The organism is Microbacterium wangyouchuni, assembly GCF_054072595.1.
Window position 1 is genome coordinate 56066 of record NZ_JBSVRM010000009.1, and the last position, 85453, is coordinate 141518.

The 85453-nt window shown below is 63.7% G+C and carries 76 protein-coding genes and 2 pseudogenes (1 of these 78 only partly in view); 60 read left to right on the forward strand and 18 right to left on the reverse strand.

Annotated elements, in window-relative coordinates:
* Positions 1-151 carry the final stretch of a PPK2 family polyphosphate kinase gene (locus ACW5CM_RS14895; protein ID WP_457125474.1) on the forward strand. Its footprint begins 704 nt before the window's first position, so the window shows 151 of its 855 coding nt (coding positions 705-855); its start codon lies off the left edge, out of view; it ends in the stop codon at positions 149-151.
* A gap of 138 nt (positions 152-289) precedes the next feature.
* On the opposite strand, the gene ACW5CM_RS14900 is transcribed toward ACW5CM_RS14895, so the two are convergent.
* Positions 290-1564 carry an isochorismate synthase gene (locus ACW5CM_RS14900; protein WP_457125517.1) on the reverse strand — a complete coding sequence of 425 codons (1275 nt, stop codon included), beginning with the start codon at positions 1562-1564 and terminating at the stop codon, positions 290-292.
* A gap of 164 nt (positions 1565-1728) precedes the next feature.
* Between ACW5CM_RS14900 and ubiE the strand changes: the two genes are divergently transcribed.
* Genes ubiE through ACW5CM_RS14915 form a run of 3 tightly spaced genes read left to right on the forward strand, consistent with a single transcriptional unit; the run spans position 1729 to position 4965 of the window.
* Positions 1729-2487, forward strand: coding sequence for a bifunctional demethylmenaquinone methyltransferase/2-methoxy-6-polyprenyl-1,4-benzoquinol methylase UbiE (ubiE, locus tag ACW5CM_RS14905; RefSeq protein ID WP_438255715.1), 759 nt, complete (start codon positions 1729-1731; stop codon positions 2485-2487).
* Positions 2488-2492: 5 nt separating this feature from the next.
* The gene (locus ACW5CM_RS14910; protein ID WP_439256314.1) at positions 2493-3554 is read left to right on the forward strand and encodes a polyprenyl synthetase family protein; all 1062 of its coding nucleotides are present in this window, start codon (positions 2493-2495) and stop codon (positions 3552-3554) included.
* A 37-nt stretch (positions 3555-3591) separates the two neighbouring features.
* Positions 3592-4965 (forward strand): FAD-dependent oxidoreductase, encoded by a 1374-nt coding sequence (locus ACW5CM_RS14915; RefSeq protein WP_438255713.1) that lies wholly within the window; start codon positions 3592-3594, stop codon positions 4963-4965.
* Positions 4966-5144: 179 nt separating this feature from the next.
* Here ACW5CM_RS14915 and ACW5CM_RS14920 read toward each other — a convergent pair whose 3' ends face one another.
* Positions 5145-5564 carry a hypothetical protein gene (locus ACW5CM_RS14920; RefSeq protein ID WP_457125475.1) on the reverse strand — a complete coding sequence of 140 codons (420 nt, stop codon included), beginning with the start codon at positions 5562-5564 and terminating at the stop codon, positions 5145-5147.
* 114 nt (positions 5565-5678) lie between these two features.
* Here ACW5CM_RS14920 and ACW5CM_RS14925 point away from each other — a divergent pair, with 114 nt between their 5' ends.
* Both ACW5CM_RS14925 and ACW5CM_RS14930 read left to right on the forward strand, forming a co-directional pair.
* Complete coding sequence (locus ACW5CM_RS14925) at positions 5679-6731, forward strand: alpha/beta hydrolase (protein WP_457125476.1); 1053 nt, start codon at positions 5679-5681, stop codon at positions 6729-6731.
* Entirely contained in the window at positions 6704-6952 is a 249-nt protein-coding gene (locus ACW5CM_RS14930; RefSeq protein ID WP_457125477.1) for a hypothetical protein, read from the forward strand. The genes ACW5CM_RS14925 and ACW5CM_RS14930 overlap by 28 nt, the downstream gene beginning before the upstream one ends.
* Before the next feature lie 94 nt (positions 6953-7046).
* On the opposite strand, the gene ACW5CM_RS14935 is transcribed toward ACW5CM_RS14930, so the two are convergent.
* On the reverse strand, positions 7047-7679 hold the full coding sequence (locus tag ACW5CM_RS14935) for a TetR/AcrR family transcriptional regulator (protein ID WP_457125478.1): 633 nt from the start codon (positions 7677-7679) through the stop codon (positions 7047-7049).
* Between the two features lie 72 nt (positions 7680-7751).
* Here ACW5CM_RS14935 and ACW5CM_RS14940 point away from each other — a divergent pair, with 72 nt between their 5' ends.
* From ACW5CM_RS14940 to ACW5CM_RS14950, 3 genes are read left to right on the forward strand one after another with little or no spacing between them, the layout of a single operon-like run.
* Positions 7752-10193: a glycoside hydrolase family 3 C-terminal domain-containing protein gene (locus tag ACW5CM_RS14940; protein ID WP_457125479.1), complete on the forward strand. Its 2442-nt coding sequence runs from the start codon at positions 7752-7754 to the stop codon at positions 10191-10193.
* Positions 10194-10213: 20 nt separating this feature from the next.
* Positions 10214-12958 carry a glycoside hydrolase family 3 protein gene (locus ACW5CM_RS14945; RefSeq protein WP_457125480.1) on the forward strand — a complete coding sequence of 915 codons (2745 nt, stop codon included), beginning with the start codon at positions 10214-10216 and terminating at the stop codon, positions 12956-12958.
* Between the two features lie 25 nt (positions 12959-12983).
* Positions 12984-13736 (forward strand): phosphatase PAP2 family protein, encoded by a 753-nt coding sequence (locus tag ACW5CM_RS14950; RefSeq protein ID WP_457125481.1) that lies wholly within the window; start codon positions 12984-12986, stop codon positions 13734-13736.
* 198 nt (positions 13737-13934) lie between these two features.
* Here the strand turns inward: ACW5CM_RS14950 and ACW5CM_RS14955 are convergent, their stop codons facing one another.
* From ACW5CM_RS14955 to ACW5CM_RS14965, 3 genes are all read right to left on the reverse strand, one after another.
* Positions 13935-14423, reverse strand: coding sequence for a YajQ family cyclic di-GMP-binding protein (locus ACW5CM_RS14955; RefSeq protein WP_438255705.1), 489 nt, complete (start codon positions 14421-14423; stop codon positions 13935-13937).
* A gap of 179 nt (positions 14424-14602) precedes the next feature.
* Positions 14603-14890 carry an immunity protein CdiI family protein gene (locus ACW5CM_RS14960; RefSeq protein ID WP_438255704.1) on the reverse strand — a complete coding sequence of 96 codons (288 nt, stop codon included), beginning with the start codon at positions 14888-14890 and terminating at the stop codon, positions 14603-14605.
* A gap of 55 nt (positions 14891-14945) precedes the next feature.
* A complete protein-coding gene (locus tag ACW5CM_RS14965; protein ID WP_457125482.1) occupies positions 14946-15437 on the reverse strand; it encodes a hypothetical protein in 492 nt (163 codons plus the stop codon).
* 291 nt (positions 15438-15728) lie between these two features.
* Between ACW5CM_RS14965 and ACW5CM_RS14970 the strand changes: the two genes are divergently transcribed.
* The 8 genes from ACW5CM_RS14970 to ACW5CM_RS15005 all read left to right on the forward strand — a co-directional run bounded on the left by ACW5CM_RS14970 (position 15729) and on the right by ACW5CM_RS15005 (position 22919).
* The gene (locus ACW5CM_RS14970; protein WP_457125483.1) at positions 15729-16973 is read left to right on the forward strand and encodes a sugar ABC transporter substrate-binding protein; all 1245 of its coding nucleotides are present in this window, start codon (positions 15729-15731) and stop codon (positions 16971-16973) included.
* A gap of 65 nt (positions 16974-17038) precedes the next feature.
* The gene (locus tag ACW5CM_RS14975; RefSeq protein WP_457125484.1) at positions 17039-18652 is read left to right on the forward strand and encodes an ABC transporter permease subunit; all 1614 of its coding nucleotides are present in this window, start codon (positions 17039-17041) and stop codon (positions 18650-18652) included.
* Positions 18652-19560: a sugar ABC transporter permease gene (locus ACW5CM_RS14980; protein ID WP_457125485.1), complete on the forward strand. Its 909-nt coding sequence runs from the start codon at positions 18652-18654 to the stop codon at positions 19558-19560. The genes ACW5CM_RS14975 and ACW5CM_RS14980 overlap by 1 nt, the downstream gene beginning before the upstream one ends.
* 155 nt (positions 19561-19715) lie before the next feature.
* Positions 19716-20048 (forward strand): PadR family transcriptional regulator, encoded by a 333-nt coding sequence (locus tag ACW5CM_RS14985; RefSeq protein ID WP_457125486.1) that lies wholly within the window; start codon positions 19716-19718, stop codon positions 20046-20048.
* On the forward strand, positions 20045-20692 hold the full coding sequence (locus ACW5CM_RS14990; protein WP_457125487.1) for an HAAS signaling domain-containing protein: 648 nt from the start codon (positions 20045-20047) through the stop codon (positions 20690-20692). The genes ACW5CM_RS14985 and ACW5CM_RS14990 overlap by 4 nt, the downstream gene beginning before the upstream one ends.
* A gap of 151 nt (positions 20693-20843) precedes the next feature.
* The gene (locus tag ACW5CM_RS14995) at positions 20844-21014 is read left to right on the forward strand and encodes a hypothetical protein (protein WP_438255698.1); all 171 of its coding nucleotides are present in this window, start codon (positions 20844-20846) and stop codon (positions 21012-21014) included.
* A 97-nt stretch (positions 21015-21111) separates the two neighbouring features.
* Positions 21112-22413, forward strand: coding sequence for an ABC transporter (locus ACW5CM_RS15000; RefSeq protein ID WP_457125488.1), 1302 nt, complete (start codon positions 21112-21114; stop codon positions 22411-22413).
* A 74-nt stretch (positions 22414-22487) separates the two neighbouring features.
* Positions 22488-22919, forward strand: a complete 432-nt coding sequence (locus ACW5CM_RS15005) for a DUF6121 family protein (protein ID WP_457125489.1) — start codon at positions 22488-22490, stop codon at positions 22917-22919.
* Positions 22920-23002: 83 nt separating this feature from the next.
* Here ACW5CM_RS15005 and ACW5CM_RS15010 read toward each other — a convergent pair whose 3' ends face one another.
* A complete protein-coding gene (locus ACW5CM_RS15010; protein WP_457125490.1) occupies positions 23003-24682 on the reverse strand; it encodes an HNH endonuclease signature motif containing protein in 1680 nt (559 codons plus the stop codon).
* Positions 24683-24844: 162 nt separating this feature from the next.
* Here ACW5CM_RS15010 and ACW5CM_RS15015 point away from each other — a divergent pair, with 162 nt between their 5' ends.
* From ACW5CM_RS15015 to tuf, 9 genes are all read left to right on the forward strand, one after another.
* A complete protein-coding gene (locus ACW5CM_RS15015) occupies positions 24845-25492 on the forward strand; it encodes a spermidine/putrescine ABC transporter substrate-binding protein (RefSeq protein WP_457125491.1) in 648 nt (215 codons plus the stop codon).
* A gap of 425 nt (positions 25493-25917) precedes the next feature.
* The gene (locus ACW5CM_RS15020; protein ID WP_457125492.1) at positions 25918-26394 is read left to right on the forward strand and encodes a DUF2975 domain-containing protein; all 477 of its coding nucleotides are present in this window, start codon (positions 25918-25920) and stop codon (positions 26392-26394) included.
* Positions 26394-26615 (forward strand): helix-turn-helix domain-containing protein, encoded by a 222-nt coding sequence (locus ACW5CM_RS15025; RefSeq protein WP_438255693.1) that lies wholly within the window; start codon positions 26394-26396, stop codon positions 26613-26615. The genes ACW5CM_RS15020 and ACW5CM_RS15025 overlap by 1 nt, the downstream gene beginning before the upstream one ends.
* A complete protein-coding gene (locus tag ACW5CM_RS15030; protein WP_457125493.1) occupies positions 26615-30931 on the forward strand; it encodes an SCO7613 C-terminal domain-containing membrane protein in 4317 nt (1438 codons plus the stop codon). Before ACW5CM_RS15025 ends, ACW5CM_RS15030 begins: the two co-directional genes overlap by 1 nt.
* Before the next feature lie 213 nt (positions 30932-31144).
* A complete protein-coding gene (locus tag ACW5CM_RS15035) occupies positions 31145-31738 on the forward strand; it encodes a hypothetical protein (RefSeq protein ID WP_438255691.1) in 594 nt (197 codons plus the stop codon).
* Positions 31739-32284: 546 nt separating this feature from the next.
* Positions 32285-32653, forward strand: coding sequence for a 30S ribosomal protein S12 (gene rpsL / locus ACW5CM_RS15040; protein WP_033106047.1), 369 nt, complete (start codon positions 32285-32287; stop codon positions 32651-32653).
* 5 nt (positions 32654-32658) lie between these two features.
* Entirely contained in the window at positions 32659-33129 is a 471-nt protein-coding gene (gene rpsG / locus ACW5CM_RS15045) for a 30S ribosomal protein S7 (protein WP_438255690.1), read from the forward strand.
* Between the two features lie 97 nt (positions 33130-33226).
* Positions 33227-35341, forward strand: coding sequence for an elongation factor G (gene fusA, locus ACW5CM_RS15050; RefSeq protein ID WP_457125494.1), 2115 nt, complete (start codon positions 33227-33229; stop codon positions 35339-35341).
* A 174-nt stretch (positions 35342-35515) separates the two neighbouring features.
* A complete protein-coding gene (gene tuf, locus ACW5CM_RS15055; protein ID WP_438255688.1) occupies positions 35516-36709 on the forward strand; it encodes an elongation factor Tu in 1194 nt (397 codons plus the stop codon).
* Positions 36710-36890: 181 nt separating this feature from the next.
* Here the strand turns inward: tuf and ACW5CM_RS15060 are convergent, their stop codons facing one another.
* Positions 36891-37688: a thermonuclease family protein gene (locus ACW5CM_RS15060; RefSeq protein ID WP_457125495.1), complete on the reverse strand. Its 798-nt coding sequence runs from the start codon at positions 37686-37688 to the stop codon at positions 36891-36893.
* A gap of 166 nt (positions 37689-37854) precedes the next feature.
* On the opposite strand from ACW5CM_RS15060, the gene ACW5CM_RS15065 reads away from it, so the two are divergent.
* From ACW5CM_RS15065 to ACW5CM_RS15080, 4 genes are all read left to right on the forward strand, one after another.
* Positions 37855-38490 (forward strand): VanZ family protein, encoded by a 636-nt coding sequence (locus tag ACW5CM_RS15065; RefSeq protein WP_457125496.1) that lies wholly within the window; start codon positions 37855-37857, stop codon positions 38488-38490.
* Between the two features lie 126 nt (positions 38491-38616).
* On the forward strand, positions 38617-39660 hold the full coding sequence (locus tag ACW5CM_RS15070; protein WP_457125497.1) for a hypothetical protein: 1044 nt from the start codon (positions 38617-38619) through the stop codon (positions 39658-39660).
* Between the two features lie 177 nt (positions 39661-39837).
* On the forward strand, positions 39838-41148 hold the full coding sequence (locus ACW5CM_RS15075; protein ID WP_457125498.1) for a UDP-glucose dehydrogenase family protein: 1311 nt from the start codon (positions 39838-39840) through the stop codon (positions 41146-41148).
* A 101-nt stretch (positions 41149-41249) separates the two neighbouring features.
* Positions 41250-42302: a hypothetical protein gene (locus tag ACW5CM_RS15080; protein ID WP_457125499.1), complete on the forward strand. Its 1053-nt coding sequence runs from the start codon at positions 41250-41252 to the stop codon at positions 42300-42302.
* Between the two features lie 595 nt (positions 42303-42897).
* Here ACW5CM_RS15080 and ACW5CM_RS15085 read toward each other — a convergent pair.
* The 10 genes and pseudogenes from ACW5CM_RS15085 to ACW5CM_RS15130 form a co-directional block, all read right to left on the reverse strand.
* Positions 42898-44208, reverse strand: a pseudogene (locus ACW5CM_RS15085) (ISL3 family transposase).
* A 151-nt stretch (positions 44209-44359) separates the two neighbouring features.
* A complete protein-coding gene (locus ACW5CM_RS15090; RefSeq protein ID WP_457125500.1) occupies positions 44360-44551 on the reverse strand; it encodes a hypothetical protein in 192 nt (63 codons plus the stop codon).
* Between the two features lie 104 nt (positions 44552-44655).
* The gene (locus ACW5CM_RS15095; RefSeq protein ID WP_457125501.1) at positions 44656-45723 is read right to left on the reverse strand and encodes an IS110 family RNA-guided transposase; all 1068 of its coding nucleotides are present in this window, start codon (positions 45721-45723) and stop codon (positions 44656-44658) included.
* Positions 45724-46209: 486 nt separating this feature from the next.
* On the reverse strand, positions 46210-48402 hold the full coding sequence (locus ACW5CM_RS15100) for an acyltransferase family protein (RefSeq protein ID WP_457125502.1): 2193 nt from the start codon (positions 48400-48402) through the stop codon (positions 46210-46212).
* Positions 48403-48486: 84 nt separating this feature from the next.
* A pseudogene (locus ACW5CM_RS15105) lies at positions 48487-48656 on the reverse strand (transposase); the annotation flags it as partial.
* Positions 48657-48888: 232 nt separating this feature from the next.
* Complete coding sequence (locus ACW5CM_RS15110; RefSeq protein ID WP_457125503.1) at positions 48889-50310, reverse strand: MATE family efflux transporter; 1422 nt, start codon at positions 50308-50310, stop codon at positions 48889-48891.
* A gap of 3 nt (positions 50311-50313) precedes the next feature.
* Positions 50314-51618, reverse strand: a complete 1305-nt coding sequence (locus ACW5CM_RS15115) for an O-antigen ligase family protein (protein ID WP_457125504.1) — start codon at positions 51616-51618, stop codon at positions 50314-50316.
* Positions 51596-52519 carry a WaaS/CpsH family glycosyltransferase gene (locus ACW5CM_RS15120; RefSeq protein WP_457125505.1) on the reverse strand — a complete coding sequence of 308 codons (924 nt, stop codon included), beginning with the start codon at positions 52517-52519 and terminating at the stop codon, positions 51596-51598. Before ACW5CM_RS15120 ends, ACW5CM_RS15115 begins: the two co-directional genes overlap by 23 nt.
* A 50-nt stretch (positions 52520-52569) precedes the next feature.
* The gene (locus tag ACW5CM_RS15125; RefSeq protein WP_457125506.1) at positions 52570-53859 is read right to left on the reverse strand and encodes an adenylyltransferase/cytidyltransferase family protein; all 1290 of its coding nucleotides are present in this window, start codon (positions 53857-53859) and stop codon (positions 52570-52572) included.
* Between the two features lie 275 nt (positions 53860-54134).
* The gene (locus ACW5CM_RS15130; RefSeq protein WP_457125507.1) at positions 54135-54944 is read right to left on the reverse strand and encodes a glycosyltransferase; all 810 of its coding nucleotides are present in this window, start codon (positions 54942-54944) and stop codon (positions 54135-54137) included.
* 186 nt (positions 54945-55130) lie between these two features.
* Here ACW5CM_RS15130 and ACW5CM_RS15135 point away from each other — a divergent pair, with 186 nt between their 5' ends.
* From ACW5CM_RS15135 to map, 30 genes are all read left to right on the forward strand, one after another.
* A complete protein-coding gene (locus tag ACW5CM_RS15135) occupies positions 55131-57266 on the forward strand; it encodes a glycosyl hydrolase (RefSeq protein WP_457125508.1) in 2136 nt (711 codons plus the stop codon).
* 61 nt (positions 57267-57327) lie between these two features.
* On the forward strand, positions 57328-59082 hold the full coding sequence (locus tag ACW5CM_RS15140; RefSeq protein ID WP_457125509.1) for a DUF4012 domain-containing protein: 1755 nt from the start codon (positions 57328-57330) through the stop codon (positions 59080-59082).
* A 257-nt stretch (positions 59083-59339) separates the two neighbouring features.
* Entirely contained in the window at positions 59340-60704 is a 1365-nt protein-coding gene (locus ACW5CM_RS15145) for a sugar transferase (RefSeq protein ID WP_457125510.1), read from the forward strand.
* A 77-nt stretch (positions 60705-60781) separates the two neighbouring features.
* Entirely contained in the window at positions 60782-61651 is an 870-nt protein-coding gene (gene rfbA / locus ACW5CM_RS15150) for a glucose-1-phosphate thymidylyltransferase RfbA (protein ID WP_457125511.1), read from the forward strand.
* Positions 61651-62649: a dTDP-glucose 4,6-dehydratase gene (rfbB, locus tag ACW5CM_RS15155; RefSeq protein ID WP_457125512.1), complete on the forward strand. Its 999-nt coding sequence runs from the start codon at positions 61651-61653 to the stop codon at positions 62647-62649. The genes rfbA and rfbB overlap by 1 nt, the downstream gene beginning before the upstream one ends.
* Positions 62650-62753: 104 nt before the next feature.
* Positions 62754-62966, forward strand: coding sequence for a hypothetical protein (locus ACW5CM_RS15160; protein WP_438255819.1), 213 nt, complete (start codon positions 62754-62756; stop codon positions 62964-62966).
* A 193-nt stretch (positions 62967-63159) separates the two neighbouring features.
* Positions 63160-72039, forward strand: a complete 8880-nt coding sequence (locus ACW5CM_RS15165; protein ID WP_457125513.1) for a DUF5979 domain-containing protein — start codon at positions 63160-63162, stop codon at positions 72037-72039.
* Positions 72040-72857: 818 nt separating this feature from the next.
* Positions 72858-73166 carry a 30S ribosomal protein S10 gene (gene rpsJ, locus ACW5CM_RS15170; protein ID WP_017201594.1) on the forward strand — a complete coding sequence of 103 codons (309 nt, stop codon included), beginning with the start codon at positions 72858-72860 and terminating at the stop codon, positions 73164-73166.
* 8 nt (positions 73167-73174) lie between these two features.
* Positions 73175-73834 carry a 50S ribosomal protein L3 gene (rplC, locus tag ACW5CM_RS15175; RefSeq protein ID WP_438255817.1) on the forward strand — a complete coding sequence of 220 codons (660 nt, stop codon included), beginning with the start codon at positions 73175-73177 and terminating at the stop codon, positions 73832-73834.
* Positions 73835-73836: 2 nt separating this feature from the next.
* Positions 73837-74499 carry a 50S ribosomal protein L4 gene (gene rplD, locus ACW5CM_RS15180; RefSeq protein ID WP_457125514.1) on the forward strand — a complete coding sequence of 221 codons (663 nt, stop codon included), beginning with the start codon at positions 73837-73839 and terminating at the stop codon, positions 74497-74499.
* Positions 74496-74819 carry a 50S ribosomal protein L23 gene (gene rplW, locus ACW5CM_RS15185; protein WP_438255815.1) on the forward strand — a complete coding sequence of 108 codons (324 nt, stop codon included), beginning with the start codon at positions 74496-74498 and terminating at the stop codon, positions 74817-74819. Before rplD ends, rplW begins: the two co-directional genes overlap by 4 nt.
* A 20-nt stretch (positions 74820-74839) precedes the next feature.
* On the forward strand, positions 74840-75679 hold the full coding sequence (gene rplB / locus ACW5CM_RS15190; RefSeq protein ID WP_438255814.1) for a 50S ribosomal protein L2: 840 nt from the start codon (positions 74840-74842) through the stop codon (positions 75677-75679).
* Between the two features lie 12 nt (positions 75680-75691).
* Complete coding sequence (rpsS, locus tag ACW5CM_RS15195; RefSeq protein WP_248148510.1) at positions 75692-75973, forward strand: 30S ribosomal protein S19; 282 nt, start codon at positions 75692-75694, stop codon at positions 75971-75973.
* A gap of 25 nt (positions 75974-75998) precedes the next feature.
* A complete protein-coding gene (gene rplV / locus ACW5CM_RS15200; RefSeq protein ID WP_438255813.1) occupies positions 75999-76397 on the forward strand; it encodes a 50S ribosomal protein L22 in 399 nt (132 codons plus the stop codon).
* Positions 76397-77155 carry a 30S ribosomal protein S3 gene (gene rpsC / locus ACW5CM_RS15205; RefSeq protein WP_438255812.1) on the forward strand — a complete coding sequence of 253 codons (759 nt, stop codon included), beginning with the start codon at positions 76397-76399 and terminating at the stop codon, positions 77153-77155. Before rplV ends, rpsC begins: the two co-directional genes overlap by 1 nt.
* On the forward strand, positions 77155-77574 hold the full coding sequence (gene rplP, locus ACW5CM_RS15210; RefSeq protein WP_438255811.1) for a 50S ribosomal protein L16: 420 nt from the start codon (positions 77155-77157) through the stop codon (positions 77572-77574). Before rpsC ends, rplP begins: the two co-directional genes overlap by 1 nt.
* On the forward strand, positions 77574-77891 hold the full coding sequence (rpmC, locus tag ACW5CM_RS15215) for a 50S ribosomal protein L29 (protein ID WP_147037971.1): 318 nt from the start codon (positions 77574-77576) through the stop codon (positions 77889-77891). Before rplP ends, rpmC begins: the two co-directional genes overlap by 1 nt.
* Positions 77891-78199, forward strand: a complete 309-nt coding sequence (gene rpsQ / locus ACW5CM_RS15220; RefSeq protein ID WP_438255810.1) for a 30S ribosomal protein S17 — start codon at positions 77891-77893, stop codon at positions 78197-78199. The genes rpmC and rpsQ overlap by 1 nt, the downstream gene beginning before the upstream one ends.
* A 27-nt stretch (positions 78200-78226) precedes the next feature.
* Positions 78227-78595: a 50S ribosomal protein L14 gene (gene rplN / locus ACW5CM_RS15225; RefSeq protein WP_438255809.1), complete on the forward strand. Its 369-nt coding sequence runs from the start codon at positions 78227-78229 to the stop codon at positions 78593-78595.
* A 2-nt stretch (positions 78596-78597) separates the two neighbouring features.
* Entirely contained in the window at positions 78598-78957 is a 360-nt protein-coding gene (gene rplX, locus ACW5CM_RS15230) for a 50S ribosomal protein L24 (RefSeq protein WP_438255808.1), read from the forward strand.
* Positions 78957-79547 (forward strand): 50S ribosomal protein L5, encoded by a 591-nt coding sequence (gene rplE, locus ACW5CM_RS15235; RefSeq protein ID WP_438255807.1) that lies wholly within the window; start codon positions 78957-78959, stop codon positions 79545-79547. Before rplX ends, rplE begins: the two co-directional genes overlap by 1 nt.
* A 123-nt stretch (positions 79548-79670) precedes the next feature.
* Positions 79671-80069: a 30S ribosomal protein S8 gene (gene rpsH / locus ACW5CM_RS15240; protein ID WP_438255806.1), complete on the forward strand. Its 399-nt coding sequence runs from the start codon at positions 79671-79673 to the stop codon at positions 80067-80069.
* Between the two features lie 6 nt (positions 80070-80075).
* Positions 80076-80612: a 50S ribosomal protein L6 gene (gene rplF / locus ACW5CM_RS15245; protein WP_438255805.1), complete on the forward strand. Its 537-nt coding sequence runs from the start codon at positions 80076-80078 to the stop codon at positions 80610-80612.
* Between the two features lie 2 nt (positions 80613-80614).
* Positions 80615-80974: a 50S ribosomal protein L18 gene (rplR, locus tag ACW5CM_RS15250; RefSeq protein ID WP_438255804.1), complete on the forward strand. Its 360-nt coding sequence runs from the start codon at positions 80615-80617 to the stop codon at positions 80972-80974.
* Entirely contained in the window at positions 80971-81696 is a 726-nt protein-coding gene (rpsE, locus tag ACW5CM_RS15255; RefSeq protein ID WP_438255803.1) for a 30S ribosomal protein S5, read from the forward strand. The genes rplR and rpsE overlap by 4 nt, the downstream gene beginning before the upstream one ends.
* Positions 81696-81881: a 50S ribosomal protein L30 gene (gene rpmD / locus ACW5CM_RS15260; RefSeq protein WP_438255802.1), complete on the forward strand. Its 186-nt coding sequence runs from the start codon at positions 81696-81698 to the stop codon at positions 81879-81881. Before rpsE ends, rpmD begins: the two co-directional genes overlap by 1 nt.
* Positions 81881-82462, forward strand: a complete 582-nt coding sequence (gene rplO / locus ACW5CM_RS15265; protein ID WP_439256349.1) for a 50S ribosomal protein L15 — start codon at positions 81881-81883, stop codon at positions 82460-82462. The genes rpmD and rplO overlap by 1 nt, the downstream gene beginning before the upstream one ends.
* Positions 82463-82564: 102 nt before the next feature.
* A complete protein-coding gene (gene secY / locus ACW5CM_RS15270) occupies positions 82565-83887 on the forward strand; it encodes a preprotein translocase subunit SecY (RefSeq protein WP_438255800.1) in 1323 nt (440 codons plus the stop codon).
* The gene (locus ACW5CM_RS15275; protein ID WP_457125515.1) at positions 83884-84480 is read left to right on the forward strand and encodes an adenylate kinase; all 597 of its coding nucleotides are present in this window, start codon (positions 83884-83886) and stop codon (positions 84478-84480) included. The genes secY and ACW5CM_RS15275 overlap by 4 nt, the downstream gene beginning before the upstream one ends.
* A gap of 1 nt (position 84481) precedes the next feature.
* Positions 84482-85327, forward strand: coding sequence for a type I methionyl aminopeptidase (gene map / locus ACW5CM_RS15280; RefSeq protein WP_457125516.1), 846 nt, complete (start codon positions 84482-84484; stop codon positions 85325-85327).
* The last annotated feature ends 126 nt before the right edge of the window (positions 85328-85453 follow it).

The window sequence follows — 85453 nt, forward strand, 5'->3', positions numbered from 1 at the left end:
ACCCTGGTACGTCGTGCCCGCGAATCACAAATGGTACGCGCGGCTGGCCGTGCAGGAGCTGTTGCTCACGGCGATGGAAGACATCGATCCGCAGTGGCCTGCGGCCGATTTCGACGTCGAGGCCGAGAAGAAGCGGCTCGCTGCGAGCTGAGGTGCCGGCCGGCCGTCGCGCATAACTCCTGAAGAACACGGCCGGTGTGGCCGGAATCGCTCGGTTTCCGGTGGATCAGCAGAAGTTTTCAGGAGTTGCGCGCGCGGGGCAGCGGGGCGGCGGCTGGATTTGGGCGGTCTAGGCCAGAGCATCCACCAGCGGGCGGAACTTCACCCGTGTCTCGAGCAACTCGGTCTCGGGATCGCTGGCCGCCACGATACCCGCGCCGGCGTACGCGGTGACGGCGATGGCGTCGGAAGACGTCGCGCTTGCGCGCACGGGATCTGTCTCGAACTGGGCGCAGCGCAGTGCGATCGCCCACTCGCCGTTGCCGTTGCTGTCGATCCAGCCGACGGGGCCGGCGTAGCGGCCGCGGTCGAAGGGTTCGATCTCGCGGATGGCAGCGACAGCGGCATCGGTCGGGGTGCCGGCGACGGCGGCAGTCGGGTGCAGCGCCCCGACGAGGTCCAGCGCCGAGCTGCCGTCGGAGAGTTCACCCTCGACGTCGGTCGCGAGATGGAACAGGTTCGGCAGCTTCAGCAGGAACGGCTGCTCGCTCGAGGCCATCGCCCGCACGTGCGGACGCAGGGACGTCAGCAGGCTCTGCACCGCGTACTGGTGCTCGTCGAGGTCTTTGGTGCTGGAGGCCAGGTGTGCGGAGGCTTCGACGTCCTCATCAGCGTCGGCTCCTCGGCCGATGGTGCCCGCCAGCACGCGCGCGGTGATGGTGCCGTCATCCACGGTGACGAGGGTCTCGGGGCTTGCGCCGATCAGTCCGTCGACGGCGAAGGTCCAGGTGTCGGGGTATCCGGTCGAAAGCGCTCGCACGAGCCGGCGCAGGTCGGATCCTGCCGGGATGGTGCCGGCCAGGTCACGAGCGAGAACGACCTTGCTGACCTCGCCGGCGCCGATGCGGCCGAGAGCGGCGTGCACCGAAGCCTGGTATCCCTCCGGCGTCTGCGCGCCGGGGCCGAGTGTGCCCGCCCAGTGCGGACCGTACGGCAACGATTCGAGGGTGGCATCCGGCTGGTCCTGGGGGAGGTCTTGCCCTGCCAGCGCGATGCGGGTGATCCAGCCGCGTCCCTGGTGCTTGCCGAGAATGATCGACGGCACGATCAGCACGCTGTCGGCGACCGAGCCCTCATCGAACGTCAGCGCACCGAACCCGACCAGGCCGGTGCCGGGCAGGTTCACGGAGTCGTCGATGTCGGCGGCATCCGATAGCGCTCGCCATTCCTCCGCGATGAGCGCGCTGCGCATGGACCCGGACCCTGCCGGAACGCGGATGAACGCAGGCATGCCGTCGCCGACCGCGACGATGCCGTCGCCGCGGCGCAACCACGCGAGGGGAGTGGTGGGGTGCCCATAAGCCAGCAGATCCTCGACCGGGTCGATCTCGCGGGTCTCTACGATCAGTCGCACCTTCCCAGGATAGCGAGTGGCCGCGCGTGGCTCGGTTTTCGCGGTTTTTCGAGCCACGCGCGCCCACTCGCAACGGGCGGGGACTGGCGGCAACGGGCGGGAACCAGCGGGGGAGGGAAGGGACAAGGGGTGGACCCCGCGCTTAGACTTGAAGGGTGACCTCCAATCGCGCCGACCTCGGCAAGAACCCCCAGCGCGTCAGCGGAATGTTCGACCAGGTGGCGGCCGGATACGACCGCACGAACACCGTCATGACGTTCGGCAATGACGCCTTCTGGCGTGCGGCGACGACACGTGCGGTCGCCCCCCAGCGCGGCGAGCGGATTCTCGATTTGGCCGCGGGCACAGCTTCCTCCTCCGCATCGCTGGCCGGCAGCGGAGCCGACATCGTCGCGGCCGATTTCTCGCCCGGGATGCTGGCCGAAGGCAAGCGCCGCCACGGCCACCTCGCGAACCTCTCCTTCGTCGAAGCGGATGCCACGAACCTGCCGTTCGCCGACAACGAGTTTGATGCGGTCACGATGTCGTACGGCCTGCGCAATGTGCAGCAGCCGAAAAAGGCGCTGGCCGAGCTGTTCCGGGTGACCAAACCCGGCGGACGCCTCGTCATCAACGAGTTCTCCACCCCGCCCGGCAAGCTGTTCCGCGGCCTGTACCGCTTCTACAACGCCCAGATCCTGCCGCGCGTGGCGCGCGTCGCCGGAACCAACAGCGACGCCTACGACTACCTCAACGAGTCGATCCGCGACTGGCCAGACCAGAAGCAGCTGTCGGCGTGGATCCGCGAGGCCGGATGGACGAACGTCGCCTACCGAAACCTGTCGATGGGCATCGTCGCACTGCACCGTGCTGAGAAACCGCGTGTTGGAAAGCCGCGCGCGGAAAAACCGATGGCACAGCCAGCGGTAGGGTAGAACCCGTGACTTCGAGCCCTGCCGCCCCGGGTTCGCGACTCGCGAACCGGCTCGGCTTCAGCGACCGTGTTTTCATCGGCCGCGCCGCCCGCCGCGTCGCCGACGAGATCGAAAAGGGTCTCGACCTGGTCGAGAACGGCCTGGCTGTAGACCTCCGCGTCGCCGATTCGATTGCGGATGCCGCGAGCCGCTACCTGTACGAGGCCGGGGGCAAACGCATCCGCCCCGTGCTGACGCTGCTGACCGCGCAGCTCGGTGATGGAAACATCCCGGCGGTCATCGATATCGCCAAGGCGCTGGAGATGACTCACCTCGGTTCGCTCTACCACGACGATGTCATGGACGGCGCCGACCGCCGCCGCGGGGTGCCCGCAGCACACGCCGTGTGGGGCAACAATGTCGCGATTCTCACCGGCGACATCCTCTTCTCCCGTGCCAGCCAGCTCATGTCGCGCTACGGCGACCGCGCGATCCGCCTGCAGGCCGACACCTTCGAGCGTCTCGTCCTGGGGCAGCTGCACGAGACGGTTGGGGCCCAGCCCGGCGATGACCCGATCGAGTTCTATATTCAGGTGCTCGCCGACAAGACCGGCTCACTGATCGCCGCCGCGACGCAGGGCGGGGCGATCTTCTCGAATGCTCCGGCCGAGTACGAAGAGCCGCTGCGCGTTTACGGCGAAAAGGTCGGTGTCGCCTTCCAGTTACTGGATGACGTGATCGACCTGTCGGCGAAGCCGGAGGAGACCGGCAAGGTTCCCGGCACTGATCTGCGCGCCGGCGTGCCGACGATGCCGTATCTGCTGTTGAAGAACGAGTCGGATGCCGCGGCTGCTGAGCTCGCCGCACGCATCGACGACGGGGTAGCGGCGATCGCCGAAGGCGGGGATCCTGCGATCCTCGATGAGCCGTTGGCCGAGCTGCGCGACCACGCCGTGACTGGGCAGACGATGGAGCTCGCGCGCCAGTGGACGCGCGACGCCATTGATGCTCTGAAGCCGTTGCCCAAGGGGCCGGTGCTTGAGGCGCTCACCCGCTTCGCAGAATCTCTCGCTGACCGCAGCAGCTGATCGAACTCTCATCGCTGCAGCATCCGAAAGGACACTCATGACCAAGCTGAATTTGGCCATCGTCGGGGCCGGCCCCGCGGGCATTTACGCTGCTGACATCCTGCTGAAAACCGAGCGCCCGTTCGAGGTGTCGATCGATCTTTTCGAGCAGCTTCCGGCACCCTATGGTCTGGTTCGGTACGGCGTCGCCCCCGATCACCCGCGCATCAAGGGCGTGATCAATGCGCTGCGTGATGTGCTCGACCGCGGTGACATTCGCATCTTCGGCAATGTGCGCTTCGGCGAGGACATCACCCTCGACGACCTCAAGAAGCACTACAACGCGGTGATCTTCGCCACCGGAGCGGTGCGCGACACGAAGCTCGATATTCCCGGCGCCGATGCTGAGGGCTCGTTCGGCGCGGCTGATTTCGTCAGCTGGTTCGATGGGCACCCGGACGTACCGCGGGAGTGGCCGCTGGATTCGGAGTCGGTCGCGGTGCTCGGAAACGGCAACGTCGCACTCGACGTGGCACGGATGCTGGCCAAGCACGCCGAAGACCTGCTGCCGACCGAGATTCCAGACAACGTTCATGCCGGACTTGCGGCTTCGCCGGTCACCGATGTGCACATCTTCGGTCGCCGCGGACCGGCGCAGGTGAAGTTCACCCCGCTCGAGCTGCGTGAACTCGGCGATCTGCGTGATGTCGACATGGTCGTGTACGACGAAGACTTCGATTACGACGAGGCCTCGCTGAACGCGATCGCCAGCAACAAGCAGGTCAAGGTGATCGACCGCGTGCTGCAGTCGTGGCGTCAGCTGCCCTCGGCGAACAACGCGGGCGGCACAGCATCCCGTCGCCTTCATTTGCACTTCTGGGCCAAGCCCGTCGAGATCAAGAAGGATGCCGACGGCAAGGTCGCCGCGATCGTGTACGAGCGCACGCGTCCGGACGGCTCGGGCGGGATCGTGAGCACCGGTGAGCTGCGCGAGGTGGCGATCGGTCAGCTGTACCGCGCGGTCGGATACTTCGGTTCGCCGCTGAAGGACGTTCCCTTCGACAAGCGTCATGGTGTGATCCCGAACCACGAGGGGCAGGTGCTCGCGAAGGATTCGAACGAGCGCGTGCCCGGCGTGTACGCGACCGGCTGGATCAAGCGCGGACCGGTCGGCCTGATCGGCCACACGAAGTCTGATGCCATGGAGACCGTGCAGCATCTGGTCAACGATCAGGGTTCGTGGTGGCATCCGGAGAACAGCGCCGAAGAGGCGATTCCTGCACTGCTCGCGGAACGCGGCGTGAAGTGGACCGATCTTGACGGCTGGCACCGGCTCGACCAGCACGAGCTCGCACTGGGTGAGCCGCACGAGCGTGTGCGCATCAAGGTCGTCCCGCGCGACGAGATGGTGCGGATTTCACGCGGGGAGTGAGTTTCGCCCTGCATCTCCACCCGGCGGCCTCCGCCCGACGGCGTCCACCTGACGGCCTCCACCTGGCGGCCTTCCGGCACACTTGCAGTGCCATCGAACGGATGCAGGGCGACACGCCGTAGTTTCGCCCTGCATCCGTGCATCCGCACTGCAACTGTGCCGGGGCAACAGGCGCTGACTCAGTGAGTGGGCTTGGTCACTTCCACCGTGAAGGTGACGGAGTCGCCACTGGAGGAGTTGTCGAGGGTGACGTCGGTTTCGCCGACGCTCAGTCCCTCGATGCCGGGGTTCGTTGTGAAGTCGCCGTTGTCGTCGCCTGGGGTGAACTTCGCGATCGCCGGGTCCGAGAGCTTGGCGCTCCAATCTGCGAAGGTCTCGTCGTCACCCGTCAGGTCGATGACGTTGCCTTCCGCAACCTGCACCGTGGTTCCATCGATCTCGTTGATGTCGGCCATGACGGGGGCGATCACATGCGTGCCGGTTTCGCCGCCATCGACGGCGCCGTCGTCTGAGCTGGCGCATCCGGCGAGCGTGAACGCGGCGCCAATGACGGCGATTCCGATGACTGTACGAATCGCGAAACTGCGAACCTGCGACATGGACGAACCCCTCCGGTTGTGATGCGCCCAGCATAGGGCTCTTCTCGCCGGATGCACCGGGCAGTCAACGCCGCCGCAGTTCAGTGATGCCTCACCCTGAGTAGGGTGGTCAGTATGGCGCAGTGGGTTCCGGACATCCTCGGTGACGAGTTCGAGCAGTGCACCCTCCCGCTGGGCGAAGACGATCAGGGCGAGGTCGTTGCGACGCTGGTGCGGGCGCTACCTGAGGCGGCGCAGCCCGTTTCTGGGTGGGAGCGGTTCGTCCGCCGGTTGCGCGGACGGCCGACTACGGATGCTCCGCCGCTGCTCGATGGGGTCGATGTGCTGTACGTGCACGGCTGGTCGGACTACTTCTTCCAGAAGCGGTTGGCGCGGTTCTGGTCATCGCGCGGCGCGCGCTTCTACGCGCTGGATCTGCGCAAGTATGGGCGCAGCATCCGTGACGGTCACACACCCGGGTACGTTGCTGATCTGCGGACCTACGACGAGGACATCGCCGCGGCGCTGGATGTGATGGCCGAGGATGCCGACACCTCGCGTGGCCCGCGCCGTTTGGTGCTGATGGGGCATTCGACGGGCGGACTCGTGCTGAGCCTGTGGGCGAACCGTCATCCGGATGTGGCGGATGCTGTCATATTGAACTCCCCGTGGCTGGAGTTCCAACTAGCGCCGCTGCGTGCCGCGATCGCTCCGGTGGTGGAGTTGCAGGCGCGGCTGCGGCCCTTGGATGCTGCGCCGCAGATCGACCTCGGCTTCTACGCGCGAGCGCAGGCCGAGGTGGCCGATGCGGACGACCTGATGGAACCGAATCCGGCCTGGCGGCCGACTCCGGCGATGGTGGTGCATGCCGGGTGGTTGCATGCGATTCTCGACGGACATCGCATGGTGGGTGACGGGCTCGCGATTCCGGTTCCGGTGTGCGTGCTGCTGTCCGCGCGTTCGGTGCTGCCCACGCGCTGGTCGGATGAGCTGACCTCGGCCGACACTGTTCTGGTGGTCGATGACATCGCGCGGCGGTCGCTAAAGCTCGGGGCATCCGTCACTGTCGAACGGGTGGACGGCGCCCTGCACGACATATTCCTGTCGCGCAAGCAGGCGCGCGATGACGCCTACGCGCGGTTGGAGCGCTGGGTGACTGGGTGGGTTCGCTCGCGTCCTGCGCCGTAGCGGCCGGAGCAGCACAGGTCAACGGGGTGTTCAACGCGGCGGATGACGGTCAGGATGCCGGTATGTGGACATTACTGATCGTGCTTCTGGTCGTTTGGGCGGGACTGTCGATTCTCGGTTTCGTCGTGAAGGGTCTGCTGTGGCTGGCCATCATCGGCCTGATCCTGTTCTTGGTGACCCTCGCCGTCGGCTTCTTCCGTCAGCGCTCGAGCAGAGGTTGACGTCCACTGTTGCCCCCAGCAACGCGTCCCAGCCCCGCATCTCCGTGAACCACGGGGAGGCGGGGCTTTCGCGTGCGGGGGTCTGACTAGGTGGTCAGTATGCGGGCGGCTGATCCAGCCCGAATGCCTCACGCAGGCTTCGCCGGACTAAACCGGGAACGTCCAGTTCGCCGGGGTGGAGGGCGTCGTACAACTGGAGTCCGTCCCAGGTCGCGATCACGAGCGCCGCTCGTTGCTCAGGGGTGAGGCCATCATCAGGCAGATCATGTTTCGCACGCTGTCGTCGGATCATCAGCGTGAGTATCGTGCGGATCCGGTTGTGCCGCCGTTGGAGTGTGGCTCGTGCCGGGTGCCCCTCTGATCCGGCCTCTGCTGTCAGCATCGACAGCAGCTGCGTCAGGCCGGGTGTGCTCTGGTTACTCGCCGCAGTGTGCGTGAATGCGTCGACGAGCGCCTCGGCGCTGAATCTGCGGGGAGTCGCTGCGCGAAGTTGCTGCTGATCATGCCATTCGATGACAGCGAGCAGGAGGGCGGTTTTGTTTCCGAAGTGGTGCAGAAGGGTGGAGTGATCTACGCCGGCTTCGCGTGCGATGCCTCGAAGAGATGCGCCGTAGAAGCCCCGCTGCGCGAACGCTGCCGCTGCGCTTGCCACGATCGCCTTCTTCGTGGCACGTCCGGTGGCGTAGCCGCTGGTGGAGGCATTTTTCTTCTGTGAGTCGGCGGGCACGTCGTCCATCGTATTCGAATCGAGATCTCCAAACATCCACCACGTGGTGGAGATTCGGGTACGCTTCTGGGCATGCCTACTCCAGAGAAGTTTGTCGATCTGCGCGCTGCCATGACGCTCGCTGAGAAGGCCTCCTTGATGTCGGGCGAGAATTTCTGGAACACGAAGCCGATCACGCGACTCGGTGTTGCGTCGATCATGCTCACCGACGGACCTCACGGGCTCCGCAAGCAGGGCGGTGCGGCCGATCACCTGGGGCTGAACGCCAGCCTCCCGGCGACGTGCTTTCCGCCAGCAGCCACCCTCGTGAATAGTTGGGACCCGGCGCTGCTTGAACAAGTCGGAGTCGCGCTCGGAACCGAAGCCGCTGCCGCGCAGGTCAGCGTGCTTCTCGGCCCGGGCATGAATATCAAGCGCAACCCTTTGGCAGGGCGAAACTTCGAGTACTTCTCGGAGGACCCTGTCGTCTCCGGCAAGATGGCTGCCGCACTGATTCGCGGCATCCAATCTCGCGGCGTTGCCGCCAGCCTCAAGCATTTCGCGGTGAACAGCCAGGAGACGCACCGAATGAGCATCGACGAGATCGTCGACGAGCGTGCGTTGCACGAGATCTACCTGGAAGGGTTTCGGATCGCGGTGACTGAGGGCGAGCCGTGGACGGTGATGAGCTCGTACAACAAAGTTAACGGCACGTACGCGAATGAGAATGTTCAGTTGCTGCATTGCGTTCTGCGCGGTGACTGGGGCTTCGACGGACTTGTGGTCACGGACTGGGGCGGCAACAACGACCGCGTTGCAGGGCTGATCGCCGGCAACGCCTTGGAGATGCCCTCGTCCAGCGGCGTGACCGATCAGCAGATCATCGATGCCATCGAGGCCGGAACCCTCGACGAGAGTGTCCTGGACGCGCGTGTCGACGAGGTCCTCGCCCTGATCGCACGCACCGACGCCAGCGCGCAGCAGACGACGGTCGATCTCGACGCGCATCACGAGTTGGCCGTCGAGGCGGCGCAGCATTCGATCGTCCTGCTGCGCAATGAAAATCATGCGCTGCCGTTGGGCCCGGCCAACGGGAAGGTTGCCGTCATCGGCGACTTCGCTGAAACGCCGCGCTACCAGGGTGCAGGCAGCTCTCTCGTGAACCCGACCCGAGTGGATTCGGCACTGGACGCACTGCGAAGCAGTGACATCGACATCGTCGGCTACGAACGGGGCTTTACTCGGCGGGACACGTCGTCACGGCGGCTTCGGCGTCGTGCGCTGCGCTTGGCTGGCCGTGCTGACACGGTGCTGCTATTTCTGGGGCTCGATGAGTCGGCTGAAGCCGAGGCTGTGGACCGCACCCACATGCGACTGGCAACGAACCAGCTACAACTGACGCGCGAACTGGTCGCACTGAATGTTCCGGTCATCGTTGTACTGGCCGGTGGCGCTCCAGTCGAGCTACCATTCGCCGACGACGTGGATGCGATCGTGCACAGCTATCTCGCCGGTCAGGGCGGTGGGCGAGCGGTCACCGATGTACTCACCGGGCGCGTAAACCCGCGCGGGAAGCTCGCGGAGTCGTACCCGGTGCGCTATCGCGATGTCCCTTCCTCAGCGACATTCGGCCGCACCGAGGCGACGAGCGAGCATCGCGAGAGCATCTACATCGGGTACAGGTACTACGACAAGGTTGGCCTGCCGGTGCGCTATCCCTTCGGGCACGGACTCAGCTACACGCAGTTCGCGTACTCCGATCTCGTGGCAGATCGCTCATCGGCCACGGTGACTGTGACGAACACCGGTGATCGGACAGGGGCTGAGATCGTGCAGTTGTACGTCGAGGCTCCGGATGCCGCGGAAGGTCAGTTCCGGGCACCGCGTGAACTGGGCGGCTTTGCGCTGGTGTCACTGCAGCCGGGCGAGAGCGCCACTGCGACGATCGACTACGCCGAGCACACCTTCGACGTGTTCGACGCGGCAGCATCCGAATGGCGCACCGTCGGTGGGCAGTACACGATCATCGCGGCGGCATCATCACGCGATCTTCGACTGCGCAGCCTGCTGGAAGTGGACGGCGGGCCGGCGCCGGGTGCGCCCGCCGAGCTGGACCACTACCGGACCGGTCAGGTGAGCCGGGCGAGCGACGCGGAGTACTCCGCGCTGCTCGGCCGCGCGCTGCCCGCTGCGGCGTGGCCGAGGGATCGACCGCTGACGCGAGACGACATCATCGCGCAGACGAAGGGACGCGGCGGCTTCGCCAGTCTTCTCCACACGGTGATCGATCGCAGCAGCGATCTGTTCCTGCTGCTGGGGCGACCGCACGCGGCCAACAACACTCGATTCGCCCTAGATCTGCCGTTTCGCTCGATCGAGCGCATGTCCGGCGGACTCGTCGATAAGGCAATGCTCGACGCGCTCCTGGTGATGGTGAACGGGCGTTTCTGGCGAGGATCGCGGCAGATGCTGTCTGCCTGGCGAGCGCACCGACGCGGGCGTCGTGCGCGCCGCGACATCGATACACAGAACTGACGTGCTGAAAGGGAAGCAACGTGGCAACTCGTAAAGAAATCAAGCAGGATGCTCTCGCACGGGCGGCGGCGGAGAAAGCAGCGCGCCAAGCGCGTCGCGCCGAGCTCAAGGCGATGTCGCCGGCCGACCGCAAGGCGGCAAAGGCCGAGGATCGCGCCCTGGCGAAGGCAGCGAAGAAGCAGGCGAAGGCCGGTCGCAGGGCGCGCCGCGCAGAGATGACGCGCGCCGAACGCCGTGAGGACAAGCGTCGCGAGCGCGTCTACCGCAAGGTCGCGCATCGTCCGCGCCGGCTCATCGGCTGGGGCATCGCCGCAGTTGCCGTGATCGTCATCGCCGTTCTGGTCGCACCGACCGTCAACGACATCCAGCGTTTGCTGTCGGTGAAGGTGGACTCCTCCACGGCTGAGGGAGTCGCCGCGCGAGAGTATGGCACGGAGCTTGCCGGACAGATCTCGGACGAGGGCATCGTCCTGCTCGAGAACGACGGCGCGCTCCCGCTTGACGATGAGAAACTCAACGTGTTCAGCTTTGCGTCGTTCAATCTGCGCTATGGCGGAGGCGGCTCTGGCGGTGCCGATCAGTCGGCTGCCGTGTCGCTCTACGACGCGCTGCAGAACGAGGGCATCGAGTACAACACCGAGCTGTATGCGACGATGCGCGAGGCGGGCGCTGAGACGGCCGAAGGATCGCAGAACTTCATTCAGCAGATGATTGGTCTGTTTACGGGCAGCGCCAAGAAGTCTGAGCCGGAACCGGACTATCTCACCGACAGTGTGCTCGCTCAGGCGAAGGAGTACTCCGACACGGCTGTCATGGTGATTGGAAACGACGGAACCGAGGGTGCTGATTTCACCGCCGATGAACTGCGGATCACGGATGGCCAGAACCAGCTGCTCGAGGTCGTCACGAGCAACTTCGACAACGTGATCGTGGTGATCAACTCTGGAAACCAGATGGAGCTCGGCTTCCTCGAGGAGTATCCGCAGATCACGGCGGCGCTGTGGATCGGAACGCCGGGACCGCAGGGCGCTGTCTCGCTCGCGGAGATCCTGAGCGGCCAGGTGAACCCCTCCGGCCATCTCGCCGACACCTACGCCTACGACGTGGAGAGCGCCCCCGCCACGGAGAACTTCGGCAACTTCCAGTACGAGAACGTCTCCCGTGGTCTGTACGACTACGAGGAGGGGATCTATGTCGGATACCGGTACTACGAGACCCGTTACGACGGTGATGAGGCCGGATACGAGGACGTCGTGCAATATCCCTTCGGCTACGGCCTGAGCTATACGGACTTCACTTGGCAGGCGGATGCCCCCATCTTCGACGGGGAGACGATCAGTGCAGATGTGACGGTGACGAACGCGGGGGAGATCGCCGGCAAGGACGTCGTGCAGGTCTACTACTCCGCGCCGTACATCCCCGGTGGCATCGAGAAGTCGTCGATCGCGCTCGCCGGATCCGCCAAGACCTCGCTGCTCGAGCCTGGCCAGTCAGAGACCGTGAGCGTCACGTTCGCCGTGCGGGACATGGCATCGTGGGATGCTGCCGAGCGCGAGGCCTATGTTCTGGATGCCGGAACCTACGAGATCATCGTCGGTGCGGACGTGCACACGCCCGCTGCCGTCTTCCCCCTGGAGATGAGCGAGGAAGTCATCTATGACACGGATGCTGTCACCGGCGTCGCGCTCGAGAACAGGTTCGGCTTCGCCGACGGCGACCTGACCTATTTGTCGCGTAGCGACTGGGAGGGGACGTACCCGGACTCTTCGGACATCAACACCACGGCATCCGATGAGTTGCTCGCCTTCATGAACCCCACGTTCGAGGCCACTGAAGGTGAGGAGCCGCTCTACGGTGTCGACAACGGACTCCGTCTCGAAGACATGGTCGGGCTCGACTTCGACGACCCGCAGTGGGAGGCGTTCCTCGACCAATTCACGCGGGAGGAGCTCACCGCGCTCTTCTCCAAGGGTGCGTACCAGACCGAGCCGGTCGAGCGCCTTGGTGTGCCTTCGGCCATCCTGCTGGACGGTCCCGCCGGGCTGAACTCCTTGTTCAGCGAGGTCACCGCAGCTTCCTTCCCGACACAGGTGGTGATCGCATCCACGTGGAATGAGGAATTAGCCTACGAGATGGGCGCGGCCGTCGGCGCTGAGGCCAACGCCTATGGCGTGCAGGGCTGGTATGCCCCCGGTATGAACATCCACCGCACACCGTTCGGTGGCCGGAACTTCGAGTACTTCTCGGAGGATCCGGAGTTGTCGGGCTCGATGAGCGCTGCGATGGTGTCGGGCGCGCAGAGCAAGAACGTGCTGACCTTCATGAAGCACTTCGCGCTGAACGAGCAGGAGACCAATGCGCGCAGCGGGGTGAACGTCTTCGTTGACGAGCAGGCTATGCGTGAGATCTATCTCCGACCGTTCGAAATCACGGTCAAGGAGGCCGATGCGCACGGTGCGATGTCATCCTTCATCAACATCGGCGGGCGCTGGGCAGGCGGCAACGAGGCGCTGTTGGAGGACGTGCTGCGCGGTGAGTGGGGCTTCGACGGCGTTGTGTCATCGGATGCCGTTCTCGGCGGGTTCATGGATCCCGCCCTCGGGCTGCGCTACGGCAACGATCTAATGCTGGCGATGCTCGGTAACACGACTGTCGGTCAGGTGAATGCAGCGTATGACGTCGACCCGGTGGGCGTCGGCAACGGGTTGCGCGATCGCGGACACGCCACGCTGTACGCCCTGGCTCGGACCGATCTGTTCAACTGACCCTTAACCAGACAAAGGTACCAAGATGACGAAGACGTCTGAACTCCCGCACGAACTCACTCAGGCACGCCGCCCGGCGGCGTTGCTGGGGTGGGCGCTCGGACTTACTGCCGTGCTCGTGGTGATGGGTCTGCTCATCGCAATCGACGCGGAGCATCCGTTCACGCAGACCGTCGATGACGGTTGGCGCGCGCTCGTGGGTGCATCGCCGGACAGTGCGGTGTACCAGCAGCCTCTTGCGATGTTCTTCCAGCAGCTCGGCGCGGAGGCGGGTGGGTTGTTCATGTTGATCCTGCTCCCCGCAACGCTCGCCCTCGTCGGTCGGTGGCGATCCGCGCTGTTCTTTTTCGCCGCGTGTCTAACTGGACTCGGCCTGTATTCACAGGTGATGAAAAACCTGGTCGATCGGCCACGCCCCTCTGCGGACCAGATCAGCGGGTTATTTGGCCCGCTGTTCGAGGTGGACCATGGATCATTCCCTTCCGGACACTCGGTCGCCGCGGGAGTGCTCGTCGTCGGCGTGCTCGCGCTCATCCCGCACAGCTACCGAACCCTGCGGATCGGCTGGGCGATCCTCGGTGGGCTGATTCTCGTTGGAATGATCTGGCAGCGCACACTCATCAACGCGCACTGGCTGTCCGATGCTGTGACTGGCGTGATGGCGGGCGCAGGGGCCGCGCTGCTGATCTGGTGGGCGTTCTGGCCGTGGGTCCAGAAGGACTATGGGCGTCCTGTGTGGTTTCTGCACCTGAAGCGTCGGGCAGCGCTGACCGACTGACCCGAGGTCATTTCAGGGACAGGTGAGGTTAGCTAGAGCCGCCCGAGGTTTTGCGCCGCGCGCACGTAAGCTTCGAGGTCCGCGCGGTAGCCCTCGGCGACCGCCTGAACGCGAGAGCCGAAGACGAGAATCTCGGCGCACGCATTTTTGACTGACGCTCAGCTGCGCCTACCGCGTTTCCGCGATCGCACCCGTTTCCTAGCGGTAGTTGATGAACTGTAGGTCGACGTCGAGGTCGCTTCCCTTGAGGAGCGCGATGACACCCTGCAGGTCGTCGCGGCTCTTGGACTGCACGCGCAGTTCGTCGCCCTGGATCTGGCTCTTGACGCCCTTGGGTCCCTCGTCGCGGATCATCTTCGAGATCTTCTTCGCGTTCTCGGAGGAGATGCCGTCCTTGAGCGTGGAGACGATGCGGTACTCCTTGCCGCTGGCGAACGGGTCACCCGTCTCGAGGCTCTTCAGCGAGATGCCGCGCTTGATGAGCTTGGACTGGAACACGTCGAGGACGGCCTTCGCACGGTCTTCGGTGTTCGCCTTGATCAGGATCGATTCGCCGCTCCACTCGACCGATGCTCCGGTGCCCTTGAAGTCGTAGCGCTGCTCGATCTCTTTGCGCGCCTGGTTGAGGGCGTTCTCCGCCTCCTGGTGGTCGACCTTGCTGACAATGTCGAACGATGAGTCTGCCATGGCGCCAGTCTAGCCAGCGCCCGCCGTATACACATTTTCTGAGATTTTTGTCGCCCCGTCAGGGCCGGGAGCGTTGTCCGGTACGAGCGTGAAAGCGCCCGCGATCCCGCGCGCTGAAAGCGCGACCACCGGTCAATGATGAGACCGCGGCTCTGAGCTGCCCAGTGATCGCGCGAGATTCAGCCGAATTCGACCTTGACGTCGGCGAAGGAGGCGACTTCGTCTTGCAGTCGATCTGCCAGCCAGCGACCGTCGCGTAGCCATTTCTGCGCGTTCGCTTCGCTGTTCCACCCTTCGAGCGGATCGCAGTGGGTCTCCCAGAGTGCTTGCCAGCCTTCGAGGTCTTGTGCGAGTTCTGGCGATAGGCCGTACGTCTCAGGGGTCGTGGTGTAACCGGCATCCCACGTCGGCGTCGAATTCTCCCAGAGCGGGTAGCGACGACCATAGTCCGGAAACAGGCGAATCACCCTCCTGTCAGGCGGAACCTGCGGTAACCGATTCATATCCATCTGGTCCCATGCTCTACGGCTGCTCAGTGGTGCTTGTGAACACGTTGTCTGATATCTGCGTCATTCCGTCCGGGCTGGGCGCGCCGTCCGGTACGACGGTGAACGCCCCGGCGACTCCATCCGCACCGAACGACGAACCACTCCCGCCGCAGCTGAGTATCCAGGCATCTTCGTCCACGTACGCGAGGAGGCAAGCATTGGCCTTGTCACCGCCTCGCGTGAGCCAAAGTGACGTTCCGTCATGCTTTCCAACGAATCTCGCTGTTGTCGGATCGGCCGTATCCCAGGCATAGGCGGGTAGCGCTTCTGGAACCTCATCCGCTGGTTGTGCGTCGCGGTCAAGCACGGCGTAGGCGGAGTCAGACGGCGCACAACCGGTCAGGGTAAGCGCCGCGCAGGTAGCGATGACGGCCATTCCGACGCGGAGACCTGAGCGTCGAGGGGCACGGCCTGTGGCAAGCGGTCCGGATGGCTGATGCTTCTCTGCGCTACTCAAAACATCCATGCGGTTCATCTTGGCGCATCGATGCGAAACGCGACAGCGCCCGGCGTTGTCACTGGTGCTTCTCGGGGCCAGGAAAGGCGGCGCTTTCGTGCGTCATCTTCTCGATGTCTCCGTGGGGCCTATCGAATCAGGGGCGTTCTTGGAAGCGCTTCCAGACCAGTGGATGCAGCGTTGCCGCAGATTACATATTGATATCAGCATCCCGAACCATTGCGCATGTGGAAGATTTCATTGCATACTGTAAGCGCTTGCAGTTTTGCAGGCGCCAACAGCATCAGAGAGGCTCCACCAATGAAGGTGAACAAGAGAGGCATCGTCGCCTTCGGCGCGATTGCCGCGATTTCCACACTTGTCCTTGCAGGCTGCAGCACCGGAAGTGAAGCGCCCGAGGGTGACAACGCCGACGGCGGATCCAGCGACGCGACGTCGACGCTGACCGTTTGGGTGGACGCCGAGCGCGTTGACGCGCTGAAGGGCGCAGCCGATTCCTACGAGGACAAGACCGGCGTCAAGGTCGACATCGTCGGCAAGGACGTCAACACGATCAAGGATGACTACATCCAGCAGGTGCCGACAGGCAAGGGTCCCGACATCACCATGGGCGCCCACGACTGGCTGGGCGAGCTGTCCACCAACGGCGTCGTCGCACCTCTCGAACTCGGTGACAGTGCCGACGACTACCTTCCCGTCGCGCTGCAGGCGGCGACCTACGACGGCACCGTCTACATGCTCCCCTACGCGGTGGAGAACATCGCTGTGCTGCGCAACACAGATCTGATTCCGGATGCTGCGGCCAACTTCGACGACATGATCGCAAAGGGCAAGGCTGCCGGCCTCGACCAGCCGTTCGTCGTTGAGCAGGGTGCCGAGGGCAACCCGTACCACCTGTACCCGTTCCAGACCGCGTTCGGCGCACCTGTCTTCGGTACCGACGCTGACGGCGCGTATGACGCAGCCGACCTGCAGCTGGGCAGCGAAGGCGGCACGGCGTTCGCGCAGTGGCTCGGCGCGCAGGGTGCCGCAGGCACGCTGAACACCGACGTCGACGGCGAGATCGCCAAGCAGCAGTTCCTCGACGGCAAGGCTGCCTTCTGGCTGACCGGCCCGTGGAACGTCGGCGCAGCCGTCGACGCAGGGATCAACGTCGCCATCGACTCCGTTCCGAGCCCGACCGATCAGGTCGCTTCGCCGTTCGCCGGTGTGAAGGGCTTCTTCGTGAGCTCGCAGTCCGACAACAAGGTTGCCGCTAACGACTTCCTCGTGAACTACCTCGGCACCGAAGAGGTTCAGCTCGCGCTGTTCGAGACCGGTAACATCCTCCCCGCTCTCACCGCAGCGGCTGACACCGCAGCATCCGACCCGATCATCGCCGGCTTCCAGGCCGTCGGTGCTGACGCTGTCGCGATGCCTGCCATCCCGGCGATGGGCTCTGTTTTCCAGTATTGGGGAATCGCTGAGGCGGCCATCATCAACGGCGCAGACCCGGCCGCGACGTGGCAGACGCTTGTCGACGACGTCTCGGCTGCGATCAAGTAACACTGTTCCTTCTGTCGGGGCGGATGCCACAGCATCCGCCCCGACAGAGTGATGATGGGTGAGAAATGACGGACACTACGACAACTGAGCAGACGCCTCCGCCGACCAAGCGGCAGCGTCAGGCGGCGAAGATCGCCGAGGCTGCATCCGAAAAAATCGGATGGATGCTGTTGAAGATCGCGCTGCTCGCGATCGTCGACGCGGTCGCGCTCTACGCGGCCTTCGTGCTGTTCACACACCAGGAGTGGCTGATTCTCGGCCTCGTGGTCGCGGTTACAGTGCTCGTCAACTACATCTATTTCTCGCGCAAGCGCATCGCTGCGAAGTATCTGACTCCGGGGATCATCTTCCTCGTGATCTTCCAGGTCTTCACGCTGCTCTACACGGGCTACATCGGCTTCACGAACTACGGCACCGGCCACAACGGTGACAAGCAGCAGGCTGTCTCTTCGCTGATGGCATCCGCCCAGGAGCGCGTCGAGGATTCTCCGACGTTCCCGGTGACGGTTGTCGAACAGTTCGGCTCTCTCGGTCTGCTGGTGACGAATCCGGATGACGGCGACGTCAGCGTCGGCACGAACGAACAACCGCTTCAAGAAGTTTCCGGCGCGACAATGGATGGCGACAGGGCAGTTGCGGTCGACGGCTGGACATCACTGAACTTCGCGCAGGTTCTCGCCCGCTCTGGTGAGGTCGAGAAGCTCTCCGTCGCGTACAGCGACGACCCGAATGACGGCTCCATCCGCACGCCGGACGGCCAGAGCGGTTACCTCTACGTCTCGGCGCTCGAGTACGACGAGGCTGCCGGCACGATGACGGACACCGATTCCGGAACGGTGTACAGCGACATCGGAACCGGAGCGTTCACCTCGCCCGAGGGAACCGAACTGCTGCCGGGCTGGCAGATCACGGTCGGCTTCGACAACTTCGTGCGCGCGGTTACCGACAGCACGATCCGCGGGCCGCTCGTCTCAGTGACCCTGTGGACCTTCGCCTTCGCGCTGATCTCGGTGGCGACGACCTTTGCGCTCGGGCTGCTGCTGGCCATTGTCTTCAACAACACACGGATGCGGTTCCGCAACGGCTACCGCATCATGCTGATCCTCCCGTATGCGTTCCCGGCGTTCCTGTCGGCGCTGGTGTGGGCGGGCATGATGAATGAGAGCTTCGGCTTCTTGAACCAGGTGGTGTTCGGCGGGGCATCCATTCCCTGGTTGACCGATCCGGTGCTGGCGAAAGTGTCGGTGCTGATCGTGAACCTGTGGCTCGGCTTCCCGTACATGTTCCTGGTCTGCATGGGCGCCCTTCAGGGCATCCCGGAAGAGGTCAATGAGGCCGGCGTCATGGACGGTGCGAACCCCTGGCAGATCTTCCGGCAGATCAAGCTGCCGCTGCTGTTGGTGACGGTCGCGCCACTGTTGATCTCATCGTTCGCGTTCAACTTCAACAACTTCAACCTGATCTACATGCTCACCAACGGTGGGCCACGGTTCGACGGAGTGTCGATTCCGGTCGGTCACACCGACATCCTGATCTCGATGGTCTACAAGGTGGCCTTCACCGGACAGACCCGTGATTACGGGCTGGCATCGGCGTTCACGGTCATCATCTTCATCGTGGTGGCGGCGATCTCGATCATCAGCTTCCGAAAGACCAAGGCTCTTGAGGAGTTGAACTGATGACTACCGCACCTGCTCCTGCTTCTCCGGTCTCCGTGGCCCGGCGCCGGCGCCCGTTCGGCAAGTGGTTCGCCGACACCGGGTGGCGACACCTGGTCGCGATCGTCGTGACGATCTTCGCGCTGTTCCCGCTGTTGTATGTGCTGTCGGCGTCGTTGAATCCCCGCGGAACGCTGACCGGCTCGAACCAGCTGTTCTCGGCGATCGGCATCGACAGCTACGTGCGCATCCTCAGCGATCCGCAGAACCCGTACGGGAAGTGGTTCCTGAACACCCTGGTGATCGCTGTTGTCACCGGATTCGTGACGGTGTTCATTGGTGCCTGCGCGGCGTATGCCTTCTCTCGGATGCGGTTCGCTGGTCGGCGCGTTGGACTGGTCACGATCGTTGTCGTGCAGATGTTTCCGCAGTTGCTTGCCGTGGTCGCGATCTTCCTGTTGATGTCGACGCTGGGGGACTGGTTCCCGGCGATCGGGCTGAACACGCACACAGGGCTGATCCTCGTGTACCTCGGTGGAGCGCTCGGGGTGAACACCTATCTGATGTACGGCTTCTTCAACACGATCCCGAAGGAGCTTGATGAGGCGGCGCGCATCGACGGCGCCGGTCACACCCGCATCTTCTTCACGATCATTCTGCGTCTGGTCGCACCGATTCTCGCCGTGGTGGGGCTACTGTCGTTCATCGGAACGGTGAATGAGTACGTCGTAGCGAGCGTGATTCTGATCGATCCGGATCAGCAGACCCTCGTGGTCGGGCTCACCAAGCTCGTGTCGAACCCGCGCTATGCGGACTGGTCAGCGTTCTCGGCTGGAGCCGTGATGGCTGCGATCCCGGTGATGATCCTGTTCCTTTTCCTGCAGAAGTACATCGTCGGTGGCTTGACCGCCGGCGCGACCAAGGGCTGACCCCCTTTCCTCTCCCTTACCCGCTTGCGAGTGGGCGCTGGTGGCTCATGTTTCGCGCGAAACCGAGCCACGCGCGCCCACTCGCACGGGGACTGGGGCGACCGCTCGTGGGGTGCGGGCTGCGGTAGCTTGTGTCGCATGGTAGCTTGTGATGCATGACAGTGGACGTCGGAGCGCAGATGCGCAAGGGAGTGGTCGAGTACTGCGTGCTCGGCCTCCTCTCGCGTGAGCCGATGTACGGCTGGCAGCTGTCCGAAGCGCTGACTGGCGCCGGACTCATCGCCAGCATCGGCACGCTGTACCCCCTGCTTGGTCGCCTGCGCGACAACGGCTGGGTCAGCACTTTCGATCTGCCAAGCGAGTCCGGTCCGGTGCGCAAGTACTACCAGTTGACGGATGCCGGTACAGCACAGCTCGCGCAGTTCCGTGCGCAGTGGATGCCGTTCGCCCGCGTTGTCACCGCATTCATCGGAGAGGGATCCTCATGACCATCATCGACGCCGATCACCTGCGCGCGGAGTATCTGTCGCGCCTGGACGTCGCGATGCGAGACCTGCCGCACGGTGTCGCCGCCGAAATCCGTAATGGAATCCTCGAAGAACTGCAGGGATTGGATGCCGCGGCCACCGCGGCTCGAATCGCGCAGCTGGGTGAGCCAGAGACAGTTGCTCGAGGGGCCCTGGACGAAGTGCCAGCGCAGCGACAGATCGCGGTGGCAGGCCACGGCGCAACTCCAGCGGCGCGGAATGCTCCGGCCACGAGTACCCGCGGGTTCGCGATCGCTGCAGCCCTGACGCTGAGCTTCGGTGGCATCGTGCTGCCCGTGGCCGGTTGGTTCGTCGGCGTGATGCTGGTGTGTTTCAGTGCTCTGTGGCGCACCTGGGAAAAGGCCGTAGCGATCGCGGTGCCGTTCGTAGCGATCGTCGTCATTGCAGGGTTGCTCGCCTTCAGCGCGGTACCTGCAGCTACTGAGAGCCCCTCGACGGGGAGCGGCGACTTCTCCGCACCTGTGAGCAACCCGCTGCTTCCCGCGTCGTACGACCTCGTCTGGAGTGGCATCGCCGTGGTCGGGATCCTCCTCATCCCGGCATCCGGCATGTGGCTCCTCTGGCGCCTCCGCGCCCGCCGCTAATCCTGCTTGCGAGTGGGCGCTGGTGGCTCATGTTTCGCGCGAAACCGAGCCACGCGCGCCCACTCGCAAGCAGTGAGGGGGCAGGGGGCGAGGGGCGGGGCGGGGCGCGTGTCTGCTGCGGGCGGGGGAGATTGCGTCGTAGCGTAGAGGCATGGCAGGGGTAGCCGGACGCAGTCGGGTGGTCAGTTGGATCGCCGCGATCTTCTGCGTGGCCGTCATCGTGGGGCTGCTGTGGTTCGCGTCGCCCCTGTGGCTGGAGCTGTTCAACTTCGTCGGCGATCTCCTGCGCGGGACCGCGACGGCTGCTGCCGAAGCATCCTGAGTTTTCGCGGGTCGAGCGACACGTCGGCACGCCTCCGCAGCCGCATGGCCGCGCGGCGATACCCTCACATTGCACATATCCGACGAGAGGCGCCCCCATGAGTGACCACGAGGTTCCCCGGTCCGAGCAGCCGGAAGACGCGAACGACGCCGTCGACAGCGCTAACGCTGGTGGCGCTGAGGTCGACGCGGCCGCGGTCGATGCGCCGGGTGCGACAGGTGATGTGCGTGACGACGCTTTCGTCGAATCTTCCGCGCTGACAGATTCTTCCGACGATTTCGCCGCCGCTGACACGGTCACCGCCGCTGACACGGCTGCCGACACAGACACCGCAGGCGCCGACACCGCCACCGCCACCGCAGACACCGCCACCGCGGACGCGAGCGAGTCGGCGAGCACGAGCAGCGTTTCGGATGCTGTTGACCCTGACCTTGCTGCCTTCGAAGAAGCCGAGCGCGCTCATCCCGGTACGTTCGTCGCGCCGGAGCCTGCCCCGGCGCCGCCGGCGCCGCCAGCGCCTGTCGCCGCGGACCCTGTCGAAGCACCGGCTTCGACTCCTACGCACGCGGACTCCTTCGATGCTCCCGAGATGAGCGACGAGCGCATCGACGCGGCTGCTGCGGTGGCCAATGCGGATGCGACGCTGGCTGAAGTCAACGCGGCATCCGAGGGTTCGATCGCCGACACCGCTTACCAGCCGTCCGACGTCGACGCCGATGACACGGCCACGCGAGTCGTTCCGTCGGAGCCGGTTGCGTACTCGGAGCCCGTTGCGTACTCCGAGCCGACGGTTGCGTCAGAGCCCGTGGTCGCACCGCCGGCATACGCGCAGCAGCAGCCGATCTTCGTGCAGGCTCCCGAGCCGCCGCGCGAGCGCAACAACCGCGGAACCGCCGCAGGCATCGGCCTGCTGGCCACTCTTTCGTTCGCGATCCTGTACCTGGGCACCGCGCTCGGGCTGGGCGCGCTGGCGGGCGATGTGACCGGTGAGAACTTCGTCGATGCACTGATCGCGCCGCTGACGACGTGGGGCTTGTGGGTTCCGGTTGTCGTGTTCTTCATCGGCTTCTGGCTGCTGGGTGCGATCGTCAACCGCGGACGCTGGGGACGCTGGGTCGTCTTCGGCATCATCGTGGGGCTGTTCGCGTATGTCGGACACATTCTCGGCCAGCTGTTCGAGGCTCCGTTCTGGATGCTCACGGCCTCTGAAGGCAACGAGCTGGTCGGTTCGCAGCTGCTGGCTCCGCTCGCGATTGCGGCTTTTGTGTTCGGTCGCGAGCTCACGATCTGGTTCGGTGCGTGGGTTGCCCGCAGCGGTGCACGCAAGACCGAGCTCAACGCCGAGGCTCAGCGTGAGTACGAGCGCACGCTTGAGGCCGGCCCGACTCTGCCGAGGTAGCAATCGCTGACAACTTCTCGCCTGACCCCCGCGGCCCCGTGCCTGCGGGGGTTTCGGCCATCCTGGCGACGGTGATGACGACGATCGGATTCTTCGCGCTGGCCGTTTTCGGGCTGGGTGCGTTGAGCGTGGCGACGGATGCTGACATCATCGCGACTCCGGGACTAGGCCAGGCTCCGGGCGTCGTCGGTATGGCTCTCGCTGTGGCGCAGTTCGCGGTGCTGTTGTGGATGGCCGTGCGGATCAAGAACCCGCGTTATCGCTCGGTATGGACCATCGCAATCATGACGGCATTTGTTCATCTGTTGGGTGTCGGTCTGGTCGCGGCAGTGGTTTCGGGCGAGTTCGTGACGGGGCTGTCGGTGATCGGTGAACTGATTACCGGGGGAGCGAGCCTGGTCATTTTTGTCGTAGCCGTGCTGGCTGCGTGGGCCGGGGTGGCTCTGCGCCGCACCAGGGCCAAGCGGCCGCAGTGGCCGTGGGAGCGCGACGAGCCCGGCGAGTAGGAAGTCGCATTGCGCTGCCTGCGGGCATTGCGCTGCCTGCCGGCATTGCGCCTGCCAGCGGGCAGAGTGGTGCCCGGGGTCCGTCAGGCGAACATGACGCGGAGCTGCGGCTCGTCGCCGTAGGTGCGACCGAGCGGGCTGGTCCAGAGGATGACGCCGTTCTCGAGCTGTTTCGCACTCCAGCGATCTCGCTTGTCGACGTCCGGATGCTTCAGCGGATGATGACTGGTACAGAAATGCGCGAGGTTGCAGAGCTCAGTCGCCCCGCCCTGGGCGTGGTCATGGTTGTGATCGATCTGGCACCGGTGTACGGGCGCACGGCAGCCGGGAAAGCGGCAGTGCTGGTCGCGAGCGCGGAGATAGCGCTTCATATTCGCGGTCGGGGTGTAGTTGTCGGTTGCGACGGCCATCCCGGCAGGATCGAGGAAGATTCGGTCCCAACTGGACGCGTAGCCGGCGAGAAGTCGGGCAGTGTCGGGGGACAGGGGGCCGTGGCCATCGAATTCAGCCATACGGTTGTCGGCACCGGTGAGAGTGGTCGCGGCAAGGGTGATCTGGACGGATGCGCGGATGGATCCCAACGCTGTGCCGAGATTCCCCTCGGGGCTGGTGGGAACGCCGGTGAGAACCAGGTCGGCGAGGATGTCGGCGCGCAGTTCGTCCATCGACCGGGTGTCGGTTTCGACTGGTCCGTACCCGTCATGCATGGGGGTGCCCTCATCGGCCGTTGACCCGAGACCAGCGGCGCGATCGGAGCCGGCAGGGAGGCCAGAGTCTGCAATGAGACCAGCCGCCGCAATCAGGCCAGCATCTTCGACGACGTCGGAGTCGTCGATCAGATCTGCGTTGCGGAGGGCTGCTTCGTCGCGAGCGGCTTGTTCGTCGGCGGAGACGGGGCTGTCGGGCTCGAGGGTGTCCGCTCCGGGCTGGCTGGCGGGGTTCGTCTCCCACGGGGCTGGAGTGCCCATCGCGTAGGCGAAGTCCTCATCGAGCGCGGCCGGCGGCTCCGGATCGGATGGTGTCTGTGCAGCAAGGGCCGCTTCGCGTTCGGCTTGAATGGCCTTCAACGCCGCGTTGCGTGGACGGCGCTTGCCCTTGGGGCGGGCTTCGATGAGTCCACGGGACATTTCGGAAAGCCGGTCATACATCGCGTAGGCGAGCATCTCGGGCTGCAACGTGGACAGCATCGCCGTCCCATCGCCGCAGGGACGTACGCCCACATTGCGTTCCCGGCGTGCCCGGCGGTGGCGTTCTTCGACCGTCTCGGGAGAGATGACCGCGGCCACGTCCCGAGCATGCGCACGGGTGCGAGCAGCGGTGTCGCCTTCTGCGAAGGGAAGCACTTTCTCCTCATACTCGGCGCGCAAGCGCGCAGCATCCGGATGCCCGCTGAGCAGCGGTGCTTCGGTGACGATCACATCTGCGTGCCGGCGGCTGATCTTTCCGTCCGCGAGCGCTCGCAAGGTCGCCGGGTACAGCCGCACCAAACCCCAAGCATCCGTGATCTGCTTCGATGCCGTCGTGGGTGAGATATGACCGGCCGCGGCGTACTCATTGAACAGAGAGCGAAACGCTATCTCATCGGAACCTGGATCCAACGATCGCTCCGTGGCCATGAGGTCTAACCGCTCTGCCAGCAGCTCGGCACGCTGTGCTTCCAGCGCCGCGATCTGCTCACCGACCGTCACCCAGTTATCCAGCAACGACTCTCGCCGCGCGAGGGAGTCCTCGCGGGTCTGGGTGTCGGCGCTGATCGGGGTCATGCATCTAGAATAGAACGAAGATACCATTGTGTCAATGGTTTTGAGTCGTTAAGTCAGGTTGATATGGGAATATATAACCTACTCTACTGATCCGTATCGCTTGTTCCGCGTGTGATCCGCTGAAATCTCGGCTGTTTGGGCAGATCGCCGTACGCTGGGACCGTGGAGCGGTCAATAGAGACGCAAGTCGACCGGGCGGTGGATGCCTGGTTGCGCTGGGTGCCGCGCTGGGAGCCGGCCACCTACCGCGGACGTGTCGCGCCGTGCCGTCTCTGCCTCGGCTCGCCCGTGCTGTCTGCGGCGGGGATCGGGGCGAATGCTCCGCACGGCGTGCAGCACGGCCTGTCCACGCGCATCAAACGGATCGTCGACCATGCCGTTGCCACGTACACCGCTGGAAATCTGCCGATGCTTCAGTCGGAGCTGGATCAGCAGGCGGCGCGGAATCGGGCGCGCAGCTACCGTCCGGCCGAGGACTTGTCGCCGGAGTTCGAGGGCATGCCGCTTGATCCGGAACCGACGCCCGGGGCGCCGTTCCTGTTCACCATCGCGGGTCTTGCGGACGTCGACAGCCAAGAGTTGCCGCCGCTTCCGCCGCTGAGTGAGGAAGCGAAGGCCGCGCTGCGGCAGGAGGTCGGCCTCGCCGATGAGTACGCGAATCTGGTCGGTCGCGAGATCTGCGGCATCCTGCTTCGCCATCGCCTGCACGTTCAGGCCGCCATCTCGCAGTACGTCGAGCCGCAGATCGAGGCGATGCTCGCCGAGCTGACGGACTCGCTGGACTCTCCGTTCGGGCCGGATACCCCGTAGCGCGGACCCGGCGCTCGCGCGGGCAGGTCGCCGCGCGTCAACGCTTCGCCACGAGTAAGCACCTCGGCGTGAGTCGGCACTTCGGTCGTGAGTCAACACCTCGCCGCGAGTAGGCACCTCGCCGCGAGTCGGCACTTCGGCCGCGACTCGGATGCTGCGTCGCGAGTCCGCACGCCGCAGTGTGTGATTGGTGCTGCAAGCAGCGACTCGCGGGTACGGCCCCGCGCCGTGCCGTGCCGTGCCGTGCCGTGCCGTGCCGTGCCGCGCCGCCCCGTGCCGCGCCGTGCCGTGCCGTGCCGCGCGAGGCGACCGGATGCTGCCGCACCTGACACTTCCCTGGGAACGTGCGTGCGGGCTTGGGGTCTCCAGCATCCACAGGCTATCGTTTTTCGATAGATACCAGCCGCTTATCGATAGGTAGATTGATGCAACCCCGTGTGACCGCCGCGCTCAAAACTCTTATCGCCGTCATGCTCGGGCTCCTCCTGACGAGCCAGGTGCTGGTGATCCCCGAGGTCGCCCGCATCACGGCGATCCGCAACCCTGACGTCGACCACCTTGAGATTCCGGGAATCATCGGCGCCGTCATCTTCCTCGCCCTCGTCGAAGTCACGCTGATCTGCGTATGGAAGCTGCTCTCGCTCGTGCGTGCCGAGCGGATCTTCAGCCCTGACGCCTTCCGATACGTCGACATCATCCTCTGGGCATTGGCTGCGGCTGGCGCGCTCATCGCCGTCTCGTACGTCGTGATCATTGCCAGTCGCGCCGTCTCGTTGTCGCTCACCCTGCTCGCGATCCTCGGCATCGTCGTCAGTGCTGCGCTCGCGCTGCTGGTCCTGGTCTTGCGTGGGCTCCTACGCATGGCGCTCGAGCTCGAGCAGGACATGTCTGAGGTCGTCTGATGCCCATCGTCATAGACCTGGACGTGCAACTCGCGCGCAAGAAGATGAGCGTGCAGGAATTCGCGGATGCCATCGGCATTACCCCCGCGAACGTCGCCGTGCTCAAGAACGGACGCGCCAAAGCCGTCCGCTTCACAACGCTCGAGGCCATCTGCCGCGTGCTCGAATGCCAGCCCGGCGACATTCTCCGCTGGATCCCCGACGAGGAAGAGGGATTGTGATGACTGCCGTTTCTGAAGTTGTCAGCTGGGGCGAAGCCGTCGCGCGCCATCTCCTCGACGGCGCCGTTTGCCCGGTGTGCGCCTCGCGGCGCTTGGAGAGTGGATGCTGCGCCCACTGCGGCGCGGACCTCCGCGGCTCCGCCGCATCTGAGGTGTGGGCCGCGTCGGTGTCGGCCGCCGCCGCGATCCGCGGACGCAATCAACTGATCGAGCGCATCCCGCGCGTGGCTGCATCGGGGGATGCCGCCGGCGGTGCTGTGACGAGGGATGCTGTCGCCGGCGGACCCCATCCGACGCTTCGACAAGCTCAGCGATCGGACTTTGACGCTGCGGCTGCGGCTGCGGCCGCGACTGCGCCTGTCGCTCAGCGATCGGACTTTGACGCTGCGGCCACGGGCCCCGCTGGCAACGCTCAGCGAGTGGACTCTGTCTCTGCCCCCGCTGCCCAGCGAGTGGACTCTGTCTCTGCCCCCGCAGCTCAGCGATCGGATGTTGACGCTGCGCCCAACGCCCAGCCGGCCGGCTCGGCCACCGCCCCCGCCGCCCAGCGAGCGGATGCTGCCGCTCCACGCCAGAGCGCGACGGTGCAGTCGGTCCTGGCGATCGCGGGCGCCGGGCTCTTCGCGATCGCTGCGCTGATCTTCACCTTCCTCAACCCCGAGCTGTCCGACCGCGCGACCCGCAGTGTCGTGGTGGGCCTTGTGACGTTGATCTTCCTGGGCGGGGCGTGGCTGCTCGCCCGCCGCGGGCTGCAGTTCTCCGCCGAAGCTGTCGGCGCGCTCGGGCTCGTCTTCGTGGCGCTCGATGTGTATTCGTTTGCGCAGCTCGGGGGCTCGACAGCATCCACATGGTTGATCTCTGCGGGTGTGACGGCCGGCGCGAGCGGCGTGATGTTCGCCGCTGGAAAGCTGTCGCACGTGCGCGTCTGGCGGTGGGCCGCGCTGATCGGAGCGGCGCTCGTGCCGGCGCAGCTCGGATACGCGGCAGGTTTCGCGAGCGGCGCAGGTTCCGGATTCTTCGCTGCCGTGGGACACCTCGGCACAGCCTTCCTCGCCGCCGTCCTCATCGAGTTCTGGCCGCGCATCGCACCGCGCATGCTCACCGCCGTGCAGATCATCGTGACGCTCACCGCCGTGCCGCTCGCGGTGGTGGGTGCCTGGTCCGCCTTCGGAGGGATCGGGATGCTGCTGAGCATCAGCCTCGTGCTCGCCCTGGTTGCCGCGCACGCGGTGTTCGCGTCGCGACACCTGCTGCGGCACTGGTGGAGTCTGGTTGCCGGAGGTGCCGCGACGACGGCCCTGACGGTCGCGGTCACATCCCCGGTCGCTGACCTCGCGGCGGTCTGGCTGCCGGCTGCCGTCCCGGCAACTGCCGCATTCGGACTCGCCCTGCTCGCGGCAACCCCGCTGCCGCGTTCGGTTGTGCGCTTCGCGCTCTCGCTCGGAAGCCTCATCGTCATCGGCGCGATCGCACTGATGCCGCTGGTCTACGCCGCAACCACAGCCGTCGATGCTCTCGCCGACGTGGTTCGCGGGTCCGCACCTGTGGTCAGGAACGACACCTGGGGGATGGCCGCGCTGATCGGCATGGTCGGCATCGCCGCGGGTCTCGCCCTGTTCGGCGGGCTCACCCGTGATCGGGTGAGCATGCTCGAGGCCGTGGATTCGGATGCCGCCGCCGCTGTCGCTGCCGCCGCGCCGACCACCGCGCGCACCGCCACTACCGCCGTTGCCGCGCCGACCGCCGCCACATCCGCAACCGCGGCCACCGCAACCGCCGCCACCTCAACCGCAACCCCAACCCGGCACCCGCTCCTGCACTTCACCGCGTCCACCGATGTGCTCGCGATTGCCTCGGCCGCACTCGCCGTCCTGACGCTGGCGTGCAGCAACCTGTTGCCGCTCCCGGCGCGCCTGGTGGTCGTCCTCGGTGCAGCCGCGGCGGCCGCCGCAACCCTCATCGCCGCCCGGCCCAGGCGCACAGCCTCCGCCAACACGGTCATGCGGCCCAAGCCCGCCGCATCCGCCAACACGGCCGCCCGGCCCAAGCCGGAAGCATCCGCCAACACCGCAGCCCGGCCCAAGCCGGAAGCATCCGCCAACACCGCAGCCCGGCCCAAGCCCGCAGCATCCGCCAACACGGCAGCCCGGCCCAGGCCCGAGACATCCGCCAACACGGTCACCGCCAACACGGTCACGCTCATCGCGGCAATCCACGCGGGCCTCGCCGTTGCAACTCTCATCTCGTGGCTCGATCCCGTGACGGCTCCCGTCGCCGGTATCGGCATCCTCGCGGTCCTCGTGCTGGCGAGTCGGACTCTGCCCTCCGGCATCCGATTCCTGCACGTTGGCGTCGGCTTCGCCTATGCGCTCATCTGCCTCGCTCAGACACTCGCGCAGAGTCTGCCGCAGGCACTCGGATTCCCACCGCTCGGAAGCATCGCCGTGCTGTGCCTCGTGGCATCCGCTGCTCTGGTGAGCGCGATCGTGGTGACGTTCATCCCGCGCGTCGGCTCGCGCAGCTGGCACGCGGTGCTGGTGGTGACTGCCGTGCCGTTTGCCGCCGGAATTGTGCAGGTGGTCTTCGAGCGCAGCGGCTGGACCGCCCTGTCGACCGCCCTCATGTTCGCCCTCGCGCTGTCGTTGCTGCTGACCCGGCGGCCGGGCCTCGGCATCGTGCTGCGCACCGTCGCGACAGGGATGCTCGTACCCACGGTCGCCGTCGTCGTAGTCTGCCTCGGGGCACAGGTGCTCGCGGTCAGCGCGTCGCCGGTGACGCTGCCGATCATCGCCGCGATCGTCGCGCTCGTGTTGCCGAGCACCACGCTCATCCGCGACGCGCTGCGGACGAACGGTTTGCCGGCGGATGCTGCGGCATCCGTACGCATCGCGATCGAAGCATCCGCCCTGCTGACCGGCGTGATCGCCACCGGCCTCGCACTCGCCCGCGAAGCCGCGGGGTTGGGGACGACTTTCCTCGTGCTGGTGATCCTCGGTGTCGGCTCGGCGGCCAGTGCCGCATTCACCCGCCGCCGCTATGGATGGTGGGTGGCCGGAGCCGCATTCACCGGAGCGCTGTGGTGCGTGTGGACCATGAACGGCGTCGACCTGCTCGAGGCATATCTGCTGCCGCCCGCGCTCGCCGCAGCGGTGACCGCTGCGATCCTGGCCGCGCGCGGTGTGGAAGTCCGCGGCCTCTACGCCACGGGCCTCGCCATTGCGCTGCTGCCCAGCCTCGCGCTGCTCGTGCTCATCGAGCCGGATGCCCGCACCGCAGCACAGGTGCCGTGGCGCGCAATCGCACTGCTGACGGCCGGGGGAGTGCTCCTCGGCCTCGGCTGGGGGCTCGCTCGGCTCGGGCGCCGGTTGCGCATCGCCCGACTCCGGATGCTCGTACGCCCGACCCTGGTCGCGGCCGGCGTTGCTGCGATCGCGGGCGCGGTGCAGGGCATTCGTATGCCTGAGATCACCGTGCTGCACGGGGCAGCGCTGTTCTTCGCGTGCTTCGGAGTGTCGGCGCTCGCGGCGATCATCCTGGCGCTGGCGGGACGTGGCATCCGTCGCTCATCGCCAGCATCGTCCGGACTTCGCCGCACGCGATGGATGCTGGCACCCGCAGTCCTCGCGCTCGCCGCAGGAACCTGGAACGCGATCGAACGCGACTGGGGATCGATCTGGCTGATGTGGGCTCTGATGATCGGGCTGCTCGCGTTGATGCTCGTCGCCGCTGTGCGGGCCGGGCGGAGCGGGCGGGCCGGGCGGACGACGCTGCCACCGGTGTGGTTCCTGTTCGGCGTCGCATTCGTCACGGCGGTGGTGGCGTGGAGTCCGCGCGATCTGCGGGTGGAGTGGTTCTCGCTGCCGCTGGGGTTGTTCCTGCTGGCCGCGGGTGTGCACGCGCTGCGGCACGCGCCGGCGGATGCGGGCGGTGGCAGTGTGAACTCGTGGCCGCTGGGGTTCCGGTCGTCGTGGGCGCTGCTGGCCCCGGGCATCGTGACGATGATGAGCGCCTCGATCGTGGCGACGTTCACCGATCCGCTGACGTGGCGCGCGATCCTGGTGATGGTGCTTGCGCTCGCTGCGATCATGGTCGGGGCCGGTCGACGGCTGGCCGCACCGTTCATCCTCGGGATGCTGGTGCTGCCGATCGAGAACATCTTCGTGTTCGCGGTGCAGATCGGCCGCGGCGTGGAGTCGATGCCGTGGTGGATCACCCTCGCCGTGATCGGAGCGGTACTGCTCATCATCGCCGTCACGTACGAGCGGCGCAGTGGGGACGCCTCGACCGTGGCTGCCCGCATCCGCGACCTGCGGTGAGCTGGGCCGCCGCCGCGACCCCTCCCGCCGACCCCACCCGCCGCGAGAAACACCTAACTGCATGAGAAAGGTGTTCCTACGACGTTTCTCATGCCGCAAGCCATGTCTCGTCGCCGCACCATTGACTCGCACTGTTGGTGCAGGCGCAGATAGGAATCTTGGGGCTGTGGATGGATGTGATGCCGCTTTCGCGATCGGCGCTAACGTGAACGGATGCCGCCGCTGGAACCCTTCCGTGCGTTCATCGACGAATCCTCGGCTGCGCGCGGGGACGAACTTCAGGAGTACATGATCGCGGCCGTGCTCATTCCGGCTGACCGATGTGATGCCGTGCGTGAGGCTCTTCGTCCACTCCTGCTTCCTGGGCAGATCAAGCTGCACTGGACAGATGAAAGCGAGTCGCGCAGGCGAGTGATCATCCAACGGCTGTGTGAGCTCGAGACGGTGAACGTTGTGGTCACTCATGTCAGCAGACGCCAGCGGAAGACCGAACGGTTTCGGCGCAAATGTCTTGAGGATCTCTACTACGAGATGGTTGGCATGAAAATCTATGACCTGACTTTGGAGAGCCGCGGGCGACATCAAGACAGCAGTGATCGAGGCCACATCGTGGCCCTGCAAGGTCAAGGGCTGGAGCAGCGGGTGCGCATCAAACATCTTCGCGGGGGCGACGAGCCATTGCTATGGATCGCGGATGCGATTCTCGGTGCGATCAATTCCACGCATCTGGGGATTGAGGAGCATTTGGAGGCGCTGTCTTCGACGTTCCTCATCCATAAGTCGACTGGGGAATCGCTTTTGTCCTGAAGCAAGCGAAAGGCCCTAGATCCAGTCGTCCGGCTGGGTTTCTAAGGCCTTCTTCCCGACCCGTCGTAACGGGAGGCGCTACCAATATAGCTTGTCGACCCTGACTCGGCAATGGCTCAGAGCCTGCGGGGCCGGGGAAACTTCTCACGGCCACCGCGGCGCCAGCCGCGAGTCGGCCCACCGCCGCCCGGACCCCTCCCGCCGACCCCACCCGCCGCGAGAAACGCCGAACTGCATGAGAAAGGTGTTCCTACGACGTTTCTCATGCGGCAAGCCATGTCTCGTCGCCCCCAGCCCCACCACCAGCCCCGCCCCCGCGGGCCGTAGCACATCTCCCCTCCCGCCATTTGACCGCATCCGTTACGCGGCATTACACTTGATCAGGTGTGTGCACGTCTCGGCGTGCCTGCACACGGGCTCCGGTCCATACCGGTCAGCCCCCACGGCATACCCACCACACCAAAAGCTCAGGCGGTTCCGCCTGCGCCGGTGGGTTTGATGTGAAACCCATCACGCTGTCACCGTGCAGCACTATGAGGAGAGAACGTGCCAACTATTCAGCAGTTGGTTCGCAAGGGACGCTCGCCCAAGGTCACTAAGACCAAGGCGCCAGCGCTCAAGTCGAACCCGCAGCAGGCCGGGGTATGCACCCGCGTCTACACCACCACCCCGAAGAAGCCGAACTCGGCGATGCGCAAGGTCGCTCGTGTGAAGCTTCGTAACGGCGCAGAGGTCACCGCTTACATTCCCGGTGAGGGCCACAACCTGCAGGAGCACTCGCTCGTGCTCGTCCGCGGCGGTCGTGTTAAGGACCTCCCCGGTGTGCGTTACAAGATCGTCCGTGGCGCCCTGGACACCCAGGCTGTCAAGAACCGTAAGCAGGCTCGTTCCCGCTACGGTGCGAAGAAGGGTTGAGTTAGATGCCTCGTAAGGGTCCCGCCCCGAAGCGCCCCGTCGTCAACGACCCCGTATACGGCGCACCGATCGTCACCTCGCTCGTCAACAAGATTCTCGTTGACGGCAAGAAGTCGCTCGCTGAGTCCATCGTCTACGGCGCCCTCCGCGGCGTCGAGGCGAAGAACAACGAGGACGCTGTCGCCACCCTGAAGAAGGCGCTCGACAACGTGCGCCCGACTCTTGAGGTTCGCAGCCGCCGCGTTGGTGGCTCGACCTACCAGGTGCCGGTTGAGGTCAAGCCTCACCGTGCCAACACCCTCGCGCTGCGCTGGCTCGTCAGCTACGCCAAGGGTCGCCGTGAGAAGACGATGACTGAGCGTCTCCAGAACGAGATTCTGGATGCCTCGAACGGCCTGGGCGCTGCAGTCAAGCGTCGTGAGGACACTCACAAGATGGCCGAGTCGAACCGCGCGTTCGCTCACTACCGCTGGTAATCCTTCAACAGGCTCAGGGACCGGGCTTGCCCTACCTGAGCCTGTTGAAGCCCCCAAACTTTCGCAGTTGCACTGCTAGATAGAAAAGGACACTCCTGTGGCACAAGACGTGCTCACCGACCTGAGCAAGGTCCGCAACATCGGCATCATGGCGCACATCGATGCTGGCAAGACCACGACGACCGAGCGCATCCTGTTCTACACGGGCGTCAACCACAAGCTGGGCGAGACGCACGATGGTGGCGCGACGACTGACTGGATGGAGCAGGAGAAGGAGCGCGGCATCACGATCACGTCTGCCGCCGTGACCTGCTTCTGGAACAACAACCAGATCAACATCATCGACACCCCCGGCCACGTCGACTTCACCGTTGAGGTGGAGCGTTCGCTGCGCGTGCTCGATGGCGCTGTTGCCGTGTTCGACGGCAAGGAGGGCGTTGAGCCCCAGTCCGAGACCGTGTGGCGTCAGGCTGACAAGTACAACGTTCCGCGTATCTGCTTCGTCAACAAGATGGACAAGCTCGGCGCTGACTTCTATTACACGGTCGACACGATCGTCAACCGCCTCGGCGCAAAGCCCCTCGTCATCCAGCTCCCGATCGGTGCAGAGAGCGACTTCCTCGGGGTCGTTGACCTCGTGGAGATGCGTGCACTCGTCTGGGAGGGTGACTCCAAGGGTGACGTGACCATGGGTGCTTCTTACGAAGTGCAGGAGATCCCGGAGGACCTCAAGGAGAAGGCTGCGGAGTACCGTCAGCGCCTCCTCGAGACCGTCGCCGAGACCGACGACGCGCTTCTGGAGAAGTTCTTCGGTGGCGAAGACCTCACGGTCGCCGAGATCAAGGGCGCCATCCGCAAGATGGTCGTCAACAGCGAGATCTACCCGGTGCTGTGTGGTTCGGCGTTTAAGAACCGTGGCGTTCAGCCGATGCTGGATGCTGTCATCGACTACCTGCCGAACCCCCTCGACGTCGGTGCCATTGAGGCACACGACCCGAAGGACTACGACACGATCGTCAAGCGCAACCCGAGCTCCGAGGACCCGTTCGCGGCCCTGGCGTTCAAGGTTGCTGTGCACCCGTTCTTCGGTCGCCTCACCTACATTCGCGTGTACTCGGGCCACCTGGACTCCGGCTCGCAGGTCACCAACTCGACCAAGGGCAAGAAGGAGCGCATCGGGAAGATCTTCCAGATGCACGCCAACAAGGAGAACCCGGTTCCCTCGGTCACCGCAGGTAACATCTACGCGGTCATCGGTCTGAAGGACACCACCACTGGTGACACCCTGACTGACATCGCCGCTCCGGTCGTCCTCGAGTCGATGACGTTCCCGGATCCGGTTATCGAGGTTGCTATCGAGCCGAAGACGAAGGCCGACCAGGAGAAGCTGGGTGTTGCCATCCAGAAGCTCGCTGAAGAGGACCCGACCTTCCGCACCGAGCTCAACCCCGAGACTGGTCAGACGACCATCAAGGGCATGGGCGAGCTGCACCTCGACATCCTCGTTGACCGCATGAAGCGCGAGTTCAACGTTGAGGCCAACGTCGGCAAGCCGCAGGTGGCTTACCGCGAGACGATCAAGAAGGTCGTCGAGAAGCACGACTACACGCACAAGAAGCAGACCGGTGGTTCGGGTCAGTTCGCGAAGATCCAGTTCAACATCGAGCCGCTTGCGCTGGATGCTGACAAGACCTACGAGTTCGTGAACTCGGTCACGGGTGGTCGCATCCCGCGTGAGTACATCGGTTCGATCGATGCTGGTTTCCAGGATGCGATGAACGTCGGCGTGCTCGCCGGCTTCCCGATCGTGGGCGTCAAGGCGACCATCGTCGATGGTGCTGCACACGATGTTGACTCGTCTGAAATGGCGTTCAAGATCGCTGGCTCGATCGGTATGAAGGAAGCTCTGCGCCGTGCCAACCCGGTTCTGCTTGAGCCGCTGATGGCCGTTGAGGTTCGTACGCCCGAGGAGTACATGGGCGACGTCATCGGCGACCTGAACTCGCGTCGTGGCCAGATCCAGTCGATGGAAGATTCCACCGGCATCAAGATCGTTCGCGCACAGGTTCCGCTGTCCGAGATGTTCGGATACATCGGCGACCTGCGCTCGAAGACTTCGGGTCGCGCTGTTTACTCGATGGAGTTCGACTCCTATGCTGAGGTCCCCAGGGCCGTAGCGGATGAGATCATCCAGAAGATCAAGGGCGAGTAACCCTTTCGTTCGGATGCTGCGCCCTGAGCCTGTCAAATGGCAAGGGGCGCAGCATCCGGACAACACACAACTTCACACGCAATCTCTCTACTAAACTGAGAATTAAACCCCGTAGCGAACCGGTTACAAACCAGTGCCCGGCAATCACTACACGAACGTCCTGAGGAGGACCCAGTGGCCAAGGCCAAGTTCGAGCGGACCAAGCCGCACGTCAACATCGGAACCATCGGTCACGTTGACCACGGCAAGACGACGCTGTCCGCAGCCATCTCCAAGGTGCTCGCTGACAAGTACCCGTCGGCCACCAACGTGCAGCGTGACTTCGCTACCATCGACTCGGCGCCGGAAGAGCGCCAGCGTGGTATCACGATCAACATCTCGCACATCGAGTACGAGACCCCCAAGCGCCACTACGCGCACGTTGACGCTCCCGGCCACGCCGACTACGTCAAGAACATGATCACCGGTGCCGCTCAGATGGATGGCGCAATCCTCGTGGTTGCCGCTACCGACGGCCCGATGGCTCAGACCCGTGAGCACGTTCTGCTCGCCAAGCAGGTCGGCGTGCCGTACCTGATGGTCGCGCTGAACAAGAGCGACATGGTTGACGACGAAGAGATCCTTGAGCTCGTCGAGCTCGAGGTTCGTGAGCTGCTGTCGAGCCAGGGCTTCGACGGCGACAACGCTCCTGTCGTTCAGGTCTCGGCGCTGAAGGCGCTCGAGGGCGAAGAGAAGTGGGTCAACTCGATCCTCGAGCTCATGCAGGGTGTGGACGACAACGTTCCGGACCCCGAGCGTGACCGCGACAAGCCGTTCCTGATGCCCGTTGAGGACGTCTTCACGATCACCGGTCGTGGAACCGTTGTCACCGGCCGCGCCGAGCGTGGAACCCTCAAGATCAACTCCGAGGTCGAGATCGTCGGCATCCGCGCGACGCAGAAGACCACGGTCACTGGTATCGAGATGTTCCACAAGCAGCTCGACGAGGCATGGGCCGGCGAGAACTGTGGTCTGCTGCTTCGTGGTCTGAAGCGTGAAGACGTTGAGCGTGGCCAGGTCATCGTTCAGCCGGGTTCGGTTACCCCTCACACCAACTTTGAGGGCACCGCGTACATCCTTTCCAAGGAAGAGGGCGGCCGTCACAACCCGTTCTACACGAACTACCGCCCGCAGTTCTACTTCCGCACCACCGACGTCACCGGCGTCATCTCGCTGCCTGAGGGCACCGAGATGGTCATGCCTGGTGACACCACTGACATGACGGTCGAGCTGATCCAGCCGATCGCTATGGAAGAGGGCCTCGGCTTCGCCATCCGTGAGGGTGGACGCACCGTCGGCGCCGGTACGGTCACGAAGATCAACAGCTAAGTTTCTTTAGTTGTCAAAGGGGTCGAGCCTTCGGGCTCGGCCCCTTTGTCGTTCCTGGATGCCGGATGCTGCGCCCTGAGCCTGTCGAAGGGTGCCGGATGCTGGACGCTACGCCCTGAACCTGCGTGCGCGTTGCTCGGCATGGCGTGCCATGACGCGCAGCATCCGTGTGCCTACGGCATCACTCGCAGGCGAGTCCGTCGCCGTCGCCGTCACCGTTGTTGCCGGTGCCGTACGCGAACCACTCGTAGGCTTCTGCCTGGGCGGGATCGTCACGGTTGAATGGCCCGACGGGAAATCCTGCGGTGTTCTTCTTGAGCTTGGTGCAGGATGAAAATTGCTCCCACCAGCGATCACCCGCAGTGGGGGCCACAGGCTGTGGAGCACCACTCTGGCAGGAGGTGGTGATGACGGTACCGGCTGCATCCATCGAGGCAAGCTGGGCGGAACGGTATGCCTCCTCATTGGGGTGGGCGGGATAGCCGTCCCAAGAGTCGTATCTGGCCAGCGCGTAGCCGGACTCCAGCTGCATCATGCCGAGGTCGATACCAGCGTTCGTGGTGACGTAGCGGAGGAGCCTTCCATGTCGGTCGGTGTCGTTCTGGCCTGGTGGCAAAGCCAAGGTAAGACTGTCACCTGACGAGAGCTGGTACCCGATCTGCATCGCGGCTTCGTCGTAGCCGCACTGCCCGCGCTCAGGGGTGTCGATCCCGATGATCCGGACGGTTCCCGCGCTGGTTTCGATGGTGTCGCCATCGATGACCGACACAAAGGTGGTCGCAGCTGCTGGAGGGAGTTGCGGTGAATCCGCCGGCTCAATCGCCGGAGACTGCGGCGCACCTTCGGCCACGGCGGGTTCGGGTGCGCAACCGGCGAGCCCGACGATGAGCAACACCGAAATGGTTGCGGTGCGCAACGTGCCTGCGACTGTCATTCGTTCGTTCTCTTCCATTGTCAGTGGCACGTCATTCGTCGCCATAGCTATTGGATCATGTATTTCGCACAGCTCAGTGCGCAGGAGATTGCCGCACTAAGCGGTTCCCCATCTGCGCTGGATACGATGGCCCTCGCCCTTCGTCACACCGCTCCCTGAGCCACACCACCGATCCCTGAGCCTGTCGAAGGGCGCGACACTGAGGAGCACCATGAGCGAAATCTACGTCGGCCCACCGCCGCCGCGAAGCTACGCCCGCATGTGGGTGTCGACGCTCCTGCTGGCGATCTACTCTGCGTTCGTGCTGCTGGTCACGATGTGGCCGAACCCGCAGCAGTTGGAGTTCGGAAGCATCTCGTCGCGTCTGCTCCAGGTACTGCACAACTTCGGTGTTCCGGAGTGGTTCGGGTACGACAAGCTCGAGTTCACGGCGAACATCGGCATGTTCGTGCCGCTGGGGTTCCTGCTGGGCTTGGCGCTTGCGCGTAAGGCGTGGTGGCTGGCGATCTTTTTACTGCCGGCGTTCTCGGGTGCCATTGAGTTCACGCAGGGGATGGCTTTGGACGAGCGTGTCTCGACGTTGCAGGACGTCGCCGCGAACACGATCGGCGGATACATCGGTCTGATGCTGGCGATGATCATGCGAGCAATGATCTACGCCCGCGACCGCACCAAGATCGAGCGCGAGCTGTGGGAGCGCCGCGCCGCGGCAGCAGCTATTCAGCGCCAGCGTGCTGAGCAGTACCAGCAGTCGTATGCGCCGGCCGAGCCCGACCCGGTGACCCGCGTTCTGGATGCTGATTTCTGGGCAACCGACGAAGCGCCGACGGTGCGGCTGCCCTTGTGATGGCGCCAACCAGATCGTGATGTGCAAAACGGCGGGATGGCCAGAGAGTTCGGTAAGCTTCGCTTAAGCCTCAATGTCGAGGTGCCGCACCAACTATCGGTGTTTGTTGAATGAAAGAGCCGCAACATGACTCGACGTCTTATGACCAGCAGTCCGCACAGCACGCTTCGCGCGCGCGCCGCGTCACTGGTGGGCGTCGTTTCGATAGCGTTCGGTGGTCTGATGCTGGCTACACCGGCGCACGCAGCGGTCGTAGACGGCGCGGATGGCACATTCACTGCGACCTGCGATTCCGATGGCTTCCGGGTTGAACTGAACGGCACGATCACTCTTGACGAGGGCGAGATCGCGACGTCGTACCTTCGAATTGCTGGCGATGCTCAGGTTGCTCTGGAGACGTTCACCGGAGTCGAAGAGGCAGACGTGTTCAACGTGGTTGCATCGACGCCTGTGCTCGAGGCGTCCGTTGAGCAGCTGGTGGAGTGGATCGTCGATGACGCTGTCATCGCGCAGGACACCTTCACTCGTGTCGACGCGTGCGCGACGCCTACACCGGAGCCCACGGATACCCCGACTCCAACGCCGACGCCGTCTGAGAGCCCGGAACCCACGCCGACGCCCACTCCCGAGCCCACGGACTCTCCGGAGCCGACGCCCACGGACTCGCCGACTCCTGAGCCGACGACGGCGCCCGCACCGACGGACGAGCCGGCTCCGCCGGTTGACCCGCAGCCGGTGCCCGAAGAGACCCCGGTCCCTGCTCCTGCGCCCGCTCCGGCCCCGCCGACGGCGAGCCTGTCGAGTGCTTCGGTGCCGGCCGGTGGTGACGTGACGGTTACGGCGAACGGTTTCGCTCCGGGGGAGCAGTTGCAACTGTGGCTTCACTCCGACCCGTGGAAGATGACGGATGCCACGGCAGATGCCAGTGGCGCACATTCCTTGTCCGTGCGAATCGCCGGTGGCACCGAGATCGGCAAGCACCAGATCGAGGTTCGTGGGGCGACTAGCGGTTCGGTGTTCGTCAATGTCCGTGTGACTGATGACCTGGCCATCACCGGTATTGACTCGGCGTTCGCATCAGGTGTCGCGACTACCGGTCTTGTGCTGGTAATCGGGGGCCTCACGGTGGTGCTGCTGGCGCGTCGGGCTCGCGTTCAGTCTGAGGCGTAAGACGCTGGTCGTCCCAGCCCGCGAGACGGGCGGACGATAGCCGGGCGTTCATGACAAGTTTGACCGCTCGACAGTGGGCGGCCTTCCGTCCGTTGTGTTGCCTGGCGACGCTCGGTGCATGCGCGTTGAACGTCTCGGGCGAAGCGGGGAGCACCACACACCTGTCGTGGGGTCGGCGTGAAGCTCTCGGTGATCGGATGCGGCTATTTGGGAGCTGTGCACGCGGTTGCCATGGCTTCGATCGGGCACGAGGTGGTCGGCATTGATGTCGACGATCGAAAAGTGCAGTCACTCGCACAAGGAATCGCCCCGTTCTTCGAACCGCAATTGCAGGAGTTGCTCACGGCCGGACTTGCGTCGGGACTCCTTCGCTTCTCTTCCGATGTTGCGGAGGCGCGGGGGAGCGCGGTTCACTTTGTCTGCGTGGGGACACCGCAGCAGTCGGGTGGCGATGGTGCAGACCTGACGTTCCTGCACGCTGCCTTCGACGCGTTGCTGCCGCACGTGTTCGGCGGGGATGTCATAGCTGGCAAATCCACAGTCCCGGTCGGAACCGCGAGTCAACTGGCCCCGCAGGTCGAACAGACCGGCTCCGTGCTTGCATGGAATCCAGAGTTTCTGCGTGAAGGATGGGCTGTCCAAGACGCGGTGGATCCCGATCGACTGGTTGCCGGGGTTCCCGACAGTGCTGCAGGTATGCACGCGGCGGCGCAGCTTCGTGCGACCTACTACCCATCCGTCGAGAAGGGGACACCGTTCATCGTCACTGATTACGCCACCGCCGAGCTCGTGAAGGTATCGGCGAATGCGTTCCTCGCGACGAAGATCTCATTCATCAACGCGATGGCAGAGATCGCTGAGGTGACTGGTGCAGACGTCACGACGCTCGCCGACGCGATCGGCCACGACGTGAGAATCGGGCGCCGCTTTCTCGGAGCCGGCATCGGGTTCGGTGGCGGCTGTCTCCCGAAGGACATCCGGGCTTTCGCCGCGAGGGCCGAGGAGCTGGGCAGGGGAGAATCGGTGGCATTCTTGCGTGAGGTGGATGCCATTAATCTTCGTCGTCGGGCGCGCGCCGTGGATCTGGTTGTAGATGCACTCGATGGTGCAGCTCTCGGCAAGCGAGTGGCAGTCTTGGGAGCCGCATTCAAACCGTACTCGGATGATGTTCGGGACTCACCGGCTCTTGAGGTGGCAGTGCGGCTAAAGGGGCTCGGAGCAGACGTGGTTGTAACGGATCCGGCAGCGCTCGATAACGCACGGCGGATGCACCCCCAACTCACGTACGAAGCTGATCGTGACGCAACGTTGGCTGGCGCGGATGCTGTTGTGCTGGTCACCGAGTGGGACGAATACCGTCGTGAGCTCGATCCAGTGCATGCCGGCACTCTGGTGTCGAACCGCAAGATCATTGACGGACGTAACTGTTTGGATCCTGCCGTCTGGCGAAATGCCGGCTGGGTGTACAGGGGGATGGGGCGGAGATGATCGGGAACAATCGCCTGATCGGGAAATGGGGGGGCGGAAGCATCAGATTTGATGCCGCAGCAACGTATCGCTAGGGCGCTCATAAATCGAAAGGACCGAACATGACTCGACGTCTTCGCAGTAGCTCACCACGAGGCATCCTGTCACGCCTTGCGTCGTTCGCCGGCGTTTTGACACTATCGTCAGCTGGCCTGCTCGGGGCTGCCCCCGCTCTTGCCGAGGTTGCGCCCCAAACGGATGCTTTGCTTATCGGCCAGCGCGAAGAACCAGACTTTTCGGTCGCTCTCAACGGCACGACTACTCTCGGCGCGCCGGAGACGGTGACAGAGTCCCTGGACGTGGCAAATGAGGCCATGGCAGGCATCAGCACTTTGACCGGGACTGACGGCGGCTCGGCTATCGATGACACAATCGTGACCTTTCTGATCGCGGGCGACGAGACGTTCTTTGTCGAGTGGATTGTCAACGAAACTTCATTAGTGCAGGCTGAGTTCTCTCGCACCGCTGTGTGCGATGAGGCGACGCCGTCCAGGAATCTCGTGTCCACTGGTTTTCCGACGTCGACATCGACACCGTCGGGCGAGCCGACCGAATCGCCCTTTACTAACCCCGCGCCGACGGATTCGCCTGAACCGACGTCGTCCCCGGCCGAGTTGCCGGAGCCATCGGTCACGCCGATGCGCGCTCCGACCGGCGTGTCCGAGCCGTATGACAGACCGGGGCTGTCCGAGGATCCGATCCCATTTGAAACACCTGTGGCTATCCCACTAAGGGTGAGTCTGTCGAGTGCATCGGTCCCCGCGGCGGGCAACATCACAGTCAACGCGAGCGGCTTCGCGCCCGGTGAACAGCTGGAGGTGTGGCTGCACTCTGATCCGTGGAGACTGACCACCGCAACGGCTGACTCTAACGGCGCAGTGTCGATGTCGGTGGGAATCGCGGGTGGCACCGAGAGCGGTGAGCATCAGATCGAGGTGCGCGGCGCTAAGAGCGGGTACGTATTCGTGGATGTGGAGGTGGCTGGCGATCTGGCGATCACCGGTATTGGCAGTGCGTTCGCGTCTGGAGTCGCGACGACAGGTCTCGTCATCGTGCTCGGCAGTGTCGCCGCTGTGCTGCTCGCGCGCAGGGCCCACATCAGGGCCGGGGTCTAGGAAGTTGGGCGGCGGTCTGAAGCGGGCATTGGGAGGCCGATTTGGTTAGAGGGAAGGATCAGGTTCAGCAGTCGGCACCTAAGAGGAGCGGCAGACGCCTTCGACGGTGCTCCTCCATATCCCGTCGCGCGGTAGCGAAGCTCTCGACGCACTGGCCGCCACGATGACTGGCTTCCTTCCGTGGCTGGTCAGGTCGATCCTCCGAGGCCGGGGTGCAGAAATGGCTCGCCAGCTCAGGATCACCAGGATGCTCGGCGCGCTCGTGTTCTTCTGCGATTCGCTCGCCCTGGCAGCGCGGAATGAATTAGAACACCAATGGGCTGCTCCGGGAGTGTTGTCCCAATGGCACCATTCTGAGCGCGCACTCGATCGAGCCCTGCTCGCTCTCCAGGACGAGCTCAATCACAGACCCAAGTAACACGCGCGACGTTCGCTCACCAGCGAAGCTCTTTGCCGCGCTGATCGTCCCCGGAAACCCATTGGCGTCGATGAATTGAATCCGCCGCGCCGCTACTGTCCAGTTCTCGCGCATCGCCGATAATTGCACAGATCTGCCGCTGTAGAATCTGAAATTGTGTCTACGACTCGACGCGGCTCATCGCATTCCAGAGTGTAGGTGGGGTCTGAATCCTCCGGACTCGAGGAGCGATCTGGCGATGTAGTTCGTGAGGTTGCGGAAGCCGAGAGCGGAGCCCCGGAGGTGTTCGAGCCTCCCGTTGATCGCCTCGGTCGGTCCGTTGCTGGTGCCGGGCCGGTCGAAGAACGCGAGGATGTCAGCAGCCCGCTTTTTCAGCGTCCGGCCGAGCTTGCGCAGCTCGACCAGGCTGGCCGGGACGCCGGTGGCGACGGAGTCGATCACCGCCTGCATGGCCTGCTTCCCGAGCTTCTTGTCGGGCTCGCGATAGGCGATGATCATGCGCTGATAGATGCCCCAGGTCGCTTCGACGGCGACGTGAACGTCGACCGCGAACAGTGCTTCGAGCCTCGCGGTCTGCTTGTCGGTGAGGAGCGCGGTGCCGGTGTGCAGGGTTCGCCGGGCCGTGAACAGCGGGTCGCCCTTGCGGCCGCGATGCCCGCAAGTGTCCAGCTGGATGCGCCGCCTGCAGACGTCGAGGGCGTCGCCGGCGAGGCGGACGACATGGAACGGATCCATCACCGCGGTCGCTTTCGGAAGCTCTTCCGCGGCAGCGGTCTTGAACCCGGTGAACCCGTCCATCGCGACGACATCGATCCCGTCCCGCCAGGCCTTCGGCCGCCCAGCGAGCCATTGTTTGAACACAGCCTTCGATCGCCCCTCGATCATGTCCAACAGGCGTGCGGGGCCGGTCTTGTCACGGTTCGGGGTGAGGTCGATGATGACGGTGACGTACTTGTCGCCGTGCCGGGTGTGCCGCCAGACGTGCTCGTCGACACCGATCACGCGGACGCCGTCGAACCGCGCGGCGTCGTCGATCAGACGCCGCTTGCCCTCGGCGAGGACCGCGCTGTTCGCGGTATGCCAGGACGCCCCGAGACCGGCCGCGACGCGGGACACGGTGAGGTGATCGACGACGACGCCGGTCAGTGCCTATCCGAGACCGCCACGGGAGATCTTCGCCCGCGGAGCCGCCGCCTGAGTGGTGTCCTGCCGCCAGGTCCGCCGGCAGTGATCACACCGGTAGCGGCGAACACGGATCAGCAGCTTCGTGGGCCGATGCCCGAACGGCTCATGCGCGAGACGGCGGGGCACCGTGTTCCGCACGACGCCCTCGACGCCGCACTTCCGACACCACGGATCCGGCTCGACGACGCGACACTCGATCACCGCCCGCTCAGCCTCGAGCCGCTGGCCGACGGCTTCGAGGCCGAGCTCGTCAAGGCGGCAGAAGGTGGTGAGGCAGGGCGCGGCGAAGGTAGCGTGGAGCACGTCGAGGTCTTCCGTCGGACGGTCAGTGTAGGAACTTCCATCCTGGAAGACCTCGACACCTCAACCAGCCAACGCCGCGCGACCCCGACCTACACTCTCAACTGCGAAGAGCCGTTAACCGCGGCACCCGCCCCAGCTGTTCGGGTAACTCTCACGATCCGAGAAGCAGATCCTCGGTCTTGCGGGTCGGGATCATCCGCTCAAGAGCGAACCGCGAATACGCGGGAGTGGTGTCGACGCGTAGCAGCTTCGCTGTCCCGTCCTCGAGAGGGATCCGTTGCGGTAGGAACCAGAGATCGCACTGCGCCGCGTCCCCGGCCGACCAGACCACCGACGCCGCCACGGTAGCCTCGGCATGGTCATCCCGAACGAGTTCGAGTAGACCTACGACGCGACTCTGACCTGAGAGCCGGCCCGCATCGTAGCGCCAGAGAACCTAAGATGCTTCTATGTCCTGTCAAGTGCGTTCTCGTGGGTGAGGCGGCGGTAGAGCTGGCGGGCGATGTAGCGCTTGAGCGATCGACGGATCTCTTTCGTCGTCCGACCTTCAGCACGTCGTCGTTCGACGTATGCGCGAGTGGGCGGGTGGTGTGACATGCGGGTGAGCGCGATCGATGACAACGCGCGGTTCAAGCGCCTATCGCCTCCGCGGTTGAGCCGATGCCGGGTGGTGTTTCCGCTGGAAGCGGGGACAGGACTCACCCCAGCGAGAGCCGCGAACGCAGCTTCGGAACGGACCCGCCCGGAGTGCGACCAGGCAGCAATGATCACGGCCGCGTTGATCGCGCCGATGCCCGGCTCGTCGAGCAGCCGCACACCATCACTCGCAGCGACCAGCGCGGTGATCTCGTCGCGATTGGCGGCGAGCTCCTCATTACAGGCGACGATCCGCTTGGCCAGACGGATCGCTTCACGCCGTGCTGTCGCGGTTGCAACGTCTTCTTGTCGGGCGCGCCAGGCCCCGATCAAGACGGTCTGCTTCTTCGAGATCGCCGTGCGCGCGTCGATGCCAAGATCAACGGTCCGCACCAATGCAGTAAGCGCGTTGATCGACCGGGTGCGTTCGATGTTGAGCAAATCGCGAGCACCGATCAGCACGCGCAGCGCGGCGCGCACTCCCGTGTCCTGACGCGGATCACGGAGCCTGTCCGCGTCAACACCGAGGACAGAGCGGGCGATCAGCTCAGCGTCAATCTCGTCGCTCTTGCCCCGACCGCGCCGCTCACGGGCCGGTGCGGGGAACGATTCCACGACGCGGTAACCGGCATCCTCGCAGCAGCGCGCGAGTCTGGCCCCGTAGGAGCCGACACCCTCGATCGCGACGAGCACGTCAGCCAGCCCGCTTGTGCGCCGCCCCATCCAGGCGAGAGCGCGCGAGAGCCCTTTCGGAGTCGTCGGGAACACCTGGGTATCAGTCCTCGCGCCGGTGCGCGCGTCGAGCACGGCAAGCGTGTGTGTTCTGGAATGCGTATCCGCGCCGATGACATACGCGAACGCATTTGCAACGATGGTCATAGTGTCTGTGATCCTTTCCATGGGGTTGACGTCACTGCTGGCGTCGACCCGGGAAAGCCACTTCGAGGCAGGCCTGTAATGGGCCACGACCGCCGCTAACGGTCGGGCAAGCTTCTAATCAAGCCATCGGAGTGGACAGGGTCGGTGCCGGCACCCGCGTGGCCGGACAGATCTCAGGAAAGGCACACTGCCCGAAAGCAGAAGGCCAGACGGTTCACGAGTCACGACCAAACGAAGCACCAGCACCAACCCTGCCAGCCGACCCCAGGCCAGCCACCCCAAGACTTACAGGCGGTTCATGTTGCTCAAAGCCAAGAACACTCACGCTCGCAGGTCTGACTCGAGGGGGATCCGGGTTGCCCTCGCTTCGCCTAATAGCCCGACCACCGCGAACTGCGTTGATACGGCGCACTACTGCGTCGTGACCGTCAATGGAACTCACCGGGTGGGCCACGGACAACTGTCGTGCCTCCCTGGATGAAAGGTTTAGGGCCGGGCGCCTAGCTTTTCGACGCGGGATGCCAACGCCGACCCCATAGCTACCTGGAAATCAGCGACGATGTCAGGGCTCGTGATGTACTGGTAGGAAGGGTGTACGTAATCACGCTTGGTGGGAGTTCCATCGGCGAATGCGGGGCAGAATCCCGCGTCAGTGCAGAACCAGTGCAGTGTGTCGATCTGTTCGGCGCCAGCGATGCTTTCTTCAGCGTCCCGCAATAGGGGCCAGATCGGGTCGATTGTTGAGACGCAGTCTGCGGGGGTACTGATCGCGGTGGCGCAATCGGTGATGCTTTTTCCTCTGGACGGAGGGGTGACGAATATGACCGTGGCTTCCGACTCGACGACCGATTCGAGAAACGCCTCACCTGCCGCAGTCCACTCGTCCGCCAGTTCACGCCCCTGAGCTTCCGACTCGAGTCGGTTCGCCCATCCATAGTTCTCGATAACCAGCACGACAGCCGGTCGGCTCTCGTTGATGTATTCGATTGACAGCGACTGATGCGACTCACAGCCCTCGCGTGATTTTGAGTCGGGATAGGTGACGTCGAGCGGGATCATTGGGCAGGCGGCGCGCGTCAGCCCGCGGACAAAATGATCCTCTTGGTATGCGGCGACCACTGTGGGCAGGAGCGTGCCGCCCAGCGAATCGCCATACACAACTATCTCCGGATTGTCGGGGTCACCGAATGTGCAGCTAGTTGGAATCCCAGAAGCCGTCATCCCACATCCGGGCAGCGTGACCATCCCATCCTTGAGTAACGTGTCCACGGACGGTAACAGCGTTGGCCACTCCGCCGAGTGAATGGCGGCGCGCACGTTCGCTCCGACGTGATCGGCTGCAGTTCGGTCGGCTTCGGGGATCGCCTCATACGCGAGCTCTGACATGTGCTGTGCGGCCACAGCGTTTGCGATCGTCGTGCGCTGCTGTGTCGTCACGTAGAAAGCCGAGCCGATGATGACAACGGCCATGGTCAGCATGGCGACGATGCCCCATATCGTGACCGATCGCCGATCACGCACCCACCATTGATTCCATGCTGATCGTCTAGCGGCCGGGTTAGGGTATGCGTCGAGCCACGGTGACTTGTGGAATGGTCGCTCTATGGTGTGGTAGCTCGCCGCCGCAAGCACGATAGACACCAGCAGGGCGATAACCATGTACTTGCGCTGCTGCTCCGGCATGACTACAGCGAGAAAAACGATCACCGGAAAGTGCCACAAGTAGAGACTGTAGGAAATGTCACCGAAGTATCGGGCCAGCGGATTCACGAGCAGATAGTTGTGGCGCGCGGGCGTGCCGATTGATGCGACGATCACCACCGCGGTCGACAGTACCGGAAGCGCTGCCCACGGGCCAGGGAACGGAAGCGACGAGGAGATGAACAGCACGGAGGCGACCATCCCCGACACACCGACCCATGCGAGGGCCGTTCGGAAACATTTGGGGATGCGCTCAAACACCCCAGCACTGAGGGCGATAGCGCCACCGACGCCAAGTTCCCACACGCGGGTCGCCGACGAGAAGTACGCGACCGTTGCATCGGTCGAGCTCTGTAGCATCGCGATGCCGAACGATATGACCATCACCGCCATTAGCACGCTCAGTGCGGACCTCAATGCACGATCCCGACTGAACTTGAACCTCATCGTGGCGATCATCAGTACCGCGAGCATGAGCCACGGCCAGACGAAATAGAACTGCTCTTCAACCGAGAGCGACCAGAAATGCTGAAGCGGGGAGGGGAGACCGCCAGCTGCGAAATAGTCCGTGCCTGTCACTGCGAAACGCCAGTTCGACACGAAGAAGAACGCGGCCAGCGCGTCCCAGAATGTCGAGACGGCGTTTTCTCGTGTAAACAGAACGAACGAGAGAACGGATGTGACGACCAATACAAGGGTTGCGGCCGGCAAAATGCGCTTGATTCGCCGTCTGTAGAATCCTCGGAATGAAATGGTCCCCGATCTCTTGAACTCGCGTGCAAGGATGCCCGTAATCAAGAAACCCGAGATAACAAAAAATATGTCAACGCCGACGAACCCACCCACTGGACGACCAGTGAGATGTTCTGCCACCACCGCAAGCACGGCAAACGCACGGATCCCCTGTATGTCCGGACGAAAAGTCGAAGAAGCAACTCTTTGCTGTGTCTTTACCTCGAGCGAAACAGCCACCGACATACGTACTCCCCTGATCCATCCATGAGGTTACCCGATGCCGCACGTATGTGCGGAAGCGACCCGGAGTCGAGAATTTCGGTGAGCGCCGTCAACATGCTTGATGCCGTCCAAATCGACGCCGACAGGTATATGCGTGGCCTTGATTCACACGTGCGCACCATCATGGACCTGCTCACGATGATCGCGTCCATGTAGATCGTCGGATAGAACGCTTCCAAAGGCCGCTGCTGCCAGGCCATTACTTCTTCAAGGACGTCTCTTCGGCGATCTCAAACGCGCAGGGGGCAGGTCGTACAAGCAAATGCACACCGCTTTCGCCCGGAGGTGCGTGGACGTCATCTGGCCATGCGCGCCCACACCCACTACGTCGAACGCGATGCAAGCATCCCAATCGACACTTGACTTCAGCCATTGAATCCGACGCGTGAGGACTAGTACCCGAGGTGAGACTGAGTTGTCGTCATGATTCTGGTGAGGTTCCCCAGATCAGGCGGCGTCACGGTCAGTGATGTGAGAAGCTGCAGCTCGTCGGCGTGCTATTAGAGCGCTCGAAACAAGATAAGCGCCCAAGATCGCTAACCAGACAACCAAGCCCTGGAAGTAGGTGCAGAGGCTGACAACCACGACAAAAGCGATGGACAACACGACGTTTGACAGCATAAATCGGCTTTGTGGAACTAGAAGCCGCCGCCGCAGAAGCCAGTCCGTCGCGCACCAGCGCAGCAGTACAACGACGTACTGAGTAATCAAGACGCCCCAGATGCTCCCGAAAACGAAGGCCATCACGCACGAGACCGCGACCATCGCAGTCAAGGAGGCGATGTTGATTGCGAACATGACTCGTTCCTGCCGCAGCACCTTCATGAAGGTGGAGTAGCCCAGATCTAGATTCGCGTTGATCACCGCGAGCGGGAAGATCAAGCCAAGGAAGACCAGGCCATCGCGGTAGTCGGGCAACCACCAGTAGACCGCAAGGTATGCAGGGAAATACAGCACATAGATGATTGGGGAGAACTTAGCAAGGAACTGGTTCACCCGCGCGAAGATCGCCACCGCATCCGCCCGGGGGATCTGCCGGAGCGCCGGGAAAAGGACCATAGAGATCTGCGAGACGAACTGAAGCACGAAGGTCACAAGGAGGACGAGCAGTGAGATCGTGGCAAACGTTTCTATGTCCCAGCGCGCATCCACGATGAATCGAACGGCACCGAGCAGTAGGAGACTCGAAAGGTTAGCCACCGTTAGCCACCAGCCCACGCGAATGCTGTCCAGCGCGTCGCGCAAGCCGGTGCGAATTCGTATCGGCCCGCCAAAGAGTGCACCGCGGGCGTAGAAGAGGGCGAACCCCAACGCCGCAGCCTGGCCGATAATGAAGAAGACGATCACCCACTGAAACGTTGTCGCCTGGGCCACAACGGCGGCAACGACGAACGAAAGGAAGACGAGGCGCGAGAGTGCCATCGCGAGGGAGTATGCCTTCGTCTCGTTGAGCGCCTGGAACATAAACCCGAGGAACGCCGTCAGATTGTAAAGAAGCGTGTAGATGGCGAACATTGCCAGAACGAATCTGCGTTCGTCGCTGAGATTGAGCGCGAAGGCGATACCTGTCAATGTCCCGGTAAGGACTACCTGGATGAAGATGCTGACAACGAACTGCGAAGTCACGGCCGCTCTGTCGACCGTCTTCCTGGTCTGGCCTCCGTAAATCAGATAGACGCCGTCGTTCAAGCCGAGATGGAGCAACCCTGAGTATGCTGCATACAACGCGAAGAGTTGCCAGTATCCAAACTCGGATACCCCGAGTACTTTGGGCAGCACGAGAGCCGCGAACAGGCTACTGAGTAGGACAATGGCCTGCGCGATGAAGGCAGTTGAAATATTGCCAAAGAGAAGACGTTTGTCGATCACGAACTATACCGAAGACTTGGCGTCTGGCGGAAGCACCGCAGCAGTGTAGACGCGCGGATCAGGCTTTTCACGCTGAAGTAGCACGAGGACACAGAACGCCAAGATAACTACGACTTGGATGCCTCGCCAGATCGTGAACGCGTAGAAGGCCATGAACATGAATGCGCACACAGCGATGTACCCAGTGCACAGCGCTAGCGGCGATTGTGCTCGGCCGGGCCGGCGGCTCAGCTTCCACCAAGCCATGATGACGTACACGGTCACCGCGAGGAAGAGCAGGAGCCCAATGAGGCCGAAATCGTAGAGGAGCGCTAGCCACTGGTTGTCGGTTGTCGAGATACCTTCGAGAACAAGCGTGTCCGACAGGATAAACGCATTGGAAGAGCTGAAACCATGTCCGAAGAGCAGCTCTGTCACGGAACTCTCGTTGAAGACTGCATTCAGCACTGCCTCTATAGAGGCAGTGCGCTGAGTGAGCGAGACATCCTCCGGGCCAATGCGCTGTAGGCGCTCGAGCACACCGAAGCCGAATGGTGTGAGCCAGATGAAAGCGACGAGGACCGCAATCCCGCCGGCGACAAATGGCCACGCTTTGAGAATCCCACGTAAGAGTGCGCGACCCCGCCCGAGCCAGAACGACTGGACGATAAACACGGCCAGGAGTGCGGCAATGATCGCCCAGGCGCTTCTCGTCTGCGTCGTGACGATGGCACCGAGAAACAAGCTCGACATCACAATCTTCAGCAACAGCCCACGCTGCAGCGTCAGGGTGATGATCAATCCGATGACCAGCATGTGGGCGAACGGAATGGGGTGACTGAAGATCGCGGAGGCGCGATACTCGGGGGTTCCCATGCGCCACGATCCCAGAATGTGGGGATACACGTGTACCAGCACGTTGTACTTGACAATACCTTCGATGATGCCCCAGCACGCCGTTGCCACGAGGACGTAGTTCAGCTGCTTGAGCCCGCGAGTGAAATAGTCCGTCCCGAAGCGCTGGTACTGAGCGACGATCAAGATGATGAGCGGAGCCCAGCAGACAACGTTCAAGACGCTGGCCGTCACTTCGATGTCTCGGGTGACTACGACGGAATATATCGCGAAGAAGGCGATGATGAGGGTGGCTGGGAGTGTTCTAAGGAACGCTCGAACCAGGTTTCGCGGCGCGCGAACGGTCGCAATAGCAAGCGCCGCGGCGAGTCCGATCAACCAGTAGATTCCATTTCCCAATCCGACGCTCACCGATGCAATCAGCGTGAGGATCGGAATCGCATTAATATGCTTAGCTACGCGGATCGTGGGCATCGACGTATTCCTTGAGTAATGGGAGGTTGATCGGGGAGAATTCTCCGTTATATTGATAATTCGGAAGTGGCGCATTCCGAATCCAATCTACGTCGATATCCTCGGGTGTCGTGAATACCCGCATAGTCTCCGGATCGTAGAACGGCAGCGTCGTCACGGCTGGGTTGTTGGTGAGTAGCAACCGGTTGTAGGCGACGGCCTCGAAATAACGGATCGTCTGTGCGTGCTGTCCCCCCTGAAGAATCTCGACGAGGCATCGCGAATCGAGTGAGTGGCGAAGCACCTCTCGATATGGGATCCAGGACTTATTGAGAATGAGGCCGGGCGGCGGATCAAGCGCGACGCGTTCGCCGGCATCTGTCGCGCCGTCGAAGCGGACGCTCGCGCCCGAGCTCGTCAGCCGATCAAGGACGCCCAGGATTGTATCCGTTCGTCCGCCCTTGAATCCGCCGACGAAGTATGCGTCACGCAAGGTGGCGGTCTTAGCGTCGACGGCCTGGCTCGAGAAGTACGTCGGGGGTGTGAGATGAAATCCCTGGGTGCGGGCGTCTTGCGGGTCGAACGTGTGGACGTTCCCTGGTCTGAACCACGAAATCTTGGGCTTAGCGAGGCGTAGAGCAATCGACGCTGCACCGAGCGAATTGATGAGAAGGAGATGGGTCTCCGGCTGATGGCGCTCGAGCTCCCGATACGCGGCATGTGTCATGCGGGACAGAGCAGAATCGAGGACGATGATTCTGTCATATGAATGAGAGGAGAGACTCGAGCGCAGCAGCCAATGAAATCTCGCGCTCGGAGCGATCTTCGTCGCGACTTTGCGAAGGTAACTGGTGTTTTGCGGAAACGCGACTACATCGATGCGCACTTGGTCGCGGAGGTCATCGAACAGCCCGAGGTGCACGTTCGAATCCCCAGTGATGAGGAGCGCGCGCCGTGCCTGATCGCTGCGAGTCATTCTGCTACGCGATTGGCGGAGTCGTCCCGGAGCACAGTGCTTGAGACCCCGTCCGTATAGGGCAAGAAGACGACGCTCACTCCTTCAGCTGCAAGATCTTTTTGCGTCTGAGACCATCGGTCATTACCCGCCCAGTCATCGCCGATGAAGATTGCTTGGTAGGGGGCAGTGCGAAGCGCGTCTTTCTTGTCGAGGGAGTTTACGATGCGTGCTTCATCGACGGCGCTGAGCGAGAGAACAATCGACTGTCGTTCGTTCTCGCCTATGACTGGCGTCTTGTTCTTATAAGACTGAACCAGTGCGTCGGAATTTACTCCTACGATTAGGTAGTCGCAGTATTCCTTCGCATGTTCAATGAGTCGGAGGTGTCCGACGTGAAACATGTCGAAAGTTCCCTGAGTGTATCCGATTGCGAATTTCTTATCGTGAAACACCGTGAGATCATGAAAATTTCTATTTTCTACGGGAGGGAGGCTCATATAGTCGCCGTAGATCTGTGTGAGATACGCATCGTATGCGATTGGGCCGTGAAGGTCCATATCCTCAAACTTGTACGATCTACCTTCCCCGTAGATCTCCTGCTTGTTGAAGATGCTCTTGAACTTGTACACGCCGACACCATTGAAGCAATAGTCGGCAGCGGCGAAGGGGAATTGCTGGAGCGCGCGGATGCGCCGTTGGCTCCACGTGTTTGCGCTCAACACCCGATTGATTCGCAAGCGCCGTCCGATATTCATTACCAGCGCTTTGCCGCGGGATCGCCCCTGGGCGTGGGTCGATGCCTGATCCAGTCGGGCGAGTCCCCACAGAAGCTCATAAAAGTTGAGCTTGGTCTTCCACATAGTGCGCTTGAGCCCTGGATTGGGTGCTCCGTCTAGCGGAAAGATATCTATCCAACATGACTGACGCGGATGATTGGGGAAGGCCGTCATAAGCACGCCCACCCTTGGGTCGCGTACCTGAATCTTCAGATAATGGTATCCGGCGGTTTGTGGGAAGACGTCTGCGTAATACGGTGAAGGAAGCTCGTTGTGAATTACGCTGATCAGTCGCTCGTAGTCTTCACGCGGCAGTGCGATGTCGATATCGTCATCCCAAGGGATGAAACCGCCATGTCGTACGGCTCCGAGGAATGTGCCGCCGCTGATGTAATAGGTCAGACCGTACTTTTCGCAGATGCCGACGACCTGCTCCAGGATGGCCTTCTCATATCGCTGGAGGATTTTGAGATCAGGCTCCGCAGGTTCGTCAAGAGTCGTGTGTGAGGTTCCGTTGTCTTGTGCCATACCTGCTGTCCGCTTCAGATCTGAGTGCTGCTGCCTAGGAGCGTGATCGGTGGCCGCGGCCTACCGGGCCTCCGGGCTGTATGCGAGCGTGAGTGACTCACTAGCGTCGCGTCCCCCCATGGCAGTGACGATGAGCAGCGCGCCGCCCAGGGCACACCGCCGTCATTCCTTTGGAGAGCATACAGTGTCCATTCGCAGGCAACCTGGTTGCACCCGGCGTGCCGACACGGTCAGCTCCGTTCAGGGGTGTGAGGAGTCGCGGCGTTGGGAGGTGCTCATTGTGTGTCGGTGAGCTCTTGTCCCGAAGCAGTAGAGGCGCGCGGATGCTTCCGCCGCACGGCTGGTCCGCCGAAGAGCAGCTCGGGGTAGAGGGTGTAGAACTTCGCCATCGACTGGAATTCTCGCACCCAGGGTGTGAGACGGAAGGTGCTCGTCTCGCGCGCCCAGCCATGCGTCCACCGGACTCCACCATCGAGGGTGACGCTGAGCCCGCGTTGCCATGCGCGGATGGACAGGTCCTTGTCCTCGTAGTAAAGGAAGAAGCGTTCATTCCATCCATCGAGCGAGCGGATCGCAGCTGCGGAGCCAACGACGACGGCGCCGATCAGCCAGAACACTGTGCGGCGTTCACCATCGGCGGCCAAAACCTGATAGCCGTTACTCCGAGGTCCGCGGCTTAGCCTGTTCACGATTTTGTGGGGGAGCAATGGGGCGCCTCGTCCGTTCGGCTGGAGGGAGCCATCGGCATTAAGTAGTTGGGGTGCGACGAGGCCGCCGGTCTCATCGATCGTCTCCTGGAGTCTCGGGAGGCTCGTCCAGTCTGGAGTCACATCCGGATTGACGAAGGCGACATAATGCCCCTGGGCGATGGTGAGTCCCCGGTTGTTTGCAGCGGAAAAGCCGAGGTTTTCCTCGAGGCGAATCACCTGTGCTCCGAGCTCCGATGCTGTCGCCGCGCTGTCATCGGAGGAGGCATTGTCGACGACGATCCATTCGACTCCGGAGGGTACACCGTTAGCCCAGAAACGACGAAGGGTTGCTGCACTGTTGTACGTTACGGTGACTAAGGACCAGTTCGATGCCATGGTCGTGACGATATCATCTGGCGCTCTGTGGGCACGTGGGTGCCAGGGCGTTGGTGTGAACCCTGAAGTAGATAGGTCCGCGAGCACTGCGGTCAGCGAGTCGAACCGGGCGCGAATCTGCGGTTTGCGCATATCCAACCTAGGCTGAATGGCCGAATCCGAATCAGGACTATCGCGGAGGCGTTTTTGAGTGATGAGCAGCAGGCAGCACCGAGCGCGGCACGCGAGCGGGCATCCGAGGCGCGCAAGGGCGGGCTGTCGCGTCGCGCGATCATTGGGATCGGTGTCGTAGCTACGCTCGTCATCGGCGGCGGTGTGGGCGTTGCATTCGCGTTGAACGGCCAAGAGGGGCCGCCTCCAGCAGCGGCAGCGAAGCGGAGCCACGAACCCGCGCCGAAAACGCTGGCCGATGTTCCGTTTGCGGCGGAGGCCATGTTCCGCGGCACACTCGGGAGTTGGCAACTGCCGTCGAGCCCCGAACTCGCGGCAGTGCTGCCCGCGACGGGGAGTGCTCGCTCAGGCCAAGTTGTGCTCGCCGTCGATGCTCCGGCGCCGCGCGAAGCCGCGATCGCCGCCGTCACCACAGCAAACGTCATGCCGGAAACGTCCTATCATTTGTCCGCCTGGGTGCGCCTGCAGTCTGCGCAGCCCGTCGCGATACCTGCATCGCTTCTCGTTGGCGACACCGTCATCCAGCTCCCCGATAGCTCGGCCGAGTGGCGCGAGGTGCAAGCCAACGTTGAGATCCCGGTCGACGTCACGAGCGTCGACATCGCGCTTCGGGTAGATGGCGCAATCTCGGGCCTGTCGATCGATGATGTTTCGCTCACCGCGGACGGAGGCGACAACGTCGTTCCGAACCCTTCATTCGAAGAGGTGCAGCCTGGCGCAGTCATCGCGAATGACTCGCTCGTTATGCCAACCTCGACCGCCGTCATCGCCGCGGCAGTGCCGATGGGCGACGTGAGCTGGGAGCTCCTTAACGACGCCGGTGAGTTGGAGACATCCGGCACAGCGGTCGCGGCAACGCCGATCACGCCGATCTCGTTTGTCGATGTTCCCCAAGGGTTCCATACCGTGAACCTCACGGATGCGACCGGTCAGCAGTATTCGTTCCCCGTTGCGCTAATCGATACACCGGGGTCGAAGATTGTCCTTGACGAGCGGCTTGGCGTGACAGCGCAGTTCAAACGCGATTGGCACGCAGGTGGCGGGCGACTTGCTGCTGCCCTCGGTTTTGGCGATGTGCGGGCCGAAGCAAACTGGAAGTGGAATGAGACGAACTTCGGTCAGTACGACTGGGATCCGACCTTGCTCAAAGAGTTTGCAAGCGTTCGCGCGCATGGGGTTAAGTCCACAGGGGTGATCGTCTACGTCAACAAGTTCTATGACAACGGCATCATGCCGACGTCGGCGGAAGCGCTTGATGCCTATGGGCGGTATGCTGCAGCGGCGACACAGACGTTCGGCTTCGACGCCGTCGAGGTCTACAACGAACCGAACCAGGAGAAGTTCAACAAGTCCGCATGCGGGCTGGGGCCGACCTGCTATATCCCGCTCATCGATGCAGTCCGCAACCACCTCGCGGCGGAGGAGATCGGGATCCCGGTTGTTGGCGGCGGCATTGCACTATACGACAGCGATTGGTTCGCCGGATTCTGGCAGGCAGGTGCTATGGACCGCGTCGACGCCGTCAGCTATCACCCTTACGAAGGCTGGATTCAAAGGAATCCTGACCTCATTCGCACGACCGTGGCGCAGTCGATCGCCGACATGCAGCAGTACGTCGGCGCCACCAAGCCGATCTGGATTACCGAGATGGGCTTTACGACGATGACGGGTGGTGTCACTCAGGAGCAGCAAGGGGACTGGCTCATCCGCTCCGCTGCGCTCGCGTTGGCAGGCGGCGTCGAGAAGTACTTCTGGTATGACATCGTTGACGACGACCCTGATCCTGCGAACGGCGAGGGGAACTTCGGCCTCTACGAGCACTCACCGCGTGCCGGGATGGCGGTCGTAGCTCCCAAACGATCTGCGTTCGCGCAGGCGCTTCTCATTACGCAACTGGATCGTAGAGCAATCGGCGGAGACGAATCGGACGAGGTCTCGAACGTCATCCGGTTCGGCGACGAAGACGATGCTGTGCGCGTAGCGTGGTCAGTCGGGGAGCCTTCAGAATTGTCACTCAGGTCGGAGACAGCAGTGCAGGTCGTGGCTTCGGACGGAACGACCTCGGTGGTCGACCCCGTCGATGGTGAAGCCGTGATCCCGTTGACGGATCGGCCCTCGTTTATCTCATCTGTCGAGCCTGCAACCGAGTAACGGTTGTGGGCAGGGGGCCAGGACCGGCGGCTCTTCAGGTGCCGAACGGTAGGATTCCCACGTGTCCCGAAAAGAGGCGCGCGCCGCTGCCGAGCAGCAGAAGGCCGCCGATGCCCAGAGCCGTCAGGAGCGACGCCACAAGCGTGCTCGCACTTCTTGGCTGATCGTTGCTATCGTTTTCGTTGTGCTGCTCGCTGCCGCATGCTGGGTCGGGCTTCGTGCCGTCACAGTGAAGAACGGACTGGAGAAGAGCCAACAGCTCATCAGTGCACTGCAAGATGGCGCTGACATCAACGCAACGATCGCTGACCTCTCCGACCATGCCGAGAGTGCCGCATCCGCCGCATCTGACCCAGTATGGGCGGCGGCCGAGTGGATTCCCTTTGCCGGAGAAAACCTGCGAGGTGTCCGGCTCGCTGCACAGTCGCTCGACGTGCTCGTCAACGACGTCGCCCTGCCTGTGCTCAACGCAAGCGCTGACGGTGGCGAACTGTTGCCAACGCTCCTGGAAGTTGCGTCAGCTGAATCAGACCGCGTCGAGCAGCTGGCCAATGAAATCGCAGCCGTGCGGAAGTCGAGCTTCCTCGTCGACCCTGTGCGCGGGGGAGTTGATCAGGTCGCCGACGTCATGGCGGCAGCAGCTCCTGCCGTGCAGTTACTTCCCACGCTTCTCGGTGCTGATGGGCCTCGTAACTACTTGCTTGTCTTCCAGAACAACGCTGAAACTCTCGCGCTTGGCGGCAGCGCAGCATCCCAGACCATCGTGCATGTCGAGAACGGTCAGATCTCGATGGGTGGACAGGGCAACAGTGGCAGCTATCAGAACGGCACTGCTGTCGACGTCGAGGTTCCGCAGAGCGCGACAGACCTGTACACGAGCTACCTAGTCGACCACATTAATACCAGCATGAGCCGCCCGGATTTCCCCACGGCAGCGCAGATCATGCGTGCGTGGTGGCAGCGCGACATCGCGCCCGACCAGATCGACGGCGTCATTTCCATTGACCCGCTCGCCCTGTCGCGCATCCTCGTGGCGACCGGACCGATCGAGCTGCCGACCGGAGATACGCTCAGCTCAGATAACGCCGTGTCGCTGTTGCTGAGCGAGGTCTATAAGCGCTGGGACAGCTACAAATACCCCGAACTCGTCGACGGCTTCTTCGCTGCGGCCGCCGGCGCAGTCTTCGACAAAGTCGCTACCGGCGATTTCAACATCAAAGACATGGCGTGGGCGATCAACGAGAGCGCCTCGCGGGGGAGCATCCTCGTCTGGAGTGACGACGAAGCCATCGCCGAGGCAATTGCGGGCTCGCGGGTCAGTGGCATCCTGCCGACGGATAACACCGATAACACCACCATCGGTGTGTACTTCAACAACAGCAACGGTTCGAAGATCGACTACTACACCGAGACAGCTGTGTCAGTCGGGGCCGTCTGTGAAGCAGGCAACGCGACCTTCAACGTCGATGCATCCATCTCACTCCCGATCTCGCAGCAGGAGGCGAACGCGCTGCCGCGCTACGTGCAGAGTATGACGTTCGGCACGACGTTCCGTGACTGGATCTATGTTTACGGCCCTCCCGGAACCGCGCTTTCTGACGCCACCGTTAACGGCGAACGAGCATCGATCATGCACCGTGACATCGACGATCTCGGTCGCCCGGTGGTCGCATTCGAAGCATGGTTCGATCCCGGTCAGCAGGTGAGTGTGAACGCCACGTTCACCGGGCAGGGCGATTTCGGTCCGCTCGCGGTGCAGACGAATCCGATGATCCGTGGGGCAGCGCCAGTGGTCACTGACGGGTGTGCAAGCTGATCCTGGCCAGGCGCGCCTCTTCTGACGCTGCACAACGCGTACGTTAGAATAACTGCGGTCCGTGACTGCACTGCGATTCTCGAGTCTCCACGGGCCAAACGGACGAGGGGGTGATCTGCATAGTTGTAGATACTGTGCAGACGCACGCAGCGGGGGCTGAACGGGTGGAAAATTCGGCAGGGATGCCGGCCGTCAGGCCGCGGCGCGGCGTGTGGCCGCGCCGCTACGCGAGCCGTCTGTTCTACAGTGACCTTCTCATGCTGATCATCACGCTCGGCGGCAGTTGGCTCGTCGTGAGTTCGACGCTCAACTCGGCGGTTTCATGGTCGGGTGGGCCTCGCCTTTCATACGTCGCGGCGCTTGTGATCATCGGCGTCGTCTGGCTGATCGGTCTCGATGCCGCAGACACCCGCGATCGGCACATCGTCGGCCAGGGATTCATCGAGTACCGCCGCATTGTGAATGCCTCGATTGCGGTTTTCGCATTCACCGTGGCCGTGGCGTTCTTCTTGGGGATGAACCTCTCGCGGCTGCTCGTCGCCGTGCTCTTTCCTGTTGGGCTGCTTCTGCTGCTTCTCTCCCGTTGGATGTGGCGTCAGTGGCTGCGCGGCCGGCAGAAGCAGGGGCAGTACCTGCACCGTGCTGTGCTCATCGGTGACCACGCAAAGGTCAAGCACGTCGCCAAGCAGATCAGACGTGCTAAGGGCAGCGGCTACAAGATCGTCGGAGTGATCACCAACGGGGTTCCCTCTGAGGGCGTGCCAGACATCGATCTGCTCGGGGACATCGCACATGCGGAGAAGGCGCTCGATGACGCGAACATTGACGCACTGATCATCGTCGGATCCGACGACCTCGACCCGGACACCATGCGCCGTCTCGGATACGCGGTGTCGGACCGCGACATCCAGCTGATCATGGCACCCGCCCTCACCGACATCGCCGGTCCGCGTTTGCACTCAACGCCTGTCGCGGGCCTTCCGCTTGTGCATGTCGACTTCCCTCGAATGGAAGGCGCCCAGCGTTTCCTGAAGCGCACTTTCGACCTCGTCGGCTCGTCGCTGCTGCTGCTGCTACTGTCGCCGGCGTTCCTAGCCACGGCGATTGCGATCCGCATCGACGGGCCGGGCAAGATCTTCTACCACCAGGAGCGCATCGGCCGCGGTGGTCGACCCTTCGGGATGCGCAAGTTCCGCTCGATGGTGGCCAACGCCGACGACCAGCTCGCCAGCCTGCTCGACCTGCAGGGCAACAGCGACACACCGCTGTTCAAAGTGAACGACGACCCCCGCATCACCAAGGTCGGCCGCTTCCTGCGCAAGCACTCCGTTGACGAACTGCCTCAGCTTGTCAACGTGCTCCGCGGCGAGATGAGTCTGGTCGGGCCGCGCCCGCAGCGCGACTCCGAAGTAGCGCTTTACGACGACATCGCCTACCGGCGCCTGCTCGTCAAGCCCGGCATGAGCGGGCTCTGGCAGGTGAGTGGCCGTTCCTCCCTGTCGTGGGAGGAGACGATCCGTCTTGACCTGTACTACGTCGAGAACTGGTCGCTCACGCAGGACATCATCATCCTGTTCCGCACCGTGCGCGCTGTCGTCGCGCCGGGCGCGTCTGCGCACTGACCGAAGCGCAGCCACCAGGGTGGCTGCCGATAGCGTCTCGCACCGTCGAGGCGCGCTCAACCTGTAAGGATCTTTGTATGAAGGGCATCATTCTCGCTGGTGGTTCGGGTACGCGGTTGCATCCGATCACGTTGGGCGTTTCTAAGCAGCTGATTCCGGTGTATGACAAGCCGATGGTCTATTACCCGTTGTCGACGTTAATGCTTGCGGGCATTCGGGACATTCTGGTGATCACGACGCCGCATGATGCGGAGCATTTCGAGCGTTTGTTGGGTGATGGGTCGCAGTTCGGCATCAATCTGACGTTCGCGCAGCAGCCGTCTCCCGATGGGTTGGCTCAGGCGTTCACGATCGGTGCGGACTTCATCGGCGATGACAGTGTCGCGCTGGTTCTGGGTGACAACCTGCTGTACGGGCCGGGGCTCGGAACCCAGCTCAAGCGATACACGAATGTCGATGGTGGTGCTGTCTTCGCGTATTGGGTCGCAGAACCCGAAGCGTATGGCGTCGTTGAGTTCGATGCGGGCGGAAAAGCCGTGTCACTCGAAGAGAAGCCAACATCTCCGAAAAGCAACTTTGCCGTTCCAGGGCTGTATTTCTATGACAATGATGTCATCGAAATCGCGCGCAATCTCGAGCCGAGCGCGCGGGGTGAGTACGAGATCACCGATGTCAACCGTGCGTACCTCGAGAGAGGCAAGCTGCAGGTGGAGGTGCTGCCGCGTGGAACGGCATGGCTGGACACCGGGACGTTCGATCAGATGACAGACGCTGCGGACTATGTGCGCACCATGGAGCGGCGCACGGGAATGCGTATCGCGGTTCCCGAAGAGGTTGCTTGGCGCCAGGGGTTCCTGACCGACGATGAACTGCGTGAGCGTGGGCACAAGCTCTTCAAATCGGGTTATGGTGCATATCTTCTTGCACTACTGGAAAGAGGTCTGTGATGAGCCGTCTGCTTGTGACCGGTGGGGCCGGTTTCATCGGGTCGAACTTCGTTCACCATGTCATCGAGAACACCGATGACCATGTCACTGTGCTGGACGCTTTGACGTATGCGGGCAACCGTGAGTCGCTGGCGGGACTGCCTGCGGATCGGGTCACGTTCGTGCATGGCAGCATCACGGATGCGCCGTTGGTGGATGAGCTGTTCGCGACCACGGATGCGGTGGTGCACTACGCCGCCGAGTCCCACAACGACAACTCCTTGGATGATCCGCGCCCGTTTTTGGACACGAACATCATCGGCACGTACACGCTGCTGGAAGCCGCCCGGAAGTATGACACCCGGTTTCATCACATCTCCACGGACGAGGTATATGGCGATCTGGAGCTGGATGACCCGGAGCGGTTCACCGAGACCACCCCGTACAACCCCTCGTCACCGTACTCGTCGACCAAGGCCGGCAGCGACCTGCTGGTGCGGGCGTGGGTGCGCTCGTTCGGGGTACGCGCGACGCTGTCGAACTGCTCGAACAACTACGGTCCGTACCAGCATGTGGAGAAGTTCATCCCGCGTCAGATCACGAACGTGATCCGCGGCATCCGCCCCAAGCTTTACGGGGCCGGGGAGAACGTGCGCGACTGGATCCACGCCGATGATCACTCCTCTGCCGTGCTCACGATCCTGAACAAGGGTGTGAACGGGGAGACGTATCTCATCGGTGCGGACGGGGAGCGCAACAATAAGGACGTCGTCGAACTGATCCTCACCATCATGGGTCAGCCCGCCGATGCGTACGAGCATGTCACCGACCGGGCAGGTCATGACCTGCGCTACGCGATCGATTCGACCAGACTGCGCACCGAGCTCGGGTGGACGCCCGCGTTCGCCGACTTCGAAGCCGGCCTTGCCGCGACGATCGACTGGTACCGGAACAACGAGTCCTGGTGGGCGCCATCCAAAGACGCCACCGAAGCCTTCTACGCAGGAAAAGGCCAGTGACATCAGTCGTTCCTTCACAGCTCTTCCCCTCTGACGCGCAGGCAGACAGAATGAAGATGCCTGCAGAACCTGCTGGCATTGCAACCACTTGGAGAGGACCCGACATGGGAATCGACGACCTGGTCAACAAGGGCAAAGACCTTTACGAGCAGAACAAGGACAAGATCGCTGAAGTCGTCAAGAGCGAGCAGGCGGAAGACGTCAGCGACAAGGTTCTCGACGGAGTCGCAGACTTCGCCAAGAAGGTTGCTCCCGGAGCATCCGACAAGATCGACGAGATCCGCGACAGCGCCGACAAGTCGATCGGCAACGAATAATCATCTGATTTCAGAGGGCGGCGCATCTTCGGATGCGCCGCCCTCTTCGTTTCGCGCCACGCGTTTTGATACCGCAACGCGTATATGCCATTGTGGGAATAGTTGGGGGCGACGCCGATCTGGCAAGCGTCGTGTTTATTGAGGTCACACTGGGGTGTCTCGTTGAGCCGGGACATCTGAGGAACATCTGAATATGCGCGCGCGCACGCAAAAAATCCGTTCGATCTGGGCCGGACTTCTGACGGTGGTGCTGGCAGTGGCTGGCCTCGTCTTCGTCCCGCAAGTGGCAGTAGCTGCAGAAGGCGATCCGCAATACCTCACGGTGACGAAGAATGTTCAGCCGGCGCAGGTGTCTCCCGGACAGCCCTTCACCTACACGATCACGGTGAACTGCGCCGAGGCATCCTGCCTCAACGCCACGCTCGACGACGCCCTCCCGGCAGAGCTCGCCGGATACGCGGTGCAGAATGTCACCTACGCGCCGAGTGCCGCGGCCGTGCCCCGCCAGATCGAGTGGACCACCGACGGAACCCCGAGTGCAACGCACCCGAACACCCTCACCGCAGACACCGCGCTGCACGTCGACTTCACCGGCGCGGTCACCTCTCCGGCCGGCGCCGGCCTCGAAGAGGGCGTGACCTTCAGCGTCACCATCACGCTCCAGACCCCCGATGACCTGAAGCCGGGCGAGCAGAGCATCACCAACACGGCCCACACTGCCGCAGACAACTCGTCGCCCGACAGCGACAACGCCACCATCGTCGTCATCACGCCCGAGATCATCGACGTGGCGACAAGCAAAGCCTGGTCGCCGACGCCGCAGAGCTTCAGCCCCGCCGCCACCTCGACGATTGACCTCAGCGTCACGAACACATCCAACGGTCCGGTCGAGAAGCTCACCATTCAGGAACCGCAGACTGCGGCCGACGGAGCCACCGCTCTCGACGCCAGCAACCCCTTCACCATCACCGACCTCACCGGCTTCGGCGACACCACCCTGCCGGCCGGCGCCGAGGCAGTTCAGCTGGACCTCTACCTGAAGCAGGCCGACGGTACATGGCAGTGGGTTCCTGGCCCTCCATCTGATGCGATTGCTCTTCCGGATGGCATCAACCCCGCCGACGTCGGCGGCATCCGCGTGACTTACACCGGCGAAGCAATCGAAGAGGGTGCCGCCGGCGCCCTTGCCCTCAACCTGGCTCAGCGCGAAACCCAGCGCGACACCGACGCAGACCTGTCGGTCGCAGTGCAGACCGTCGACAACGTCGTAGCGGCAACCGCTTCGGTCGAGGGCCGCGACCCCGCCACGGCAACGGCCAATGCGTTATATGAAGTCATCCCCGCAGAGATCGCCGCGGCAACGGTGAAGAGCATCAGTCCGTCGCGCATCGCAGCCGGCGACTCAGCTGCCGCCCGCATCGTCGGCACGAACACCTCTGACGTCGGCGTGAACGAACTGCGCGTGGCGGACCTCGACTACTTCGACGAGAACATCACCTTCGCTGGCTTTACCGCCGCCCCCACCCGGCCGGTCGCCGCGACCGCCGGAATGCTGATCTACCACCCGCTCGACGGCGGCGACCCCATCGAGATCGCTCTCGTCGACGGCGAGATCCCCGCGCTGCCCGGCGTGCTCATCTCCGGCTTCGAGATCGTGTTCACGGCCGAAGACGGCGGCATCACCCCCGGCACGAACACCGCCATCGACTTCACGATCGACACCGCAGAAGCTGCGATCGCTGAGGGTGCCGAGTCGCGGACAACCACGAACACCGCGACCACCACCGTCGTCGCGCAGAACGGCGTTGAAGCGACCAACGATGACCCCGCGACGCTGGATCTACTCAAGCCCGCGATCGACGTCACCCTCACGAAGACTGTCCGCCCGGGCTCAGCAGTGCAGCCCGGCGAAACCGTCGTCACACAGCTGACCTCGAACCTGAAGACCACGTCTGACTACATCACCGCGACGCAGATCGTCGTCGAAGACGCGTGGACCGAAGCCGGTGGCTTCTGGGACGCCTTCAACCTCGACGCCATCGCCCCCACCCAGGTGCCCGGCGGAGCCGGCCTCACCATCCAGGTGCGCGACGCTGACGGCGCCTGGATCGACCTCACGGTCTTCCCCGCGGAGGAAGGCCCGCAGCTGGTCGCCCTGAACAACGCTGAGATCCAGGCGCTGCTGCCGGCTGGCGACACGACCGATGACCTCACCGGCATCCGCTTCGTCTTCGACAACCCGACCGGCTTCGCCTCAGACACGACGGTAACGCCGTACGTGGTCTCCGAAGCACGTGACGAACTGCGCTCCGACCCCGCCGAGCACACCACCCCGGGAACCGATCAGCCGGTGAAGTACGAGAACTCGGCGACGACCACCGGAACGGGCGAAACCGAAAGTGGCACGCCGCTCGAAGATGAAACCGTCGACACCGGTGAAGCCACCATCATCACCCACGCTGGTACCGGTGTTCTCGGCATCGACAAGCACTGGGATCAGCCGACCGTCGCAGCTCAGTCGGGCCAGACGCGCAGCACGACCCTGAGCTGGCGTGTGGGAACCGGGTATGAGGAAGTCGTGATCACCGACTCCGCCCCGGCGACCGAACTCGGCGCTCCGCAGAACCCGGCCGAAACCGTCTTTGACGCGTTCAACCTCACGCGCGTCAACGTCATTAACGCGAGCAACCAGCCCTACACGAACGGCTGGTACCTGCGTTACGACGTCATCACTGCTGTCGAGCTGTACATCGACGGTGCCTGGGTCGCTATGCCGGTCCCTGCCGCCGGTTGGATCCAGAACGGCGCCTTCGTCGGCTACACGCTGACGGCAGACCAACAGGCCGGGGCCACCGGTGTGCGCATCCTGCTGGAAGAGAACACTCCGGCACGAGAAGCAGCCGCTGAAAACGGCCCGAACCTCGACCCCTACGCACCCGCGCCCGGCAGCGGCGTCGCCACGAGCAGTGCGCCGCGTCAGTTCAACTTGAGCTGGCAGATTCGTGACAAGAAGCGCTCCGACGACACCTGGGTGACCGAGGGCGCGCTCTACAACACCGCAGATGACGGTGTCGTAGACAACACCGTCCGCATCGATGGCACGCCCAACGACGGCGGTGCGGTCGTGAGTGACACCGACAACGACACCATCCTCATCACGAACCCGGGCCCGGGCGTCCGCGTCAACAAGACCGTCAGCGATGCCGGCCCGCTGTACGTGCCGATGGAAGGCACGGATGCCGCGAGCTACCCGACCACGACATTCACGCTGAAGGCGCACAACAACTCCGTCTCGAAGGCCTCGTACGTTCGGGTGACCGATCCCGCGACCTGCGTTGACGGCGACCCGGTCACCGACTGCCAGACTGCAGCAACTGTGGCCGGCGCTGTGGGAGACCCATTCACCGCTGACGTCGAGTGGCTGACCGCCTCCGGTCAGGGCAACCCGTTCGAGCGGTTCGACCTCAAGAACGTCACGATCTCTGCCGGCATTCCGGCACAGGTCGATCTGGCGGCTTCCACCGTGTGGCTGCTTCGCTACGAGAACGGCGAATACACCTCGACGCCGACCACCGCTTCGGTTGTCAACGCCGCGTCGGCAGAGGATCTGGCATCCGTCGTCGGCATCAGCGTCACGTTCCAGGGAACGGACCCGGAAAACACGGGCGGCACGATCACCTCAGCCAACGGGCTGAATGTCGTGCTCGGCACCCAGCTGCGCACCACGCTGCGCAGCACCGGCGTACCGCAGGTCGTCCCCGCGAACGAGAAGGTCGACGTGAGCAACCGCGTCTTCGCGCAGTCGTATGACCCGATTCTTGCTGACGGGACCGGCACCGGAGCCAACGACGACGTCTCCGTCGTCCTCACCGGTGGCGACATCAACGTCGGCCCCACGAAGACCATCGCTCCCGAGGCGATCACCGAGCCCACGCGCCATGACCCCGTCACCGTGACGATCGGTGCGAACCAGGGCATCAACCCGGTGAGCACCCTTCCGGCTAAGGAAGTGCGGCTGACCGACGACCTCGAGAGCTCACCCGAGTTCTGGAACAGCTTCGACTTCACCGGGCTCGGCGCGATCGCAGCACCCGGCGGCTCCGACCAGGTGGTCGTCGCCGTCTACGGGCCGTTCGGAGCAGACGGCGAGATGGCGTGGGCAGAGTCCGCGCCCACCCCGATCGCGGAAGCCGCGGTTCCCGTCGATGTCGCGCAGTACGGCGACATCCAGGGCATCCACCTGGAGTTCTCCCGTGCCGATGGCGCGTTCTTCTCCACCGCGTTCCCCGCACCGGCGTGGAGCACGACCACTGCATTCACCGTGCAGCTGCGCGACACGTTCCGCGACAGCGGCGATGAGATCGACCTCACCGACCAGCACACCGTGAACAACGAAGTCATCGTCGTCGCCGATCGACTCAACGGTGAAGCATCCCAGGCGAAGGCGAGCGCAGCGCTCGTCGAGATGGGCCCAGGATCCTTCCAGATCGACGTGCACAAGCAGGTCAACGACGGCACCTCGCGTGTCGCGACCCCCGGCGCGCCGCTGTCGTGGGATCTGATCTTCACGAACACCGGAACCGGCTACCTCTCCATCACCGAGCTGCGCGACAAGCTGCCGACGCACCTCGTGTACCTCGGCGAGGACCCGGTCTACACGCCCGACCCCGACGGACTGCTCTCGGCACCGGAGAGCATGGACATCGAGACTGTCGCCGACGGTGGCACCGAATACGAGAACCTCGTATTCACGTGGGCCGAAGGCGCGCAGATGCTGCCCGGTGAGAGCTTCACCGTGCGCATCATGCTCGAACTGCAGCCAGGACTACTCACCGGCGAGCGTGCCACGAACGAGATGACCGTCTCGACCGTCGAAACCCTCACGCAGTGCACCAACGTCAGAAACCCCAGCGCTCTCACCGACGCCTGGGCAAACGACGAAACCACCTGCGGCACGACCGAGTACGTGCAGCCGGCGAACGCCCCGAACCTGTACGTCGTCAAGGGCGTGCGCGGCGAGCGCGACGGGGCTATCAACCCGAACAACCCCGACGCCATCTGCCAGCAGAACCTCGTCGCAACCGGCGGTGCGTACTACCGCACGCCGTGCGCGGCCAACAGCCAGATCGGCGGAACCGACGACTGGGTGCTGCGCGCGCAGAACGGCGGCACGATTCCGCTGCAGGAACTGGTGCTGTTCGATCAGCTTCCGGTCGCCGGCGACGGCTACCTGCTCTCGGGTGCCTCGCGCGGCTCGGTCTACCGCCCGCAGATGCTCGACACGCTGAACCTCGTGGCGCCGGAAGGCACCACCACCGACGTACAGGTGACGTTCTCACCGGGCGTCTGCGTGGGCACCTACGGCGACCTCGAGAACCAGGAGCCCTGCGCGCAGAACGGTGAGGGCTGGGTCTCGGCCGGCGCCATCGCCGACGCCGATTGGGCCAACGTCTCAGGTGTGCGCATCTACCTGGACTTCGGCACGACGGCCTCCGGCTACCTGAACCCGGGCGAGTTCGTCGACGTCACCTACAGCTCCACGAACGTCGTCGCCTCCGACGCGAACCCGAGCGGCGCCTCGGCCGCAGTGCCGGGAACCGACTCCTTCGCCTGGAACCAGTTCGGCGCAAAGTTCCTCTTCCGGGACAGCTCGAGCTATGTGAAGAGCGCTCCGGCCCGCGTCGGCGTGCACCTCATCTTCGGATCAATCGAGGTCTCGAAGGAGATCACCGGAGACGCGGCTGGCTACGCCCCGGAGGAGTTCCTCTTCGACGTGGTCTGCACGATCCAGGGTGTGACGCTCGATCTGGGCGAGCACGCCGTGGTCGAGCTGAACTCCGCGAACGCGTACACGCAGCGCATCGACGGCATCCCGTTCGGAGCATCCTGCGATGTCACCGAGCAGGGCGTCGTCGGCGAATTCGGTGAGACCGCCCGTTACGGTTCCCCGGTGACCCTCGTGGTCGCTCTGGAGAACTCTGAGGGTGCCATTCCTGAAGACCAGATCACGGTCATCGAGAACGAGTACTCGTACTCGGGCCTGTCGGTCACCAAGACCGTCGACACCGACGCGAGCGAGGGCGAGTTCGGTCCGTTCGACTTCACCCTCACCTGCACGAGCGCAACCGGTATTCCGGTGACGTTCGAGGGCGGCGCGACAGTTATCGAGTTCACGCTCGAAGACGGCGAGACCTTCACCGCTGCGGAGAACTTCATCCCAGCACGCGCGACGTGCGTGATCACCGAGGTTGACAGTGCGGATGCTGATGGCATCGTCGTCGTTGGCGACAACGTCACCGACAACGGCGACGGCAGCGCTTCGGTGCTCGTCGGCGTCACACCGGCTGAGGTCGAATTCACCAACGGCTTCGACTCCGGCACGCTCACGGTGAACAAGGTCGTCGATGGCGAAGGCGCAGCGCTCTACAGCGCCGGACCCTTCGACTTCACCGCCGTGTGCACCTACCGCGGGCAGACGCTGCTCGACGTCGCATTCAGCCTCGACGCGAACGCGAACCGCACCTTCGGCGTCTACCCGACCGGCACGAACTGTGTCGTCGCAGAGACGGCCACCGGCGGCGCGACCAGCACGGCGATCGACCCGGCAGACGGCATCGTCGTGATCAGCGACGAACCGGATGCCGCGGCCTCGGTCACAGCGACCAACGTCTTCGACCTCACCTCCATCGAGGTCACGAAGGCGATCACGGGAGCCGCGGCAGCCTACGCCGCCGACGAGTTCCTCGTCGACGTAGTCTGCTCGGTGCGCGGCATCGCTGTCGCCCTCGGCGAGAACGCGGTCGTCGAACTCAACTCGGCGAACGGGTTCACCCAGCGCATCGACGGCATCCCGCACGGCGCGTCCTGTGACGTGACCGAACAGGGCGCCATCGGCGAGTACGGCGAGACCGGGCGCACCGGATCGCCGTCGATCATCGACGCGGCCGCCGTGGTGGCAATCGATGAAGGCGTTCCCGCCGAGCAGACGGCGACGCTGACGAACGACTACACCTTCGCCGGCCTGTCGGTCATCAAGCGCGTCGCGACGGATGCTGATGTGACGTTCGGTCCGTTCGACTTCACCCTCACCTGCACGAGCCGCACCGGCATCCCGGTGACGTTCGACGGTGACGTGACCGAGCTGGCCTTCACGCTGGAAGCCGACGCGGAGTTCAACGCTCCCGAGGGCACCATCCCCGCCTACGCGACCTGCCTCATCTCTGAGGTCGACAGTGCAGCAGCAGATGACATCGTCATCGTCGGCGACAACGTCACCGACCTCGGTGACGGCACCGCTCGCGTCGAGGTCGGAACGACCGAAGCATCCATCGAGTACACGAACAGCTTCGATGCCGGTGTGCTCACCGTCGCGAAGGTGGTCGACGGTGCCGGTGCCGAGCTCTGGGGCGCAGGCCCCTTCGAGTTCAGCGCGGTCTGCACCTACCGTGGCCAGACGCTGTTGGATGAGATCTTCGTTCTCGACGCCAACGCGCAGCGCACCTTCGGCACCTATCCCGCCGGCACCGAGTGCGCCGTCGAGGAGACCGAGGCCGCAGGCGCCACCACGACCGTGCTTGAACCGACCGATGGAATCGTCGAACTCGTCGCCGGGGCATCCGCTTCGTCGACGGTGACCGCGACGAACACCTTCGCACTGACCTCGATCGAGGTCGGCAAGACCATCACCGGGGAAGCGACCGACTACGCGGCAGGGGAGTTCCTCGTCGACGTGGTCTGCACGGTCGGCGGAGTGGGTGTACCGCTCGGCGCGAACAGCGTCGCCGTGCTCAACACCGCGAACGACTACACGCAGCGCATCGGTGGCATCCCCACCGGTGCCGTGTGTGATGTCACCGAGCAGGGCGCCGTCGGAGACTTCGGCGAAACCAGTCGCCCCGCCTCGACGACCGTCCTCGCAGCCAGTGCCGTGGTCGACGCGGACGAGGAGATGCCCGCCGAGCAGACCGCCGAGGTCGTCAACGACTACGCGTTCTCCGGTCTGTCGATCACCAAGCGCGTCTCGACCGATGCTGAGAGCGAGTTCGGACCGTTCGACTTCACCCTCAGCTGCACGAGCGCAACCGGCATCCCGGTGACGTTCGGGGCATCCGGGACCTCCCTCGAGTTCACCCTCGAGTCCGACGGCACCTTCACCGCTCCAGAGAACACGATCCCGGCCCGCGCCGACTGCCTCGTCACCGAGGTGGGCAGCAACGCCTCGAGCATCGTCGTGACCGGCGACAACGTCACCGACAACGGCGACGGCAGTGCCGTAGTTGCTGTGGGTGTCGAAGCATCCGCGATCGAATTCACCAACGGTTACGACGCCGGTGTGCTCACCGTCTCGAAGATCATCGACGGGGAAGGCGCCAACCTGTACGGGCAGGGCTCCTTCGACTTCACCGCCGTATGCACCTACGAGGGGGACACGCTGCTGGATGCATCGTTCTCGCTCGCCGGTGGGGACAGCCGTTCGTTCGGCCCGTACCCGACGAACACCTCGTGCATCGTCGAGGAGACCGAAGCCGGGGGTGCCACCAGCACCGTGCTCGATCCGAGCGACGGCACCGTCGTGATCGGTGCCGACTCCGGCGCCGCCGTCACCGCCACCAACACCTTCGACGTCGCCGCCATCACGGTGACCAAGACCGTGACCGGTGACCTGGATGCCGAGGGGGCACACGGTGTGTTCCTCGTCGAGCTGCAGTGCACCGTGGACGGTTCACAGATCGAGATCCCCGGTGGCACGGTGCGCGAGCTGCGCGTCGAAGGCGGCTACACCGCCGTGTTCGGCGACCTGCCCGAGGGTGCGGACTGCCGCATCGTCGAGACGGATGCCGGAGGAGCAGTCAAGACGACCATCGCTGTCGCCGGAGTCGTCACCGCCGGAACAGCGGCTGATGTCACGGCCGCAGGCGCTGTCGACGTCGAGATCACGAACGAGTTCGTGAAGCAGCTGCCGGCTACCGGTCTGGGTATGGCCGGAACGCTGTGGCTCGTCGTGGCGCTGCTGTTCGGCGCAGGCATCGTGTTCCTGCTGCTGCACTGGCGTCGCCGCCGCATCGAGGCGTAACGCAATAGTGAGACGGGGTGGATGCGAAATGCTCGCATCCACACCGTCTTGCGTCTAGGCTGAACTCAGCCGCCTGGGGATCTTGCGGCCGGGTTCGTCGGAGGGGTCTGACGAACTGCACTGCACGACTGGGGTCGTGCTGAATACTGGGGAAATCGATTTGGGGATCATCGTGCACTGTGCGCCTATCCGGCGCCCGTGCTTCGTCCCGCCCGCGCGGCGGTTCATCCGTCGCGCCTTCGACGAGGCCCCGGGCGTCCCTTCACGCCCGGGTCCTCGTGTTCGGCGCGCCCCCTCGCGCTGAGCACGCTCCCCAAAGTAGGGCGAGGCATGGGGATGCCTCGCCCTACCGATTTTTTTGGAGGTGCCTGGGGTGGTGTTCTGCGTCGAGGCCCGGGGGCGTCGCCGAGGCCCTGGGATAGATGCGCAAATAGCGCGGGGCGTGGGCGGAAAGTGAGGGCGTGGGTGGTGCGGAATGACGCGGCGGGGGAGCGCGACACGCCCGGGTTTGCGTAAGTGAAATCCGGCATGGCAGAATAGACAGGTTCCACATTCCGGTGGTGCACTATGCGTGTTCACCGGATCACCATCATGGCAGTGCATAGGCGGCGTCATCTCCCCGGAGACGGATGCAGGGTCCTAGGCCGCAGATGGCAGAACAGCAGCCACCTCCTTACGGAGGCTCTGCCGTGGGTCGAAAGGCCTGCGGAATGACAGAAGAACAGTGGTGCCCGGCGCGAACAGCGCCATGGTGCGTCCAATGCCCCTGATTCACCCGAGTCAGGTCGGTAAGACGCTTATAGAGAGATGAGCAGACAATGGCGGGACAGAAGATCCGCATTCGCCTGAAGTCGTATGACCATGAGGTCATCGACACGTCGGCGCGCAAAATCGTCGACACCGTGACCCGCGCGGGCGCGACTGTCGTCGGCCCCGTGCCGCTGCCGACCGAGAAGAACGTCGTGTGCGTTATCCGGTCGCCGCACAAGTACAAGGACAGCCGTGAGCACTTCGAGATGCGCACGCACAAGCGTCTGATCGACATCGTCGACCCGACGCCGAAGGCAGTCGACTCGCTGATGCGTCTCGACCTTCCGGCTGACGTCAACATCGAGATCAAGCTCTGAGGCTCGGCATGGTTGACATCAACGCAAAGATTTCCAAGGGACTGCTGGGCACCAAGCTCGGCATGACCCAGGTGTGGGACGCGGACGGCAAGTTCGTCCCCGTCACCGTCATCGAGCTGGCACCCAACGTGGTCACTCAGATCCGTACCCCCGAGAAGGACGGCTACAACGCCGTTCAGATCGCGGCCGGTCAGATCGACCCCCGCAAGGTGAACAAGCCCCTCTCGGCTCACTTCGAGGCTGCCGGCGTTACGCCGCGTCGCCACGTCACCGAGATCCGCACGGCGGATGCTTCTGACTACTCGCTTGGTCAGGAACTCACGGTTGATGGTCTGTTCGAAGCAGGCCAGCTGGTCGACGTTGTCGGCACCAGCAAGGGCAAGGGCTTCGCCGGTGTCATGAAGCGTCACAACTTCAAGGGCGCCCCGGCATCGCACGGTGCACACCGTAACCACCGCAAGCCCGGCTCCATCGGCGCATCGTCGACTCCGAGCCGCGTTTTCAAGGGCATGCGCATGGCCGGCCGTATGGGTGGCGAGCGCGTAACCGTCCTGAACCTCAAGGTGCACGCCATCGACATCGAGAAGGGACTCATGCTCGTCAAGGGCGCCGTCCCCGGTGCTCGCGGCCGCATCGTTTACGTCCGCAACGCAGTGAAGGGTGCCTGATCATGGCTGACTCGACTCTCGCGCTCGACGTCTACAAGGCCGACGGCAAGAAGGCTGGCTCCATCGAGCTGCCCGCCGCGCTCTTCGACGTCAAGACGAACATTCCGCTGATCCACCAGGTCGTCGTCGCACAGCTCGCCGCGGCACGCCAGGGCACGCACTCCACGAAGACTCGTGGCGCTGTGTCCGGTTCGGGTTCCAAGCCCTTCAAGCAGAAGGGCACTGGTAACGCACGCCAGGGCTCGATCCGCATGCCGCAGCACCGCGGCGGTGGCACGGTCCACGGCCCGCAGCCGCGTGACTACTCGCAGCGCACCCCCAAGAAGATGATCGCCGCCGCCCTCCTGGGCGCGCTCAGCGACCGCTTCCGTGGTGAGCGCCTGCACGCCATCGTGTCGTTCGGCATCGACGGAGCACCTTCCACGAAGACCGCCGCGAAGTTCCTCGCGACCGTTGCTTCGTCGAAGAACGTCCTCGTCGTCACCGAGCGCAACGACGAGGTGACCACCAAGAGCATCCGGAACCTTCCGAACCTCCACGTGATCAGCTTCGACCAGCTCAACGCGTACGACGTCATCGTCTCTGACGACATCGTCTTCACCCAGGCCGCACTCGAGGGCTTCATCGCCTCGAAGACCGGCGCAACCGAGGAGGTCTCGGCATGACCGAGCAGTCAGGCGCCCTCCAGTCGGCGTTCAACAAGGACCCCCGCGACATCATTCTGAAGCCGGTCGTCTCTGAGAAGAGCTACTCGCTGATCGACGAAGGCAAGTACACCTTCCTCGTCGACCCGCGTGCTACGAAGACCGAGATCAAGCTCGCCATCGAGAAGATCTTCAGCGTCAAGGTTGCAGGCGTCAACACGATCAACCGCGTCGGCAAGGCCCGTCGCACCCGCTTCGGCACGGGAAAGCGCAAGGACACCAAGCGCGCCATCGTGACCCTGAAGTCGGGCACCATCGACATCTTCACGGCAATCGGCTGATCCGGGGGATAAGGACAATAATGGCTATTCGCAAGTACAAGCCCACGACCCCGGGTCGCCGCGGCTCGTCGGTGGCTGACTTCGCCGAGATCACACGATCGACGCCGGAGAAGTCACTGCTGCGCCCGCTGAGCAAGACCGGTGGACGTAACAACCAGGGCCGCATCACGACCCGTCACATCGGTGGTGGCCACAAGCGCCAGTACCGTGTCATCGACTTCCGTCGTAATGACAAGGACGGCATCAACGCCAAGGTCGCTCACATCGAGTACGACCCCAACCGCACCGCACGCATCGCGCTGCTTCACTACTTCGACGGCGAGAAGCGTTACATCATCGCCCCGAACAAGCTGAACCAGGGCGACGTCGTCGAGTCGGGTGCTGGCGCTGACATCAAGCCCGGCAACAACCTGCCCCTCAAGAACATCCCGACCGGTACGGTGATCCACGCGATCGAGCTCCGTCCCGGTGGCGGTGCCAAGATGGCTCGTTCTGCCGGTGCATCCGTTCGTCTCGTCGCCAAGGACGGCCCCTACGCGCAGCTCCGTCTGCCGTCGGGCGAAATCCGCAACGTCGACGCACGCTGCCGCGCCACGATCGGCGAGGTCGGCAACGCCGAGCAGTCGAACATCAACTGGGGCAAGGCCGGCCGTAACCGCTGGAAGGGCATCCGCCCGACCGTCCGCGGTGTTGCCATGAACCCTGTCGATCACCCGCACGGTGGTGGTGAGGGTAAGACCTCCGGTGGTCGTCACCCTGTTTCCCCCTGGGGTCAGGCAGAGGGCCGTACCCGTCACGCCAACAAGGAAAGCGACAAGTACATCGTTCGTCGTCGCACCGCGTCTAAGAAGCGTAAGTAGGAGTAGAAGAAGATGCCACGGAGTCTCAAGAAGGGCCCCTTCGTCGACGAGCACCTGCTTCGCAAGGTCGTCGTGCAGAACGAAGCTGGTTCCAAGAACGTCATCAAGACCTGGTCACGCCGGTCCATGATCATCCCGGCCATGCTGGGACACACGATCGCGGTCCACGACGGACGCAAGCACATTCCTGTGTTTGTTTCCGAGACCATGGTCGGCCACAAGCTGGGCGAGTTCGCGCCCACCCGCACCTTCCGCGGCCACGAGAAGGACGACAAGAAGGGCCGTCGCCGCTAAGGCGGTGGCGAAAGAGGAGAGAGAAATGGTGGAGTCCATCGCACGCGTGCGACACATCCGCGTGACCCCTCAGAAGGCTCGTCGTGTCGTCGCGCTCATCAAGGGCAAGCAGGCCCAGGAGGCCCTTGCGATCTTGAAGTTCGCAGCACAGGGTGCCAGTGAGCCGATCTACAAGCTTGTCGCGTCGGCCATGGCCAACGCTCAGGTGAAGGCGGATCGTGACGGCGAGTACCTCGACGAGCAGGACCTGTACGTAGCTAACGCATACGTTGACGAGGGTGCAACGCTCAAGCGTTTCCGCCCCCGTGCTCAGGGTCGCGCTTTCCAGATCAAGAAGCGCACGAGCCACATCACGGTCGTGCTCTCGACGCCTGAGGTCGCTGTTGCGGCCGAAGACGACAGCAAGAAGAAGGCGAGCAAGTAATGGGACAGAAGGTAAACCCGTACGGCTTCCGCCTCGGAATCACCACGGACCACGTGTCGCGTTGGTTCTCGGACTCGACGAAGCCGGGCCAGCGTTACGCCGACTACGTGGCCGAGGACATCAAGATCCGTAACCTGCTGAAGACTCAGCTGGACCGCGCCGGTGTCTCGAACATCGAGATCGAGCGCACCCGTGACCGCGTCCGCGTCGACATTCACACCGCCCGTCCGGGCATCGTGATCGGTCGTCGTGGCGCCGAGGCCGAGCGCATCCGCGGCGACCTCGAGAAGCTCACCGGCAAGCAGATCCAGCTGAACATCCTCGAGGTCAAGAACCCCGAGGCTGACGCTCAGCTCGTCGCACAGGGCATCGCCGAGCAGCTTTCTGCTCGTGTGGCGTTCCGCCGTGCGATGCGCAAGGGCCTCCAGGGCGCGCAGCGCGCTGGAGCCAAGGGCATCCGCATCCAGGTCTCCGGCCGCCTCGGCGGCGCCGAGATGAGCCGTTCGGAGTTCTACCGCGAAGGTCGTGTGCCGCTGCACACCCTGCGCGCGAACATCGACTACGGCTTCTACGAGGCAAAGACCACCTTCGGCCGTATCGGCGTGAAGGTCTGGATCTACAAGGGTGACCTCACCGCTAAGGAGCTTGCTCGCGAGCAGGCCAACGCGCCGAAGTCGCGCGGTCGTGACGACCGTGGCGGCGACCGTCGCCGTGCCCCGCGCAACGAGGCACCTGTCGCAGAAGGAGCGTCGGCATAATGCTCATCCCCCGTAAGGTCAAGTTCCGCAAGCAGCACCACCCGGGTCGCTCGGGTCACGCTACTGGTGGCACGAAGGTCTCCTTCGGTGATTTCGGCATCCAGGCACTGACCCCCGCGTACGTGACCAACCGTCAGATCGAGGCAGCTCGTATCGCGATGACGCGTCACATCAAGCGTGGTGGAAAGGTGTGGATCAACATCTACCCCGACCGTCCGCTCACGAAGAAGCCGGCCGAAACCCGCATGGGTTCCGGTAAGGGTTCGCCCGAGTGGTGGGTCTCAAACGTCAAGCCGGGCCGCGTCCTCTTCGAGGTCGGCGGCGTCAGTGAGGAACTCGCTCGCGAGGCACTCACCCGAGCAATTCACAAGCTGCCGCTTAAGGCACGCATCATCAAGCGCGAGGAGGGCGACGCGTAATGGCGATCGGCACCAAGGAGCTCGCCCCGGCAGAGCTCGATACGTTCGAAGACCAGCGCCTCGTTGAGGAGCTGCGTAAGGCCAAGGAGGAGCTGTTCAACCTCCGTTTCCAGTCGGCCACCGGCCAGCTGGAAAGCCACGGCCGCATTCGCGCCGTGAAGCGCGACATCGCGCGCCTGTACACCGTGATCCGCGAGCGCGAGCTGGGCATTCGTGCCACGCCCGCACCCGTCGAGGCCCCGGCCAAGAAGGCGTCCAAGTCGAAGGCGAAGAAGACCGAGGATGCTTCGGCTGACGCTGAAGGGAAGGCCGAGTAATGGCTACCAAGAAGGAAGCGGAAGCTCCCGTCTCGCACGATGTGCGTGACGAGAACGCTCGCGGATACCGCAAGACGCAGCGTGGCTACGTCGTCAGCGACAAGATGGACAAGACCATCGTCGTCGAGGTCGAAGACCGCGTGAAGCACGCCCTGTACGGCAAGGTCATCCGCCGCACGGAGAAGCGCAAGGTGCACGACGAGACAAACTCGGCGGGCATCGGCGACCTCGTTGTCATCAGCGAGACCCGCCCGCTCAGCGCCACGAAGCGCTGGCGTCTGGTCGAAATCGTCGAAAAGGCCAAGTAAGCCTCCGGCTTACTTCAAGGAGTAATAGTGATTCAGCAGGAATCCCGCCTCAAGGTCGCCGACAACACCGGCGCGAAGGAGCTGCTCACGATCCGCGTTCTCGGTGGCACAGGCCGTCGTTACGCAGGTCTGGGTGACACCATCGTCGCCACGGTCAAGGACGCGATCCCGGGCGGCAACGTCAAGAAGGGCGATGTCGTGAAAGCGGTCATCGTCCGCACCAAGAAGGAAGTTCGTCGTCCAGACGGCTCCTACATCAAGTTCGACGAGAATGCCGCCGTTCTCCTGAAGACGGACGGCGAGCCTCGCGGCACCCGTATCTTCGGACCGGTCGGTCGCGAGCTTCGTGACAAGAAGTTCATGAAGATCGTCTCGCTGGCGCCGGAGGTTATTTAATCATGGCGAAAATCAAGAAGGGTGACCTCGTTCAGGTCATCACGGGCCGTACGCAGGCCAAGGGCGGCGACCGTGGCAAGCAGGGCAAGGTCCTCGAGATCCTTGCTGAGCGCAACCGCGTCATCGTCGAAGGTGTGAACTACATCACCAAGCACACCCGCGTCGGCCAGACGCAGCGTGGCACCAAGACGGGCGGCATCGAGACTCTCGAAGCGCCCATCCACATCTCGAATGTCGCACTCGTCGACCCCGAGACCAAGAAGCCGACTCGCGTCGGTCACCGGGTCGAGGAGCAGACCAAGGACGGCGTCAAGCGCACCGTCCGTGTGCGGTACGCGAAGACGTCAGGTAAGGACCTCTGATGAGCACCGAGACTGCCGCGCCGGTTGGCAAAATCCAGCCGCGCCTGAAGCAGAAGTACAAGGCTGAAATCCTGCAGAAGATGCAGGAAGAGTTCGGCTACAAGAACGTGATGCAGATTCCTGGTCTGGTCAAGGTTGTCGTCAACACCGGTGTCGGTGAGGCAGCTCGCGACAGCAAGGTGATCGATGGTGCGGTCGCAGACCTCACCAAGATCACCGGCCAGAAGCCGATCGTCACGAAGGCCCGCAAGTCCATCGCGCAGTTCAAGCTGCGTGAAGGCCAGGCCATCGGCGCACACGTCACCCTCCGTGGCGACCGTGCGTGGGAGTTCATCGACCGTCTGGTTTCGCTGGCTCTGCCCCGTATCCGCGACTTCCGTGGGCTTTCGCCCAAGCAGTTCGACGGCAACGGCAACTACACGTTCGGTCTCCAGGAGCAGAGCGTGTTCCACGAGATCGATCAGGACAAGATCGACCGCGTTCGCGGTTTCGACATCACTGTTGTCACCACGGCGAAGACGGACGACGAGGGCCGCGCACTTCTGCGTCACCTCGGCTTCCCGTTCCAGTCGGAGGACGCAAAGGCGTAACACTTCGGACCCCCGTCTGTCAGGCGGGGGTCCTGTGTGCGCTTACAATTGAAGATTGCATCTCATAGCAGGTCGTCTGTCGCGTAACGGCAGCCGAAACCTCGTGAACAAAGGAAAAAACTCATGACAATGACAGACCCGGTCGCAGATATGCTGACCCGTCTGCGCAACGCGAACTCGGCACACCACGACTCCGTGTCACTGCCGTCGAGCAAGCTGAAGACGCACATCGCTCAGATCCTCCAGCAGGAGGGCTACATCTCGGGCTTCGAGATCACTGACGCACGCGTCGGCCAGAACCTCACCCTCACGCTGAAGTACGGCCCCAAGCGGGAGCGTTCGATCGCGGGCATCAAGCGCGTATCGAAGCCTGGACTGCGCGTTTACGCCAAGTCCACGGAGCTCCCCAAGGTCCTCGGTGGCCTCGGCGTTGCCATCCTGTCCACTTCCTCCGGTCTTCTTACCGACCGTCAGGCTGAGCAGAAGGGCGTGGGCGGAGAAGTTCTCGCCTACGTGTGGTAATTCGAAATGTCGCGTATTGGACGACTTCCCATCGAAATCCCCGCAGGCGTCACCGTTTCGGTTGACGGCAGCGTGGTTGCGGTGAAGGGCCCCAAGGGTGAACTCACCCTCCAGGTGGCCAGCCCCATCGAGGTCGCGGTTGAGGACAACCAGGTGGTTGTTGCTCGCCCCGACGACGAGCGCGAGTCGCGGTCGCTTCACGGCCTGACCCGCACGCTCATCAACAACAACATCCTCGGCGTCACCCAGGGTTACACCAAGGGCCTCGAGGTTGTCGGCACCGGTTACCGCGTGCAGCAGAAGGGCAGCTCGATTGAGTTTGCTCTCGGCTTCTCGCACCCGGTTCTGATCGACCCGCCCGCGGGCATCACCCTGACTGTGGAGGGCACCAACAAGCTCACCGTCAGTGGCATCGACAAGCAGGCTGTCGGCGAGGCAGCTGCGAACATCCGCAAGATCCGCAAGCCTGAGCCGTACAAGGGTAAGGGTGTCCGCTACGCGGGCGAGGTCGTGCGTCGCAAGGCCGGAAAGGCTGGTAAGTAAACATGGCTGTCAAGACAAAGTCTGACGCCCGCGCGCGTCGCCACTCCCGTCTTCGCAAGAAGATCGTCGGCACCGAAGCGCGTCCGCGCCTGGTCGTCAACCGTTCGGCTCGCCACGTCTTCGTCCAGTTGGTCGATGACAGCAAGGGCCACACCGTTGCATCGGCATCCACACTCGAGACCGAGCTGCGCTCGTTCGAGGGTGACAAGACCGCTAAGGCCCGCAAGGTCGGCGAACTGCTCGCCGAGCGCGCGAAGGCCGCCGGCTACTCCGAGGTCGTCTTCGACCGTGGTGGCAACCGTTACGCAGGTCGCGTTGCGGCCATCGCGGACGGCGCCCGCGAAGGAGGGCTGGCACTGTGAGTGACAACAAGGAGAAAGAAGTGACCGAAACGGCTGCTGCCGCTCCCGAGACGGCTGCTGCCGGTACCGAGGCTGCTGCCTCGACCACCGCAGCTGAGCCCGCCCGCGAGCAGCGCGAAGGCCGCCGCGGCGGCCGTGACCGAGGCCAGGGTGGCCGCGACCGCAACTCCCGCGACCGTGGCGACAACCAGTTCCTGGAGCGCGTTGTCACCATCAACCGCGTCTCGAAGGTCGTGAAGGGTGGACGTCGCTTCAGCTTCACCGCCCTCGTGGTCGTCGGTGACGGCAACGGACTGGTCGGCGTCGGCTACGGCAAGGCCCGCGAAGTTCCTCTGGCCATCTCCAAGGGAGTCGAAGAGGCAAAGCGGAACTTCTTCCGCGTGCCCCGCGTCGGCAACACCATCCCGCACCCGGTTCAGGGTGAGGCCGCAGCCGGCGTTGTGCTGCTGCGTCCGGCTGCTGCCGGTACCGGTGTTATCGCCGGTGGTCCGGTCCGCGCCGTACTCGAGTGCGCCGGCATCCACGATGTCCTCTCGAAGTCGCTCGGCTCGTCGAACACGATCAACATCGTGCACGCGACCGTTGCGGCTCTGAAGAGCCTCGAAGAGCCCCGCGCTGTCGCGGCTCGTCGTGGCCTCGACTACGACGCCGTCGTTCCGGACATCATCCTCCGTAACGAGGCCAAGGCCGCTGCTGCGGCTGCTGCAAAGGTAGGTGCCTGATGGCCGCCCGTCTGAAGGTGACCCAGATCAAGTCCAAGGTGAGCGAGAAGCAGAACCAGCGTGACACGCTGCGCAGCCTCGGTCTGAAGCGAATCGGTGACACCACCGTTCGCCCCGACGACGCGCAGGTGCGCGGTTACGTCAAGACCGTCGCACACCTCGTCCAGGTTGAGGAGATCGACTAATGGCTGAGAAGAACGACGCCGTCGAGGCCGAGAAGGCCCCGAAGAAGGCTGCCGCTCCCAAGGCTGCTGCCGCGAAGAAGGCACCGGCCAAGAAGCCGGCCGCCGCCAAGACGGCTCCGAAGGCGGATGCTCCGGCATCCCGTCCCGCAGTCCTCAAGGTTCACCACCTGCGTCCCGTCCCCGGCGCCAACACCGCAAAGACCCGTGTCGGTCGCGGTGAGGCGTCCAAGGGTAAGACCGCCGGTCGCGGAACCAAGGGCACCAAGGCCCGCAACACCGTCCGTATCGGTTTCGAGGGTGGGCAGATGCCTCTGCACATGCGCACCCCGAAGCTGCGCGGGTTCAAGAACCCGTTCCGCGTCGAGTACCAGGTTGTGAACCTGGAAAAGCTCGCGGAGCTGTACCCGAAGGGTGGCGAGGTCACCACCAGCGACCTGGTCGCCAAGGGTGCCGTTCGCAAGAACGAGAAGGTCAAGGTTCTCGGCAACGGCGACATCGCCGTGAAGCTCACCGTCTCGGTCGACAAGGTCTCGGGTTCTGCCGAGCAGAAGATCGTGGCTGCGGGCGGAACCGTCAAGTAACCATGTCAGAGAGGGGTCGGAGTTTCTCCGGCCCCTCTCTGCGTTACGCTGGTCTTTCAGCCGTCCGTTGCGGGGCGGCATCCCTTTTCAGGAGGAACGCCCTTGTTTAGCGCTATCGCGCGGATCTTCCGCACGCCTGACCTGCGTCAGAAGATCGGTTTTACCCTGGCGATCATCGCCGTATACCGACTTGGCTCCCATGTCCCGGCTCCGTTCGTGCACTTTCCGAACGTTGAGGAGTGCCTGCGTCTGAACGCTGGCACGGAGGGGCTGCTGAGTCTGGTCAACCTCTTCTCGGGCGGTGCATTGCTGCAGCTCTCGATCTTCGCGCTGGGCGTCATGCCCTACATCACCGCGACGATCATCACGCAGCTGCTGCGCGTGGTCATCCCGCACTTCGAGGCGCTGCACAAGGAGGGCCAGGCCGGTCAGGCCAAGCTCACCCAGTACACGCGGTACCTCACCATCGCTCTGTCGCTGCTGCAGTCGACGACGCTGGTCACCGTGGCACGCAGTGGGCAGCTGTTCGGCCAGACCGACATCGCGGCCTGTCAGCAGCTTCTGACCAACGATGTGTGGTGGGCACAGCTGCTCATCATCATGGCGATGACTGCCGGTACCGGACTCATCATGTGGTTCGCCGAGCTCGTCACCGAGCGTGGCATCGGCAACGGCATGTCGCTGTTGATCTTCACCTCGATCGCTGCGACCTTCCCGTCGGCGATGTGGGCGATCTTCGAGTCGAACGGCTTCGAGGTCTTCCTCCTGGTGCTGGCGGTCGGAATCGTGGTCACGGGGCTCGTGGTCTTCGTCGAGCAATCGCAGCGACGAATCCCGGTCCAGTACGCCAAACGCATGGTCGGACGCCGCACCTACGGCGGCACGAACACGTACATCCCGATCAAGGTGAACATGGCCGGTGTTATCCCGATCATCTTCGCTTCGTCGCTGCTGTACATCCCGATGCTCATCGCGCAGTTCAACACTCCGCAGGACGGCACTGAGCCGGCCGCCTGGGTCGTCTGGGTCTCCCAGAACCTCACCACGGGCGACCAGCCGCTGTACATGGCGATCTACTTCCTGTTGATCATCGGCTTCACCTACTTCTACGTCGCGATCACCTTCAACCCTGTTGAGGTCGCCGACAACATGAAGAAGTACGGCGGGTTCATCCCCGGCATCCGTGCCGGACGCCCGACGGCCGAGTACCTCGACTTCGTGCTCACCCGCATCACGTTCCCCGGCTCGTTGTACCTGGGCCTGGTCGCACTTATCCCGTTGATTGCTCTGTCCACCGTCGGTGCCAACCAGAACTTCCCGTTCGGTGGCGCCTCGATCCTCATCATCGTGGGTGTCGGTCTTGAGACGGTCAAGCAGATCGACGCGCAGCTTCAGCAGCGTCACTACGAAGGGCTCCTCCGTTGACAGCATCCGCACGACTCCTCATCGTCGGCCCGCAGGGCTCCGGCAAAGGCACGCAGGGCGTGCGTGTCGCAGCAGCGTTCGATGTTCCGGTGGTCTCCACCGGTGACATCTTCCGCGCGAACATCAAGGGCGGAACCGAACTCGGCGCGAAGGTCACCGAGATCCTCGACCGCGGCGACCTGGTGCCGGACGAGCTGACCAGTGAGATCGTTCGCGATCGCCTGGCTCAGGACGACGCGGTTTCGGGTTTCCTGCTCGACGGGTACCCGCGCAACGCCGTCCAGGTGGGTCACCTGGATGAGTTCCTGGCCGGTCGCGGCGAGGCTTTGGATGCTGTCATCCTGCTCGACGTTCCGCGCGAGGAGAGCATGTCACGTCTGAAGCTGCGGGCATCGGAGCAGGGCCGTTCGGATGACACCGAGGAAGCCATCGCGCACCGCCTCGACATCTACGAGAACGAGACTGCCCCGATCCTCGAGGTCTACGGCGAGCGTGGCATTGTCGATCGCATCGATGGCGTCGGCTCGCTCGACGAGATCTTCGGTCGCATCGTCGCAGCGCTCGGTGCGCGCGGGCTCAACGCCTCGGTCTGACGTGTTCCGCAAATCGATCTACAAGACTCCAGCCCAACTGCGGGCGATGGTCGAACCCGGACTCATCACGGCGGCTTCGCTGGATGCTGCCGAGGCTGCCGTCGTTGCGGGAGCGACGACTGCCGCAGTTGATGCTGCGGCGTCGGAGGCGATTGTGGCCCGCGGCGCGGAGTCGAACTTCAAGCTCGTGCGCGGCTACCACCACACCACCTGCATCTCGGTGAACGAGCAGGTCGTGCATGGGATTCCCGGATCGCGCGTGCTGGAGCCCGGCGACATCGTCTCGGTTGATTCCGGTGCGCAGTTCCAGGGGTGGAACGGCGACAGTGCGCGGACGTTCATCGTTCCCGGTGGCGCTGAGCCGCTGCTGTCTGTGCGCGCTGAGCTGTCGCGGGTGACCGAGGGGTCGATGTGGGCGGGGATCGCCGCGATGGCATCCGCTTCTCATATCGGCGACATCGGAGCCGCGATCCAGGACTACATCGAGGCGCAGGGCCCGTCGCCGCTATCGGGTCAGCCCTACGGCATCCTCCGCGAGTATGTCGGCCACGGCATCGGTCGCAAGATGCACGAGGCGCCGAGCGTCTTCAACTACCGCACGCCGGATGCGGGCGCGGCCGTCAAGCCGGGGCTCGTCCTGGCGATTGAGCCGATGGTGACCGCGGGGTCGGAAGAGACCCTGGTCGAGGACGACGAGTGGACCGTTTCGACCATTGACGATTCGGACGGCTCGCACTGGGAACACAGTGTCGCCCGCCACGAAGGTGGCATCTGGGTGCTGACCGCGGTGGATGGTGGGGCCGCAGGCCTCGCGCCGTTCGGCATTGTGCCGGTGCCTCTGGCGTAGCCGCGCGCCGCCGCGAGAAACGTCTTGCCGCATGAAAAACGTGGTGCCAGCACCTGTTTCATGTGTGATGTCTCAGGTCTTCGGTGACGGTTCTTGTCTCAGAACATTGGTGACGGTTTCTGTCTC

What these genes read in the sequence shown, in the direction of transcription:
- ACW5CM_RS14995 (WP_438255698.1), top strand. Translation starts at nt 20,844, where the DNA reads ATGGCAGGGGTAGCCGGACGCAGTCGGGTGGTCAGTTGGATCGCCGCG.
- rplC (WP_438255817.1), top strand. Translation starts at nt 73,175, where the DNA reads ATGGTTGACATCAACGCAAAGATTTCCAAGGGACTGCTGGGCACCAAG.
- ACW5CM_RS15005 (WP_457125489.1), top strand. Translation starts at nt 22,488, where the DNA reads ATGACGACGATCGGATTCTTCGCGCTGGCCGTTTTCGGGCTGGGTGCG.
- ACW5CM_RS15060 (WP_457125495.1), bottom strand. Translation starts at nt 37,688, where the DNA reads ATGGCGACGAATGACGTGCCACTGACAATGGAAGAGAACGAACGAATG.
- rpmC (WP_147037971.1), top strand. Translation starts at nt 77,574, where the DNA reads ATGGCGATCGGCACCAAGGAGCTCGCCCCGGCAGAGCTCGATACGTTC.
- ACW5CM_RS15070 (WP_457125497.1), top strand. Translation starts at nt 38,617, where the DNA reads ATGACTCGACGTCTTATGACCAGCAGTCCGCACAGCACGCTTCGCGCG.
- ACW5CM_RS14915 (WP_438255713.1), top strand. Translation starts at nt 3,592, where the DNA reads ATGACCAAGCTGAATTTGGCCATCGTCGGGGCCGGCCCCGCGGGCATT.
- ACW5CM_RS14975 (WP_457125484.1), top strand. Translation starts at nt 17,039, where the DNA reads ATGACGGACACTACGACAACTGAGCAGACGCCTCCGCCGACCAAGCGG.
- rplP (WP_438255811.1), top strand. Translation starts at nt 77,155, where the DNA reads ATGCTCATCCCCCGTAAGGTCAAGTTCCGCAAGCAGCACCACCCGGGT.
- ACW5CM_RS15165 (WP_457125513.1), top strand. Translation starts at nt 63,160, where the DNA reads ATGCGCGCGCGCACGCAAAAAATCCGTTCGATCTGGGCCGGACTTCTG.
- rpmD (WP_438255802.1), top strand. Translation starts at nt 81,696, where the DNA reads ATGGCCGCCCGTCTGAAGGTGACCCAGATCAAGTCCAAGGTGAGCGAG.
- ACW5CM_RS14985 (WP_457125486.1), top strand. Translation starts at nt 19,716, where the DNA reads ATGACAGTGGACGTCGGAGCGCAGATGCGCAAGGGAGTGGTCGAGTAC.
- ACW5CM_RS14980 (WP_457125485.1), top strand. Translation starts at nt 18,652, where the DNA reads ATGACTACCGCACCTGCTCCTGCTTCTCCGGTCTCCGTGGCCCGGCGC.
- rpsC (WP_438255812.1), top strand. Translation starts at nt 76,397, where the DNA reads ATGGGACAGAAGGTAAACCCGTACGGCTTCCGCCTCGGAATCACCACG.
- ACW5CM_RS15095 (WP_457125501.1), bottom strand. Translation starts at nt 45,723, where the DNA reads ATGACCATCGTTGCAAATGCGTTCGCGTATGTCATCGGCGCGGATACG.
- ACW5CM_RS14950 (WP_457125481.1), top strand. Translation starts at nt 12,984, where the DNA reads ATGACGAAGACGTCTGAACTCCCGCACGAACTCACTCAGGCACGCCGC.
- rplW (WP_438255815.1), top strand. Translation starts at nt 74,496, where the DNA reads ATGACCGAGCAGTCAGGCGCCCTCCAGTCGGCGTTCAACAAGGACCCC.
- rfbA (WP_457125511.1), top strand. Translation starts at nt 60,782, where the DNA reads ATGAAGGGCATCATTCTCGCTGGTGGTTCGGGTACGCGGTTGCATCCG.
- ACW5CM_RS14990 (WP_457125487.1), top strand. Translation starts at nt 20,045, where the DNA reads ATGACCATCATCGACGCCGATCACCTGCGCGCGGAGTATCTGTCGCGC.
- rpsJ (WP_017201594.1), top strand. Translation starts at nt 72,858, where the DNA reads ATGGCGGGACAGAAGATCCGCATTCGCCTGAAGTCGTATGACCATGAG.
- ACW5CM_RS14925 (WP_457125476.1), top strand. Translation starts at nt 5,679, where the DNA reads ATGGCGCAGTGGGTTCCGGACATCCTCGGTGACGAGTTCGAGCAGTGC.
- ACW5CM_RS15035 (WP_438255691.1), top strand. Translation starts at nt 31,145, where the DNA reads ATGCCGCCGCTGGAACCCTTCCGTGCGTTCATCGACGAATCCTCGGCT.
- ACW5CM_RS15130 (WP_457125507.1), bottom strand. Translation starts at nt 54,944, where the DNA reads ATGGCATCGAACTGGTCCTTAGTCACCGTAACGTACAACAGTGCAGCA.
- ACW5CM_RS14970 (WP_457125483.1), top strand. Translation starts at nt 15,729, where the DNA reads ATGAAGGTGAACAAGAGAGGCATCGTCGCCTTCGGCGCGATTGCCGCG.
- ACW5CM_RS15100 (WP_457125502.1), bottom strand. Translation starts at nt 48,402, where the DNA reads ATGTCGGTGGCTGTTTCGCTCGAGGTAAAGACACAGCAAAGAGTTGCT.
- rpsH (WP_438255806.1), top strand. Translation starts at nt 79,671, where the DNA reads ATGACAATGACAGACCCGGTCGCAGATATGCTGACCCGTCTGCGCAAC.
- ACW5CM_RS15080 (WP_457125499.1), top strand. Translation starts at nt 41,250, where the DNA reads ATGACTCGACGTCTTCGCAGTAGCTCACCACGAGGCATCCTGTCACGC.
- ACW5CM_RS15000 (WP_457125488.1), top strand. Translation starts at nt 21,112, where the DNA reads ATGAGTGACCACGAGGTTCCCCGGTCCGAGCAGCCGGAAGACGCGAAC.
- ACW5CM_RS15065 (WP_457125496.1), top strand. Translation starts at nt 37,855, where the DNA reads ATGAGCGAAATCTACGTCGGCCCACCGCCGCCGCGAAGCTACGCCCGC.
- rplV (WP_438255813.1), top strand. Translation starts at nt 75,999, where the DNA reads ATGGTGGAGTCCATCGCACGCGTGCGACACATCCGCGTGACCCCTCAG.
- ACW5CM_RS15010 (WP_457125490.1), bottom strand. Translation starts at nt 24,682, where the DNA reads ATGACCCCGATCAGCGCCGACACCCAGACCCGCGAGGACTCCCTCGCG.
- rplX (WP_438255808.1), top strand. Translation starts at nt 78,598, where the DNA reads ATGGCGAAAATCAAGAAGGGTGACCTCGTTCAGGTCATCACGGGCCGT.
- ACW5CM_RS15020 (WP_457125492.1), top strand. Translation starts at nt 25,918, where the DNA reads ATGCAACCCCGTGTGACCGCCGCGCTCAAAACTCTTATCGCCGTCATG.
- ACW5CM_RS15030 (WP_457125493.1), top strand. Translation starts at nt 26,615, where the DNA reads ATGACTGCCGTTTCTGAAGTTGTCAGCTGGGGCGAAGCCGTCGCGCGC.
- rpsS (WP_248148510.1), top strand. Translation starts at nt 75,692, where the DNA reads ATGCCACGGAGTCTCAAGAAGGGCCCCTTCGTCGACGAGCACCTGCTT.
- rplF (WP_438255805.1), top strand. Translation starts at nt 80,076, where the DNA reads ATGTCGCGTATTGGACGACTTCCCATCGAAATCCCCGCAGGCGTCACC.
- rplE (WP_438255807.1), top strand. Translation starts at nt 78,957, where the DNA reads ATGAGCACCGAGACTGCCGCGCCGGTTGGCAAAATCCAGCCGCGCCTG.
- rplD (WP_457125514.1), top strand. Translation starts at nt 73,837, where the DNA reads ATGGCTGACTCGACTCTCGCGCTCGACGTCTACAAGGCCGACGGCAAG.
- ACW5CM_RS15025 (WP_438255693.1), top strand. Translation starts at nt 26,394, where the DNA reads ATGCCCATCGTCATAGACCTGGACGTGCAACTCGCGCGCAAGAAGATG.
- rpsG (WP_438255690.1), top strand. Translation starts at nt 32,659, where the DNA reads ATGCCTCGTAAGGGTCCCGCCCCGAAGCGCCCCGTCGTCAACGACCCC.
- rplR (WP_438255804.1), top strand. Translation starts at nt 80,615, where the DNA reads ATGGCTGTCAAGACAAAGTCTGACGCCCGCGCGCGTCGCCACTCCCGT.
- ACW5CM_RS15125 (WP_457125506.1), bottom strand. Translation starts at nt 53,859, where the DNA reads ATGGCACAAGACAACGGAACCTCACACACGACTCTTGACGAACCTGCG.
- rplO (WP_439256349.1), top strand. Translation starts at nt 81,881, where the DNA reads ATGGCTGAGAAGAACGACGCCGTCGAGGCCGAGAAGGCCCCGAAGAAG.
- ACW5CM_RS14965 (WP_457125482.1), bottom strand. Translation starts at nt 15,437, where the DNA reads ATGGATGTTTTGAGTAGCGCAGAGAAGCATCAGCCATCCGGACCGCTT.
- rplB (WP_438255814.1), top strand. Translation starts at nt 74,840, where the DNA reads ATGGCTATTCGCAAGTACAAGCCCACGACCCCGGGTCGCCGCGGCTCG.
- rfbB (WP_457125512.1), top strand. Translation starts at nt 61,651, where the DNA reads ATGAGCCGTCTGCTTGTGACCGGTGGGGCCGGTTTCATCGGGTCGAAC.
- ACW5CM_RS14940 (WP_457125479.1), top strand. Translation starts at nt 7,752, where the DNA reads ATGCCTACTCCAGAGAAGTTTGTCGATCTGCGCGCTGCCATGACGCTC.
- ACW5CM_RS15115 (WP_457125504.1), bottom strand. Translation starts at nt 51,618, where the DNA reads ATGCCCACGATCCGCGTAGCTAAGCATATTAATGCGATTCCGATCCTC.
- ACW5CM_RS15160 (WP_438255819.1), top strand. Translation starts at nt 62,754, where the DNA reads ATGGGAATCGACGACCTGGTCAACAAGGGCAAAGACCTTTACGAGCAG.
- rpsQ (WP_438255810.1), top strand. Translation starts at nt 77,891, where the DNA reads ATGGCTACCAAGAAGGAAGCGGAAGCTCCCGTCTCGCACGATGTGCGT.
- ACW5CM_RS15145 (WP_457125510.1), top strand. Translation starts at nt 59,340, where the DNA reads ATGCTGATCATCACGCTCGGCGGCAGTTGGCTCGTCGTGAGTTCGACG.
- ACW5CM_RS14920 (WP_457125475.1), bottom strand. Translation starts at nt 5,564, where the DNA reads ATGTCGCAGGTTCGCAGTTTCGCGATTCGTACAGTCATCGGAATCGCC.
- ACW5CM_RS14955 (WP_438255705.1), bottom strand. Translation starts at nt 14,423, where the DNA reads ATGGCAGACTCATCGTTCGACATTGTCAGCAAGGTCGACCACCAGGAG.